Raw genomic sequence first — 110,049 nt, 5'->3', positions numbered from 1 at the left:
GGGGCATGTGCTGCTGGAGCTCGACGACATCACCGATGTGGTGGAGCAGACGGAGTACCTCCAGGCCGCTGCCGCCGCCGGGGTGGTGGGCATCTGGGACTGGGACGTGCCGGCGAACGTGCTCAGCTGGGATCCGGTGATGTACCGGCTCTACGGCCGCGATCCCAGCGACTTCGGTGGCGCCTACGAGGCCTGGGCCGATGCGGTGCATCCGGAGGACCGGGCCTACGCGGAGGGGGAGATCCAGGCGGCCCTGCGGGGCGAGCGGGAGTACGCCCCACGCTTCCGGGTGATCTGGCCCGACGGCTCCGTGCACCACGTCCAGGCCGTCTCCCACACCACCTACGACAGCGAGGGGAAGCCCCTGCGCATGCTCGGCGTCAACTACGACGTGACGGAGCTGGTGCAGACCCGGGAGCGTCTGCAGGCCGAACAGCAACGGCTGAGCACCACCCTCGATGCCCTGCTGGACCCCCACCTGATGCTGGGCCCGGTGCGCGATGACGCCGGCGCGATCGTGGATCTGTGCATCCTGCGGGCTAACCCCGCCGCCGCCGCTGACAACCACATGGCATTGGAGGTGTTGGTGGGAGCTGGGCTGCGGCGGTTCTGGTCGGAGCCTGTCAGCGATGGCCTGGTTGATCGCTGTCTGGAGGTGCTGAGCAGCGGCCAGCCGCTGGTGCTCGACAGCTTCCCCTTCCACCATCCCCAGCAGGGCGGGCTGCGCCACCTTGACATCCGCGCCGTGAAGGTGGGCGAGGAGCTGAGTATCACCTGGCGCGATGTGAGTGAGCGGATCGCTCTGGAGCAGGCGCTGCAGCGGCGGGCCGCCACCGACAGCCTCACCGCCCTGCTGAACCGCGAGGAGGTGTTCACGCAGATGGAACGGCTCCTGGCCGCAGACCAGCGCCAGGGTGGTGAACAGGCGGTGCTCTTCTGCGACCTCGATCACTTCAAGGAGGTGAACGACCGCTATGGCCACCAGGCCGGCGATGCGGTGCTGCAGGCCATGGCAGATCGGATCCGCTCCTGCCTGCGGGCTTCTGATCTGGCCGCGCGCATCGGCGGTGATGAGTTGATGGTGGTGTTGCCGGGGGTGCAGGGCCTGGACGATGCCGTGAGCATCGCCGAGAAGCTGCGGCAGCTGGCCCACGATCCGGTGCCGACGCCCGCCGGCGATGTGCACCTCAGCCTGAGCGTGGGGGTGGCCCTGGCCTGCCCCGGTGAATCGCTGGACGAGCTGATCGCCAGGGCTGATGTCGCCATGTATGCGGCCAAGAAGCAGGGCCGCAATCAGGTCGTGGCGATCGCGTCTGGGACCCCGTAAGCGGTGGCGTCGGGGCGTAGGTCTTGGCGAGGCCAGACGAACTGGTCAGGCGTGGTGATGCCTTTCTTGTTGCGCCCAACGCCAAACAGAGGGCTGACGGTTTCAACTTGATCTGCCAGCACTGGTGAATCCCCGCAGCCTGTGTCAGGCCAGACGCCTCAGGGTGTTGGCCGGCGTGCAACGCAGCTGGCTGTGCAGTTCCAGGCGGTCGGTGGCCTGCCACCAGAGGAAGCGCTGCACTTCCTGCTCCTGCCAGAGGAAGCCCTCGGCGCAACCCAGCTGGCTGTTCCAGCGCCAGTCCACCAGGGAGACCAGGCCGTTACCGCAGCGCTGCAGGGCCTGCTCCAGCTCCCGCAGCACAGGCGCGGGCCGCAGGCGATCGCAGCACTGGCCGACCAGGGGTGGAGCAACGGGCTGATCCAGCACCCAGGCGATGGTGTGCTGCAGAGCCCTTCGCAGGGCCGGGGCTGCGGATCGTTGCGGCATTCAGTCCGTGGGGTGTGTTGATCTCCCTTCACCATGCAGAAGCGCGAGCCCCGATGCAAACACCGGCGTCACAAAGTGTTGGGCAAAAAGGTTTACGACAAAGGCGGCATGTTCCTTGCGCCTGCTTCATTTCAGTGGGTCGCCATGGCCTGACGCACGGGGCCATCGCGGTCCGATCGAAAGCGGACCACAGCCTGATCGTCCAGGCGCATCAGCCCCGCCAGCACCTGATCCAGGGCCTGCCGGCTGAGCGGTGCCCCACGGCCCATGCCCTCACGGCTGCTCACCAGAACCCCCACCTCGCCTGGGTTGCCGAGCTCCAGCAACACCTGCACACTCAGGCCGCTGGGGCCATGGTTCAGGACCAGCGTGGCGTTGCGCTGATCCAGCCAGCTCAACGTGCCGCCAAGTTCCACGGCCAGGCGTTGGAGGCCGGCGCGCAGGACCGCATCGCCTGGCAGGCCAGCCAGATGCGCTTCCAACCGGGCCACACGTGGCAGAGCGAGGACTGCTGACTATGCCGGAGACCGACTGATGCCGGCGCGGCAAGGATGGATGGGCGCCGGTTCAAGGCCGGGCTGGCCTGCCCTGTCTGGGGTAGGCAGTGGATGGATTCCATCGGGGCTCTACTTCCCCTCAATCGGAATCACCTGGTTGCGTCCGTCCTGCTTGGCCCGGTACATCGCCCGATCGGCGCGGGCGATCAGGCCGCGAGCCAGCCGGTCGGACAGGGAGGGCATGGAGGCTGGGGACATCGAGGGGACAGGACGACACCGGCAGGGTCGGGGGCGCAGACCGTGCACTGCGCCCCAGTAATGGCGCTCGGGGCTGATCCGGTGCAGCGCTGACGGCAGGCTCCGCTGACCGGGGCGGACGTTCCGGCTGGCGTTGACACGCCGCGGCGCAGAACCCGTCGCGCGGCTGGCCTGCCCGGGCTTGACTGGGCCCGCAGCTTCGACAACCCTCCGGGCATCGGCGAGACACGGGTGGATTGGATCGGGCGGATCGGCGACGCCATCGGGGCCCTGGGCCGCTGGCTCGCAGGCCTGATCGGCTGGGGTGTCCCGGCCCGGCAGACCACGGCCAGGGTGGGCGCCTCGGGCCGCATCCAGCGCAAGCCCCGCGGCACCGTGATGGTGAATCCGCCGGCGGGCGAGCTCACCGACCTCCAGGGCGGCCTCTGGCGGGTGGTGCTCTGGGATGTGAGTGAGTCGGGCATCTGCGTGGCGATCCGCGGTCGCCAGCCCCAGCTGCAGCGCGACGCTGCACTGAGCCTGCGGCTGCACGATCCGGTGACGGAGATCACGGACCGCTTCCGCATGGAGCTGATGTGGACCAAGATCGAAGGCCACGACCTCTACCTGGGCCTCAGGCTGCGCAGGGGTTCAGCGCCGATCCGCAGCAGCTTTCTGCACCGTTACCTGCCTCGTGGGGGCTCCTAGGCTCAGGTCAGCACCCCACCACCGGATGGATGGCTGACGGGAAACGCGCTGCTGCCCCACAGCCCACGACGCGGGCGGCACGGACGCTGCGCCACGAGCAGCGAACCGTGATGCCCTTCCCCTCCGGCGCCATCCGCGTGGAGATCAGTCCCCCCAATGGCGACACGGTTCTGCATGGCAACCTCTGGGACCTGACCCACAACGGCTGCTGCGTGGTGGTGGACGGCCAGGCCGACGAGCTGGTCGACAGCAACTGCGGCCTCACGATCAAGGATCCCGCCACAGGCTCCACGCTCAAAGCCCTGGCCCAGCTCGAGTGGTGCGACGACACGATCAGGAACTGCTTCTGCGGCTTCCGCTTCGTGACGCCCATGGCGTTGCCCCGCGGCACCTTTCTCGACGACTACCTGCCGGAGCAACCCAGCACCTCCCAATCCCCTGAGGACCCGATGCCCTCGCCCTGAGGGCATCGGGGCACGCCAGTCTTGTGTGCCTGGGGCCAGACGGTTCAGCCCCAGGCCAGCGCCTGCTGGGCTCCAGGATCAAGCCCCCTCAATCGGAATCACCTGGTTGCGGCCGCCCTGCTTGGCGCGCTACATCGCCCGGTCTACGCGGGCAATCAGGTCATCGATCGACTCACCCGGTCCCGCCAGCAACACGGCGGCCGAGGGCAGGACCAGCAGCCAGGCGGTGAGGCAACGTTCCCGCAGCGCTCACGGACCCATGCCAGGGCGCGATTGAGCCTCATCGCGCCGATCGGTGGGAACAACCAGCGAGTGGCATGAGCTGCTGCTGGCGACCCGGTTCAACGCCTCGTTCTGGGGTTGGCCACAACAGACTGCTGCCGTGAGACGGCGCCCGCGGACCAAGTCGTTGTCAGGACAATGTCCGGCGTCCAGGGCGGCCTGGGCAGGTCAGAGGTCGCCATGGCCGGATCCCAGCGCCGCACCGAAAGGCTCGATCTGCGGCTGACCCCTGCCGCCAGGCAGACGCGGCAGCGCGCCCTTGATGCCGGTCCCCGTGCTGTGCGTGGATGGTGATTCTTCCGTTGCGATGACACCCGAGCTCGCGGGCTGTGTTCTGGAGGGATTGCTGCTGCTCCACGAGGAGCTGTCAGTGGATCCGCAGACCCCCTGGTATGTGGGCACGCCGGACCAGACCCAGGTGCTCCACGACGAGCTCTGGATCCTGGCCGGTGAGCTCTCGCCCCGCTCCAGCCAGGCACTGGTGGAGGCCTGGTATCGAGCTGGTCGCTCCAGCCTGTTGCCCGTGGGCTGCACCGGTGCGCTGGTGAGCGACCGGCACCTGGTGGCCTGAGGCGGCGTCCTCTCGCAGCCGGTGGTGGAAGCCGCCGGCCGCTTGGCCGATGCCTTTGCCCTGCGTGGGTATGACAGTGTCCAGCTTGCCGCCGCCCATCAGCTGCGGAGCAGCATTGAGCAGCCTTTCACCTTTGCCTGCTTTGACCGTCACCTCAATCAGGCGACCCAATTACTCCAGCTGCAAGTCCTGAGTTGACCGCCTGGCCCATCGCTGTCAGGCGTCATCAGGTAGCTCATGAGCCATGAGAAGAAGCCGTGGTTCTGACGCGGTCGGAGTCAGTGGTCTTGCTGTTGCTGTCCGTCCCCTGAGTTGCTTTCAGGTGCAGTCGGATCAGCCGACAGTGTCTGATTGCCCCCGGCGGCAGCGGGTGAGGATGTCACACGGCGCCAGGGCTGCGCGAGCCGGTGAGGCCGCTACGCGGTCACCGGCCCTGGCGCTCGTGTGCATCTGGAGTCCTTGCCGCCGCCGGGAATGGTGGCTTTGGTGGTGGTCGCTCAGCGCACTCCCGCGGCTGCGGTGGCCATGTGCTGGTGGGCTATCTGGGAGTCTTGAGGGCATGAGTCGTGGCTGCATTCTCTGCTTCTGGTTACCGCTGGGCTGCCCGTGTATGCCCCAGAATCCTGTGCGCACTGGTGGCCCATTCAGGCCCATAAAGAATGCTGGAGGCAGCCCCAGGCTCGCCGCTACGTCTGCAGCTAGTACGCCCGTACTGATACAATGAAGAGGTGCTCAAGGGATGGCGCCGGGTGGCCCGGGCCCCTTGAGTCAGATCCTTTTGCATTGCATTCTCTCCCATGCAATTCATTGCTCAGGCCGCCGCTTTGGTGCCGCCTGTCTCATCGTCTGTTCTCTCCACTGGGCTCAGTCGTGATCATCCCGGCTGCCGGCAGGTGGTGATCGTCGCCGCTGGTGGCCGCACGCTCACCTGGAGCCCCAGTCGCATCGCCGCCCATCTCCTGGCGGCCACCGCTGGTCGCGCCGTTCAGGCCTTGTTCCATGGCGCCGCCCCCGGTGCCGATCGCGTCATTGCTGCCGCAGCCGATCAGCTCGGCTGGCCTGTGATCGCCTGCCCCGCCCTCTGGCAGCAGCACGGCCGCGCCGCTGGTCCGATCCGCAACCGCCAGATGCTCCACCAGGCCATCACCCAGCTCGCGCTGCTTCCCGCCGGCGCTGCCCTGCAGGTGATTGCCTTCCCGGGCGGGCCAGGCACCGCCTCCCTGGCGCAGCTCACCCGCAGCCTGCAGGCCCGCTCCTCCCTGCCGATCGAGCTGCTCACCATCCCCGCCTGAGGGGGGGCTACGCCCCCTTTGCGGCTGGGTTCTGCTGCATTGCCGGGGCTTGGTTCAAGCACGTCTCACGCACATCCGCTTTGTCATGTCCGTCGCCATTCCCATCAGCGCTCCTGCCGCCACGGCTCAAGTTGCTGCGCCTCTGCCAAGCCTCTGGGAGCTGGGCACCGAACTCCAGGCCGAAACCCACTGGATCGCCCGCCTCGCCGAACGCCTCGACACCGACGACGAGGCCGAACGGTCCCGCGCTATCGCCGATCTGGAGGAATCCCTCGCCAGCGAGCAGGACAAGCGCGAGGCCTTCACCCGCAAGGCCGATGCCACCTGCTGGGTGATCGGCCGCCTGCGCGCCGAGGCCGGTTACCACCATGGCCAGGCCAAGCGCTACGCCGCCCTCGCCAAAGGCGAGGACAGCCGCGCCGATGCACTCGAATCCACCCTGATCCAGCTGCTGAGCCGCCTCGATCCCGCCGCCACCACGCACCGCCTGATCGATCACCGCCTGACCAGCCGCAGCAGCGATGTGGTGGAGATCGACGACCCCGACGCCCTGCCCGCCGAACTGGTGGCCCTCCACACCAGCCGCACGCCGGACAAGGTCTCGATCAAGGCCCGCATCCGCGCCGCCATCGCCGCCGCCACCCGTGGCCTCGCCAGAGCGGATGCCGCACAGCTTGCCCACACCGTCGCCGCCACCGCGGTGCCCGGCGCCCGGCTGATCAAACGCCGCCACTGGTCCATCCACTGAGGGGGGCAGGGCCCCCTTGCGATGGGGTGTTGCAGGTGCAGGCCGGGGATTTGGTCAGGAGTCCCGGTCTGCGTTGCACCCCTTCTGCTGATCCATCGCTCTGCTGATCCATCGAGCCAAAGCACGTCTCTCACCGATCGCCATGACTGTCATCACCACCGCCGGCCATGCCGGCCACACCAGTGCTGCTCCGGTGCGCCGGGCTGGCCCCAACAGCCGGCCGCCATCCACGCTCCAGCTGCTGCGCGACACCCTTCAGCAGGAAGCCAAGGCCACCCCGGTGCTGGGGGCTCCGGTTGCTGCTCCCGAGCCTCCAGCTCCACCAGCTGCTGCGCCGCCAGCCGCTGGCTTCTCCGTCGATCAGATCACTGCCCTATCGGCTCCCCTCGATCGCGCCAACGTGCGCCAGCGGGAGCAGGGCCGCAGTTCCGTCAGCTACCTCGAGGGCTGGCAGGTGATCGCCGAGGCCAACCGGATCTTTGGCTTCGACGGCTGGCAGCGTCAGACGATCGCCCAGCACTGCGTCAGCGAGCGGGAGCGGTCGATCGGCCGGGATCAGAAACCTGGCTGGGGCGTCACCTACACCGCCCAGGTGCGCATCACGGTGCGCTGCATCGGCCAGGGCCCGGTGATCCGCGAGGGCTCCGGCGCTGGCCACGGCATCGACAGCGACCTGGGCCAGGCCCATGAATCCGCCCTCAAGGAGGCCGAAACCGACGCCATGAAGCGGGCCCTGATGACCTTCGGGAACCCGTTCGGCCTGGCGCTGTACGACAAGCGCCAGCGGCAGGTGAGTGCGGCCCCAGTAGCTGCCGCTGCGGCACCCACCCCGCCGCGCGGTGTGAGTGCCGCTGGGGTGGCACGCCCCGCCACGGCCCGGCCCACTCCCCCACAGGCGGAGACAGCGGCGCCCCTCGATCCGGCCGTGATCCAGGCGCTGCAGGAGCGCATCAAGGCCCTGCCTGCTCCCCGGCGGGAGGCCTTTGCCAGGGGCTTCCGCACTGCGTTTCAGGTGCCCGATGCCCAGCCGTCCCTGGCCGGACTGATCACCACCGCTCGGCACCGGGAGTGGATCGAGGCGTTTCTGGGGGAGGGCGAAGCCTCCGGGCAGCACCAGCCTGGATCAGCGGTATGAAAACGGTATAGATTGAACACCGTATGTGGTTCGAGTTCGATCCCGCCAAGAGTGCAAGCAACCGGGCCAAGCACGGCATCGATTTCCTTGCCGCCCAGGCCCTCTGGCGGGATCCAGCTCTGCTGGAGATCCCGGCCAGAACCTCAGGCGAACCCCGGTTTCTGGTCATTGGCAGGATCCAGGACAACCACTGGTCCGCCGTTATCACCTACCGCCAGCAGACCGTGCGTCTGATTTCTGTCAGGCGCTCCCGTCCAGAAGAGGTGGACCTCTATGAACAGCTCTGAATTTGATCGTCGCTTTGATGATGGGGAATCGGTTGTCGATGCCCTTGATCTCGCTCAGGCCCGTCGCCATCGCCTCGAGCAGAAGCGCGTCAATGTCGACTTTCCGCTCTGGATGGTGGAACAGCTGGACCGGGAAGCCAGCCGCCTGGGGGTGACGCGTCAGTCGATCATCAAGGTGTGGCTTGCCGAGCGTCTGGAGCGCCCCACCCGCTTGCCGCAGCCCGAGACAGAGGGTCTCCAGCTCCCCTGATAAGCGGCTCAAGGCTCAGGTGTCACGCCAGGGGAGCACAGCCATCGTCCACTGGGGCGGTTCACCGCCCATTGCCCCCTTGACTCTCCACTCGAGGGGAGAGTGCATGGTTGGGTTGTGGACGGGGCTGAGGCCCCGCTCGCGATCCCCGGACCATCCCCAACGAGGAGAATCACGATGGCTTGCACCTGTTCCACCCCCCTCACCCAGCCCGCCGCCTGCCCCTGCGGCTGTGGCTGCTCCAGCACCTGTTCCTGCGCCAGCGGCGGCACCTGCGACTGCGGTTGCTCCTGCTCCGCCGAGCGCAGTGGCCGGCAGGCCTGACGGCCTTCTGAGGCCATAAAAAAAGGGCCGCTGCAGCGGCCCCTGACACTCACTTTTGAGCCGGCGACTCAGGCGGCGACAGGCTCGCTCACCGCCACAGGCTCGGCAGGCGCCACCGTGGTGTCGCCCTCCGCCACAGGGGCGCTGGCGGCAGTGATCGGCACCAGCTGCAGATCACCGTCACCCACCTTGATCTGCAGCCCATCGCCAGGCTTGAGCTGGATCTGGGACGTGTAGGCCCGACCCACCGTGACCGAACCGCTGGCCTGCACCTTGGTGGTGTAGCTCAGCTCCCGCACCTCGTTCTCATCGCCATCGGTGAGGGGGATGCCCTTGGCGGCGAGCAGGGCGAGATAGAAGTCGGTGTAGTTCAGCCGCTCACTGCCCTTCTTGGTGGTGCTCACGTACCCGCAGGTCCGGACGATGTCGGCCTTGGGGGTATCGCCCAGCTCGAGCACCTTGGCGACCAGTTCAGCTCCAATCAGCATGGAGGTTCGAAATCGAACAAGCCAAGGCTACTGGCGCTCTCCGGCGGACTTGTGCCCGCTCAATTCCAGCAGGCCTAGCCAGGGTGACCCGGCCTGGCTGTCAGACGGGATCCATGCCCAACGGGGCGGATCCTGCGCAGCTCGGAGACGAGTGCCATGGAAACGGCATGGCCCCTCCCAGCGTGCCCACTGCGCCGGCGGCGGCAAGGATAAGGCCGGGCCGCTGGCGCGGTCCTTGCCGCCGCCACCGCAGCGGGCCTCGGTCGGGGTGTTCCACGCCGTCCCGTCCATGGCTCTCCCCTCCGCGCCCTGCTGCGAGATCCGCACCCTTGTGCTGCACGTCTATCCCGATGGCATCAAGGCCTATGGCCACGAGCGCCTCACCACGCCGCTCGGGCGCCGCGGCAAGCCGGTCAAGAAGCTGCGCCTGATCCCCGCTGAGCGGGCCCATGCCCTGGCCCGCAGGCTGCAGGGGCGTTTTGGCACCACGGTGTCGGTGCTCTGAGGCGCAGCCGGGAGGCTGCGGCCTCCCATTCAGGAGACGTTTCCTGCGGCTTTGAGGCAGCGCTTGGGTTCCACCGATTCGCCCACCTCGGGAAACTGGGCTGGAGCATCGTGGTTCCTGCGTATGCGCGCCGGGACCTCCAGTGGCCTGGGCCCCTGCTCCACCGGCTCCCTGTGGATCGGCTTCGCGCAGCCCTCCTCATGGTCCGGGGTGGCCTCAAGGGCTGCGCAAGTCAGCCGGACTGGTGCGTTGGCTGCGCTGCGCTCCGCATGTCAGAGGGGGCTGCCCCTTGACCCCACCCCGGCCTGCTTCGGGGTCTCCGCTACGCCTGCCATGGCTACCGCATCCCGCATCCGCTCCTTCAGGTCCCTCAGCTCCCGCACCCTGGAGCTGCTGTGCGAGGAGGCCTCCGCCCACCGCCCGGCTCCACTGGGGCGGCTGGAGCGGCTGTGCGCTGATCTCCTTGTCGATCGGCAGCTCCTCAATCCCGCGGTGGGGAGCTCGTTCCCTGAGAGTGAGCTGCCCTTCTGAGGCTCTGGGCCCTGGTCCCAGCCCTCGGGCCCCTGGTCCTCGGCTGTGGCCGGGGCTCTCTTTTTGCCCTCAGCGAGCAGCCCCAAGGCTCGCGCAGCGAGCAACCATCAACCAGGGATAGACTGCATGGATATCCAGCTCCCGGGTCTGATGCGAGCCGTCACCAGGCTGTTCCTCAGCAATCGCAGTCAGGCTGTCCGTATCCCGGCCCATCTGCGCCTTCCAGACTCTGTCAAGGAAGTGGAAGTCCGCGCCTGCGGTCAGGAGCGGATCATTTCGCCCAGCAACCGCAGCTGGGACAGTTTTTTCATCGATGGTCCCACGGTTCCTGCTGACTTTCTGGAGGAGCGCGCCTCCCAGCAACAGAACGAACGCGAGCCGTTCTGAGTCGGCTGATGTTGCGCTATCTGCTCGATACCAATATCTGCATCTACGTCATCAAGCAACGGCCTCTGGTCCTGCTGGAGCGCTTCAACAGCCACGCCAGCCATTTGGCCATCTCCTCCATCACCCTCGCCGAGCTCTTGCACGGCACTGAAAAGAGCACCAATCCCGAGCGCTCCCTGGCCGTTGTGGAGAACTTTTCCAGCCGCCTGGAAGTCCTGGCTTACGGCGCCAAGGCTGCACAGCACTACGGACAGATTCGTGCAGCCCTTGAACGCCGTGGCACCCCGATTGGAGTCAATGATCTGCACATCGCCGCCCATTGCCGCAGTGAGGGTCTCACCCTGGTGAGCAACAACCTCCGGGAGTTCGAGAGGGTGGATGGATTGCTGAGTGAGAACTGGGTCTGATCCGCGCCTCATAGCGGCTTGCCCTCCATGGGAACAGCCACGACGACGACAACCGGATTCGCGCCAGCTACGGCGACAGCACCGACCCCCAGGCCCCAGCGTTCCCTCGGCCTGGTCGCCCGCTGCAACACCATCGGCGCCAAGGACAGGCTCAAGCGAGAGAGTGATGCCGGCCGGCCCGTCGCCGGCGGCTGGCTACACCGCCAACCTCAACGGCGCCGGGCTTGGCGACTCCGACAGGAACCGACTGCCGCGCTGGGAAGCCGATGGTGCCGGCACCGGTTGTTCCGTCACCGCCCAGTCCGCATCAGCCCTCCCGACGGCTGGCGGCGCGAGCAGCGGCTGCTCGGTGCCCTCGCGGGCGTGTCTCTCCCCCGGTTCCTGCTCCATGGAGCTGGGATCGGCCTCTGCGCCTTGCACGCCCTCCAGCTGGCCCTTGAGCCCGCCTGGCTGGAGCTGCTGCAGCGGCTTGACACCAGCTTCGAGACGGCGATCACAGCCGCCCTGGCGCGGCTGGGTGGCGCCGGGGCCACCCGCCGCCGGCCGCCGCAGTCCTGACGGGCTCTCGCGAGCACAAGAGAGAGCGCGCGCGGGAATCCTCATGGTCGCCTAGGCCTACTTAACGCGCAGCTTTATTCATCAGGCTCCGATCACCCTTCGCCGCCAGCGCTCGTACGGTATCGAGACCAACAGGGAGACCAGCATGTAGAGCAGAACCGTGCCAATCACGCCGTCCTCAGGTTGCATTCCCGAACCCGAGGCCAGAACCAAAGCGATGGCTGGGTGACGGTAGATCGTGGCCGATGCCAGAACTCCTCGCGTGCGGGGATCCGGTCCGCCCAGCGCATGTCCAATCAGCAGGCCGGCGATCACCACAGCAGTGATGGCGCCCAGCGTGCCCTGTCCGATCACGCCAAGAATTGTGGGGCCACGCAGCACTATCAGCAGCAGACCGCCAAGCAGCAGGAGTATGCCCCCTACCCGGTCAGCAAGAGCAGCCAGCCGTGGCGCAGCTTGCGGTGCCCAACGTGCGGTGCCCATGCCGAGAGCCAGAGGCGCCGCCACCGTGACGAGCAGCACGAGCTCCACGGCCAGCGGATCGAGAGTGGTCTGGATACTGAAAACGTGCTCGACAAGCAAGAGCATCAGCGGGATCACCAGCAGGGCAATTCCGGAGGACAGGAGCTGCAGACCGATGATGTCGTTGTTGCGGCCACCGACCACAGCAGCTTTTCGGCCCCAGGGAGGAAGAACTGGCGAAATCGCGAGGCTCAGAAGCACGGCACTGACTGGTCTTTGCAGAGGCAGTATCCACACCAGGAGCAACACGAAAGCAGGCATACCCACATACATCGAACCCATGGCGCGCAGCGCAAGCCAAGGCCTGCGCTGCAGCAGCAACGCCCACCCCGGGCGAGCCCCTATACCGATGGCCACCACCAGCAGCAGTACGCCGGTGAGCAGTATCAACGTCAAGATGGCCATAGGAACTACGTCCTCAGTTGGATCAGTGTCGTAGACATGCTGGAGTTGAGAGATCCTAAATTCTCGGCGGGATGCTACCCGCCGGTTGGGAACAAAGCCTGAATCTGCAGGCGAAGGGTGACAGGTCCGAGAAGCCTGTCGCCGACCACCTCTGGTCGCGTCACATTCCAGAATGCCTGAAAGGAAGCATTGAAGGGCTGGCTACCGAGACGGAAGATCCTTCCGAATCCACCGCCAATCGGCACCGTCCAGCCTCTGCCTTCATGGGCAGTCCAGTCAGAGGTGATGATGGGGGAACTGGCGAGATACCAGCCATTGGCAAGGTTGTAGTTGATGAAAGGCTGGATGAGCATGGAGTTGATCTTGCGACCTCCTTCGCCAGCGAACGACCAGATATTGTTAGCCAGCATGCCGGCTACAAGCGGACCTGATGTATAAACGGCCACCGCTGCTGGGCCGGCACTCCAGCGTTGACTGCTCAGCTGCACATCTGTTGCTGAGGGTATCACCAGCGTAGGGCCGAGTCCAAGCTGGAGGCGGCTGTTGGTGCGTGGTACAAGAAACAAGCTGGGATTGATGTCTCCAATGCCGATGATGTCAGTATTACCTGTTAAGGGTCTTTGAATGACCGGAATAATGGTGCGGCTGATCAGAAGAAAATCCTTGTTCAGGTTGAATGGAACGACAGGCTGAACGTTCCAGACGTTGAGAGTCCGGTTGGCTTCCGCAGATGGATCAATCGACCGCGGAGCCCACTGACTGGCAGGAGTCGCGTTCCACTGAATCGGGAAGCTGATCAGATTGGCAATGGGGTTCTGAGCCTCCTTCGCCAAGGCTTCACGATTTCCTTCCCGTGCCTCCTGCTCAAGAACGGGTTGTGAGTCAAGAACGGTGGTCGTTTCTTTGTTGGCCGTGACAGAAGGAGCGCTCTGGCCAGCCCCCTGGGTCAAGGCTTCCGCCAGTGTCACCGCGCTCATATTGAATCCTGGCTGAGCTGCAGATCCAGCCGAAGCGGCGTCTGCCTTGGCCAGGATGGACATGTGCCCGATGGCTACCAATCCAGTCAGCAACCAGCGTAGACGTGGCAGTAGAACCATCAGCATGGCGGCGAGAATTCCGGATCCTTACACCGGCAGACCAGCATCGGGATCCGGCCCAGACGGTTTGATCCGCCGTCCCTGCATCAAGAGCGCAAGACGCAATGTGATCAATCACCCGATTCCGATCAGTCACGGATATTCCAGCCGCGACAAGACCGGTCAATTACGATAGGGCTGAATTGATGATTATGCCAGGGATTCCGACGTCATCGTTTCCCAGAAGACAGATCATGAGATTGCCTTCAAAACAGCTATCAGCCCTGGACAAATGGCGCTGGCCATGGCCGCGGCAGAGCTGGGCCGGACTGGCTAGGCTTGGCATAACTCATTCCACTCACGTTCATGGAAGAAATGAATCACGCAGCATCGTCATCATTTTATCATCAGCACTTTGACGCCAAAGGCAAGCCGGCATCCAGGTTTACCATTGATCAACAAAATCTGTTTCGCCAGCAACTGCCATTCGAAGACGAGCGCGATTTCGAAGAATCCAAGCAAGGTTTTATCGCTTCTCCTTCCTACATGCAGATCATGGCCGAGGACGGTCATGTGGCGTGGGACATGGGCAGCTATGACTTTCTGCTGAAAGGCTTCGATAGTGTATTTGATACGGTTCACCCCTCTCTGCAGCGCCAGGCCATCTTGAATATGGCTTATGGCTTATACGAAGTTCTTCCTGGCAAGATCTATCAGGTGCGGGGCTTTGATCTGGCCAATATGACCATTATCAAAGGGAACACAGGCTGGATTCTCTATGATGTGCTCACCTGCAAGGAAACGTCCCAGGCGGCTCTCGAACTCGTGAATGAACACCTTGGCCGGAGGCCGGTCGTGGCCGTGATTTATTCCCATAGCCATGTGGATCACTTTGGCGGCATTCGAGGGGTGGTGGATCCGGCTGATGTCGAAAGCGGCAGAGTTCAGCTGCTCGCCCCCGTCGGCTTCATGAAACATGCCGTTGCCGAGAATGTGTACTCTGGCAATGCCATGAACCGGCGCGCCTTCTACCAATATGGACTCCTTTTGCCGCGCAGCCCCTTTGGCCACGTCGATCAATCGATCGGCAAGAACGCAGCCTCAGGCAGAGTTGGGCTGATCGAGCCCAATCGGATCATCGAAAAGGACCTGGAAGAGATTGTGATCGATGGTGTCCGGATGGTGTTTCAGAACACCCCAGGTACTGAGGCCCCGGCGGAGATGAACACCTATTTCCCGGATTGGAAGGCCTTCTGGGCTGCCGAGAACATCTGCGGCACGATCCACAACATCTACACCCTTCGTGGCGCCCTAGTCCGCGATGCCTTGGAGTGGTCCAAGAAGATCAGTGAAGCTCTCTATCTGTTTGGCCAGGAAGCGGAGGTGATGTTTGCTTCGCATAGCTGGCCACGCTGGGGTAATGCCCGCATTCAGGAGGTGATGAGGGTCCAGCGTGATGTCTATGCTCACATGCACAATGAAGTGCTGCATCATGCCAATCAGGGCGTGACGATCAACGAGATTCACAATGTCTATCAGCTCCCTGAAGCCTTGCAGCAACAATGGGCTGCCCGCAGCTATCACGGATCGGAGGAGCACAACAGCCGGGCCGTGATCAATCGCTACCTGGGGTACTGGGATGCCAATCCCGCAACATTGATTCCCCTTTCCCCCGCCGACTCTGCTCCATTGTATGTCGAGATGATGGGGGGCGCCGAGAAGATCTTGGCAAAAGGCAAGGAACTGCACCAGGAAGGTAGATACCGTGAAGCGATGGAGATCCTCAACAAGCTTGTCTACGCCGAGCCTGACAACCAATCTGCCAAAGATCTGCTTGCAGATGTCTTCGAGCAGATTGGTTATCAAAAAGAAAGCCCCAGTGTGCGCAACAGTTTCCTTGCGGCTGCTTTCGAGCTGCGCAATGGCTTCCCCAGTGGAGTTGCCGCCCAACCAGTCAATCCTGATTTGGTCATAGCGCTGTCGACAGAGCTATTCCTTGACTTCCTGGCGATTCGGGTGGACAGCAGGAAAGCTGAGGGCCTGCGATTCACGATGAACCTACAGACACCTGATAATGGCGAGCAATTCATTATTGAACTCAACAACTCAACTCTGACCAACATCAAGGGCTTCCAACTCGAGAGCCCTGACCTCGCGCTTGTGATCAACCGCTGCGATCTGGAGTTGGTGATGGCTGGCGCTACCACCTTGCTCGCGTTGATTGCTGCAGGCACTGCAAGGCTGGAGGGTGATGGCCAGCTGTTGCAACAATTCCGCGACGTATTGGTTCAATTCTCGCCATCCTTCAACATCATGCCGGGGACCAATCAAGAGCGTTCAACTGCAGCGCCTATTGAGGAGCCTGATTCCAGGGCCACTCCGGATCCCTTCTCCCAGGCTGAGCCGGCGAGCACGGCAGGGGGCTGAGATTGGGGTCCCATCATTCCCGAGTATCCTCTTGCGGCCAGTGACCGCCAGCGGCACTGATAGGTCCCCCACTTGGGATCGCCGGTGATCAGTGGCCCGATCCGGCCGTTCCGCTGCGCATCGATCAGGCCCTGCTCTGAGGTGGTCTGGTTTTTCTGGACAGGCCCATCGTTACCCTCCGAGGCGGGGTATCGCCCTTGAAAGGGGCCTCCCACCCATGAGCAAGCGCCGCACCCACAGACCCGAGTTCAAGGCCAAGGTCGCCATGGAGGCGATCAGCGGCCGCATGACGATCCAGGAGATCGCCGCCGACCATGCCGTTGAACTGCGCAATGCAGCGCACCTCTCGGTGCGACCGATCCAGGTGAGCCAGTGGAAGTGGCAGCTGCTCGATGGCGCCAGAGAGCTGTTCACCAGGGGAATGAAGAGCATGGACAAGGACGAGGGTCAGGCCAAGGAGGCCGAGCTGTTCCAGCAGATCGGGTTGTTGCAGTCCGCCGACTCAGGGAATCCTGCGAAGTGATGAAGGAAGACCAGAATCCAGAGGTTGAACTGGTGGCCGATCTGGTGGGGCTTGGTGCCCGGCTGGAGGCGCAGAGCGAAGTGCTGAGCGATCCCAGCTTCGATGCCTGGTACGTGGCGGGCGGGTGGCGATGGCTGGCCTTCCTCACCCCCCGGCGGATCCCCCTGATGGGCTTCTACCTGATGCGCCGTGCAGTCTGGATTCGGCTCGAGTGGGTGGACCCTGCGGTGTTGGATCTGGCCCCCCGCTAGCTCTTCTGTCTCAGCAGGTTGTTCAGCTGACAAGAGAGTGTGGTGATCTCAATGCCAGCCTGGATCTCGCCGAGGGTCACACTGGCCAGATAGAGGTCTGCGTCATCGGTGCTCTGTTACGAGGCGAGCACGGCGCCATGGGGGCGTGGCTTGCCCAGCTCCGAAACCACATGGGTGTCGAGCAGGAACGCTTTCGGCCTACAGCGCCAGCACGGATCGCCGACGAGCCTGGCCCCGCGGCGGCACCAAGGTCTCGGTGCGGGCCTCTCCGGACAGCAGCAGGTCCTTGACGCGCGCCTTGGCGTGCTGCACCTGCCAGACCGACATCACGACCACTCTCTCTGACTAGTCAGCTGACGAGGCTAATGCTCCTGGTTGGAGCCGCCCCCCCGCGCCTCTTCCCTCCGAGCTGGATCGCGCTCTGGAGGCCCCAGGGGAGCGCGCGCGGGAATCCTCATGGTCACCCCGCGGGCAAGGGCTGACGCAAGGCGGCGATGCCGCGCTGCGGTCGCCGCCCGTTGCCTGCGCGGGGCACCACGCGGACGTCCCGCGCCCTTCCCGCCATGGCAACTGCCCAGTCCCGCCCACAGCCCAGGTCAGCGCAGCGCACCGCTCGGCGCGAGGGTCTGTCTCCTGAGGAGGCCCTGGTCGCTGATCTGATCGCCCTGCTGGAGCAGGGCACCACCCCCTGGCGGCGGCCCTGGGATGGCAGCGGCGGCGGTCACCACGTGAATCTGCTCTCGGGCCACCGCTACCGCGGTGCCAATCCGATCCTGCTCACCCTGGGGATGCACCTGCGGGGGGCTGGCTTGCCCTTCTGGTGCGGCTTTGCCGAGGCCAAAAGGCTCGGTGTCTTCCCCCTCAAGGGCAGCAAGGCGGTGCGGATCCTGCGGCCCCAGCTGAACTCCCGCGAGGAGCAATCGGAGGGCAGTGAGGTCGTGCAAACCGTGCAGCGCAGCTGGGTCAGCTACCGCCCCGTGCCGGTCTTCAATGTCTGCGATCTCGAGGGCGAAGCGCTGGAGGGCCTGATCGCCGCCCGCCAGGCGGCAGAGGGGGCTGGGCCCCAGGGGGCAACACCTCGGCCTGAGCCTGAGCGCATCGCCGCCGCAGAAGCTGCCCTGGGGGCTTGGCCCGTGCCGGTGAGCCACGGCGGCGAGAAGGCCTTCTATCTGCCGGAGCTCGATCGCATCCAGCTCCCCGATCGCGTCGCCTTCTCCGGCGCCGATGCCTTCTATGCCACCTGGGCCCATGAGGCCATCCACTCCACCGGCCACGAATCCCGGCTGCAGCGGGATCTGGGTGGGCGCATGGGCTGTCCCCGCTATGCCCGCGAGGAGCTGATCGCCGAGCTGGGAAGCGTGCTGATGGGCCAGCGGCTGGAGATCGGCTGCGATCTGGCGAATCACGCCGCTTATCTGGAGGCCTGGGTCGCCCTGCTCAAGGAGTCCCCCCGGGTGCTGTTCCAGGTGCTGAGCGCGGCGCGGCAGGCGGCGGATCTGATCTGCCCTGAAGTTCTCGCTGAAGAGCCCGCCGCAGCCGGGGCGGCTGAAGCCCCCGCCGGCTGAAGCTCCAGCGTGAGCGGGGCCCTCCCGCCGTCAACCGCACTCCGGGCCGTGGAAGTGGCGCCTCAGCCGGGCCCCACGAGAGGCCGTGCCGGGCTGCCTCAGTCTCCGCCGGGGGCAAGGGCTGCGCGAGGCGGCGATACCGCTGCGCGGTCCGCCGCCCCTTGCCTTCCCGGCGTTCCTTTCGGCGTCCCGTCACGGCGCCCCATGGCGTCTGCGCCCATGTCCCCCACGCTCGATCGGCTCACCGCAGAGGATCCCGTCGCCCTGGTGCAGTCGTGCCACAGCGCCCTGCTCTGGATCCTGCGCTCCCACCAGAGCAAGCCGATTCCCCGCTACTGGATCGATTACCCCTACGGGGAGGAGGAGATCGCGCTGCTGGAGGAGGAGCTGCTCCCCGCCCTCGAGGAATTCCTGGCCCGCACTGGCGAGATTGATGCGGTGATCGAGGCGGCCCAGGAGGCCGAGGTGGAGCGGGTCCAGGCGGAGATGGCGGCGGAGCGGGTGCCTGCCTAAAGGATCCCGGCGGCCCCGGGAGTTCCTCGGGGCCTAACCAGCTGCCGCAGGCAGCACCCCCCAATTTTCAGTTCCACCGTGTGCGTTTTCTGTTGCTCCGGCGAGCTCTCAATGAAGTGCTCTGATCCCGTCGGGATGAAGCCACAGCCACAGGGCCGCTTACCGGTATCGCTTCAGGCTCTGCCCCCCCTGCCTTCGCTTACACAGACGATTGCCAGCTGGAGTGGTGCAGTGCAGAAGGACTGCACACAGTGACTGGGCACCCCATCGAGTACAGCGGCTATGCAGAAAACGCATAGCTCGTCAAGGTTTCTCCCTACGTCAGCCCGCCACCGATCCCGCAGGCCAGGAACCAGAATCAGACCCCTACGCTCAGGGACCTGCCCAGCCTGTGACCCTCCTCGAACTCACCGCTGATCCAGGGGGGCAGCCTGCGAACCACCGCGGGTCTCAGGTCGTTACGTCGAGCGACCTGGACCTGGCCCTCACCGCTCAGATCGCGGTGGCCTGGGCCGGCGAGGGTGGTGAGGAACCCCGGCTGAGCTGGTGGCAGACGGACCTGGTCTCCGAATTTGGTGGTGAGGACCTGCTGCGACGCCTGCTACCCAAGACCTACCCCTGGGCCGTGTTCCAGGCGGTGCGGGAAGCGGCACGGCGCAAGGACGAGGAGCTGCGAGCCAAGGCCAGCGACCCCGACCAACTGGTGACGCTGTTCCGCTTTGGCTTCGAGCTGGATGAGCAGATCGAGGAGCGCCTGCAGACCCACAAGAGGAGTGGCCTCTCACCCCAGGAGGCATTGCCCGGCTTGGTAGAGGTGCTCGGGGCCACGCTGCATGAACCCTGGGATCGCGCGCACTTCGAGCAGTGGGTCGAGGGCTACGGACCGGCCCAAAGCGATCCGGTTCCCACGGGCCGCCAGCTCAAAGGGACAGCTCCCACTGCCCTGGACCGCAGGGTGCAGCAGCTGGTAGCGGCGCTGGCCCCCCTGAGCGACGCCTACCCGTTGCCACACTTCCGTGTGAAGCCATGAGCAAGGCCGCTGCCAGCAAGCCAACCCCGCGCCCGAGGGAGGAAGAGCGCCTGCACACCCGTGTGCTCAAGTGCACGCTTGAAGCGGCCAACTCGCGGATCTTCTGGGCGGAAAGCAGCAGCCAACAGCCGCTGCACGCAGAGGAGGCGTTCGAGGCGGGCTGGTTTGGTCATCGCAGCTTGAGCCGGCTGCGTGAGCTGCTCACGAACCTGCGGGCCCGCTATGGGGCCTTCCCAGCTGCCCTGGATGTGCTGCGTGGCTGGACGCGGATGGGTGGCGACACGCAGAAGCTGATCTGCCACTGGCATCTGCAACTCAGCGATCCGCTCTATCGGCAGTTCAGTGGCACGTTCCTTCCTGATCGCCTTCAGCAGGGGCTGCCCACGATCAGCAGGCAGCAAACGGTGACTTGGCTGGGGGATGCCGGCGGGGGCCGGTGGTCAGGCAGTACGCGTCTGCAGCTGGCCAGCAAGCTTCTGTCCACGGCCCACAGCGCCGGCCTGATCCAGGGGAAACGGGATCCACGCCCAATCGTGTTTCCTCCCGTTCCGGATGACGCCCTTGCCTACTTGCTTCACCTCCTGCGCGAGGTGGACTTCCATGGCACGCTGCTGGCCAATCCCTACCTGCGTTCGGTTGGCCTGGAGGAGGGCTTGCTCACCGATCGGCTCAAGCGGTTGCCGGACTTGAGCTTTGGCCGTCAGGGCGAGCTGGTGGACATGGGCTGGAAGCATCGCGACCTGGCGGAGTGGGCCGCTCACTCCCGCTGGAGCGGTGCTGACCAGAGGGAGCTGGTGGCGGCATGACGAGCACCCTTCCTCTGTTTGGCCAGGTCTACACGGCTATTGAGGCCCTGCGGCGTGACCTCATTGATCCGGAGGATGGCCCCCGCATCAGCACGATGCGGAACTACCGCTTCGCGATCGTCCAGTACGACCCGAAGGACGAGTACGTCATGCGCGTTGAAGTCCAGAAACTGATCGCGGAGCTGGTGACCAAGGGCTGGTTTGTACTGTCGATCGATCTGCAGAAGCTGCTCCTCGACCGCATTCGCTCACAGCCTGACGACTGGTCTGAGAAGGTGATCGCGATGGAGAAGCGGATGGCGGATCGGCAGCTCGATCGGGGGTTGAACTACCTCAAGAGCAAGCTGCTGCCCTTGGTGGAGGGCCCCGAGGGATTGGCCGGCGACTGCAAGCGGCTGATTCAGGATTTCGTAAAGCAGCACCCCGACAAAGTCGATCAGACCCTTGTGCTGATCGGTCGGGCGGGGGGGCTCTACCCGTTCTTCCGCTCATCTGCCCTGCTACGGCACCTGGACGGCCAGACCGAGAACGTGCCCGTGGTGCTGCTCTATCCAGGCACCAAGCAGGGCCCCACATCCCTGTCGTTCATGGGCCTGCTGACACCGGATAGCGACTACCGCCCCCGCATCTACCCCTGACGAGAGAGCCATGACATCCAAACCCCTCCACACCCTCTTCAAATCGGATGTCACCCGGGACATTTCGCCTGTGGTGTATTTCCATGAGCAGACACCCGAGAAGATTCAGGCTGAGGTCAGCGAATACATCATCACGGGGGGCTGGCCAGATGGGCATCCGAACCGGCAGAGGGTGCCGGATGGCATTCACGAGCAGTACGTGCGTCTGCTGCAGGGGATCACGCGGGAGCTGGAGAAACCGGGTGGACCGGAGCTGCCGACGGCCTGGATCTCTGGCTTCTTCGGATCGGGTAAGTCGATCTTCGCGAAGCTGCTGGGCTTGGCGCTGGATGGGATGACGTTGCCGGATGGCAGGTCGCTCTCCGAGGCCTGGCTGAAACGTGACAGCTCACCCAACGCAAACGAATTCCAGAAAGCGTGGGACGCTCTACGGATGAAGATCGAGCCGATGGCGGTCGTGTTCGACATCGGTAGCGTCGCACGCGACAACGAGCATGTGCATGCCGTCGCCCTCGGCCAACTGCAGAAGCGCCTTGGGTACTGCTCAACCGAGCCCCTAGTGGCCGACTTCGAGCTGAAGCTCGAGCGGGACGGGCACTGGCCGCAATTCCTTGAGAAGGCGGAGCAGACCCTCGGAGAACCCTGGAGTGCGGTGAAGGATCAACAGCTCGCCGAGGAGCAGTTCTCCTTGGTGATGTCGGAGCTGTTCCCAGATCTGTACCGGGATCCCATGGCCTGGTTCGAGAGCCGAGCCGGCACCCACCAGCGGCACGACTCACCAGAAGAGGTGGTGAAGGCGATCCGCGACATGCTCAAGCACCGCAATCCGAATGCCACCTTGTTCCTGGTGATCGACGAGGTGTCGCAGTACGTTCTCAACAACCGGGACCGCACCGATCGGCTGCGGGCGTTCGCCTCTGCTTTGGGTTCAACCTTGCGGGGCAAGGCCTGGCTGCTCGCCTTGGGACAGCAGAAGCTGGATGAGGCAGCCGGTGACACCTTTCTGTCGTGGGCGAAGGACCGCTTCCCGCCCCAGCTGCAGGTCCACTTGGCGCCCACCAACATCCGTGATGTGGTGCACCAGCGCATCCTCGCCAAGACCCCAGAGGGTGCTGCCGAGCTGCGGGAGCTGTTCGATCGCCATCGCGCCGACCTGAAGCTCTACGCCTATGGCTGTGAGGACACCACGGCCGATGCGTTCGTGGATGTGTACCCGCTGCTGCCGGGGCAGATCGAGCTGATCCTGCGGATCACCTCGGTTCTGCGCACCCGATCGAGCCGTGCCCAGGGCGATGACCAGGCGATCCGCGGTCTGTTGCAGCTGCTGGGCGAGTTGTTCCGGAGGCAGCAGCTCGCTGATGCCCCGATCGGCACCCTCGTGAGCCTGGACCGCGTCTATGAGGTGCAGTACACCGCCCTCGATGCCGACACCCAGGCCTCGATGGCCCGGATCCAGGCCCAGTGCACGGGCGAGGGGAGTGACCTGATGCTGCGGGCCGCCAAGGCGGTGGCCCTGCTGGAACTGATTCAGGACACCGACCCCACCACCGAAGAGCTGGTGGCCCGGTGCCTTGCCGATCGCATGGATGGGGGCAACCAGCAGCCCGCAGTGCGCCAGGCCCTCGAAGAGCTGCGCCGACGCAACCTGCTCGGCTACTCCGAGAAGCAGGGCTTCAAGATTCAGTCCACCGCCGGGGAGGAGTGGGAGCGTGAGCGGGCTGATTTCCCCTTCAGCAGGCAGGAGCTGAGCAAGCAGCTGCAGGACAGCCTTGGGGGCCTGATGGGTGATGTCTCCGGCACCGAACGGCCCAAGTTGGAGGGACGGCCGTTCCCCTGGGAAGTGCGCTATTCGGATGGCCGCTACGCCAATGACGCCCAGCTGCTGGATCCCCGCGATGACGCCTGCCTGACGCTTGATCTGCGTTGCCTGCCGTTGGATGAGCGGGTGGAGAGCGCCTGGGTGCGCCGCTCAGCGGAGGAGCCCCAGCTGAAGAAGCGGCTGCTCTGGATCGCGGGCAACAGCGATGCAGCAGAAGACCTGGCCCGGGAGCTGCATCGCTCCATTGCAATCATCCAGAAGTACCAGCCGCGGCGAGAGTCGCTGCCGCCTGCGAGGCAGAGGTTGCTGCTCGATGAGCAGACCCGCCGAGATGCGCTGATCCCCCAGCTGAAACGGGCGATCGCTCAGAACTGGATGGAGGGGACGCTCTACTTCCAGGGCCGCAGCCTCAATCCCAAGGATTGCGGCCAGAGCTTCGGGGCGGCGCTGCTGGCGGCCGGCACCCAGGCCCTGCCCCTGCTCTACCCCTACTTCCGGGCGATCCAGATCCTGCCCACAGAGCTCAACCAGTTGCTGCAGCCCGAGCTCACCGGTGCCTCCACCAAGTTCCTGCCGGAGGGGCTTGGGATTCTGGAGCTGGATACCGGCCGCTATGTGCCCGCCTGCAGTGGCGAGATTCCGCGGCGGGTGCTGCAGACGATTGAAGACGACCCAGGACTGGAAGGCTCCGAGCTGCTTAAGACCCTGGGCTCCGCTCCCTATGGCTATGCGCCGGGTGTGGTGAAAGCTTGCGTGGCGGGTTTGCTGCGCGACGGCAAGATCGCGATCCAATCGGAAACCGGTCCAGAGATCACCGCCAGGCGGGATGCCGGGGTGCAGGACCTGTTCGACAAGGACCGCAGCTTTCGCAAGGCGCGGTTCAGCAAGGGCGGCGATGGCGGCACCAGCCGTCAGGACCGGGCGCGCATCTGCAAGCTGTTCGACGAACTGCTGAAACGGGATCTCGACCGGGAGGAGGGCCCGATCGCCGATGCGGTGTCGGAACTGTTCCCCGACTTGGCCAAGCGCCTGCGGGAGGTACAAACCCGGCTGAGCCGCCTACCTGGGGATTTCCAGGAACCCGCCGCCCTCTCCAAGTTGCAGACAGCCCTGGAGCAGTGCCTGCGCAATCCCAGGCTGACGCGACCGACGGTGCAGGCGGTGTTGCGCCATCTCGACGCCCTGCGCGATGGGCTCACCACCCTGCAGGTGCTTGAGGCTGAGGTGAATGACGCCACGGTGACGGCCCTGCGGGATGCCCACACAGTGGTGACGCGCATGGCCAGCCAGATTGAGGGCCTGGGCGTACAGGCCTCCAACGTGGAAGCGGCTGCCAAGCGGGTGCGCCGCAAGCTCGGGAGCCAGGATCCCTGGCGGGGGCTGTCGGACCTGGAAGGCGATCTCGAAGAGATCCGCAACGCTTACCGCAGTGAGCGCCGGCAGCTGTTGCTGGAGCAGGAGCAACGTCTTGAGGCAAGCCGCCAGAAGGTGCGTGGCTGTAGCGGCTACAGCACGCTGGGAGCGGACCAGAGCCATGCGGTACTCAAACCGTTTGCCGCCTGTGTGATCAGCACGGATGAGGAAGCGATCGCTCCAAGCCTGGTTGACCTGAAGGATCCGTTTGTGGCGCGCCTGCAACGGGCGGAAAAGGAGGCCGTGGAGACGCTGGATCGGCTGCTTGTGGCCTCCGGCAAGGAAACCCAGCTGACGCAACAGGTGGATCTGGGACTGCACAACCGGGAGCTCAACAGCGAAGAGGATGTGCGAGCCCTGGCGAGGGAGATCGAGAGCCGCCTGCTGCCGCTGGTGCAACAGGGCGGCCGAGTGCGGATTCTCTGAGGACAGCGGCGATGGCGATGACCCCCGAAGCCAAGAAGGCGCTCTCCAGCACGATTCGTGGCCTGCGGCAGCGGCTGCTTGACGATCTGCATGTCGCCACGGAATCGGCCTACCGCTTGTCGGTGCGGCCTCAGGACGCCGGGCTTGACGAAGCCGCCCGGACGAAGCGCAAGCGTCTGGATGACTGGTTGGATGAGCAGGTTCGGGCTCAGCCATCTGGAGCACGGCGGCGGGAGCGGGATGACTTTCGGCGGGAGGCCGAGCAGCAGGCGGCCTACACGCTCCTGAACCGGCTGGTGATTCTGCGGTTGATGGAGGAGCCCGGCCCCTCCGGCCAACTCCTGCGCAAACCCTCTCTGATCAAGGGCGGCTGGGGCAGCACGGCCTACCAAGACTTCCGGGACTTGGCACGGGGTGTAGTGCGTGATGACCCCACCGAAGGCTTTGGCTTCCTGTTGCAGCTCGTCTATGAGGAGCTGGCGGAAGACCTGCCGGGATTGTTTGGCTCAGCCGGCATTGCGGATCTGATTCCAATCCCACCGGCCACCCTGCGCTATGCGGTGGAGGAGCTGAACAAGGAGGAGCTGGAAACTTGCTGGGCCGACGACATGACCCTGGGCTGGGTGTACCAGTACTGGAACGACCCGGAACGGGAACGACTCGACGCCAAGATCAACGACGGGGGCAAGATCGAGCCTCATGAGATCGCCAGCAAAACCCAGATGTTCACCGAGCGCTACATGGTGGACTGGATGCTGCAGAACAGCCTGGGCCTGATGTGGTTCACGCTGTGCAAAAAGCATGGCTGGACGCCAGAGGTGCAAGCGAATGGCACCCTGCAGCGGCTGGAGGAACGCCGCATGGAGTGGCGTGCCAGGCGTGCCTCGGGAGAGGTGAGCCTCACAGAGCTGATGCCCCTGGAGAGTGCTGAAGAACGGCGTTGGGCTTACTTCTTGCTGGGACAGGAGATTTCTGATCAAGCTGTTGAGCTCGCTCCCGCATCAGTGCGTGAGTGGAAAATTCTCGATCCCGCCGTGGGTTCAGGGCATTTCCTGGTGGTGGCGCTGAGGCTTCTGTTGGCCCTGTTCCAGGAAGAAGCCAGGCATCGCGGCTTACAGGACGCCCCCGACTGGAGCGATCGGGCGATCGTGGAGCACGTCCTTTCCCATACGCTGCATGGAATCGATATCGATCCCCGCGCCGTTCAGATTGCCGCGGCATCGCTCTGGCTGAAAGGCAAGGGATTGTGCCCTGAGATTCAGCCTGAAAAGTTGAATCTGGTGGCACCGAACCTCAGACTGGCCGATCTTCCTGATGACGATCCGGCCTTGGTGGAACTTCGGTCCGATATTGAGGCTGAGACAGGAATAGCCGGGGAATTTACAAGTCAGATCCTGCAAGCACTCCAGGGCGCTGACCACCTTGGCAGCCTGCTGAAAATCGATCAGGCAGTAGATGCTGCGATCGCAAAACAGGAGCTCCGCCTCAAGATACTGCAGAACAAGGCTCTGCAGGTCCAAGCAGACCTTTTTGGCGGTGCTCCACCAGTACAAGCGGAGATGGATTTCTCTGCAAGTGAAGTCCGTGCCGACCTCCACGAGTTGCTCGAACAATTTTTGTCACGACACTCCAGCGCCAACGACCTTGGCCTTCGACTGCATGGAGAGCAACTTGCGGCTGGCGTCAGATTTGTGCGCCTTCTTAAAGAAGGCATGTACCACCTAGTGGTTGGCAATCCCCCCTATCAGGGGACGTCCATGATGACGTCGACACAATATCTGGACACCCATTATCAATTAGGCAAGGCTGACTTGTATGCAGCATTCCTGCTGAGAGGATTGCACCTAAGCGCCCCTGGCGGACTATCGACTATGCTCACAATGAGAAACTGGATGTTTATCAAGCAGTACGCCGAGCTGCGGGAGTCTTTCTTCTTGAATAGTGACTTGAGGCTTGTTGGAGATTTTGCGGTAGGCGCCTTTGATGATGTTGCCAATGATCTCTTAAACGTATCAGCAACAGCAATACTCAAATCTGCTCCGAGCCTTTGCATTGGATCTAGTCAAATGCCAACTCCAGCGTCAGACATCTCGTACGACCGATCTCGCACGGCACGTAAGCGCGCGGCAACGCTAGCTCAAGAAGGACTTTACCAATTTCAAACTACAAGCTTTAGTGCAATACCTGATTGGCCGCTCGTTTATTGGTGGGACGATGGCATCTTGCGCTTGTATCGCAATACTGAGCTGATAGGATCCGCGGCTCCTGCAAGGTTTGGAGTAAATACCGGAAATAATGCAAGATACATACGAAAAGCGTGGGAAATACTACCACTCCCGTTGGTAAAAGTCGAAGACCCGCTTCCAGGTCTCTACCCGTGCGCTCTCAGATGGGCTCCCTACATTAAGGGAGGTGGGCTCGAGTGGATTCAGCCCACTGATCATGCCATCAAATGGAAGCATCTAGGGATGGAGATCAAGATTTCAATAGACGAACGCTATGGGAACATCGCATGGAAGATACCAAATGAAAAATTTTATTTCTCGCCTGGAGTCGCCTTTGCCAAGATTGGGGCTGCTTTTTCTGGCAGGGCGCATCGATTCAGGAGTATCATCGATAGCGCGGGGTCCTCTGTTTTTACTAGCGACTACAGACAGGTCACCTGCCTGTTCAATTCATCACTTGCCAAGGGCATCTTAGAGTCTTTAAATCCAACGGTTAATTTTCAGGTCGGCGATGTCAATAGGCTGCCCAATGCAAAGGATTTGCATTCAGACGAGATATTCCAGCGCGTTGACGAGTCATTCACTGTGCAAGAAGCACACCGGGAGCCGTCGCTTGAGTTTGTGTCGCCTGGCCCTACGTCTTGGCACAACACCCAAAGATGGGCTCAACAGGCCGTCGACCGCCCCGAAGGCTCACCCCTCCCCGAATACATCGAAGAACTCGACCCCGAGCCCCCAACCGATCACCTGAGCTTTGCGCTTGGCGTCGCCCTAGGCCGCTTTGCCCCTGTGGATGACAAGGGTCAGCCCATCACAAGCAATCCCGCTGGCATCCTCGATCCGGCAAAAGCTGATCTCACCCATGCCCTACCTGCAGGAATCCTGTTCCTCGATGGATCGTTGGAGGACAACGATCTGCGAGATGGCCTTGGCGAAGGCGCTACGGCTTCACTACATGAGGCCTGGTCTCGCCATGGCACAACCATCTCTCCAAACCGAAGCCTACGCGATTGGCTGCGTCTGGACTTTTTCAAGGATGTGCACAAGTGCATGTATGAGAACCGCCCGATCCACTGGCCCCTGAGCTCCTCAGGCAAGACCTTTGTGGCCTGGGTCAACATCCATCGAATGGATGAGAGGACCCTGAAGATCCTGCTGGCCGACCATCTGATTCCAGCCCGATCCCGCATCGATGGCGAGCTGGATGACCTTCGGCAGATTCGCGACTCGGAGGATCGCAAGGCCGCACGGGAGGCCGACACCCGCATAGGCAGGCTCACCCGCTGGCGCGAGGAGCTCCAGGCGTTCATCGACGCTGTGGAGCAATGCACCGATTGCGGCCCACCGCCCACTGATGGCCGCTGCCCGGAGCGGGAGCAGGACGCCATCTATGACCCCGACCTGGATGACGGCGTGATGATCAATTCCGCGGCGCTGTGGTCACTGTTGGAGCACCAGTGGAAGGATCCCAAGAAGTGGTGGAAGGAACTCGCCAGCGCTCAGGGCAAAAAGGACTACGACTGGGCTCACCTGGCGATGCGCTACTGGCCCACCCGTGTGGATGCCAAGTGCCAGAAGGATCCCTCTCTCGGCGTCGCCCACGGCTGCTTCTGGCGCTACCACCCTGAACGGGCTTGGGCCTGGGAACTCCGCCTCCAGCAGGAGATTGGCCCGGACTTCCGCATTGAAGAACCTCCCTATCGCCCCGGTGGCAGAGACCTCGGCGACGGCGGCGACGGCCCCCATCGTTTGGCCTGGCTTGCGGATCATCCCGACGAAGCCCTGGCTGCCGTTGAGAAGGAAGCGATCCGCCGCATGGGCCGGGGCGACAACCGCCAGGTGGTCAGCGAGATGCGCATTCTCGAAGCCGGCCTCTGGTCGGCGTTACCCGAGAAGGTGGCGGCTGTGGAGCAACGGCTTTCGGACCGGCAGGGCGCCCTGTTCAGCCTGCGGGCCCCCGATGAAGCTCAGGGCCGAGCCGTGGTTGGTGAGCAGAGCGTGCAGGGAGGCCTGGCGCTCGCCCTGGGTGGACCCGAGGTAATTGGCGCATGACCCAGCTGGGGCCGATTTCCACTGCTCTTGAGACTGAGCTGCGCCAGCGGGTGCAGCAGAACGGCATCGTCATCTGGCTCGACCGAGACGGCCACTACACGGAGCTGGTGGATCAACTCGAGAACCTTCGAGCACAGGAGCAACTCCCCTATGCCGTGCATGGATTCCGCGGCAGCCATCTGGCGCTGATGTTGGACCTCGATGCCGTGGCCGCAGGCTCCGATCCGCCGCGGCTGCTGATTCATCTGCCGGGGTTCACGGAAGATACCGTGACGCAGACCCCTGTGCTGGGGCTCTATCGCAGCGGGGTCCGCTTCCGAAAGGCCCTCGGCACTCTGATCCGCGAGGCGGCGGCTGGCCAGGTGCCGACAGAGGCGATCGATGTCTTCGTGGCCACTGAGCCCGAGACCCTGGCCATGGCCGATTCCTGGCTGGAGGCCCAGCTGCAGGCCGATGGCGGGGGGCTCTACGAACAGGTCCGCTCCACCCCTGTGGTGGAGGTGGTGGAGCAGCTGCTCCGGGATGGGCCTCTCTGCCGCCAGATCAACTCAGCTGACGCCCGCGATCAGTTCCTGCGCGCGATGGAGGCCACGCTCGGGCTTCCTGGCAGCTGGCATCGGCCCGCCCCACAGACTCTTCCTGGCTCAGACGACAGCGAGGACCTCGGCGATGCAATCAGCAACGCCGTGATGTCGGCCCTGGCTCAGGTCAACGTCAGCCAGGGGACGTGGGAATCCGGCCGGCCGGCCAGCCGCCAGCAACGGGATGACCTGGCCTTCATCCTGACCAGCTGGGCCCTAGTCGTCGAATACGTCCACGACCTCAAGCGCCCCCCACGGGGAGCCGCAGCCGAGGCCGCCAAGGACATCCCGGCGCGGCTGGTCACCACCTGCCGCGAGCTGGCCAGCCATCTGCGCGCACGCCACACCGCCTTCTATCAGCGCACCGCCGATGAAGCCGAGCTGCTTCTGAACGAAGAACGCGAACAAGCCAAGGCAGAAGACCTGGGACGGATCGACACCTTCCGCTTCGAGGAGAGCACCGTTCTTGAAGCGGCCCTCGATGCCCTGCAGCAACGGCAATTCCGCAACGCCGCCCAGTGGGCCGCTCAGCGCCTGAACAGTGATGGCAAGCAGCAAAGCGATTCCTTCTGGCTGCAGCAGGATCCCGCTCGCCACGAAACATGGCAGCTGATCGCCGCCGCCGCCCGGCTCGGTGAGGCCGTCTCCCATGCCGGTGACCTGCCACGCAACCTGCCGTCGTTGGAGCAGGCGGTGGCTCGCTATGTGGAGCGCGGTGCCGCCGTGGACCAGGCCCACAGGCTGCTGGAGCAACGGCGCCTCACAGCCCTTGCGCCCCAGATCCCGGCGTTCGAGCGGCTGCTGGTGGAACTCGATGGACTGCGTCAGCTCTGGCGCCAGTGGGCCGACCGCTGGGCGATCGCCTTCAACGCCCTCTGCAAGGAGCATGGCTTCCTGCCCGGTCCTGGGCTGCAGCAGCGCCAGCTCTTCGCTGAGGAGGTTGAGCCATTGCTGCGCAATGCCCAGAACCGCGAGAGCCAGCGCTGTGCCGTGTTTCTCGTCGATGCGCTCCGCTACGAGATGGCGATCGAGCTGTTCCAGCAGCTGCAGGACACCCCGGCCTCGACTGTGCAGCTCAAGGCACGGCTTGCGGAGCTCCCCACCGTCACGGAAGTGGGCATGAACGTGCTGGCGCCGGTCGTCTCGCAGGGACGCCTCAGCCCCAGCCTCTCCTCCAACGATGGCGGAGCGATCCAGGGATTCCGTGCTGGCGAATTTCTGGTCACCAACCCCGACACGCGCCTGCGCGCCATGCAGGCCCGCACTGCCAGTGGCACCTGCCTCAGGCTCAGTCTCGAGGAGGTCACCAGCCTCAAGGCCGACACCCTCAAGAAGAAGGTGGAGCAATCCCGGCTGCTCATGGTGCACAGCCGCGAGATCGACGCCGCCGGCGAGAAGGGGGTGGGGCTTGATGTCTTCGATCGGGTGCTGCAGAGCCTCAGGGCCGCCTGGCAGCGACTACGCACCGCTGGCGTCCGCAACTTCGTGATCACCTCGGACCACGGCTTCCTGCTCAATGAAGGAGCGCCGCCGGCCGTGCGGAGCCACGGGACCAAGACAACCCCGTCACGCCGCCATGTTTTCCGCCCCCATCCCGCCAACCATGACGGGGAAGTGCGCGTGGCCCTGGCGGATCTCGGCTACCAGGGCGTGCAAGCTCAGCTGATGATGCCGGAGGACACCGCCGTGTTCGACACCGGCAAGCACGACATGCGCTTCGTGCATGGCGGCAACAGCCTTCAGGAGCGGCTGATCCCGGTGCTCACGATCGAGCATCGCGAGAAGCCTGGCGGCTCCACCCAGCAGTACCAGGTCCTCGCTCAGCAGAAACAGGGACTCGGGGACTATCTCTGCCTGGAGATTCAGGTGAAGACGGTGGAGCAGCTGGCTCTGGCCTTTGGTGGCCGAAGCCGGATCGAGCTTGCACTGAAGTGCCCCGACAACCCGGATCTGAAGGTGGAGCTGTCTCAGGCCCGCGGCACCGCCCAGGTGAAGGACAGCGTCATCCAGGCCCCGGTGGGTGAAGCCTTTGAGCTGTTCTTCCGGCTGATCGGATCCAGCCAGGAGAAAGTACGCGTCGAGGTCTTCCACCCCAGCGCCACCGATCAGGTGGCGCCCTGCATCCCCGAGGCCCGCTTCCCGGTGACCGCTCTCTCCACGGCGCCGCAGCGCCCATCCGAGCGAGCAGCGGAACAATTAGCACCTGCCCCCGCGGCCGGGCCTCATAGCGCGTCATCGTCCTGGGTGGAGACCCTTTCAGAGGACGGAAAAATCCGCCAGCTGTTTGCCCACCTGGAGGCCTACGGCGCCATCACTGAGCCGGAGGTGGCTGCCATGCTGGGCTCGCCCCGGGCTGCACGGCGCTTTGCCCTCCAGGTCGATGAGCTGGCCAGCCGAGCCCCATTCGCCGTCCGCGTCGTGGTGGTGGGTGAGGTCAAGCGCTACGTGAAGGAGCAGAGCTGATGGCCACCCTGACCGCCAAGGACGTCGAACACGTCTTCGAGTCGCTCCGCAAGGGGCTGGTGCCTGAGCGCGGCATCGACACCTTCGCTGTGGGCATTGAAAAGCAGCGCGGCGAGCTGCACCGCCAGCTGGAGCTGGCCGGTGGTGGCGAGGGCACGATCAAGTTCCTGCGGGGCGGCTACGGCTGCGGCAAGACCTTCATGGCCCGCCTGGCCCTGCTCGATGCCCAGGAGCGGGGCTTTGCCACCAGCTTCGTCGTCGTTTCCGACAACGACCTCAAGTTCCATCGCTTTGATGACGTCTACCGCAAGGTGATGACCGAGCTGGGCACCTCCACCTGCCCCCGCGGCGCCCTCAGCGACATCCTCGATCGCTGGATCGCGCGGGTGGAGGACGCCTTGATCGCAGCTGGAGAAGACGAGGAGGCCACCGACTTTGATGAGAAGGTGCAGCAGCGGCTGGAAGCCGATCTGGCTTCTCTCACCGGAGGCCAGGCGCCGCAGGACTTCATCCGGGTGATCCAGACGATCTTCCGCCTCAAGCAAGAGGGTGAGGTGTCTGAGGCGGGTGCGCTGATCTCCTGGCTCTGCGGCAGCGGCAATGTGGCCGCCGCCTCCAAGAAGGTGGCGGGCATCAAGGGGGATATCGGCAGCCGCGATGCCCTCGACTATCTCCGCGGTGTGCTGGAGATCGTCAAAGCCGCTGGTTACAAGGGCCTGCTGATCGTGATCGATGAGGCGGAGACGATCCTTCGCATGCGCTCCGACTCCCGCCACAAGTCACTCAATGGCATCCGCCAGATCGCCGATGCGGCGGGCTCCTACCCGGGAATGCTTTGGCTGTTCACCGGCACACCGGAGTTCTTCGACACCCGTCATGGTGTGGCAGGGCTAACGCCACTGCATGACCGGATCCGGTTCCTCAAGCAGGGAGCCTTTGCCAGCCTGCGCCAGGCTCAGCTCGAGCTGGTGCCCTTTGATGCCGAGCGGCTGCGATCCGTGGCCCTGCGCCTGCGCGAGCTCTATCCCTCCTCCACCCGCTCTGTAATCGAGGAGCGGGTGAGCCTCGATTTCATCGACCGCCTGGTGGCGGAGGTGACCAAGGGCTTCCGCGGTGACGTCGGCGTGGTGCCACGCCAGTTCCTGCGCGAATTCGTGACCCAGCTCGATCTGGTGGAGGAGAACGACGACTATGTGCCGATGGAGCTCTACGGGTTCGATCCCAGTCAGATCAGCACCGTGGCCCTCACACCGGAAGAGCAGCAACGTCTGGGCAGCCCCTCCGATGCCGCCCCTCTCGAGGAGCTGGATGAGGGCCCAGACCTGATCCCCACCGAAGACGTCTGGTGAGATCCCCCGAGCTGTTGGCAGGAGGCTGGCGGTGAACGTCTTCTCGCGCCTGGCGCCCCGGCTGCAGGAGGCGATCGTCGCCCGGCTGGGCTGGAGCAGCCTCCGCCCCGTGCAAGAACAGGCTGGGGAAGCGCTGTTGGATGGTGCCAATGCGGTGATCCTGGCGCCGACTGCCGGGGGAAAGACCGAGGCCTCGATGTTCCCCACCATCTCCCAGATGGTGGAGTCGGCACCCGATGGCGTCGGCGCCCTCTACATCGCGCCGATTAAGGCTCTGCTCAACAACCAGGCCGAGCGCCTAGGGCTCTACACCGAAATGGTGGGCCTGCGCCGCTTCGTGTGGCACGGCGACACCGACGACTCTGCCCGTCGCAAGTTCCTCAAGGAGCCGGCCGAGCTGTTAATGACCACCCCCGAATCCCTGGAGGTGATGCTCGTCTCCCAGCGGGTGGATGAAGCCAAGCTCTTCGGCGACCTGCGCATCGTGGTGATCGACGAGGTGCATGCCCTCGCTGGCTCGGACCGCGGGGCTCATCTGATGAGCGTGCTGGAGCGCATCGCCCGGCACTCACGCCACGACCTGCAGCGGGTCGGCCTCAGCGCCACGGTGGGCAACCCGGAGGCAATCCTCGGCTGGCTGCAGGGCTCATCCAAGCGGCTGGGCCAGGTGGTGGACCCACCGAAACCTGCCAGCCGTCGTCAACTGCTGGTGGTGCACCGACCCGAGCTGCGGCTGCTCGCCCGCGACGCCTCCCGCATGGCCCAGGGCCAGAAGAGCCTGTTCTTCTGCCAATCCCGCTCCACCACCGAGAAGGTGGCCGAGACCATGCGCCGCACCGGCACCACGGTCTTCGTGCACCACAGCGCTGTCTCCAAGGAGGAGCGCTTGCTGGCGGAGAAAACCTTCCATCAGGGCACCGCCGACGGCAACGGCGCCTGCATCGTCTGTACCTCCACCCTGGAGCTGGGGATTGACGTGGGCGATCTCGATCGCGTGCTTCAGGCCGATGCCCCAGACACGGTGAGTTCCTTTCTGCAGCGCATGGGCCGCACCGGACGGCGAGACGGGCAGGCCGCCAACACCACCTTCTTCTGCGAATCCAGCGAGAGCGTGCTGCAGGCCACGGCCCTGATCGAACTGGCCAAGCAGGGATGGGTGGAGGCCGTGCCGGTGCAGGACCGCTGCTGGCCCGTGCTCATCCACCAGCTGCTCACCATGGCACTGGCAGGCGGAGGCATCCGTCAGGACGAGGCCTGGGAGCACATCTCCAAAGTGCCGGACTTCGCCGGGATCAGCCGGACAGAGTTTGATCGCCTGATCCACTGGCTGGTGGCTGATGGCGGGTTGAGGGAGGCCTCCGGTCAGCTGGTGATTGGCCCCAAAGCTGAGAAACGCTTTGGGCGCAAGAACTTCATGGAGCTCTTTGCGGTGTTCACCAGTCCCGTCAGCTACACGGTCGTCACCGCTGCGGGGCAGCCCCTCGGATCGCTGCAGCAGGAGTTCGTCGATCGACTGGTCGATGGGGTCAGCAGCTTCCTGCTCGGCGGCCGGGGCTGGGTGGTGCAGCGCATTCAGCACGACGACCGCCGCGTGTTCGTGGATCCCGCGCCACGGGGCAAGCAACCCACCTGGGGCGGCTACATCCCGCAGTTCCTCGGCTTCGAGGTATGCCAGAAGATGCGCGACATCCTGCTCTCCTCAACCCCCTTCCCCTACCTGGACGAAAAGGCCGCAGCCGTTCTCGAGGAGAAGCGGGAGGCGATTCAACCCCTTTTTCAATCCGGTCGCTCTGGCATTGACGTCAGGCATGGAGAGTTGCGCTGGTGGACCTTCGCTGGCGGCAAGATCAATGCCACCCTCCGCTATGGCTTAGAAGCTGTGGGTGGCGACTGGAAAATCACTACTGACAACTTCCTCGTGAAAGCCAAGGGTGAAGGCATCACTCCTGAGCGGTTCCACGACGCCATCCAGCGGCTAGCGACCCCGGAGATCTGGGATGACGACAAGCTATGGAGAGACGTGGCTGAGTCGCTGCCCAACTACCGGCTCAGCAAGTTTCAGGACTTGATGCCGGAGTGGGTGGAGCAGGAGGTGGTGTCAAACTACCTCCTAGCCGTGCAGAGTGCGCAGGACTGGGCACAGGGATTGCTATGAGCATCTGGGACGACATCTCAAAGGTTGCCGGTCATCTTGCCGTCGGCCTCATGGACAGCTTCCAGGATCTGACCATGGATCCCATCAGCGGCTCCATGAAGGCTGAACTTATCATTCTGGCGAGGAAGGCACAGGGAAAGACAGCTCCACGGGGAAATGGCCCTAGCAGGGCAGCATTGCGCCGCAGGGGTCTTGTTGAACCGTATGGAGATGCACTGACGCGCAGGGGGTGGAATTGGTACAAGTCTTTTGAGGCAGATGGCGATGTTGCCGACTTTCTGTACGCGAACGACATTGACCCATGGCAAGAAGAATGGAAGATTGATTCAAGTCCCCTCGACGACTCCTCGGTCCATTCATCCGATGGCACTGGTAGAGGCAAGTCAGAAGCGGCGGCATCCAAGGCCAAGTCCATCCCCCAAAAGTCCTATTACAGATGGCTCTACGGCTGTCTGTCGCGGATGAAAGCATTTGAAGCCGAACAGGGGATCCTGCCCGGCGAGTGCTCAGTCTGGACGATCATCGTCGAAGAAGAGCTTCTCGCTCTGGAGAGTCTAAAGCCGCTGCTGGATATGGATGACATCAGGAAAGCCAAGGAGGTTTCATTGCAAAGAGAGGTCTTGGTGGTGCAGGCCCTTCCTGCTGAAAGAGTTCTAGACTTTGACTTTGAGGCTCTAGATGGCATGCCAGGGGCTCGCAAAACAGGGCTGCGACATGGCGGCCCTGAGGATCGCGCGCATGCGTCTTATCCGCTTATCAAGGAGTGTGATGCTCACCCGTTCCGGCAGCTGTGCTCTGAACGACTCCGCGCTGAGCTAGCGCGAGTCCTGCCTTCTTTGTCTGGAGCGACGTCTGTATAGCTCCACTCTGAACGTAGAGAGGTAGGGGGCACGGCTATGGTTCTTGAAGCTTGTCAGCCTCACGGGCTCATCGGAACGCTGACTGGAGGAAAGCTCCGTAGAGGGGTTTCCAGAGGCTAGTCAGGGCTCCCTAGCGTCTTGGTTGTCGTGCCATGGTAATTCCATGTTAACGGCCACGCGCAACGCAAAAGACAATGTCAAAGGAGCAACTCAATTTATTTCTGGAGTTAGCCCGGACGGACCCCGATCTTCAGGCAAGAATATCTCAGGCTTCTGATGTTGATGAAATCGAGTTCGTCGCCAAGCAGGCGGGCTTTTCGGTCATGATCAGTGACCTTGAAGAATGGCATGGTCATGACGAATACGAAGAGGGATTCGAAGGGGACCTCTTTATGGTGGTGCAGATGCATGCCTGGAGAGGGCTTGGCAAAGGATGTGATCCCGAATGGAAGCAGGCAGCGATAAGAGCGCAAAGGAGGCACGAACTGGGTTTGGATTAGCCCTCGCATGATGTCTGCGGTCCAATGTCTTACGGGGCTACTCACTACTTTCGTGATGCCAAAGGTCCAAGCAGCCGAGGTCTCTCAGCTATAGAACTGACGATATGGTCATACTGCAGCACCAGGGGCTGGTCTGACCCTTGGTGCTGGATTGATCTCCCCGAGCCTCCCCAGTGCTCTGGACTCTGCTCGGCGCCGGTGCGCCCTCCCGGGCCTGCTCATATCTGCTTTCTGATGCAGCCTGCTGTCAGGAGAAATCTATGCAGAGTCTGCATCAAGAGCGCTTGAAATCCCTCTGCCCCAAGGCCCTACGCATCTTCTGGGTCTCAAGGCTGTATCCAGCCTCGCCTTTGGCAGCAGCCTCTTCGTTTGTGGCCCGTAGGTGATCGAAACGTCATGGCACTCGTCGTCCCTACTGCATCGAAGGCAAGCACTCGTCGTCCATTGGTATTTCGCCCCCGCTCCCTGCGTCCACCGAGCTGCCTCCCCCATGCGCTGGACAGAGGATGGGTGCTCAGCTGTCATTGACGTCGACCCGTTCCTGATACCCTGCCGCCCACACCGCCGGGGCGATGCCCCGCGGTACGACCCGCCGGTAGGCGTCGCTGGCGAGGATCTCCTGCACCGCTTCCCCCAGCATGGCGGTGGAGCGGCTCTGGGGGATGCGGTGGCTCAGGCTCTGGTGGATCCGCAGCAGATACCAGGCACTGCCCTCCAGCCCGGCATTGAACCGCTCCCAGCTCTGGGGATCACGGCGAGCATCGAGCACCAGGTCGCGGGCGTTGTGGGCCTTGTCAGCTGCGGTCACCAGCAGCGAGCCCTCGCCCTTGTGCTCAAGAGAGGCCAGGTAGCGGGTCTTACGCAGCAACCAGGGCTCCTTCTCGGCCCCGGCTTCCGCTGGGCCCTGGGTGTCGGTGCAGTCCACCACGATCTGGGCCACTTCCTCCCCGAAACGGGCGGCGATGGAGCCGTGGCTCTGGCCGGCGTCCTCAATGGCATCGTGCAGGAGAGCGGCGATGGCCTGGTTCTCACTGCCGCCGTCCTCCCACACCAGCGCGCTCACAGCGATCAGGTGGGAGATGTAGGGCACGGCTTTGCCTTTGCGCCGCTGGCCCCGGTGCAGCTCAGCGCTCCAGCCGAGGGCGTCGATGTAGCGCTGGCTGTGGGCGAGGTCGGGGGGTGTCATGGTCGGGTTCTACAGGGTTCGCTCGGCTGGACTGGTTGGTTGCGGGGCTCATCTTCCTTACTCCACCCCGAAGGTCACGGCCATCACGGCGGTGATGTCCTTGTCGATCGTGCGAGTGTCATAGGAGCCCGTGTCGCTGGTCTCCGTGGAATTCGGCGCTGTGATCTGGAGCGAGCCCGTCTCAGCGTTGCTGATGGCGCTGATGCCAGCGCCCGCCTCCCAGGCAATCGCCTTGGCCCGCTGGCGGGCATCGCGGGTGGCCTTGACCAGCATGTCCACCCGCTTCTCCGCCAGCTTGGCGAAGGTGCGTGTTCGTTGATCGTCAGCGGCACGCCCTGGCCGATCAGGGCGCCGATCTGGCCCCAGGTTTAGGCATGGTTATGAGTTGTCTGATCTACAAGAAGTGCCACTGACATCAGACTGATAGTGTTTACGTGTCTTCTGTGGCCTTTGGACCCCAAGCGGGGTTGATCGTTCTGGGCATAGCTTGTGCCTAAGCTTAATTCTTGCTTGTGCTCGCGGGTGCGCCGTGGTGAACCGTAACGCTAGCCAGGTCATGCCAGGAGTTGACGACGCTGCCGCCTGACTGACAAGGACCGAGCAGATGTAACCTGACAAATAGGTGCCATTGGAGTAGGAGTGAATCAGCTCTTCCAGGAGTTAACGTGTGACGAGTCTGTTGCATCTGTCAAATTCAAAGGAAAGCTTCGTGTCGTATCCGGCGCAGAAGCGAGTAGGCCGCTGGAGGCGCCCAAGTGAGAACCATTGTTGTTAGTGCTGGCGAAGATCTAGTGTGCTATCGTTCGGCTTGTGAGCACATCTAGAGTCTGGCTAACGGCCAGCCTCAGATTGCCATCTCTGGAGTGATCTGCGAAGCGCACCTGATGGACCTCAACGTTGTCTTTGACGTTCCCACACGGATTGTGCAGGGCCTGGCCAATGGATCCCTGGAGCGCGTCGGGGGCGTGATTCGTGACTCCTCCAACAAGCAGGTTGTGACCTGGCTGCAGGAGGGTGGCTCGGAACTATCCAGGAACGTTGTTAAGCCGCCAGTAGGTGGTCTTGGAGATGCGTTAACAGCAGTCAACCCGATCCTGGGGGCTGTGAACGTGGGCGTCTCAGTGGCTGGATTCGCCATGGTGCTGCAGGAGCTGAACCGAGTCAGTGAGCAGATCCGCGTGATCGAGGCCAAGGTCGATCGAGTCAGTGACAAGCTCGACGACCAGGTGGTAGCCAAGCTCAAGGCTGGCGTTTACGCCTGTCAGAACGCGGTGGAGCTCCAGGAGCCAGCCCTGCGGACTCAGATGGCTGGCTATGCGCTCACCACGCTGCATGAGGCTCGCCAGTTCTTTATCCAGCAGGTGGTTCGCAGTGCCGCCCGGGCGGAAGCCGCCAGTGCGGACTATGTAGGCCTGGCTTTTGTGGCTCTCCTTGCCGAGGCCCAGACCTACCTGCAGCTGGATGAGGGAGCCAAGGCGGCCCGCGTGCTCCGCCAGGGGCTCACAGAGCTGAGACCAGGATTGACTCAATTGATGAATGCCGTTCTGGAGTGCAGCTGCCATTACCTCAAGCCCGAATTCATCGGTGAAGTAGACCTCGGCATAGTCCTATGGCTGCACAACGGGTATAGGAGGATGCAGCGCACCGCTGGTGAGCCTGTGGAGCAGGTCACGGCAAGTCAGCTATTCGACCTGTTGCGACTCAAGATGCCAAAAGTCTTCAAGAGCTACGAAGATTGGCATGGAGAGATTCCCCAGGTCGTTGTTGACACGCGAAAGGTCCCAGACTGGTATCTGGGTCCAGTCAGTCAAGGCACTGACAAGAGCAAGCGCTATAAGCTGGTGAAGAAGGAGCTATCCAAAGGCCTGAGTAAGATCGCCGCGATTGTTGAAGCTCACGATCGCCTCACCAGCCAGGTCCTTCAGCTGGAGGAGATGGAGGAGCTTGGCCTAAAACCCAGTGAACTAAGGGCCCAGTTGCAGCTTCCTGAAGGCCAGGCGGCGGCAGTAGTGCTCGACGCCCGCTGGATCGCGGAGGAGGTGCCCACTTAACCACTTGCTTGATCAAGGAGTAGTTGCCGATCGCTGAGCTCGACATCAAGATCGTTCGCATCGAGGCCGTGCCGCGTCAAAGCTGCATTTGGCGCAGTACGCAGCCCTTCACCTATCACTCAGCTTAGGTCCCCGCCCAGTTGGTGTTGGCCGCAAGGGCAATCATCGTGGAGCCGCCAGGATGAACCCAACTGCCCAGGCTGGTGGCCGATCCCAACGAACCGGCGCCATGACCAGCCGGCCCGTAGTAGGCCAGCTGGCTCTGAGGACCGGGGCAAGCCCTCAGCTCACTCCTCCTCGTCGCTACCGCCGGCAGGGATCAGGCGGATCTGCTTCTTGCCCAGCTTGATCTCGAACTCATCGCCGGGCTTGAGGTCCAGCAGGGCCGTGTAGGCCTTGCCCACCAGCAGGTTGCCGTTGAACTGAACCTTGGCCACGTAGCTCAGGGAGCGGCCAGCTTTGCCCTTGCCCTTACCACCGGTCTCGCCGAGGCTGACGCCCTTGGCCTCCAGCAGCGCCTCGTAGAAGGCGGTGAAGTTCAGGCGCTCGCTGCCGTCCTTCTTGGTGCTCACGTAGCCGGCGGCCCGCACCAGATCGGACTTGGAGGAATCGCCGAGCTCCTTGACCTTGGCCAGCAGATCGGGTCCAGTGAGGGCCATGGAGGTTAGTTCGTGATCACACAAACGTAGCAACCCATGGTGCTGCCCGTGGGTTGCTCTGTGTTGTCTGATGTCGCCTTGATGGCGCGCACTGCCACACCAAAGGGGAGCGATGACCCCATCCAGTCATGGTGCCGTTGCCGGGGCAGATGCAGCCAGCGGGATCTTCGCTACACGTGCACACTGCTGGCGACGCGATACGGCCGCTTCGCCACCGATACCCGATGGCATAGGGCCAACTGGGGCAAGACGACTGATTCAGCGGTCCATCAGTGGGCCGCCAGCAGTTCAACCCACCAGCCCGATCCAGGCCCCTCCACCATCCAGCGGCGACCCCAGTTGCGCTCGGAGTAGCGCAGTGCATTGCCGCTGCTGACTGCGGTGCTGACATAACCGCCAGCCACGAGATCGGCCTCGCCGTTGGGGTCGTGCATCAGCAGCTGGCGGGTGGCCGGATCCCAGCCGATCACCAGGCTCCAGTGACCACCTCCGCCGGGGGCTGAGGCCGTCCCCTCGTACAGCCAGCCCACCGGGCAGGGGAGACCCCGTTGCAGTTGGGCCACCAGATGTTCCAGCCGGCCATCGGTGCGGAAGCGGGCGCGGATGCCCAGGCCGGCCAGGGCCGCCAGCTGCGCTGGCGCCTCGGTGCTGTCGCCATGGCGCTGCACCAGCGAGAGGTACGCATCGTCAGGCTGGCCAGAACCCGCCAGACAGCCCGGCCGCAGAAAGGCGGCGGCCATGGCGCAGCTGGAGGAGAAGCACATGCGCGGGCCCTGGCCGGTGGCGCTGTCGTGCTGGGAGAAGTAAGGCACTGCTAGTTGGATCAGACCCTGGGCCGGCTCCACTGCCTGGGGCTTGGGTGTTGCGGTTGGTGGCGCCACCGGTGCGGCGGCGGTGGATTGCTGAACCCGGATTGACGCGCTCTGGTGGGTTTCAGGAGACTGCCGATACGCCCTGGCGAATTGCTTGAGCTGTTCTGTGCTGAGGGAGCGCTGCAGTGCCTCCCAGGCCTGGCGCTGGTGGGGCAGATCCCGGTGGAAGGCCGCCGCATCCCGAAGCTGGATGGGCTGTTGCGGCGCGACGTCCTGCGGCGAATTGGCCTCAGGGCCGCCCAGGGCGTGCGCCACCTCATTGGCCCGGCGCAACCGCAGGCCCTCCATCGGGCCGTTTTCCGCTTTGCACCAGCGGGGCAGCTCCTCGGCGATCACCCGCGCCGCGGGTTCCCCGGCCAAGATCCGGCGCCGCAGGGTGGAGTCCTCCAGGGCGCCGGCCCCCACGTTGAAGCAGAAGCTCACCAGCGCATCCCGCTGCCGGGGGCTGAGCCTGCAGCCCGCCAGGAGTCGATCCACCGCAGCGGCCGCCTCCGCGGCATCGGCCTCCAGCCAGGCCTCCGCCTGCTGCTGGCTGATCACCAGGCCGGGCACGACGTCTGGGCCGGTGTGGCCGTAGCCGATGGTCCAGGGTTCACTGCCACTGGCGGGGTCGGGATAGGCCGCCAGGCGGCAGCCTTCCCAGCGCCTGAGCAGTTGCCAGCCGTCGGGGGTGAGGGTCACGAGGAGTGGAGCGGAGACCTGGAAGGGTTCCGGGTGGTGCAGTGCCACTGCACATGTCTGGGCCAGCTGGGCCTGCGATCAAGGCACCAGTCGATTCAGCTGGCGGGAACCCAGTTGTCCAGCTGCAGGCCGGGCACCCTGGCGAATTCGCGGGTGTTGTTGGTGATCAAGGTCGCCTGCTGACTCAGGGCATGGGCCGCGATCATCGTGTCGAGCGAGCCGATTGGTGTGCCCTTGCGCTCCAGCGCGGCGCGCAGCTCGCCGTAGACCCAGATGGCCGCCTCATCAAAGGGAAGGATGACGAGTGGAGCCAGGAACAACTCCAGAGCCTGGCGGTTGCGATGGGAGCCGCTTTTGGCAACGCCGTAGGCGAGTTCAGCCGCCACCACGCTGCAGACACCGATCTCGCCCATGCGGTACTGGCGGAATCGCTCCACCACGGCTGCGGGCCTGACGTTGATGATGTGAATGCAGATGTTGGTGTCGAGCAGGATCACGGGTTGATCGCATCCCGTTGTTGCTGATCCGGTTGCTCCCGCTCCAGTACGAAGCCCGGCTCGAAGGCGGCCAGTCCCGCCTCCAGGGTCTGCCAGGGGTCATCGATCGGCAACAGCAGCACGCCATTTCCGAAGTGCTTCACGGCCACTTCGCTTCCGCTGAAGCGGTACTCCTTGGGCAACCGCACCGCCTGGCTGCGGCCTGACTGAAACAGACGCGCGGTGTCCATGACCCTGCCCGTGGTGCCTACCAATGGTAGTCACCGTGTCGGCCTTGGAGTGTCGAGGCGCTGGGGTTGAACGAAGCCGGCCCGGAACCCTCTGGGGTCGCCGCTGCCAAGCACCATGGACTCCCGCCGGTTGGTGGTCTGGATCTCGACGGGAATCCTGGGCTTTCAGGGCCTCACCCTCTGCTTTGACCTGCTCAACTGCACCGCTCTCTCCTGGCTTTATGTGCGCCTGAACGGGTTTGACGCCGCGGTGCAGCGCTCGGTGTCCCTGGCCGAAGAGCTCCAGGCGCAGCGCCCCAGGGGGCGGGCCGGGGTGCTGGATCCCGATGCCCCCATGCCCCCTCCGGCGGACTCAGCCCCGCCGCTACCGGTGCATCCGCTGGCGCTGTTCTGCGCCCGGCCCCAGAGCCGCATTGATGACGCTGTGAGCCAGGGGCTCAGCATCCTGGCCGGGCTGGCGCTGGGGGGCTCGATGGGGAGTGATCGGGGGCAGGGGCAGCCCTGATCGTCGTGGAAGTCGATGTCACATCCGTATCATTCCTGTCTCAGAATCCTTCGGTGATCTGTCTAAGATGAGACCTCTCCTGTTTCATCCTCCCGTTTGGCATTTCTCTTGGCATAAGCTCGCTCAACCCCTGCTTTTGCAATGGGTCTGGCGTTTCGCTTAGCGGCTTTTAACCGATTGGTCCTGAGTTCGAATCTCAGGCGACCCATACTGCATCTTTGCTTGCGATTGCTGAGTTTTTCCCAGCTCTTGCAGTCGATTTCAAGGGATCAGTGCGGCTTCTGAGCAGGCCGGTCTGAGATCGCGAAAGCTCTGGGAATGCCCCAGTTGTGCCAACTGTCTGGGGGGTTCCCCCAAACATCCGCCAACCGCCTCAACCCCTTGCGGTGTCTGGGCGTTTCTTCGGTCTGTGGCTCGGGAACCCTCGCGCCCGCCCCCGCCCCGGTTGCCAGGACGGTTCAGCACCGAACGATGAGCTGTCAGTGCGAACTGACCAGCAGTGCTTGATCGAGGCCGGCCAGCTGCTGCGGCGCAAGGGGCTGGAGCAGCTCGAGAAGAGCGCCCAGGTGGGGCGCCCGCGCCACGGACAGAGACCTGTGTCCTGACCATGTCTGGCGTTCAGGGCTAGGGGAGGACGCCATGGCCGGATCCCAGCTCCGCAGCGAAAAGCTCGACCTGCGCCTGACGCCGACCGCCAAGCAGACCCTGCAGCGCGCGGGTGCTGCCGATCCACCAGAGCTGCAGCACCCTGCGCGGCCGGCGCCTGGCCCGGCCGATGACGGAGCGGGAGTTCCGCCGCTCCCTGGAGCGCATCTGGTCCGGGGATCAGCAACGCCGGTGAGCACGCCGGTTCGCCCTCGGCAGCGCTGCCGTTGTGGGATGAGCCAGGCCCTGGCGCCCTTGATGCCGGTCCCCGTGCTGTGCGTGGATGGTGGTTCTTCTGTTGCGATGACACCCGAGCTCGCGGCCTGTGTTCTGGAGGGATTGCTGCTGCTCCACGAGGAGCTGTCAGTGGATCCGCAGACCCCCTGGTATGTGGGCACGCCGGATCAGACCCAGGTGCTCCATGACGAGCTCTGGATCCTGGCCGGTGAGCTCTCGCCCCGCTCCAGCCAGGCACTGGTGGAGGCCTGGTACCGAGCTGGTCGCTCCAGCCTGTTGCCCGTGGGCTGCACCGGTGCGCTGGTGAGCGACCGGCACCTGGCGGCCTGAGGCGGCGGCCTCCTGTGGGCTCGATCAGGTTCTGTTGGCGCAGGAGCCCAGCAGCAACCGGGTCACGACCCCACGGCAGCAGGCCCTGGACGCTGGAAGCGTGAGCTGGAATGGGCAGAAGCCAGTGCTGGCTGCACCGATCCGGTTGCAGGCCGAGGGGATGCTGGTGAGCGCGATCGTGCTGGACGACCGGGGCTGAGCGTTGACGCTGTTCTGGGACATCAGCACCCTGATTCAGCTGTTGATTGAGGCTCCGGACTCCGTGCGGATGCTCCGCGCTGCCGCCGCGGCGGAATGGATCGCCCTTTGTTGCATCACCTGGGCTGAGGCCACCGCCGCGATGGCGCGCCGCGCCCGGAGGGGTCACGCCATGGCCACCAGACTGTCCATCGATGACCGATCCGACCAGAACCCGGCGCCGGTTCAGGGCGCAGCAGAAGGCGAAGGCTGTTGAGCTCTGCCTGCAGGAGGGCCTCTCCGGCCATGCCGTTGCTGAGCGGCTGGGGCGTCCATCCAGCAGCCTGGCCCGCTGGGTGTGGCAGGCCCGGATCGACCGCGGCCAGGCCGGAGCGAGGGACCAGGGACTGCTCACCAGTGAGGCGCGCGCCGAGCTCAATCGGCTCCGCAAGGACAACCGGGAGCTGCGGAGGGAGAAGGATTTTCTCAAGCTGGCGGCAGCGCACGCTGCGTAGCCCGTAGGGCTTCCGCTGCAGCATGTCCGCCAAGGGCTGCTGCTGGGACACCGCGGTGGTGAAGAGCTTCTTCTCCACCCTCAAATTGGAGCTGGCTCTCGATGACAACCGCGAGCGCCGTCACTCCACGATCGTCTACCTCAGCCCGATCGACTACGAGCAACAGTTCAATGCTGCCCGTACACTCACGTCAGTGAACCCCTGAGGACTATCCACGGAATCAGGGGAACCCCACATCATCACAATGAGCCCCACGGCTCGGTGCTGAGATATCTCCAGCTCCCTGGGCCCCTGCCCCACCGGCGCTCAGTGGATCGGCTTCGCGCAGCCCTCCTCTGCGAGGTGAAGGTTCATGGGGCTATCACCTCCACGCTGCAGCGCAAACCCGGTGCTCGGGCAGCGCGGCTGTCGGCGGTGAGCAGGGTGGCGTCGAGCTGCTCAGCCAGCGCTACATAGAGGGCGTCATAAGCACTGAGGTTGGTGCGGAGTTCCCAGGCGCGAGACCAATGTGATCGGCTGGAATGGCGCCGCAAGCCCAGCTGCTGGGCGGTGGAAAGGGCCTGAAGCGCATGCTGCTCAGGCAGCTGATCCGCAAGCACCAGTCGACGCAAGACCGAGAGCAGTTCGGCGTCGATCAGATCTGGTGCCTGCAGGTTGGCATCGGCCAGACGGGCCCGAGATGCGCCGTCAAGCAGCAGGGCATTCACGAGAACCGAGGCATCCACCACCACCATCAGCGTTCAGCACGGGTCTGCCGCAGCGCCTCCAGAATGACGGCGGGGTCGATCGCAGCCGAGGGCAAGGCGCTGAGCAGCTCGGCATTGTCGGCACGCCGCGCGGATTCGCACAGCTCCTGCAACGCGAAGGTGCTCAGCGGCACGCCGGCTCGGCTGGCCAGCTTTTCCAGTCGCTCAGCCACGTCGTCGGGCACATGGCGGATGTAGAGGGTGCGCGTCATCCCCTGCTCCTGCTTGCTCATTGCTAGCAGCCTAGGTCTGGCTCAGCTCGTGCAGGGTTTGTCCCTGGGGCTTTTCCAGTCCTTCCAGCCGTTGGCCGTGCGCCGTCAGGCCCTGCGGAGTCGCTGGGGGCAGCTGGTGCCGGCTCTATTGGCGGAGCGGGTGTTCCCCTTTGATCGGGCGGCGGCCCACTGGTAAGCGGAGCTGCTGCATCGGCGCCAGCCTGGCTACCCGCAACACGGACGACTGTGCCGACGTGGGTCTGACCCTGATCAATCCCTGGCCCGGGGCGTAGCGGTTCCCGCCTGCGGCGGGGACAGCCTTCAGGCAGCACGGGACGGTCTGTCGATCGGGCAGCGCAGAACTCCTGGCGGATGCCATCAGGGGATTTCGGCCCTTGCTCCACCGGCGCTCCGTGGATCGGCTACGCGCAGCCCTCCTCATGGTCCCGGGCGGCCTCAAGGGCTGACGCGAGGCGGCCGCCTGTTGTGTGGCTGTGCGGCGCTCCGCATCGGAGGGGTGGACTGCTCCATGGCGCGGCGGCATGAAGGCCGCGGCTTGCTGCGCCAGCAGATCCCGTACGGCAGCAGCGGCCAACTCCGCCTCAGGCACCTGCAGCCGCGCGGCGACTTCTCGCAGGGCTTCGGCCTGGTGGTCGCTCAGCTCGATCGCGATGGCCATGGCGGCAGGTCCTCCTCCAATCAACGGAGGCACCGCCACCGGCCCTTGGTGCCCATCGCTGGATCAGGGATGAGGTCTGCGCCTGGCTGCCTGCGCACAGGACGGCTGCGACTGCGTTCCTTTTGCAGTCGTCGTTAGCGTCGCGGTGCTGCGCGAGGTGGCGTGTCGGATTCAGCTCCCTGGGACGAGCGCTACCGCACTGGTGCCGATGGCTGGGAGCTGGGCCGACCAACGCCGCCGCTGGAGCAGTTTCTAAGGGCCGAGCCCCGCCGGCCGCTGCCGCCGGGACAGGTGCTGGTGCCTGGCTGCGGACGTGGCCATGAGGCCGCCCTGCTGGCGGAGCTCGGCTTTGCCGCCCTGGGGCTCGACTTCAGTGCTGAGGCGATCACCCGGGCGCGTCAGCTGCATGGCGACGACCGGCCGGTGCTGCGGTGGCTGCAGGCCGACCTCTTGGATGCGCCTGCTCTCGAGGCGGCTGGACTCGGTCCGGGCTCCGTTCAGGGCGTTCTGGAGCACACCTGTTTCTGCGCCATCGATCCCGCCCAGCGCCCCGACTACCTCGAGGCCGTGGTGCGGCTCCTGGTTCCAGGCGGCTGGTTGCTGGGTCTCTTCTGGTGCCACGGCCGCCCTGGTGGACCGCCCTGGGGCAGTGATGCCGCCGAGCTGGAGCAGGACCTGACGGCGGCGGGCCTGGAGCCGCTGGTCTGGGAGCCGGCGCAGGGATCGCTGCAGGAGCGCGACAACGAATGGCTGGGCCTCTGGCGTCGCCCTTAGCCAGTCTGCGATGCCGTGAGGTGGCCCCGGTGACCGGCACCGTGACAGTGGTCAGAACGACCTAAGGCTTCACGGACTTGGCCCCATTGCAGGCCGCATCCTTCTTGATCTTGCCGTCGTTCTTGCTGCGACAGATGTATTGGATGGTGCCCTTGTTGTTTTCAACCTTCTGCCAGTAAAAGCCACCGGACGACGGCTTGCCTTCGGCGAGCACCTTGGCACTCGCCGGGCCGGCGACAGCCAGGGCCAGGGCAACAAGGGGCAGCGACCTCAGGAGGGCTTGCATCGGATCGGGGCGGATGGTCGAAGTCTGGCCAGAACGGGGCCCGCGTCCACCACGTGATGCAACTCCAGGGATCCAGGTCCGGCTCGGGGTCATTGACAACTCTCCCAGGCCATGCGGGGCCGTGCCGGGCTGCCTCAGGGTCCGCCGGGGGCAAGGGCTGCGTGAGCGACTCCACTGAGGAGCCCTTGTCCTGGTGCAGTCGTCCACCTCCGGCTTCCTCACAAAGGCGGCTCCCGCTGGATGCTGAACAGCGCCAATCAGTCCCCCATCCTGGCTGCGATCCGTACTCACATCACTGGCAGTCCGTGTATGACCCGGGTATTGGCCCAGCGTTGGCCCAGCTGATCGAGTAGCGCCGTGCCCTGGGGTAGGCCTGGCGGTGGCCTGCGGACCCTGGCGACTGTTGTGCGGGTCCGCGATCCTGCAGGAACCGGTGGGTTGTGCTCATGAGCTGGCCTGAACTGGAGCGCCTGGTGGCCGCACCCGCGGGGAGCTGATCCTCACGGCCCGGCGGCTGGGCTACCGCCTCTCGCGGTTGGATCTGCAGCGGGCCCAGGCGGAGCACCTGCTGGAGGAGCAGGTGCTCGCCGCGTCTGCCGGTTGATGCACGCCGTTCAGGCCTGCTCGTCGTCCCGGGCTTCCCACACCGTGGTGCTGGAGCGCAGCGACTCGCGGCTGAGGCGCTTGCGGGTGAGGTTGCTGTCGTCGTGCAGCAGGGCCTGCCTCTCCTTCAGCAGACGCAGCTCACGGCGGGCGAGGGCTGAATCCGGCAGGGCCGCGAGCAGGGCACTGGCGCCCTGGAGGCAGGAGGAGGCGGCCTCCACCTGGCCGCGGTCGAGCTCTTCGATGGCCCGGCGGCGGGCGCGGTTGGCCTCCAGCACGGCGAACTGCTCTGCCACCGCTGCATCCGGTTCGAGGGCCGCCAGCTCAGCGGCGGACAGCACCGGAAGGGTGAGCGTCTCGATCTGCTTGCAGCGGCCATCGGCGCCGGGGGCGTCCCAGGCCAGGCGCACGCTGGCGATCTCCTGGTTCGGCGTCCAGGCGGGCAGCTGCAGCCTTACCCCCACGTTCAGCTCCTGACCAGCCCGAAGGTTGGGCAGCTGGAAGTTGCCGAACGCGGTGGTCTGCAGGTCGTTCAGCACGTCTTTCAGCTGGGCGCCGTTCTTGGCGCGTAGGCCCAGGCTGACGCGGCGGCCCACCGTGGCGGCGAGGCCCTGGAGTTCGGAGGCGTAGAGATCCGCCAGCTGGGAGGGGCTCTCGATGAAGGCGAAGGTGCCGTCACCGGCGCCGGCGATGGCTCCCATGAGGTCTTCGTCGAAGCCATCCCCCAGGCCGAAGGCGCTGGTGCTGATGCCCCGGCCGGTGGACTCGGCCACCCTGGCGGCGATCCGGCGCGGATCGGTGAGGCCGGCATTGGCCTGGCCGTCGGAGAGCAGCAGCACCCGGTTCAGCTGGGTGGGATCGAGGTGCTCGGCCACCTGCTCCGCGCCGGCCAGCCAGCCATCGAAGAGGGCCGTGCTGCCGCCGCAGTGGATGGTGTTGATCGCCGTGATGAACCGCAGCGGATCCGTCACCGGCGTGGAGGGCACCACCACGGTCACCGCGTCGTCGAAGCTCACGATCGCCAGGCGATCCCGGGGGGTGAGCTCGTTGGCGAGGAAGCGTGCCGCCTTGCGGGCGTCGCTGAGCTTGCGGCCCGCCATCGAGCCGGAGCGGTCGATCACCAGGGCGAGGTTGAGCGGGGGCCGGAGGTTCGCCGGCTGCTGCGCCGGCAGTTCGGCGCAGGCGATGGTCACCAGCAGATCCAGGCTGGTGGTGCCATCGGCGGCGACCGCTGGCCTGAGGGGGCGGAAGCGAAGGGTGGGGTTGGTCATGGACTGGGATGGCTAGGAGAGCGTTGGGTCGCTCCAGTCCCTCCAGAGTCCGCCGATCCGCCCGCGGGATGCGCTGATCTCCTGCGAAAGACCAACCCGACACGGCCCTCTGTGGCCACGGACCCAGCTCAGCGCAGCACCGCTGCGATGTCGTCTGGGGTGATGTCCTCCTTGCGCAGCTCCATCAGCTGCCGATGGGTCGGCTCCGGGATCGTCACCACCCGGTTGGCCTGGCGCACCACCGCCAGATCGAACAGGTTGCGCACCGTGCGGGCATTGCCGAAATGGGCCGGCTTGGCCTCCACCATCGCCGCGAAGGCGTCATCCAGCGACCGGTCCAGGGCAGTGGAGAGTCGGTAGCCCGAGGCCTGGCAGAAGCTCCGGAAGATCGCCTTCAGCTCGTCGGCGCTGTAGTCGGGGAAGGCGATGAACTTGTTGAAGCGTGATTGCAGGCCGGGGTTGGACTGTAGGAACGCCTGCATGGGCTCGCTGTAGCCCGCCACGATCACGATCAGCTCCTCGCGGTAGTCCTCCATGTACTTGAGCAGGGTGTCGATGGCCTCACGGCCGAACGACTCCTCCCCCTGGCCCGTGCTGAGGGCGTAGGCCTCATCGATGAACAGAATGCCGCCCCTGGCCTGCTCGATCACCGCCTTGGTCTTGATCGCCGTCTGGCCCACGTAGCCCGCCACCAGGGCGGAGCGGTCCACTTCGGTGAGGGTGCCCTTGGTGAGCACCCCCAGGGCCCGGTAAAGCTCCGCCAGGCGCCGGGCCACGGTGGTCTTGCCCGTGCCGGGGTTCCCGGTGAACACCATGTGGTTGGTGGTCTGGATCTCGGCCAGGCCCGCCTCCCGGCGCAGGGCCGATACCTTGAGGGTGTTGATGTGGGAGTTGATCTCCTGCTTCACCGAGGCCAGGCCCGTCATCTCCCGCAGCTCCTGCAGGATCTCCGCCGTGGCGTCGTCAGGCTGGTTTCTGGACTGGGCTCCATTGTTGGTGGTGCTCTGGGCGCTGGACTGGCCCTTGGCGGCTTTGCTGCGTCGGCTGCCCGTCCTGCGGGGCCGGGTGGCTTGCTCGAGCGGCAACGGCTCCAGCACCAGCGTGTGGCGCGCGAAGGGCGAGCGCTCCAGCTGGGCGGCCACCTGGGGATACTGCTGCGCGAACTGGGTGCCCTGTTCGATCAAGCCGCCGGCTCGTTCGTGGAGATCGTCGATGGCGTTGCGCTCCTGATCGGTGATCGTTCCATCGCGATCCGCCAGGGTGTGGAGATAGCGGACCAGAGCGCGCCGCACTTTGGTGGTGAGCGCCGCCGGACTGGTGGGCCGCACACCGCGCAGCTGGTCGTAGCAGGCCAGCAGGCGGAAGGCATTGAGCGAGGTCTCCGCTTCATCGGCCAGGGATCCCGTGGGATTGTCCAGAGTGCAGAGGTTTTTGAGGGCCTGGCGTCTGGTGTCGAGGTCCGCCTCCAGAGCCGGAAGCGCCTCCGCTCCATCCAGCGGGGCGAAGAATGGCCTCACTGTGTGATACAGGAGGGTGATGTCGTCGTCACTGACCTGTCCGTGACTGGACTGGCAGAGCAGGTAACCCGAGCGGCCAAAGATGATGGCCACCAGGTAGGCAGATGTGGCCAGGTTGAACGCTTCAAAGGGGTGGCCGATCTCCGCCTCCAGGCCAGGGGTGTTGGCCATCGCGAAGGCCAGATCCCTTACGGCGCTGACGGCATCGCTGAGCAGGGTGGGCCCATGGGCCTTGAGGAAGGCATCGGCCTCCGCGGCCGGGCTCTTGGTTGAGGCCCGGCGCGGCGCCGGATCCGGCTTCAGGGGCTGCGGCGGGGGTGGAGGCGGTGGGGGCGACGGCCAGCGCGTTGCCCCTGCAGGGGCATCAACGGCCGGGGCTGGAGGACGCGCGGTGGGCTGGTTGGAGAGACGGGAGCTGCGTTGCCTGGTGGGCGGTTGCTGGAGCTGACCGATCAGCACCAGCAACCCCAGGGGGATGAGCACCACCAGCAGCCAGGGCCACACCAACACGGCCCCGAGCAGCAGCAGGGTGAGACAACCGCAACCCGATGCCGACGAGGTGTTGCTGTTGACTGGAGCCGGACGGGATCCAGCGCTCCCGGGACGGATGGTCTGGGAGACGGACAGCCCCGTGCCAGGCAGGCTGGCGGTGACCCGACCGCGGCTGTTGACGGTGAGGCCGCCGCCGCCGATCGAGGTGCTGATCCCCGACTTGCTCAGGTTGAGCCGAACCCCTGGGGCGATGCGGATCGTTTTACGGAAGCGAAAACCCATGGACCGCAGGACTCCCGACCGATCGCCCATCGCCGGTGGACGATCGGGTCGTTTGTCTCTCTGTTAGCAGGGCTGTGCAACCCATGGGCGTGCTCGCGAGGGCAGAACATGCCCAATCCATGGCCCAGGCAACCCGCCCAGCTTGAACTATGCAGAATCTGCATCATCTGGCCTGTCGTCGGAATCGGGTGAGCCCCGATGGCGTGGCTGTTGAGCAGCGACGTCGACAGCTTTTGACGGACTTAGTCCATGCCTAGGTTGAGGAGGGTCAGCCGGTTGTGTCGCCATGGGATCAGGTCCAGCCACGCCGCAAGGGTCGCCACGCGTGGTGAACGTGGATCAGGCCAGGACCAACCTCTCGCGGTTGATGCCCCTGGCTCCGCTGCTACCCCAGCGCATCCCCGGGCGCCTGCGCAGCCAGGGCCCCCTGCGCAACCCCGGGACGCTGCTCGAACCCATGGCGGCGGAGGAGCTGGCCATTTGGTCGAGCGATGACGCAGCCCCATCGACTCCCCAGCGGTGAGCGGCCCGGGGGCTATCTGAGCGACAGCCACGTGCTGCTGTGGCGGTGGTTCAAGCCTGCGCGGCTGGTGATGGTTATGGCCCTGGTTTGGCAGCGCTGCCCTGGCTGAGCAGCCGATCGCGCATCAGAGCTGGACGGTCGGGCCTTTGTCACCCTTGCTGTGGTGGATCGGCTGGTCTGCCAATGCCCCCGAAGCCCATCACCACCGGTGGCTGGAAGGGGGTGAGCTGCTGGGCCGTGGCCTCCAGGAAGGCCACCAGGATCGTGATCAGCAGGATGTAGTCGCGCAGGGCGGGATCCAGCGGACCGTGGGCGGAAGGCGGCTGCGCAGCCAGGACGGATTCCAGTGGGACCCAGAGCGGGTTGGATCGCGCTTCGGCGTAGACCTCGGCCAGGCGTGAACTGTGGGCAGGATCCGCCAGCGAGGCGGACTCAGCGGAGTGGGCGAAGGCGTTGCGCAGCTTGCGGAGGCCATTCAGGGCCCGTTCGATGCCTGCATCGATCAGGCCCAGCCGGTGAGCCAGGGCCACCTTGGCGCCAAGGGATCCCAGGGGCCGTTCGGGACGAAACAAGCCATCCCCCTTGGCCGAGGAGGGCGTCATCAGCGACTGCAGCAGATGCTCCAGCGCCGTATCCACCCGGGCAACACCAACCAGCACCGCACCACGTCCTCTCTCTTCCAGCATCTGGAGAGCGATGGTGCCGGCTGCCTTGGCGGCGGCCCCATCGGCTGAAAGCGGTGATGGCGTCACGATTCCGTGCCTCCCACCAGCTCCAGCAACCTGGATTTGATTGCCCCGTGGTCACCCGCCAGATCCACGGTGGCAAAGCGCATCTGATGCCCCTGGATCAGCACCGCTTCGTCGACGTCGCCGTTGATGGCGGGGTGGAGCAGGAGTCCATCGGCGCGGTCTGCTCGGGCATCACCACGGCCTTCCTGCGAGCGCAGATAAGCGTAGAGCTGGTAGACGTACCCGCTTCTGAGCGACAAGTCGCGATACCAGCCACGGCCGTAGACGTGGGTGAACTTGGTGTCGATTACCAGGCGTTTGGGCTGATCGCTGCGGTCGATCACGATGTCGGTCCGCATCGAGGGAAACACCTGGGTGATGCCACTGGTGGCATCGGCGATCGGCCAGCTCAGGGCCTTGCCGGTGTGCACCACCCAGTGGGGTGCATCGAGGTGCAGCCGGTAGAAGCCGCCGATCGCCTTCTCGTAGAGCCGCCGCAGCCAGTGCACGCAGCGCTGGGGATCGAGCAGGGCATTGGGGCCGGCTTCCTCGCTGGGCAGGGCCAGATCCATCGCCAGGCGGGCTGCGGCCAGCATCGGCTCATCGGCCTGATCGTGCCGACCGAAGCGTTCCTGGCTGATCTGCTGCCTGCTGGGAGCCTCACCCACCACGCCCTGACGCCGCAGGCCATGGGCCAGCCCCCGGCAGCGATGGGCCAGCTCGGGCTTGCGCACCAGTCGGGCCACGGACTCCAGCGCCGCCCGGACGTAGCGGTTACGGGGGCTGTCCACGGAGAGCTCCTCGAACCGACAGGCCACCTGGCCTTTGGCGAGCAGCTGACGGCGACTGGTGGTGAGGTGATCGATGCGGCCGCGCACGCGGCTGAGCACCGCTTCCCGGGGAAGGAACGCTGTGCTGAGTTGGCGGCGCTGGCGTAGCTCGACGGCGCGGGCCAGGATCTCGGCCACCAGATCGGGGATGTCCTCGGGCAGGTCTTCGGCGGCGAGGTTGGTGGGAGACGCGTGCTTGCCGAGGTCTGATGCATAGAGCATCAACCACCAGATGTTGCGAACCGGGATGCTCATGGCCGCATCACCCGATCCGGCTCTGTGCGTGGTCGATCAGAGCTTCCGCGCGGTTGCACCAAGCGGTCCGGTCCAATCCAAGGTGTTCAGGTTCGTCTTCGTAACGGCATTGCACCGCGAAGGTGGTGAAGGCCCGCAGCGGCAGTAGGTCAGTGATGTCAACACCGGAGTCCTGCAAGAGCAGCAGCAGACGGGCGAGATCGTGGGTCTGTGGCGGTTTGGTCCCAACGATGTGCAGCCAAGCCTTGAGGGTCTTTTCCAAGCACTGCTGCACCGCCCAGCCCCAACTGGCCTCTTCCACTTCGGGAACCAACAGACGCCGCGCCATCTTCAGGTCGCGGCGCGCCACCCGCAGCAAGCGCTCCGCTTCAGGGGTGGCCATTGAGCAGCACACCCTCCTGAATGGCCTGATGCACCAGAGAGCCCGGTTCCTGGGCGCGGCGAGCCGCTTCGCTGGTGGAGTGCAGCACCAGATCCACAGACAGATCGGGTTGGGCCACGGCCCCCCACAGATCGCCAAGGAGAGCAAAGCGGTCGCGGGTCGCGAGCCAGGCGTCTGGGGCGGTGATCAACAGGTCGACATCGGAATCAGGACGCGCTTCGCCGCGCGCCCGGGAGCCGAACAGGCGCACCTCGGCGGCCGGGACCAGCTGACGGATCTCCGCCGCCATACCTGCCAGGCGCTGTTCGATTGGGGCGGTGGTGGCGACGGCCATGGATCCATTCTGGGGCAGCCGGCAGGGCTCACCACCCCTCCAGTAACGCCGCGGCAGCCTTCTCGGATTCCTCAGGCGCATCGAACCAGTACTCCTGCAGCAGGGGCTTGAGTTCGCTGGCCACCACATCCGCGAACCAGTCGCGGGTGGAGCGGCCCTCCAGGCCTTGGGTAGGAGTGACGTAGCTGTGGCCGATCTGGAAAGCCTTGCCCAGCCGCGAATCGGCGGCGATGGCGGCGTTGAGCTGGTTGAGGCGCTGCTCGATCGCGGCGGCGGCTGTCGGCTCCATGGCCCGTTGGTTCACCACCCAGTCCCGCCAGGGCTCACCCAGGGCGGGCTCGAGGGTGATGAAAGCGAAGCGGCGGCGGAAGGCCATGTCCACCAGGGCCAGGGAGCGGTCGGCGATGTTCATCGTGCCGATCACGAACAGGTTTTCGGGCACGTAGACGGGCCTGTGGATGCCATCTGGATCGGGGTAGCAGAGCTGCATGGCATCGCGGGGGGTGCGCTTGCCTGCCTCCAGCAGCGTGAGCAGCTCCCCGAAGATCTGGGCGGGGTTGCCGCGGTTGATCTCCTCGATCACCAGCACGTAGCGCTGCAGTGGGTTTTCCAGGGCAGCTCTCACCATCTGCATGAACACCCCGTCGTGGAGGGTGAGGCCGCCGTTGCCGCTGGGGCGCCAGCCGCGCACGAAGTCTTCGTAGGAGAGGTTGGGGTGGAACTGCACCACCCGCAGCTGCGGTTCCTGCACGTCCTGGCCGATGAGGGCCAGGCCCAGGCGTTTGCCCAGCCAGGTTTTGCCGGTGCCGGGCGGTCCCTGGAGGATCAGGTTCTTCTTCTCGCGCAACCGGCTCAGCATCTGGTCCAGCACGGGTTCTGGCAGGAAGCAGCCATCGGCCTTGATGTTGCTGATGCCGTAGGGCAGCTCCGCCTTGACCGGCTGCACCGCCGGGGCATCTACGGGCGTGGTGGTCTGCTCCTCGTCGGCATCGTCCAGCTCGGCGGCGGAGGGTGCAGCGCCGGTGTAGGTCCAGGCCTCCAAGGACAGCTCGGGGAAGGAGTGGACGCTGAAGTCGGGTTCGGTGAAGCGCTGGTTAAGGGCTTCGATCAGCTGCAGGTAGTCGGCAGCACTGCAGCGGTTCTTGGGGCCGTGGGAGCCGATGGGGAGGCGCAGCTTTTCGCTGATGTAGCTGCGGGCCTTGCCATCAAGGCTGAGGAAGCTCCAGGGACGGCACCAATAGAGGCCGAAGCTGAGGTTCCAGGCCACGCCATAGAGCTGCATGGCCGCGTCGAAGTCGCGACTGAAGGTCTCGCTGGTCTGCTCGCTGCTGTCGTCTGCCAGCTGCATGCCGCTGGCAAACACCTGCCAGAGAGTGTCGATGTGCTGGGGCGGGCGGTCTTTGGCGTAGGGAAAGAACCAGGAGTTCTGGTTATCCAGAACCGGGATCCCCTCAAAGTTCTCAGGTACGGACTCACTGACGTTCAGGAACTGGGCCAGCTCGGAAGCGATGGCCTGGCGGGTGGCGTCCTTGATGCCGCGGTTGAACAGCCCGATCAGGGTGAAGGGATCAATGTCTGCAATGAAGCCCTTGCGGCCGTCGTCGAACTGATCACTTTCGAGAAAGTTGAGCCGCTCCACGCGGCTGTTGAGCCCCTGCAGAAACTCGATGAGTGGCTCCCGGTTGTGGCGGTATGGCACAAGGCCATCGGCGATGGCCTGGTAGAAGCGGGTCCAGCGGAAGCGCTTGAGATCCGCTGGATTGGTGGCAAAGCGATCGCGCCAGAAGGGGTCGTTGCGGAAACGGTTGAGGTCCTGGGGGGTGTTGTTAAAGGCGAAGGCAATGAGGGCATCGGCGGACCAGTCGCCGGGCATCACCTTCCAGATGGTGCGCTGGTAGGTGTAGAAATACCACTCCTTGGGTGGACTCTCCCGCAGCCAGTGGACACGGACGCGCTGGCCGTCACCCGGGTTTTCGGCGATCACGCCGGTGGCTTTGATCGCCATCACCGACACGGTGTTGCCCCAGGTCTCAAAGGGCAGGTTGTGCTTGCGGATGTAGGCGGCCTTGATGGCGATGCGTTCTCCCATCCGCATCGAGCGGACCTGGGCGGCAATCTTGCTGTCGTCGAAGTTGTGCTCCCAGATGCCTTCGTCGATGAAGCGATCGGTCTGGTCGGCACCGCCGATCATGGCGCCGACGAACCAGCAGGGGGCAGACGACTGGGGGCTGGCCGACATGGTGGTCGTCGTGCACGACGAATGATCACTGGCTTTCAATTCTACGTTGCTTTCGTGGAGGGTGCTGTACCAGCTCGCTCTTGTGGATGTCGGCTACGTCCAAGCAGCTGATCCCGCTCCTAACGCGAAGGGTTGCATTAGAGGAGTTGGGATCCATCACATCGGCCGGATCAGAAATGCAAAACTATGCGTTGTAGTTTAGATTGTAGAGCTATGCCTAGTCGGCATCCAGAATGGTGAGAGGAAGGGTGCGGCGGTGGGGATCAAAGTGGAGCGCCAGGTATTTGCAGAAGACTTCTTTGGCCCAGGCTTTGGACATTGTGCTGGAGCTTGTGAGTTCGAGGAGCCGGGAGTCAAATCCCTGTGGAGGCAATACGCAAGCTATCACCTGGACGCGTGGAGATATTAGATCGTGCAATACTCATTTCGTGGCAAACAGGTGAACAATGATGTCAGACAGGGGATTGGACGACGAAGTGTTGAAGCGGACTCTGCGAGCCCTGATAGGCATCTACCCTTCCGATTGACAACGAGGTGAATGCTCCTGACTGGATTTTAGATATTAGCTCAGATTCAAGAATAGAAATTGACTCCTTGACTCGCCGGAGGTCTTTCCCAAGGAACTTTGCAAGAGGAAGCTCATCACCGGGCGAGTATTCATTCAGCGCATCCAGCAGGAGAGTTTCGAATTTCTCGTACTTGCTAATTGCTGGCTCTAGTCGCCCTTCAACCTCCTTTTCAAGGATATAGACAGACTGCAGCAAGTGTTCGACGATCTTTAATGCCACTCTAAGCGCTCCATCATGAGGTCTTCTTATTTCATGAGCTGCGTCGTTGCCCATAAAGCGTATGGCGTGTAATCGCTCCGCGTCGCTTTTTGATATGTGCCCAGAGCTTGCTAGCTTATTGATTCTGGTCTCCAATGAGCGCCCTGTAATCCCAAGGTCATTGCAGACTGCCTCGACGACTCCTCTGAGGCCTAGGCCGGAGAGGATTCTCGCATCTTCTGTGATTGCTGTCAGCACTTCAGTGTAGATCTTTCCGACAACATCTGGGAGGTGAAAGATATCTTCAATTCCGACGTGCCCCTGCAATACCCTGGGGTAGACATCATTCTCCTCGGGGACTTCCCATTCGCCATCGCGATTCGGATATGCAGACTCGATGTCAACGAAGCTCTTTCGAAACGACACGAACTCGCAACCGAGGCAACCTACAATCTGGTATTTTATGTCGCAGTCATAGTCGTCCCGGTGTGATATGCTATGTGCCACAATGATTTCGTGATTTGTTTCGCGACCGCAAGTACTGCAGTAGCTCTTTACTTTTTCTTTCGTCGACATGGCTTGGTATTCTGCTTGTTAGCGTCGAAGTTGAGCGGCGGACCTCCGCTCGAACGACCTATTAGGCAACATCGTAGTAACGGATGAGTTCTTCAGAGCGGCTTCTGCCGTAGGGATTCTCGGTTACGGTATTGAAGTAGTGGCTGAAGAGCCTCGCGAGCTCTCGCTTTGTGGGTGGAAGTGGGTTCAGCTTTGCCCGCCAGTTGTGGAAGAGGCGTACCACCTCGTACGAGCCAACAAAGGTCGGGCCAAGATGACCTTCCACTGCTGTCGCCACAGTATTGGCAAGTTCAAGAAACGATTGAACGTCCTCGTCGGAAATGCGTGGCAATGGCTGAACAAGGCTGCTCTCAGAAAAACGCATCCCCTTGATGTCGCGGCCGAAGGAGTGTCCGGCATCGTTTCGAAGAGCGCGAAGCCGTTCCAATCGGCTAATCTCGCTTACAAACGGGCACGCTCCAAAAATGCGGGCATACGCAGAAGTTCTAGCCTGCCAATCGCCTCGAACTAGCGGCTCGGCATGGGCGTAGAAGTCGTAGTTAGTCCCAGACTTCAGGAGAACGGTACCGTCTACCTGGCTGGCGCCACCAAAGATCTGCGCAGGACAAGATTCCAAAGCAGCAGTTGCCACTTGAGCAATATAGGTCTCTAGATATCCACAGATGGCCACAACTGCAGCCATCTGTGTCCACTGATTAAATCCTGAGTAGTTATCGGCCCAAGCACCCAGTGTTGGGGCAAGCCGCTGCGGATTGTCGGGTAGGGTGAAGAGGACGTTTGTAAGATCAGTTCGCTGGAAGGAGCGCGTTGCAGCGTACGCGAACTTTGAAGTTGCTCGATTCGCCCAATAGATGTCGTTGAAGTGTGTGTGATGCCGCTTGAACAGGCGCCACGCGAGCGTACGTTCGAAGAATGGGACGCGGCGATCAAAGGACATTTGTGCGGCCTAACGCTTATTGGATGGTTTTCGTGAACTGCGGACGGTTCTTCCTTCCCTTCCGAGAACCACGCCAAGTGTCCCGCCCAGCAAGTTCAGGAACTATTGGGGCACCGGGCTTTATGCTCAATTCCCTGCAAGTATAGGGCTGGTTACCGGTTCCGAGAACCACTAGACCAGAACGGACAATGGATTTACCCTTACGTCGTAAATAAGTTTGATGCCCTCGCCTCAGCTCCAAACAATCGATCCCAGGCCTCCAGCACAAGCCGCTGCGTGCGGTACTCTCCAAACTGGCGGACCTCGTTATTCTTGAGCACGCGGAAGGTTTCGCTGGGATAATCCGGACCCATCACATCTGCCGGATCAAGGATGTAGCGCAATTCATCGCGGTTGAGGCCGTAGAGGTGGGCGTAGTAGGCATCTAGTTCGGCCCGCAGCAGCGCACGGCGGTCGAGATCGAAGGCGAAAGGTGGGCCGTCGTAGCTGAGGTCTTCCGCCCAGGACTTGAGGTCGTGGCTGGTGTAGGTGAGTTGGAGCACTCTGGGCTGGATGAAATCGATAGCGTCCTGACTGTAGGCACCTGGGGGTAGGACGGGGAGCTGCTTGTAGATGAAGAAATTCATATGCGTTCCGCCGACCTTGTGCCTTGCGAAGAAGTCGTATGGGATGGATGTTAGGTTGCCAAGGAGGAGTGCGGCTGAGTCTGTACTCGCCTCGACTTCAGGAAGCATCAACGGCATCTGGTTTCCGATGCCAGCCATTGGCACCACCGAACAAATCACCGTTCGCTCATCAGTGCCGCGGCAGATATCCCGCCACCCCATCAGCCACTGCTGTCCCCAACCCTGAGCGCTTAGCCGATCGCTGACTTCCTCGCGGTTCACCCAATACCTAGGTCGCAGCTGAAACTCCGGATCCTGCTTGTCAGCCAGCGCCACATCGCTGCTGGAGCCATCAGGGCTGTAGGTGGCCCAGCGGTGATCGTAGTGGTGGATCAGCTTGGCTTCATAAAGCGGCAGGCGATCACGCGCGGGTTCTTCGAAGAACAGATGGCTGTCGTTCGACATGTCAAGCATTCTCATGAATCTGATGCCCCAGGGATTCCCCTGCTCAGCCAATGCCTCATCAATCAACAAGGGCACTCTTCGGTAGATCTTCTTGGCGAGCTCCGCATCTATTTGGCTACGGAACACCGGACAGGTGCGAGTGTTGGGGTTGATCAATGCGATGTCGTCGGCACTGAGGTTGAAGTGGCGTCGGCTCTCAGCCAGCTGTTGCGGTGCCGTGGCAAAAAACACGAAATCGGTGGCCTGCACCCCATTGCCCAGTGTGAGCAGCGCAAACTTCATGCGGCTGTCCACAGCTGGAAAAAGGCCATGACGGTTCTCAAAGTCGTACAGGTTCACCAGCCTCCCGCCACGAGAGATGGCATCGAAGTAGGCCTTGGTGCTGTTATCGGTGGCAATACCTGTGGGCACGATCACTCCAGCTCGGCCCTTTGGTCCGACCAGGTTCAGGAACAGTTCGGCGAACAGGGCATAGGTGTTCAGGTCACCCACCGCTGTGAGGGCAAAGCGGCCGCTGCCACGGATGAACTCGCCGCTGCCCTCCGCCTCCCGCTTGGCCAGCTCAAACTCCCGCACCAGCTGGCGATCCGCACTTGAGGCCTCCGCTGCCCTGAGGGCCTGGATCAGCCGCTCCCGTGCCGCCTTGTTCGGGGCGGTGGCAATCGCTTCCGAACGTGCCGCGAAGAACTCCTTCTCCTGCAGCTTGATCCGCTCCCACGGCGGATTGCCCAGCACGCAGTCGAACCCCCCGGCCTGCATCGCCTCGGGGAAGGCCAGGTGCCAGTGCAGAAAGCGAAACTCTGCCCCCGCCTTCTCCACAGCCTCGGCCATCGCTGCGGAGAGCTCGGCTCCCTGCTTCAGCGCCTCCAGGTGCTGCGAGAGGGGCACCAGCTGCTCAACGCCCGGCTCCTTGGGCAGGAAGAAGGCGGCCGCGTAGGCATCGGCCCGCTGCAGCTCCTGGCGGATGGCCGGGTCGGCGCGCCAGGCCTGGTAGGCCTGCTCCTTGCGCCGCACCGCCTGCAGGTCGTCCTCTTCGATCGCCTCAAAGCCCGTGGCGCTCGGGATCGCCTGCGCCATCGCCGCGGCGCTGAACAGATCCGCCTGACCCTGCACCACAAAGGCCTGGTTCTGCTTCTTCAGGCTGGTGCAGATCGTCTTGTTATCCCCCGTGAGCGGTTTGTAGGCCCCATCGGGGATGCCCCCGTCCAGCACCATGGGATCGAACACCCCCACCAGTGAATCGCCGCACTGGATGTGGGCATCGAGAAAGCCCAGGGGCTTCCCGGGTTCGATCGCCTCGATCCACAGGGCCACCTTGCACAGCTCCACCGCCATCGGGTTCTTGTCGACCCCGTAGATGCAGTGGGCCACCACCTGGCGCAGGCAGTGGCGGCGAAGGTCTTCGCTGGGTTCGTCGTCGCCGGCCTGGATCCTTGCCAGCTCCAGGGCCAGCCTGCGGGCCGCTGCCAGCAGGAAGTGGCCGCTGCCGCAGGCCGGATCCAGCACCCGGATCGCCAGCAGCGCCGCCGCCTTCTCCTCCTGCGTGGTGGCATTGCTGAGGCGATCGCGGATCACCGGCAGCAGGGCCGAGAGGATCAGCAGCCGCACCAGCTCCTCAGGTGTGTAGTAGCTGCCGCTGGTCTTGCGTTCGCTGCCGGCCACACCGCCCAGCGAGAAGCGCAGGCTGGCGCCACTGCCGCTGATCTGCGGATGCAGCTCCAGCAGGCTCTCGTACACGCTGCCGAACTCTTCGGTGTTCAGCGCCTGGTAGTTGATGCGGGTGCGGCTCTGGCTCTGCTCGTCGTAGAACCAGCCGATCGCCCGCACCGCCTCCAGCAGTGCGGCATTGCTCAGCTGGGCGCTGTCGAGGTCGGGGCACTGCTTCTCGTCAAACAGGCCGCCGAGGCCCGGCAGACCGAGGCTGGAGCCGCCCCGGCCCAGCTCAGCAAGCACGAGCGTCTGCACACGCCATAGATCACCGTGCTGGTGCTCGTGCGCGCCGCTCCTGATCGCCAGATCCCGCAGCCGGCTGAGGCTGTAGCCCTCGCGGTAGATCTGTCGCAGCTCCAGCGGCACGTCCGGCGGAAACAGCAGGTTGCGGTCTTCCGCCACGCAGAGGAACAGCAGCCGATACACCAGCCGCAGCAGCTGCCGGAAGAAGTCCTGGGTGCTCAGCTCTCCGCTGTGCAACTTGTGCACCAGCTCGCCATTGGCCGGGTGCTGCAACACCCCCTGACCAACCGCTTCGAGAGCGGCCTGCACACCATCGCGCAGCTTGTTCAGCGCGCGCTCGCCGCTCTGCTGGCCTTCCTGCTTCCATCCATCGAGCACACAGGCGCCGTCGTCTTTGCGCTGGAAGCGGCTGGCGTGCAGCAGCAGCCACACCACCGCGAATTCATCAAACAGCCCGCCCTCGAAGAGTTGATCCAGCGCCACTGCCACATAGGCCGGCTTCACCAGGGCCGGGTTGTCGTGCAGCAGCCGCAGGGTGGTGCCGTTGCAGAGCACCCCCCAGTTGGCGCTGTCGTCGGCATTGAGGCACTCCTGCAGGCAGCTGTGGGGGGAGCGCTTGCGCCCCTCCTGGCCGAATTGTTTGTGGCCCTTGTCGAGGTCGTCGTTGCCCAGGCTGGTGAACACCACCGGCACGGCCCCCGAGAAGGCTTGGTGCGTGATCGGGAAGAGGGCGGCTTCGATCTGGCGGGGCGGGCAGGGCGTGAGGTCGTCCCAACCGAACACCTGCTGGAGCAGCCGCTGGCTGAACCACGGGGCCCAGGGCATGTCGTCGCCCCGGCGGCGCAGCTCCTGGGCTTCCTGCCACAGCGCCTTGGCGCGGCTCCAGGCCTGATCCACCGCCACCTGCAGCCGCTGGTTCTTCGGCAGGCCGTACGCACTGGCCTTCTGGCCCGACGCCTGCTGCAGCGCGATCTGCTCCAGCAACGACGCCGGCAACAGCCCACCCACCAGCTGGATGGCGTTGAACTGCAGGGTGGCGGAACGGCGACGGCCCATGGCTACAGCTGCGGTGCCGGCAACAGCACAAACAGGCCGATCACATCCACCGGCAGGCTCGGCTCGCAGCGGAAGCGCATGCGCAGCGCCCCACCCGTGCCCACGGCCGCCTGGCGCACGCGGCGGTGATCGTCCTCCGCCTGGGCGGCCTGGTCAACCGCCAGGGTGCGCAGGTCGGTCTCCAGGGCCGGCAACTGCTTGAGCGCCCGCTCGAGCTCCATCTGGCGCTGACCCGGCTGCACGTTGCCCACGGCCGGCTGCTGCAGCAGGGCCAGGGCCTCGGCCTCCGGCAGCACCCGCAGACCATCGGCGGCGCAGTGCACGGTGAGGCACTCCTCCACCAGAAGCGGTGGCATCGCTTCAAAGCCCGCGTCGGTTCTGCGCTCCTGGTTGATCTGGTGGCGCAGGCGCAGCAGCAGCAGGGTGGTGCGCTCGCTCACCCCCTTGGTGCGGATCACGGCGCTGCGGGCCGCCAGCTCCGGTTCGGTGCCACTCAGGGCCCGCTCGGCCACAAATTCCGCTAGCTCCACCACCAGTGGATGGGAGCGCGTGAGCAGCTGGGCGCCATCGCGGCAGGGTGTGGTGGTGGAGAGGCTCAGCCGCCCCTCCAGCCCCTGACTCTCCAGCCGTTCCCGCAGGGCCCGCCGCTCCTGCGGGATCTCGGCGAGGTTGAACTCCCACGCGCCACCGGCCGCCGCCGGTGCCGGCAGCCGCAGCCGAGCGCAGGCCTCCACCAGCAGTCGCTCCACCGCGGCGTGATCGCCCAGGGCTTCCTTGCTGCGCTGCCACTCCGGCAGCACCTCCTCCGGTTTGAGGCGTTGCTGGGCAAAGATCGTCTGTGTGCGCCTGGCGTTCTCCTTGGCGCTTTGCCACTGCTGATCGAGCGTGGCCTCCCAGCCCACCAGCGGCAGCACCTCGGGCATTCCGGGCGGTGTCGCCAGGCCGAGATCCAGGCCCAGTTGCTGGATGGACTCGCCGAGCACGTCGGCGAGCACCGCCTGGGTGATCGAGTTCATGTCGCCGGGCACCGGCACGCTCACGCCCAGCTCCTTGCGGATCAGCTTTTCCTTGTTGAGGATCACCGCCAGAACCCGCTCATCCACCGGGTTGCGGTGCTTCGGGTCTTTGCAAGCCCCGTGAAGCATCAGCGCCCGCACTGTGGTGCGGGCCTGGCCGAAGCGATCCACCCGGCCCTCGCGCTGTTCATGGCGCGAGGGGTTCCAGCAGAGGTCGTAGTGGATCACCGCATCGAAACTGCGCTGCAGATCGATCCCCTCCGACAGACAATCCGTGGCCACCAGCACCGGAGTTTTCGGTTTCTCCGGATCAAAGGCCTCAGCCTCCAGCGCCGCAATCCGCTCCACCCGCTCCTCCGGCGGCAGCTCCCCAGTCACAGCCTGGATCATTGTGCTGCGCTTGGGCAGGGCAGCGGTGAGTTCTTCCGCCAGGTAGTGGGCGGTGGGGCGGAAGCGGCAGAAGATCACCGGCCGGTAGCCCTCACCCAGCAGCTCCTGCACCTGGCGCACCAGCTGCCGGAGCTTGGGGTCCTTGGCGGGGCCCCGCAGACCCTCCGCTGCCTCGATCAATCCCTCCAGATGGGCGCGATCCGCCTCCAGGGCCAGGTCGCCACCCGGAGCGGCCTCCTCTTCACTCATGGCCTCATCGAGCCCGTCGAGCACCCCCTGGCTGGCCAGGGCCTCCAGCTCGCTGAGCTGCTGCTCCTCACTGAGCTCGTGGCCGTTGCCTTGGTCGAGGCCCGCCTGCTCCAGGCCCGCCAGCTTGGTGCGCAGCGATGCGGCCGCTGCCGCCGGACTGCTGCTGATGCAGCGCAACAACGCCAGGGCCGCCCACCAGCTCATCCGCTGCCGCAGCCGGCTCTGGCCGGCGCTGCGCTTCACCAGGGTGCGGGCGTACTCGAGCACGTCGTGGAACAGCGATCCCCAGGCGCCGGTGAGCTCGTAGGTGGCCTCGCGGGTTTCGCGATCGGGGAAATCGGCTCCGTCCGTGCCCCACTCAGCCCGGATGTCCTGGCGTCGCCGCTGCACGAAATGGGCGCCGAGTTCTTCGCGCAGGGCATCGCGGCGCACTCCATCGGCCATCGTTCCCAGCTCCGAGAATTTCGGATCCAGCAGCCCCAGCAGGTGATTGAAGCCCTCGCTGTCGCCGCTGTGGGGGGTGGCGGTGAGCAGCACCACATGGCGATCGGCCCGGGCCGCCAGGCCGCGCAGCAGCTCATAGCGCTGGTGCCGCCCCCGCCCTTTGCCGGAGGTGCAGGTGTGGGCTTCATCCACGATCACGAAGTCGCCGCAACCGCGGATGAAGCCATCGCGGTAGTCGTCGCGCTTGATCGTGTCGAGGCTCACCACCGTGAAGGGATAGGCCTCGAACAGCGAGTGCCCCACCGGCAGATCCTTGCTCAGCCGCCCCACCGTGCCGGGCCGCACCACTTCAGCGGCCAGGTGGAACTGCTGGGCCATGTCGCTGCGCCACTTCTCACACAGGTGGGGCGGGCAGATCACGGTGATCGTGCGGATCTCGCCGCGATCGAGCAGCTCTCGCGCGATCAGGAGCGCCTCCACCGTTTTGCCCAAGCCCACCTCATCGGCGATCAGCAATCGCGTCACCTGTTGCTTGAGCGCCATGAGCAGCGGCACCAGCTGGTAGGCCCGCGGCTCCAGGGAGAGGTTGCCGAGGCTGCGGAACGGACCGGCTCCGGCCCGGAGCTTCAGGAGCAGGGCATCGCGCATCAGCAGCGCCGAGCTCTGCGAGCCGCTCTGGCTGGCATCCGGCCAGGGAAAGGTCGCCGGGGCCACGTCGTGTCCCTCCAGCGGCAGAAACAGGGTGGCGATCTGCTGGTCGCCGCCACCCAGTGGCCGCAGCTTGAGGGTGTTCGGTGCCGGGTTGGGCAGCACCACCCACTCCCGCCCGCGGGCGCGCACGATCGAGCCGGGGGTGGTGGGCGTCGTTGGCGCGAGCGGTGTGCTGGTCATGACGCCTGCCCACCACCCAGCTTGTCGGCGTGCTGCGCAAACACGGCGGCGATCTGAGCGCCGATGTCCCCGCTGCCTTCCTCGCTGTGGCCTTCGCCGAACAGCCAGCGGTACTCGGCAAAGACCGCATCCCACTGCCGCGGGTCGTCGCCGAACACCACCACGTTCAACCCGACGGCATCGAGGGCCGAACGCTTGCGTTCATCGAGCTGTTGCTGGAGCGGCTGCTTGTGGTGCGGCCCATCCACAAACACCAGCGCAGCGGCCTCCACGTAGGTGAAGTCGGGTACCACGTAGTGATCGGGCACCGGCGACTGGGCCTTGTCCGGCAGAAGGTAGCCGCGCTGCTGCAGCGTCTGCAACCACAGGCGCTCCAGGCCGCTCTGGCAGAGCTCCAGCAGCTGATCCAGCCGCTCGCTGCGGCCAGACGCCCCCCCCTGGGCCACCACATCAGCGCGGGCCAGATCCAGCAGGAACTGCTTGAGCGACGGCAGACGCCGATCGATCTGCTCGTGGTCGCGCTGGTTGTTGTAGCTGAGCAGGCAGCGGTAGCAGCCGGCCTCGCATTCCTCGTCGGTGTCGATGAGGTCGATCGCCTGCTGGGGCATCAGCCCCTGCCAGCCCCAGTGGCACAGCTCCAGCGCTTGCCTTCCCACCTGTTGCATCGCCGTGGGGCTCTCCACCAGACGGCTCAGCACCCCAGCGCCACCCTCGGCGGCCTCGTAGATCAACAGGGAGGTGGCATTGGCCTCGTTGGGCATCAACTCGGCAGCGAGCTCGCTGGGATCGAGCTGGAACGCCACCTCGATGGCGCGCTTGAGGGCGTAGCGCACGGAGATCAGATCCCGGGCAGTCCACTCCTGGCGGAACTGCACCAGCAGGGCGTTCTTGCGGTCCTGCACGTAGGGCGTGATCTTCACGTAGCCGTCTTCCGACTCGCCGTCGTCCTCATCGCCGCCGGCAACCAGATCCGACTCCTTGCCCCAGAGCCCCTTCACGGGATGGATCGGGAAGCCGATGTTGTTCGGGTTCTCGCGGCGGCGGCGGCCCAGGTTGATGCGGCTGATCTGGGTGGCAGCGCCGTAGCTCAACGCCAGCAGCGGCCGCCCCGCCACGCTCACCTCCGCCACCGCCACCCGCACCTGGTTGTTCTCCTTGGGGAACTCGTAGGTGGTGAGCAGCTCATAGCCCAGCCGCTGGCGTTCCTCATCGTCGGAGGTGATCCGCTCAGCTCGGCGCGTGGTGACCTGCTCGATCTGATACAGGGCGGGAATCTCTATCGCCTTGCCATCGGGATATTTCTTGAGAGCTGCGCCGCAGTGAGAGCAGAGCTCCTGTTTCGCCTCCTCACCCAGGTGGGCATGGCCGCAAGTGCCGCAGATGATGGCGTTACGGGTGGCCAGGGTTTTGGTGGTGGTGCTGGCCTGCTCCTGCAGGTTGAGGATCGCGCCGCGCACCTTGTAGGTGTTGCCCTCGTGATAGATCAGCGAATGGGGGCCGAACTCGCTGATGCCCACAAACCGCGGCCGGCTGATGTAGGTGCCGCCATTCACCTGCTCACGGCTGCCGGGAATGAAGGCCAGCAGCGGCAGCCGCGGGAAGTTGTAGCCCGGCATGAAGCCCGCGCTGGCCAGGTAGCGGTAGGTGGTGAAGTCGCCGTTGGTGCCCTGGGGTCCGCTGCGCTCCGCCAGCAGCAGATCCCGCTGCAGCAAGGCCGCCCGCTGGCGCTGCTCGGCGTTCTTCTTCTCCCGCTCCGGCAGGGCGTAATTGATCATGTCCTTGCCAGCCTGCACCAGCTGGCTGGTGACCGCATCGAGCAGGCCGCGCCAGCGGCCCAGGGAGCGATCGAAATCCCGAGCCGTGCTGTTGATCAATCCCTCCAGCCAGCTCTCGGTGAGCCAGGGCGGCGGTGTGGCCCCGAGCCAGTTGTGGCGCTTGAGGTCATCCACGATGGCCTGGCAGGCCTTCAGCGCCTGGTCCCGCGCTTTGGGGTTGTCGAGGGCTTCCGCGATCTCGCCCGCCACGGGCTTGAGCTCCGAGTCGAGCCCCACCAGCTCCTTCACCTTGCTGGGGAGTGCCTTGCCCGTGGCGGCGAGCCACAGGGCGCGGAAGTGAGCGATCAGCAGCTCCTCATTGGCCAGCTCCAGCGTGGGCGCACTCACCGCACCCGACACCATGCGGGTCGGGGCGGAGAAGAAGTACTGGTCGTGGGGTGAGGTGGCACCGCAGTAGCTGAGCACCAGGGCCGGCTGGCCGCTGCGCCCTGCCCGGCCGCTGCGCTGGGCGTAATTCGCTGGCGTCGGCGGCACATTGCGCATGTACACCGTGTTGAGCGAGGAGATGTCCACCCCCAGCTCCATCGTTGGCGAGCAGTAGAGCAGCCGCAGCTGCGCTTCGCGGAACGCCTCCTCCCGTTTCTCCCGCTCCAGCGCATCCACCTGGGCGGTGTGCTCACGGGCCAGCAAGGTCTGCAGGAACGGCCGGCCCTGCTCACTCAAGGTGGTGGCCAGATCGTTGTAGAGGGTGCGGAAGTAGTCGTTCACCGGCCCGCGACGACCCGAGCCCTGGCGTTGCTTCAGCAGTGCTGCGTGGTACTCGTCCTGGGGCTCTCCATCCCGCTCGCCCAGGGCCCAGCGCAGGGCACTGCTGCTGAGCCGCCAACCGCTCTTGCTGTCGCCGCTGCCGCGCCGGCTGAGGCGTAGATCCACCTGTTTCACCAGGTGGTACCGCCCCAGCACCGTGACCAACCCAGTGGTGATCTCCTTGTAGAGCGTCTCATCCCACTTCAGGCCGGCGTGCAGCCCCTCCAGCGATAGCCAGCGCTCCCGCGCCTTGAGCCAGCGCCCGAATTCACCACGCAGTGACAACCCCTCCAGGCCGCGAAACTCCCGCCCCCGGGCGTCGCGCGGCACCGTTTCAAACACCACGCTGCGGGCCAGTTCGCCCTTCTCATCGGCGCCGATCGCCCACACCTCCTCCAGCTCCGAGGAGGCCCGGCGGCGGCGCTCAAACTCCTCGGCAAACAACACAGTGGTTTCGATCGCCAACCGCTCGCGCAGCTCTTCCAGGAGGCGGTGGCAGATCAGATAGCGCTCAACGGCTGAGCACTGCGCCAGCAGGGGGTGCTGATCGGCCCACTGGGCCTGGTCTTCCACGCAGACCACCAGGTCGGCGTAGTCGACCTCCAGCAACTGCAGCTGCTCCAGGTTGGGGTTGGTCAAGCGCCAGCCCCGGCGCAGGTCCACCACCAGGCGGTACTCCAGCACCTCGCGCAGGGCTTTGCGGAATTTGCCCTCCGCCGCCGGCACGATGCCCTTCTGCGCGATGAAATCGTCGGCGTCGAGCCTGAGCGCTTGTTCGGTTTCCAGGGCCAGGGTTTCCATGCTCAGCTCCCGATCCGGCTGGGCCTGCAGCGCGGCCACCAACCCTGCCCTCAGCTGCAGCACCCGCATGAAGTCGTTGAAATGGCCGGCCTGGAGTGAGGCGTCCTGGCGGTTGTCGCTGAAGGCCAGCAGCTTGCGGGCGTTATCGGGCAGCTCCTTCGCAGGGAAATTGAGCAGCTGCCGCAGCACCGACAGGCTCAAGGTGGTGGTGGCGGAGCTGCGGCCCTCAGAACTCAGGCCCACCAGCTTGCGGAAGTCGCTGCCCCGTGCGCTGTGCTCAACTCCGCAGCTGGGGCAGAAGCGGAAGCTGCCGGCGAGCAACCAACCGGCCAGCCCCTCGGTGCTGACCAGACCATCCGGACGGAAGCGACAGGGCACCGGGGCCGCCTGGCGGTAGTGCTGGCGCAACACCAGATCACCGTCCTTGCCTGGCTCCAACCAGCCGTCGGGGTAGTTGGCTTTCTCCGGCTCATCGGTGGAATAGGCCCCGGCTGCATCGGGCATGAAGTAGCCGTGCACCACCTGCTTGTCCTTCAGGCTGGCCTGATCACCGAAATCGCGGGGCTCCAGTCGCACTGGGTACTTGCTCTGCAGGTGGGCCCACACCGGATGGAACTCCTGGCCGCAGCTGCGGCAGAACACCAGCGGGAACAGCAAGGCCTGGCGATCGCTGCCGGGTCGGTAGATCTGCCCTTTGAGCGTGGGGTGGCGGGATCCCGGCTCCTCCAGGGTGCAGTAGATGTCTCCTCCCGCAGAGACGAACTGGTGCAGGCGGAAGGCAAAGAAGCGCCTATTCGGCGCCACCTCCACCTGATAGGCGGCCAACAGGAACTCCCGCAGCCGATCGCGTGCCCGCAGCAGATCCACCCCACTCAGCTGGGCGAGCTCTTCGGCAGCTTCCCGGAACGCCCGCGGATTGGAGCGCACCCATTTGCCGTCGGCCCGGTCGTCCTCCCGGCGTAGGCCCAGCCGCAGCTCCACCCAGCGGGCCAGGGGGTGGCGGCGCAGGCTCTCCACATTCCCCGTGGGGACTTCAGCGGCAAGGGCCTGCCGCAGCTCCTGGGCACTGGGCAGATCACCATGCGTGACCCGCTCCAGGGTTTCGGTCACCACATTGGCGGCCGGAATGGTGGTGCCGAACAACTTGCTCGCCACCGAGGCCACCAGGGCGTTGCGTTCCTCGGCATTGCCCTCGCTGGCCATCGTGGCCGAGGTGCCGATGCAGATCAGTTGGTTGTCTGGAGACAGCCGCTGCCGGACCCGGCGCACCAGCATCGCCACATCAGCTCCCTGACGGCCCCGGTAGGTGTGGAGCTCATCGAGCACCAGGAACTCCAGCCCCTGGGCCGCCTTGATCACCTGCTGATCCAGGGGGTTCTGGCGGGTGAGGATGTACTCCAGCATCACGTAGTTCGTGAGCAGGATGTCAGGCGGATTCGTCTGGATCTGTTCGCGCTCTTCCTTGCTCTCCTGGCCGGTGTAGCGGGCAAAGGTGACTTGCTCCGACCCCTTGGGGTAGCCCAGGCACAGGTACTTCTCCAGTTCCTTGAACTGGCTGTTGCAGAGGGCGTTCATCGGGTAGATCACGATCGCCCGAATCCGCTTCTTGGTATCCCCTGCCTGCTTGGCCTCGATGATGCGTTGCACCATCGGCAGGATGTAGCCGATTGACTTGCCCGAGCTGGTGCCGGTGGTGATCACCACGCAGCCACCGGCGAGCACGATCTTCAACGACTCCAGCTGGTGGAGGTGCAACTGCAGCTCCTGGCCCTCACCGCTCTCCTTGCCCCAGCGAAAGATCTGACGGCACTCCGGGTGCAGCAGGCCCTGCTCCACCAGGTCGCCGATGCCTCCTCCGCTCACAAAGCTGGGGTTGAGCTGGATCAACGGTGAGGGCCAGTACTCCTCATCGCCATAGCGGCCATCCACGAAGTCGCGGATGTCGTGAGCCTTGATCGTGGTGAAGCTGCGGCTGAACTGGCCGTAGTCCTCAACGACCCGGTCGCGGAAGGAGAAGACGTCCATCAGCTGCACCCCTCCAGCGCAAGGATCGCTTGGGCTTGCATCAGGGGAGCGGATGGGCTTCTTGCGGCAGTCTGGGCCTTGTGGGCGTTCCTGGGAACCACAGGCCGCAGGGATTGATCTTGATCTGCCGCGGCTATGCGCGTTTTGCATAACTTGGGCCCACTGGTCTGGGCTGAGGCCGCTGTCACTTGGTTCATGCCCCCTCCCTGGCAGTCAGTCCTGGGTGGGTGCAGAGCTGGTCCACGGTGTGGGCCAACACTCCCTGCTGCCGCCAACCCGCCGGCAGCACCAGCCAGAGGGGTATGTGCAGTGGTGTGGGCAGCGGTAGTCGTCTCAACCCCTCCCACCAGTGGTCCGGCTCCAGCTGGGGGAACGCCATCGCCCAGTCCGAACACTCCAGGCGCTGCCGCCATTGAGCTGGGGTGTGGCAGGTGTTGCCGGCGGTCTTGAGCGGCAGGCCCCGCTGTTGCAGCGCCCGATGCAGCCCCTGGGCCACCGCCCGATTGGGCACCAGCACGGTGGGTTGGGGCCTGGCGGGGAGTGTCGGGCCAGGGGCCATGACCAGCCCAAAGGGCAGCTCACCCAGGGGCAGCAGCTCCAGGTCCTCCGCCTGCGGCGGCGCGTCTCCTGGGAACTCCAGGCCCGACACCAGCGCGCCATCGATCACGCCCTGCCGCACCAGCTCCAGCCAGCTGGCGACGGACCGGAACCGCGCCGGGGAGGGGAGCAACCAATGGCAGTCCTCCATCAGCGGCTGCAGCAGCACATCCGTTCCCAGCCGCGCCACACCGGAGGCCAGACGATGGGCGCGGCAACCCAACCGCAACAGCTGCATCACGGGGGAGGTGCCGTAGCAGCAGCCCTCCCGCCGGCGACGGTTCACCTCAAGGGCGAAGTCGTTGGTCAACAGTCGGGTGCGGCGGCTCACGGTGGGCTGGCTGAGGCAGGCCAGCCGCGCGGCCTCCTGGGTGGTGCCACTCAGCTCGAGCAGATCCAGCAGGCGGATGTCCTGCAGCAGGGCCGGCAGGCGGTAACGGTGCGCCGGGCGGGGCACCGCTTCTGTGGAGAGGACCAAGGGGGATCTCGGGGGCGCTGCTGGAAGCCTCTGGCTCTTGAGCAGAGTTGAGCCTGGTTCTCCTGCGAAAGAGCAACGGACTTCGGCTGAAGCCAGTCCACACCTGCTGGAAGGTGTGCTTCTTCGCAGGAGAGGGTTGCGTGAGGGCGCCCCTGCGGCCAGGCTGCCCGGATGCCCAGTTCCCCGACCCAGCCCCTGCGCTGCCACCTGCTGATCGGCCCGCCCGCCAGCGGCAAGACCACCCTCGCCGGGGTGCTCGCCGGCCTCACCGGTGCCGTGGTGCTCTCCACCGATGTGGTGCGCGGTGAGCTGTTCGGCGACACCGCCGTGCAGGGACCCTGGCGCGAGATCGAGGACCGGCTGCATCAGCGCATCCGCGAGTCGGTGGCGGCCGGCATTCCGGTGATCGTGGATGCCACCCACGCCCGCCGGCCCTGGCGGCTGGCGATCACCCAGGCCCTGGCGCTGCCGGCGCCGGTGGAGTGGATCGGCTGGTGGCTCTACACCTCCCTGGCCACCTGCCTGCAGTGGAACCAGACCCGCCAGCGCCTGGTGCCCGAACCGGTGATCCGCGAGATGGCAGCGGCCCTGGCGGATCCGGACTTCGGACCCTCCCGCTCCGAGGGGTTGGCGGTCCTGGTGCCGGTGGTGCCCACCCACCAGCGCGAGCTCGAACCGCTGCTGCGCGATGACCTGGCCCGGCTGGACCGCCGTATTCGCTCCGGCCGCAACCGTGAGCGGCGTTTTGAGCTCCATGGCTACTCGCGGCTGCTGGATCTGGAGCGGCTCCTCTACCTGCTGCGCCTGCTGAGCACCTACCCCGAACTCTCCGCCGCCGATCCCGCCACCCGCGCTGAGCTGGAAGCCATCGTGTCGCCCCTGCCGGAGGGGGACCTGGCCGATCAGGCGGCGGCCTACCTGCGTCGGCTCCATGGCGAGTGCTACGGCGATGCCTCTGCACTGCGAGCCGATCTGGCCTGGCTGGAAGCCAACGGCTTCTGCACGGCAGAGCCCGCGCTGGGGCCGATCCAGCCGCCAGCGCCCCGGTCCCTGGAGCAGACCGATCAGTGGCTGGGCGGCGTGAACGGTGGCTTTCCGCCCCTAGGCGACGGGCCGGTGTTCCAGCGGGTGTTCACCCTGTTGCGCCACCTGCTGCAGCAACCCTTCGATCGCGAGGCCGGCACGCCTCTGCCGGAGCACCTGATCGCCCAGACGGAAGCGATCCCCGGTGCCTATCTGCCCGGGGAGTCGGCCACCCTGCGCAAGGACCTCGAGAAGCTGCTCACCCCCTACGGCTTCCGCCGGCCCAACGACAACGTGCGCCATGGCTATGCCCTCGGCACGGCCCTGCTCTCGGCGAACCGGCTGCGGGAGATCCACGGGGTGGTGAGCCAGGCCGCCGGACGCCTTGCCGATCCAACGGCTCAGGATCTGCTGGCCGAACTGGAGCAACGGCTCCAGTGGGGCGGCATCGCGGTGGATGGCTCGCCGCCGGTGCGGGCCTTTGCGAACCGCTCGATCGTGAGCAGCGCCCTGGTGCGTCCCGATTCCCTGGCGGCTGAGCGCCAGGCAGAAGCCCTGGAGACGGCGATCGTGGAACGGCGCCGCGTGGAGCTGGAGCGCTACGTGTCGGTGGGCTCCTTCGCCGACAGTCCCAGCGGCGCCTTCCGCGTGTGGCCCCTGCAGCTGCTCTTTCACAACATCGGCTGGTACCTCGTCTACGAGGAGGACGCGATCGGCACCGGCGTGGGTCTGATCCGCAGCGAGCGCATCGACCGCCTGGCCCTGCGCCGCAGCGAACGGGGCTATCGCCGCAGCGACGACGACCACGCCCAGGCCCTGCGGCGCCTAGAGCTGCTGCTGCACCACAGCGGTGGCATCTACTTCGGCCACGACCTGGCGGCTCAGCTGCGCCTGGCCAGCCCCAACGCCCGCAACCGGGCCAGGCAGCTGCTGACGCTGCGCTTCTGCTGCCAGGGCTGGTGCTTTGCCTTCATCCGCGAGGGCCTGCAGCGCTACCCGATCGAGCACACTCGCTTCTCCAAACCGCTACCGGGCGAGCACTGGTGGCACCACCCCAACGCCCCCCACGTGCTGGAGCCCGGCAGCCCCTCAGACACCCACCCCTACCCGGTGGAACTCGACCTGCCCCCCTGGACCGTGGAGCGCGATATCGACCTGCGCAACTGGCTGTTCGGCTTCGGGGCCGGCGTCCGGATCGAGAGCCCGGCGGCGCTGCGGGAGGAGCACCGGCAGAAGCTGGAGGCGGCTCTCGGGGTGTATCAGCCGGTCTGAACGGGCGCACTACGTTGTCCTGAGAGTGAAGGAAGCGGGTGCTGGACGTGCTCCTGGATCAGACCTTGTTCTCGCTGACGCCGCAGCAGACCAAGGCCCTGCTGGCTGATCTTGAGGATTCCGGGGCTGCCGCGCTGCTGCAGCTTTGAGCCGCGCTGAGAGCGTCGCAGCGCTGCTGACGCGACTCGACGGCTCGATCGCCAAAGCCTGGGAGCAGGAGACCCCACCATTGATGAGGTCAACGATTCAGTGAATACCGGCAACATCGGTCAACGATGTCGGCAGGCATCGCATCGGCAAGCCAGGGCACAATCAGGGAGATAAAAAGAATCCCTCGCTATACTGAGTGACATGGGGGCGGTGGGCCATGGTGCGGGGAATCTTCGTTGAGCTGGCTGTGCCGGATGATTCCTTCCTGGACCTCTTCTGCAGTGGCCACGAACGGGTTGATCACTACTTCCGTAGCCGCGCCTGGTTTGCCGAGCAGAGCAAGGGTGGGTCGCTCACCACTTACGTCGTCAGGGTTTCGGAGGGTGGGCCGGTTGTGGGGTACTCCGCCGTCAGCTTCCGCAATCAGCCCCATCCTGATGACGCGAGCATCTCGAAAGCCAAGGTTCTGGTGATCTCGATGCTTGGCGTCGATCAGGCCTTTCAAGAACAGCTGAATGCTCTGGCTCCGGATCAGACCTACGCTGCATCGATCATGGCCGACCTTGAGGAGAGGGCGAGATCAAAGGCGAGCTGTGTTGGTCTGAGCCTGTGGGTCCGTTCGACGAACGACCGTGCAATCTGCTTCTACAAGAAGGTTGGCTTTGTTGCAGACCCAGCTGGTCCATCCCAAAGGGATGATGGGGACCCCATGCTCACGATGCGCAAGTTTCTCACCTGAAGCTGCATCAAGACAGCGGTGGCTCGGCCGTCTCGTCGTCGCACTCGACAGGCGTCAGATCCCTGCGGCTGTTGCGATCACGCAAGCCTTCAAGGCGCAACCGCACAGCTTCGACGTCTTCCACCGGGAAGCGCCAGTGCCCACCGGGCGTCTGGAAGGCGCCAGGGAACCAGCCGCCCTCCAGCCAGTTCTTGACGGTGTTGGCTGACGCCACCCCGAGCACGGTGGCGGCTTGCTTGCTGGTGAGCGGAGCAGGGTTGGCACTCGCGGCCAGCCGCTCAACCAGGTCGGTGCGACCGGCCGCACGGAGGGCGGCGGTCACATCACTGAAGAGGCTGGGGCTGATCGCAGTCATGGGTTGAGCCTAAGTCAAAGCGTCAAAACCGTCAGCGCTTGTCGGCTCAACCGTTGCGCCATTGCCGCATTGGCGGTGGTGTGGCGACCAAGGGTTGGTTCCCGGTCAGTTGAGCGAGCGCGCCCGTCGCTGCTTGCGGGAGGCCTGCTCGATCGCTGTCAACTCCTCGGCCTCCTGCTGCAGCTCACCGGAGAGGGCCTCCAGATCGTCGGCGGCCTCACGCAGCTGGCCACTGAGCTTGAGCCCCTGATCGATCGAGGCCTCATAGGCCGCAGCCGCCTGATCGATCTCGGCGAACAGCTCTTTGAACTCCTCCGGTGGATTGGAGTCCCAGTCGGGATAGGCCGCCGCAGCCTGCTGCAGCACCGCCAGGGCCGAGTGCCAGCTGGCCTTGAGCCGGAAATCGAGATGGCGCAGATCCACGCTGGTTCGCTTGAGCTCCTGGGTGCTCGACACCTGGGCCAAGGCGAGGACCTGGCGCTTCAGGTCGGCCAGCGTCGGGTTCTGTTGCCGCTTGGATCGGGCCTGGCGCGCCATGGTGCTCACTCCGCCAGGCCGAGGCCCAGCTGCTCGCCGCCGCGCAGCTGTTGCAGTTCCTGCCGCAGCGCCTGGCTGATCTGCTGTTCGATCCTGAGGGCTTCCCGCAGCTCGTCGCGCTCCCGCCGGTAGCGGTTGGAGTGGGCCACCCGGCCCCCCAGGCTCTGATTGTTCTTGGCCAGTTGCTTGCGGCGCTCCACTTCAGCCTCGAAGGCCCGCTGCAAAGCTTCCAGCTCCTTCTGCACTTGCAGCTCCGCCTTCGATTGCTGCTGCTCGGCCCGCAGGGCGGCGTTCTCAGCTTCCAGGGCCTGAAGGCGCGCGGTCAGACGGTCGACCTCGACCTGCTTCCCCCGCAGCACCTCCTTGAGCTTCTGCAGCAGCGCCCCCAGCCGTGAACGCTCCTGGTGTTGTTGCAGGGCGTTCTGTTCACAGAGGCTGGCGAACTCCCTCAGCAGGCCGGTGCGCCGCTGCAGCACCTTGGCGGTGCACTGATACTTGATGATCGTGATGACACGGCAGCGATCCAGGTCATCGAGCTTCTGCACCAGCGGCAGCTGCCGAAGTTGGTCGTAATTGGTGCACTCATGGCGCAGCTCCTGGGTGGTGACGTGCTCCTGCGCGCCAATCCGCTTCAGGTTCTTGAGCTGAACCTGCTCATACCAGTAGTCGAACAGGTCCTTCTGGGTTCCACCAGCGAACATGCCTGCGCCCTCCACCTGCTCAGCGCCAGCCCCGATCCTAAAGACGGCCACCATCCCACGCCCTCAGGGCTGGGGAGCTGGAGCCCCACGGCGCTTCTCGAGGCGCAGGATGCGCTGGGCGTGGAGGTCGGTCTCCGCTGCCCACCGCACAGGAGGGACTGGCGTCTCCTGGGGCGGCTCCGCTGCCTTTGCCCGGGGTGAGGGACAGTCCATCGTGGCCATGAGCAGCAGGACCACCAGCAGTTCAGCGGCCAGGACCAGGTCGATCTGGGGCATGGGGAGAGGGGGTTGTGGGTGACGTCCCAAAGCTTCAGCGGCTCGAAGGGTTCTTGTCTCAGTTCTCGTGCGAAAGAGCAGTCCACCTCCGTTGTGCCGCCAGGCCAAGGCCTGCTGTGCAGGTGCGCCGGGCTCCCATGGTTCAGGCCCTGTCAGGCTCTGTGAACCTTCTGGGATCCGCTCAGCCTGTGACGGCTCGCCCTGGAGCCCTGCGTTTCCTGGGCATCAGACAAGGAGTATGCAAATACTGCATAGGCCTGTAGCGGGATCCGAGGCGCTACTGGCTCCAGCAGGAGGCAGGATTAACCCTGAATCAGAGCCCGCATGGTTGTCCTGCCCCCGACTTCGGATTTCCCGCCTGATCCTGAGCCTCTGGATCGCGACAGGCTCAACAGCGCCTATCGCGAGCTGCGCACCTGCTACAAGAGCCTCATGATCAGCCGTGGTCAGTATCGCAGTCGCTCCATCAAGGCGCGTGATGAAACCGCCATCCTCAGGCAGAACTTGCTGGATCTCGCCGCCAGGGAAGCAAGCGTTCGCGCGGATATCTACCAGATGCTGGAAATCGTCACTGCGATCGCCGGAGATCTCGAAGATGCGGGTGATGACATTGTGAATGAGTTCGGCCGTTACAAGCTCGGCCGAAAGTCCTATCAAGGTGGTTCCTTTCTTGGTGGCCTGGTTCAGGCGGTGATTCGCTTCATCAACCGCTGGACCCAGACCAAGGAGCGGGTGGTGCAGCTGGATCAGAAGCGCCAGGAGTTCATCGAGAAGACCAAGGAACTGCCCCCGCTGAGTCTGGGAGGCAATGGACATGGTGGCCCTGTGAACCAGCCGGAAGCGTCGCCGCCCGCCACCGTGGAGACCGTGGACAGCGCAGCGGCCCAGCAAGCCCAGGAGGTCAAGGCCGATGGGACAACTCACTGACACGCTGCGGGCCACGTTGCGGGATCTGGCCCAGTCCGACGCGCGGCTCTACCGCGGACTGGAGGAGGAGCTCGGCGACACCAGGCCGGCCCCCAGCCCCCCATCTGCCCTGTTGGAGGGGGATGCCCCGGCCAGCCGGGAGGAGCTGAAAGCCCAGACGAAGCCGTTGCTGCTCAGTTTCTGCAGGCAGCGGTCTCTCAGTGGACTGAGCGGCAGAACCAAGGATCAACTGATCGACCTGCTGTTCAGCCACCCCGATGGCCCGCCCCTGCGCAGCGCCCTGCCGTCCAAGGCCATCAAGGCCAGCAAAGGTGGTGCCGCGGCTGCCAAGGCAGTCGCCAGCGTGGAGTTGCAGGCCCTCGAGCAGCGCCTCGACCGGCTGGAGCAGCTGGTGCTGCTGATCGCCCGGCAGGTGGGGGTGTCGCCTGAAGCGATGGCTCAGCTGCTCACGGCCCCGGTCCTGCCACCAACCTGATGCCTGCAGTCAGCCACGGCTCAGCCGACGGGGCGGCAGTCGCTGACTTGGCATCAGGGTTCGTTGCGAGGAGGCGCGTTCATGGGTTCGGTGGCCCCTTCACCAGGCTCTGCACCATCACCAGGGCATCGACGTAGCCCAGCTGTCGGTGCCGGACCGCCCCAGATTGAGGTGGGTTCCCCGGCCAGCAGCCGTCGCCGCAGGGTGGAGCCCTCCAGGGCGCCGGCCCCCACGTTGAAGCAGAAGCTCACCAGCGCCTCCCGCTGCCGGGGGGTGAGTCTTCAGCCCGTCAGGAGTCGATCCACCGCAGCACCCGCCTCCGCGGCATCGGCCTCCAGCCATGCCTCCGCCTGCTGCTGGCTGATCACCAGGCCGTGCACGACGTCTGGACCGGTGTGGCCGTAGCCGATGGTCCAGGGTTCACCGCCACTGGCGGGATCGGGATAGGCCGCCAGGCGGCAGCCCTCCCAGCGTCTGAGCAGTTGCCAGCCGTCGGGGGTGAGGGTCACTGGGAGCGGAAGCGGAGGCCTGGAAGGGTTCCGGGTGGCGCCCGCTCGAACGCTCCAGTCGCCTCAGGTGGCGGGCACCCAGTTGTCCAGCTGCAGGCCGGGCACCCTGGCGAATTCGCGGGTGTTGTTGGTGATCAAGGTCGCCTGCTGACTCAGGGCATGGGCCGCGATCATCGTGTCGAGCCGGATCGCAGGTCGCGCGCATCCCGTTATGGCTACTGCGGTTGCTCGCGCTCGATCACAAAGTCCGGCTCGAAGGCGGCCAGCCCCGCCTCCAGGGTCTGCCAGGGGTCATCGATCGGCAACAGCAGCACGCCATTGCCGAAGCGCTTCACGGCCACGTCGCTGCCGCTGAAGCGGTACTCCCTGGGCAACCGCACCGCCTGGCTGCGGCCTGACTGGAACAGACGCGCGGTGTCCATCACCAAGCCCTGTGGTTTAGATCAACGGTAAGCACCAAGACGGCTCCCGAGGCGTTGGGGCCCTGGGGCTGCGGCGAAGCCGGCCCGGAACCCTCTGGGGTCGCCGCTGCCACGCACCATGGACTCTCGCCGGCTGGTGGTCTGGATCTCGACGGGAATCCTGGGCTTTCAGGGCCTCACCCTCTGCTTTGACCTGCTCAACTGCACCGCCCTCTCCTGGCTCTACGTGCGCCTGAGTGGCTTTGATGCCGCGGTGCAGCGCTCGGAATCCCTGGCCTAAGAGCATCAGGCGTAGCGCCCCAGGGGCCGGCGCTGGGGCCTGCCAGGGGTCCGGTTTCCTCTGGACGAATAGCGGTAGGGTTAATCGCAGGCACCCTATTTGAGGGTGTTCGTTAAGGGCGAATCTAAAGAATCAAGTGGTTGGCGAGCTGATCGGTTAAGGAACGTTCGGCTTCCAGGGTTTTTGCAACGTTCGCTCTCTGCTTGGTGGAAGCTGAGTACCATCCTCCCCTAGGTATCGCGAATTCATCCAAAACGCCAGCGGCCTACCTCTGTCGAGCTGGTGGATTGGGGCGGGTTGCTTGTGGTGGCCTGCCGATGGTGTCCCGCGCTGGCGAACGCCGTGAGTGGGTGATGCGTGCCTGCTGCTCCCCCTGCCTGTTTCCCATGAGCCTTCTCCGCGCTGCCGAACTCGGGATTGATCGCTACGCCAACGATCGGGATAAAGAGAGCTGGTCAACGGGGTCTCCGAGTGACCAGGACACGCTCATCCGTGCTGTCTATCAGCAGTTGCTGGGCCAGCAGTACTTGATGGCCAGTGAGCGCCTCGGCGGGGCTGAATCGCTCTTTCGCAACGGCTACCTCACGGTTCGTGAGTTTGTGCGCACCGTCGCGAAAAGCAATCTCTATCGCGGCAAGTTCTTTGAGAATTGCAATGCCTACCGCTTCATTGAACTGAACCACAAGCACCTGCTCGGCCGGGCTCCCCACAACCGGGAGGAGATGCTGCACCACTTCACGATCCTGCAGGAGCAGGGCTACGACGCGGAGATCGACTCCTACGTCGACAGTGCCGAGTATGTGGATCGATTCGGCAGCGATGTGGTGCCCTACATCCATGGCTGGGGATACTCGGTCGGTCATGAGGGCCGCCAGTTCTCCTGGCTGATGCAGTTGGCCCGTGGCGCTTCGGCCTCGGTGAAAGGCAGCGGCAGCGGGAATCAGTCGGCGCTCAATCGCTTCCTGCACCAGAACCGGGCGGTGGCCGTCCCCGGGGCCCTGCCGGCTGTCTCGGTGGGTTACGGCGGCGGCAATGCCACGGACATTTACCGCTTCATCAGCACCGATGGACCATTCCGCGCGGTGCTCTCCGAGCAGGAGGGCCTATACGGCGATTTCCATGCGCCCGGCGCCCGCAACACCCCTGCCCACACCCAGCGGGAGTCGGCACGGCTGGGAAGCTCGGGCTATGGCGCTTCCGAGAGCCGCACCGCCACGATCACCGTCACGGGCGTGGTGAATCAGCAGGTCGTCCGCAGCGGCGAGTACGTGATGCGCGTTCCCCTGGCACGGCTGAATCAGGCGCTGCAGCGTGCCAGCCGGCTGGGCCGCGTCACCAACGTGGTGGTGAGCTGAGCGGCCGCTGGCCCTCCAGCCTCAGTCCGGTGGCGGCGGGGCCCTGACCCGGTCGTGGCCGCCCCGCGCCGCTGGGCCTACACCAGGGGGAAGGTTCCACGACCGCAGCTCGATGTCGCAGGCGCAGCTCGATGCCTTCATTGCGGTGGTGCGTGCCGATCCCGCCTGGCAGCAACGCCTCCTTGGCCTGAACGCTGACCCTGTGCCGCTGGCCGAGACGGTGCGGGGAGCGGGCTATGACCTCAGCGACCCGGAGATCCTCTGGCTCACCACCTGCCAGGACTGGATGTCGGAAGAGCCGCCGACGACAGGTGCTGACCACCAGCCCCTGGGGATCTGGGGATGATCCAGGCCGGCCACGACTGCTGGGCCGGTGTGGCCGTCGCCGATGGTCCAGGGAGCGCCGCCACCATTGGAGTCGGGATCGTGCCTGGAGCAGGATCAAGGGCATGACCATCAACCCTGGCGAGCTCAGCCCAGACGACTGGCAGCGCATCTGTGCTGCCCTGCGCTACCTCGGCCGCGACCTGCACCACCGCTCGTTTGCCGTCACCGACCAGCGCCGTGAACTGCTCTGGCAGGAGATGGATCATTGCCTGGCGCTGGCCGATCGCCTGGCGGCTGCGCTCCCGGCTGAGCAGGACCCGGCGCTGGAGTGAGGCGCTATCGATCCAAGCTCCTGCAAGCCCGAGGATTGGGTTGCGTTTCAGCGCCGTCGGAAGTCCCAGGGCCGGGTGATGCCGCCGGGCACCTGCCACACCCCGTACCGGTGTCGGCTGGCCCGGTACTCGGCATCCAGATACTCGTTGGCTTCGCAGCTGGCCAGGTAGCGCCGGTAGGCAAAGGCCAGCCCGTCCTCCACCAGGGCCAGGTTCAGGTTCACCTCGCCGATCACCTCGGCCACGGTGCGGCCGTAGCGGTCGGTGCTCTGGGGGATCAGCCGCACACGGCTGCCGATCGGCAGGCGGATCTGGAGGTAGCGGCGGGCCTGGGCCCCATAGGGCGCTTGGGCTATCTCGGGGGCATCGATGCAGGCCAGCCGCACCGTCACCAGTCGGCCGGCGTCGCGCACGCGGATCGTGTCGCCATCGCCGATCGACACCACCGTGGCCTGCATCGCCTGGGCCCGGACGGCGGACGGCACCAGGCCGCTCACCAGCAGCAGGGCCTGGAGCAGCGGCGGCAGGGATGCCCGGGGCATCGGGGGAGTCTGACCCGAGGGCTTCGCTCGGCGGTTTCTGCATCATCCGGGCGCCGCCACTGGTCGCAGGCAGCGCCCACCGCACCCCTGGGGGGCCCGCCCTGAAGGGCCATGGCCTCCCATGACGCGCGCTGTCGTGCCGGCGCGGGGCGTGGCGCGAACGGGAGACCTGCAACAGACCGCCGGGCTGCTCCATGCAACCCCGGCGAGGGCAGCAGTTCTCCGACATGTGTCGACCGGCCAGCGTCGTTGCTGAGCGCTGATAGCGTCAAAATCTCCGCCTCGGTGATCGTGCGCTCTCGCTATCGGCTGGCCACAGGTTGTCTGGGACTGGTGCTCAGCGGATCGATCGCGGCATCCATCGTCGCTTCCTTCAGTACACCGGCCAGGGCGGAGGTGGGCCGCAAGCCGGTGAAGGTGGCCGCCGTTGATTTCATTCCGGCCTGGGGTGATCGCGAGGGCAACATACGCCGCCTGGTGCAGGCGGCGGAGCGCGTGGCGGCCCAGGGGGTGCAGTATGCGGTGTTCCCGGAAACGGCCATCAGCGGCTACGACTTCACGGGTCCCGCCCAGCTGGCTCCCTACGTGGACACCATCCCCGGGCGGGCAACCGAGGCGTTGCAGCCGGTGCTCAGGCGCACCGGCATGATCATGAGCGTCGGCATTGCCGAGAAAGATGCCAATACGGGCATCTTCTACAACACCGCGGTGTTGATGGGGCCCGATGGCATCATCGGCAAATATCGCAAGAATGGCCTCAACGGCCAGGATGTGCAGCTCTTCGGACCCGGTGATACCGACGTCGGTGTGTTTGACACGCCGATCGGGCGCATTGCGCTGATCATCTGCTACGACGACACCTACTGGCAGTACGACCGCCTCGCCGCCCTGCGGGGAGCCCAGATCATCGGCTGGCATTCGGTGTCGGATCGGGTGATGCCCGGCACACCGCCGGCTCAGGCCAGGGCCAATCACTCCACCGTGGCCAGCGTGCAGCACATGAGCGCCCTCAACGGCGTGTGGGTGATCGGTGCCACCCGCAGCGGCATCGAGCGCAATCCGATCACGGGCAGCCAGCTCTATTACAACGGCGGCTCGAGCATCTGGTCGCCGCAGGGTCGCAAGCTGGTGCAGGCACCGGTTGTGCCTCCCGCCGTGCTGCCGCCCGGGCTGAACGGCCTCATCGCCACCACCATCATCCCGGCCGAGGCCGATGCGGTGCGCGAGCAACGGTTGGCCGCACGCCGGCCTGCGCTCTACAACCCTCTGCTGGCGCTGCGTCGCGCCCCCGTGGACACCACCGCCACCGCGACGCCGCGCCCCGTGCGGTTGGCCGCGGCCCAGTGGACGGGGGAGGCATCCCGGCTGACCAGCAGCCAGCCCCAGGCTCAGGAGCTGCTGGTGCTCCCCGAGCTCACCGGTCTGCCACGTGGTCTGCCGGCGGCTGACATTCCCCGCCGGGCGGAGCCCCGCGGTGGCGCCTTTGAACGGCTGCTGGCCCAGCGGGCCAGGATCGGCAACGGCTACCTGGTGGGGAGCTATCCCGAGCGGAATGGCTCCCAGGTGTTCCACACCGTGGCGTTGGCCGGTCCGGCTGGCACCATCCTCGGCCGCTACCGCGCCACCCACCTCAGCGCCGCCGAGCGGACCTGGGCGACCCCGGGCGATGCACCGGTGGTCGTGGCCACGCCGCTGGGTCGCATCGGCCTGGCCACCGCCGCAGACCTGGCGGTGACCGAGGTCACAGGCCTCTACCAGAGCCTGCGGACGGACGTTCTGGCGGTTCCCTCCGGTGACCCCTCGGCCCTCAAGGTGGAGATCGATCGCCGGCTCTACGCGGTGAGCGATCCCCCCACCGGCCGAGCCGATCTGCATCCCTACCTGGCCGCCAAGCTCGGTCAGTTCTGGTTGGTGAGTGGTGGGCGTCGCGTCGGCGACTCCACGGCCTCGGGCATCTACGGCCCTGAGCCCGTGGTGCACACGCCCACGCTCACGGCCCTTGCCGGTGCGGAGGCGGTGCGCCACCGCACGGTGGTGCCGGCGCCGGGCACCTGGATCAACCAGCAGCAGCTGATCGACGGCCAGCGCAACGACCTGTTCAGGCCTTTGGTGCTCGATCCCGGCCACCCGTGCCTTCAGGCCTGGCGGACGGCGGGACACGGCACCGTGGCCTGCCCGTGATCGGACCTTCGCTGATCTGACAACGATCAACCGACCGAGCAGGTGCACCCTACCCCCCTTGGGTAGCGCAGACCGGAAATCTGCCCAGGATTGTGTAGATTTTCCTGCTGTGGCCCAGGCCCCATCAGACTGGTCCAACAGGTCCGATCGGGTGCAGGGCTGCCATGGGCCAGGGCCTGTTGCCACCACTCCCAGGGGGTGCCGACAACCGCCGCCAGAGGCTGGGCCTGCATCTGGCCTTGGTCGGGGTGTTCCTGCTCGATCTGGCCCTGCCGCGCAACATCCCGCTGCTGCCTTACTACTTCCTGGTGGTGGTGCTCTCGGCGAGCCTCGCGACGCCCCGCCAGATGCTCCCCCTGATCGCTCAGGCCTACGGGCTGGCGATCGTGTCGGGCCTGTACTGGGGCTTCTTCCCTTCGATCGACTACGTCACCCGCCTGCTGGCGCTCAGCGGTGTGGCCGCTGCGGCGGTGTGGCTCTCGGCCCAGCGCACCCGGAACACGGCCCTACGCCGCAGTAGTGAGCGGATCCTCAATCTCACGCTCGATAACGCTGCTGCAGGAGAGGTTCTGGTGGACGCCAGCGGCCGGGTGTTGCGTGTCAATGCCGCCTTCTGCGCCATGCTCGGCCGCGATGCGGAGACCCTGGGGCAGCTCCTCTGGCCCGAGATCACCGAGCCGGATGACCTCGCCCAGGAGCAGCCACTGGTGGAGGAGCTGTTGGCGAATCGGCGCGACAGCTACCGACTCAGGAAGCGGTTTCGGCGCGGTGATGGCAGCACCATCTGGGTGGACCTGAGCGTGTCGTGTGCCCGTGCCCCGGACGGGCGCCTGGAGTTCTTCATCGCCCAGGGCGTCGACATCACCACCCAGATGGCGGCCCAGGACGCCCTGGTCCGGTCCGAGGAGATGCTGGACCGCACCCTGGACCACTGCAGCGTTGGCCTGGCGTTGTGCGCGCCGGGCACGGGGGTGATCCTGCAGGCCAATCCGGAACTCTGCGCGGAGCTGAACCTCACCCCGGCGGAGTTGGTGGGCCGCAGCCTGCCGCAGGTTCTCGGTGCCCTGGAGCAGGTGTCGGCGGAGGATGCCGCCGTGCTCAACCCGATGGACCAGGCCGCGCTGGAGTCTCTGTTGCGTGGCGAGATTGATGGTTACGGGGTGCGGGTGCGGCTGCTGCGGGCCGGCTTCCTGAGGGGCTGGGGTGATCTGCAACTCAGCAACCTCCGCGATGCCAGCGGGGTCGTGGGGCATGTGCTGCTGGAGCTCGACGACATCACCGATGTTGTGGAGCAGACGGAGTACCTCCAGGCCGCTGCCGCCGCCGGGGTGGTGGGCATCTGGGACTGGGACGTGCCGGCGAACGTGCTCAGCTGGGATCCGGTGATGTACCGGCTCTACGGCCGCAAACCGGGCGACTTCGAGGGCGCCTACGAGGCCTGGGCCGATGCGGTGCATCCGGAGGATCGGGCCTATGCGGAGGGGGAGATCCAGGCGGCCCTGCGGGGCGAGCGGGAGTACGCCCCGCGCTTCCGGGTGATCTGGCCCGATGGCTCCGTGCACCACGTCCAGGCCGTCTCCCACACGACCTACGACAGCGAGGGGAAGCCCCTGCGCATGCTCGGCGTCAACTACGACGTGACGGAGCTGGTGCAGACCCGGGAGCGGCTGCAGCTCGAGCAGCAGCGGCTGAGCACCACCCTCGATGCCCTGCTGGATCCCCACCTGATCCTGGGACCGGTGCGCGATGAACACGGCGCGACCGTGGATCTGCGCATCCTGCGGGCCAACCCCGTGGCCGCCGCCTACAACAACATGGCGCTGGAGGCCTTTGTGGGGGCCACGGTGCGGCAGTTCTGGCCCGAACATGTGGCCAACGGACTGTTTGATCGCTACCTGCAGGTGCTGAGCAGCGGCCAGCCGTTGGTGCTCGACAGCTTCCCCTTCCACCATGCCCAGCAGGGCGGGCTGCGCTACCTCGACATCCGTGCCGTGAAGGTGGGCGATGAGCTGAGCGTCACCTGGCGCGATGTGAGTGAGCGGATCGCTCTGGAGCAGGCGCTGCAGCGGCGTGCCGCCACCGACAGCCTCACCGCCCTTCTGAACCGCGAGGAGGTGTTCACGCAGATGGAACGGCTCCTGGCCGCAGACCAGCGTCAGGGTGGTGAACAGGCGGTGCTCTTCTGCGACCTCGACCACTTCAAGGAGGTGAACGACCGCTATGGCCACCAGGCCGGCGATGCGGTGCTGCAGGCCATGGCGGATCGGATCCGCTCCTGCCTGCGGGCTTCTGATCTGGCCGCGCGCATCGGCGGTGATGAGTTGATGGTGGTGTTGCCGGGGGTGCAGGGCCTGGATGATGCCGTGAGCATCGCCGAGAAGCTGCGGCAGCTGGCCCACGATCCGGTGCCGACGCCCGCCGGCGACGTGCACCTCAGCCTGAGTGTGGGGGTGGCCCTGGCCTGCCCCGGTGAATCGCTGGACGAGCTGATCGCCAGGGCTGATGCCGCCATGTATGCGGCCAAGAAGCAGGGCCGCAATCAGGTCGTGGCGATCGGATGCGCGAGCCCAGAGGCCGGGGCGTAGGCAGACGGGCCTGTTGGGCCCGAACCCCTGATGATGGAGCTGTCCTGATTCCGCCCCGCACCGGTGCTGCGTCTGCTTCGTCCCCTGCTGCTCCTGTCGGTGCTGACTGGTGTCGCCCAGGCGGCCCCCTTCAGCTACGACCCGGTGTCGTTCGCCGGTTTCGCCAACCAGACCTTCAAGAAGAAGGGGGAGCCGATCGTTGTGCGCAACCTGGGGACCTGCCTGCGGGAAGGCAAGGACCGCACCGGTTTCCGCTGCCTCAGCGGCGAGCTGCTCCAGGACATGCCCCAGAAGAAGGGCCGCAACTTCTGCAAGCTCGATGCCCTCTGGTATGTGCCCTTCAGCCGGACGGTTCAGTTCCGCACCGCGAGCTGTCAGTTCAAGAGCGATCAGCAGCGTGTGATCGAGGGCGGCCAGCTGCTGCTGCGCAAGGGGCTGGAGCAGCTGGAGAACGCCAGCCCTTAGACCTCGGGCCCTACGCGCCGGGCCACACAATGACAGGAGTTGCCCATTGCCATCCATGCCCCGCCGCCCCGTGACAGCCCGGCTTGCCGCCGCCTGCCTGCCTGTGATCGCCGCGTCCGCCGCGCTGGCCCAGCCCGTCGGCATCACCTACCCGCGCCAGGGAACGGTCTGCGATTCGGCGGGCCAGGTCTGCTACGACAGCTATGGCCCTTCCGTTGCCATCACGGGGGAGTACTTCGGACAGCGGGCGGCCAGTCAGCTCAGCCGCAACCTCAGCCAGAGCAACAGCCGCGATTTCCGCCTGAGCAGTGGCCAGGCCTGCAGCGTGGCCCGTCGCACCTGCTGGAACGATGGCTGGAGCGCCACGCGCGTGGCAACGGGCCTCACCCAGCACCTGTTCGGCGGCAGCGGTGGTGGCGGAATGCGACCCGGCCAGGCCCAGGTGAGCCGTGACCGGGGGCTGTGCAGCCTCAGCCGCGCTGGGCAGCGGGTGTTCGATGGCTCCTGTCAGCTCAAGCAGGTGATGCAGGGCGGCCAGAGTCGCTACGAGGTGCGGCTGGAGAACGGCAACCGCTACGTGTTCGAGCAGCAGGGCAGCGGTTTCCTGATCCGCGATGGCTTCGGGGGCAGCTGGCCGGTGACCTTCGTGGATCACGGCAACACCGGGATCTTCCGCTTCGGGGACTACAAGCTGGTGGCCACCCAGCAGAACGCCCTGCGTCCCCCGGCCAACCGGGATGCGGCGCTGGGCAACGCCCTGGGCAACCTGCTCAACAGCCTGTTCCAGTGATCCCGTCCCGGGCCGGGGGGTGGCTGGCCCTGGTGGCCTTCGTGCTCCCCCTGCCCGTTCTGCGCCCGACGACGCCGCGCACCGACACCGCCACCTGGCAGCAGCTGCTGCCATGGCCCAGGGGAGCGCGGCAGGGCCATGGATCGGTGGGGTGTGCGCGTCCAGCCGAGGCCTCAGTGGCCTGGGCCGCCCAGATGGGAGAGGGCGTCGCCAACGGCTGAGGCGGCCTGGTTGACCTTGTCCTTGAGGTCGCCGGCGGCCTGCATCACCTGGGCCTGCACCTGCTTGGCTTCTCCTTCGGCCTGGAGGCTCTCGTCGCTGCTGAGGGCACCGGCCGCCGCCTGCAGCCGTCCCTCGGCGTCCTTGGCGGAGGCCTTGAGCGTGTCTTCAAGGCTCATGGTGGCGTCGCAACGGGATCGGGGGAACCACCGGCCGGTGGGACCCCTGGCCGGAACCTAGCCACGGTCTGACGGACGCACCGCGGCCTCCGGAGTCACGGCAGCGAGGGCCAGGACCAACGGCGGTGACGCCATGGCCCCGGCCCCTGGCGTCAGGACGCGTGTCCCGGTCCGCGGCACTCCCGCTGCACCGACACCCAGTAGGTGTACCAGCCGTCGCTGTCTTCCAGGGGAGCGATGTCGATCTCCACCCAGAAGGTGGAGCCGTCCTTGCGGTAGTTCAGCAGCTTCTGGCGGGCCGGCTGCCAGTGCCGGATGGCCTGGTGGAGGGTTCGCAGGGCCGAGCGATCGGTGTCGGGCCCCTGGAAGATCCGCGGACTCCGCCCCAGCACCTCCCCCAGCCGATAGCCGGTCTGCTGCAGGGCGGCGGGGTTGGCGTAGACGATCACCGGGCCTGGGGCCGCCACCGGCTCGGCGGTCGTCACGATCACGGCATCGCGCACATGCTGCAGGATGCGCTGGTGCATCAACAGCTGTTGGTGGCAGGCCCCGTGGGCGTCGCTGCGATCCGCCAGCAGCACGATGCCGATCCCGCAATCGGAGCGGAACAGGTGCAGCGTGCGCTGGCGATCCCCGCAGGCCACCCGCGTCACCACCGGGCCTGAGCGGTCAGCCACGATCGCGTGTTCCTCCAGGACCTCCGCCAGCTCCGGCCAGATCTCATCGAGCCCATCGCCGCAGCGGCACCCCGGTTCACGGCCCATCAGCTGACGGGCCCTGAGGTCGAAGTAGGTGATCACCCCATCGCCATTGGCGAGGATCAGGCCATCACCGGGCAGCAGCAGGAAGTCCTCGCTGTGATCCCAGGTGCAGCGCGGCGCGACGGTGGCAGTGTCTGCACGGGTCATGCCTGCCTTGGTTCCTGCCCTGTCTTAGCCGCTGCCTGGCACAGACGCAGCTGTGACGCTCCCTTTCACGCCGCCAATCGCTCCTCCAGGGGTGTCACGGCCAGCACCCGATTGGGGCCCAGGCCGATGGGGCGATGCCGCGGGTTCAGTCGCCCGCTCGGACCTTCTTGACGGCCAGCCCCGCCTCGGTGGCGGTGACGGCCGCCAGCGCCAGCAGGCCGATCAGGCCCACCAGCTGGTTCTGGGCTTCAGCAGCGGCATCGGCGTTCAGGGCGAGCACGGCCCCGGCCACGAACCAGGCTGTGGCGAGGGCCGAGGTGATCCAGTAGGCCTTCCAGCGGCGCTGATAGAGGTAGCCGGCCCCCAACCCGGGGACCACGTTGAGCACAACGGCCACCCAACCGGCCGAGGCGGCGAGGATCTGCTCACGGGTCGGCGTCATGGCGGCACAGATGGTGGCTGCACTCTGGCGGGCGGAGGCCGGTGGCTGCGGCTCCAGGGCGCAGCAGGATGGGGAGTCCCTGTCGGTCGGCATCGGCGGCAGGCAGATCGGCCGCCGGCAGATGCACCGACCGGCACTCTTTTCACACCCGAGGTGATGACCTACACCATCCAGACCCATGACGCCTGGGGCATCGTCAAGGTTGGGGACTTCCAGTCGCTTGCGGAGGCACGGCAGGCCTTCGCCACGCTCTGCGCCGACCCCTGGTACCGGAGTGATGGCACCGTCCGGGGCGTGGAGCTGGTGGAGAGCCGCCAGGATGGAGAAGGCCAGAGGCTGGCCTGGTTCGCCTTCCAGTAACGGGTTGGCCGTCCCGTCGGGAGCGGTGCCTCCTGCCCGTTCGCGACCCATCCGGCAGTCCAGCCGGCTGCCCGGTACGGTTTGAGCCCCTGGCTGCAGCCATGAAGGCCCCGGAACCGCTGCTGCAACGCCTGGCCCTGCGGCCGGCCCTGGGCTCCGGGTGCCGGCGGCTGGTGGTGCTGCTCACCCAGCTGGGGGACTTCGACAGCCTCGAATACGCCCAGGCCCTGGCCCCGCTGCTGCCCCGCCTCCAGGCCGCCGGCATCGAGGTTGTCGCCATCGGCATCGGCGACGAGGCCGGCCGCCAGCGCTTCTGCGGCTTCACGGGCTTTCCCGCCGACCGGCTGCAGGTGGACGCCACCCCGGAGCTGCACCGGGCCCTGGGGCTCTACCCGGGGCTGACCACCCCCGGCGGCGCCTGGCCGGCGTTGTTGTTGATGTGTGCGGGCATCGGTTCGCCGGGCACCCTCGCCGAAGTGCTGCGCGGCTACACCGGCGACCGCCACGCCCCCCAGCGCCTGGACACACCCCTGTTCGCCCTCGCCGGTGGAGAGGGCTTCCAGCGGCCCTTTGAACTGGCCACGGTGCGGCTGCGCAACATGCTGGAGGTGCTCGGCCACTGGCGCACCTACGTGCCCCGCGACGACTTCATCACCCAGCGCGGTGGCACCTATCTGCTGGAGAGCGACGACTCCGTGCTCTACAGCCACCGCGACCGCGGGATTCTCGGCTTCTCCGAAACGATGGCGCGGCCGTTGAGCTTTCTCGATCCCTACCTGGAGGCCTGACGCCATGGATCGCCGTCATGGGGGCCTGCTTCTGGCGGCTCTGGCCTGCCTGGTGGGCCTTGGGCTCTGGATCGGCGAGATCGATCTGGGCATGGAGGAGTCGATCACCGCCCCTCAGCCTCCCGCTGCCCCGGGCAACGTCCCGACCGGCAAGCCATGACAGCGCTGCGCAGGTGATGGCCTGCTGAACCAGGCGTGTGCCCCTGACTGCGGCTCAGAAGCGCGACATGGCCGCAATCTTGGCCAGTTTCTCGGCGTCCAGACCGGCCAATTCGTCGATCGTCAGCAGGTCGTCCTTCACCAGGCTGGCGAACACGAACAGGATGCCATCGAGGCGGAAGTCGAAGCGGCCTTCCATCGTGTGCCGCTCGATACTGAGATAATCGTGAAGCTGCCACACACTCTCTGCGGAGTGCAGCGCAGCGGCCCTGTCACGCAGGGCGGTCACCAGCCGCTCCACAGCGCGGCCATAGGCGCGCTCAAAGGCCTCCTTGGCAACGCTCTGCTCAGGATCGGTCCACCCTTCCAGCTCCGTCCAGCCTTCGCGCATCGTTTCCACCATCGGTTGAGAGCTCCCAGCTGGCGACGCTACTCGCGTTGTCAGGCCACCGCGAGCGGCCCTGCCGCCTGTCCCTTGAGGCTGCGCCGACGTTCAGCGGGCAGCTGGAACCAGGCCAGCAGGGGCCTGTCGTGATGTTCCCGGTGATAGCCGAAATGGAAGCAGGCCAGCAATGACAGCCAGGGGGGCAGATCCAGGCTGTCGGACTTGGTCCGCAGCAGCGGGGCCCGCTGGACCCGGTGCGGCAGATAGGTGCCGAAGACAAACAGTTGCAGCGAGCTCAGCAGCAGGGGGAGCGTGCAGACCAGCAGCACGTTCAGCCAGCCCGTTCGACTCTGCTGGCAGGCCACCAGGGTCAGGAGGGCCCAGCTGCCCAGCAGCCGCGCCATCTGGCCCGCCGTCAGGTAGCCGGCCATGAACTGCCGATACCAGCCCAGGGCTCCGGCCCCGGGGTCGCTGCAGAAATCAGGATCCCTGGCCGTGGCCTGGAAGCGGTGGTGGCGCTGGTGATTGCGCCGGCACTGCCCATAGGGCAAGGCGGCGTAAAGGGCCAGAACCAGGGCGCCCAGGCGGTCGTTCCAGCCCACCCGCTCGGGCAGCAGCACCCTGTGCATGGCGTCGTGGCCGACGATGAACAGGCCGGTCTGCAGCAGGGTTCGCCCCACCACGGCCGCCAGGATCACCAGACCAGAACACCTGGACAGATCAAGGCTGAGCAGACCGATCAGGGAGATCAGCCAGCCCAGCAGGATCAGTGCGGCCAGGAGCAATCCCGTTCGGGTGGGATTGCTCAGGCGGCGGACGCCAATCAACGGGCGAACTTCAGCAGCTCCGCCGGCGATGCGAGCAGATCGATGGCCACGAAGTAGATCTTGCCATCGGGGTTGAGCAGGAAACGCCAGGCCACGTTCATGCCGACGCCGGCACCGAACCAGGGGGTCTGCACCTTGCCGGTCACCTTGATCTGGGTGAAATCGCCTTCCGTGGGCTCGGCGTAGCCGCGCTCGGGCAGCAGACGCAGGTTCTGGCAGTCCTCCCGGAAGAAGCGCAGGATGGCCTCGCGGCCCACGATCGGCTTCTGGAAGGGGGCCTGAAGGGCGCCGTCGGGAAGGAACAGCTCAATCAGATTGTCGAAATCGTTGGCATTGAGCAGATCCATGTAGTTGTTCACCGTGGGGTTGATCACCCCTTCGATGAACACCCTCTTGCGCTGCTCCTCCGGCGTGGGCGCCGCCACGGGTTCCATCACTCGCTGGCCGTCACCCTTCTGGGGGTCATAGCCCATGTCCACCACGAAGTTGCGCAGCAGGGTGATCTGCTGGCCCTGATCGACCTCCTTCACGGAACTCAGCACGGCCGACGCGTTGGCGGACAGCTGATACCCCTCGGGAATCGGCGCCACCAGACCGGCGGCCATCCACTCACCCAGCTGATACCAGAAGCCCAGCTTGATGTTGACCGACCAGTAGGCATAGGTGCGGCCGATGGCGGTATCGGTGCGATTGGCGAGATCGCACATCACCTGGCTCTGCTCCTCGAAGGACATCGCCTTGATCTGATTGAGCACCGGCTCGGCGAACTGCATCCTGGCGGCACCAGGGGCGGCCACGGTGATGGTGTTGCCCATCTCCAGATAGGCGTACCAGATCAGGGCCAGCTGGTCTTCGGCGCTGAGCAGACGAAAGCGTGCCGTGATGGCAGGCACGAGATCCGCAGACAGCGTTTCAGGAAAGATCTGTGTGGCCTTTTCAAGTGTGAACATCACGGCTCCCGCATTTGTCATAAAGTTTAGCAGGCCGGTTCTGAATGCTGGACCTGGGTTGGTGGTCGGTTATCCCACCACCGCCTGTGTCGCCTGAAGCGGGGGGCACGTGCCCGTCAGTGATAGGCGTTGCAGCGGCCAGCCGCCGCACACGGCATGGGCCTGCAGCGGGGTACGGCATGGGCCGAGGTTGTTGCTGGCCATGGACCGGCCGGCAGAGCTGGAAGGGTGCGGCTGCTCGCGGCTCCGTTGACGTCGTGGCTTGGAACCAGGGCCCCATCGTGATGGTGGATGGCCGCCAATCCCCATGCGCCTCGTTGTCACTTTGTGTCTGAGGCGTGGTTCTGCAGGTTCCTGGCGGCGCTGGCCCCGACCACCCGCTGCGCCGATCCCCGGGGCATTGCACCGTTCCCGGGTCCCGGCCCTTGGGCATGCTGCTGCGGTGCCGTCCGCCCGCCCCCGTCCATGGTTCCGCAGCCGATCGTGATCCTCGGTGGCTTTCTGATCAGCCCGGAGTCCTACGCCCCCATGGCCGAGCGCCTGGAGCAGCTGGCCGGTCAGCCGGTGCGGGTGGTGGCGGTGAGCAAGCTCGACTGGCTGCTCACCGTGTTCGCCTTCGGCTGGGCGCGGATCCTGGATCGGGTGCAGTTGGCGGTGGACGACCTGGCCCGGCAGTCGCCGACGGGTCGGGTGACGTTGATCGGCCACAGCTCCGGCGGCATCATGCTGCGGCTGTTTCTGGATGAGGCTCCGTTCCAGGGTCGCCGCTACGACGGCAAGGCCCTGGCCGATGCCCTGGTGATGCTGGGCAGCCCCCACACGGCCCTCAAGGCCACGGTGCTGCGCCAGATGGTGCAGCAGCGCCTACCGGGCGCGGCCTTTGCCGATCGGGTCCGCTACATCTCGGTGGCGGGAGATCTGAAGCTGGAGGCGGCGACGCCCCTGGCCCAGCGCCTGGCGCCGACGGCCTACCGCAACAGCACCGGCGATGCCGACGACTGCGGCGATGGGCTGGTGCCGGTGGCCTCGGCCCTGCTGGAGGAGTCCACCCCCGTGGTGCTGCCGGGGGTGGCCCATGGCGGCGCCTTCGGCCCCGTCTGGTACGGCACCCCGGAGGTGGTCGAGCGCTGGTGGCGCGACGTCCAGCCGTCCTGAGGGGGGAGTCGGGGGCGGCGTGGGCGTGGACTGCTCAGTCGGCGAGGTCGGGTTGGAGCAGCGCTCCAACGGCCCAGGCGGCAAAGAGCAGCACGGCGACGGTGGCGATCATCGGGAGTTGGTGGAGGAGAGGTCGCTGGGGCGGCTGAGCACGTAGGTCACCATGCCGGTGAGCACCACGATCAGGCCGACGACGGCGCCGATGGCGGCGGTGTAGTTGGTTTCCATGGCGATCAGCCCAGACCGATCTGGGAGAGGATGCCCTGGCCGGTGAGCAGCTCGGTGCCCAGGCCGATCAAGAAGCCGAGCATGGCGAGGCGGCCGTTCCAGGTTTCGGCGAAGGCCACGAAACCGAAGCGGGAAGAGGAGTCAGCCATGGGCCGTTACGAAGTGTTGCGCTCACTGTAACGGAGTGTGACGTGAGCGGGCCGGTGGGGTTCTCCGCCCTCCAGGGGTCGCTGGGCGTCGGCGTGGGGGCGTGGCTAGGGATGGGGCACCTGGGCCACGCGCATGGGTCGTGCACTGCAGCTGTTCCTGGGCCATCTGGATCTCTGGAGCCTGGTGATCGCCCTGATCGGCGGAGGTCTCGCCGTTCGCCGCAGCCCCAGCCCGGCGCGCTGGTCGGAGGCGACCCTGCTGTGGATCGCCTTCTGGGTGCTGGGGGTCAACGGTCTGGTCGGCTTCCTGATGCACCTGCTGCTGGGGCCCTTCATCGCCGCCCAGATCGGCTGGCCCGACAGCCCGTTTCAGAACGAGGTGGCCTACGCCAATCTCACCATCGCGATCCTGGGCTTCTCCGCGGTCTGGCTGCGCCGACGTGACTACCTGCTGGCGGCGATGGTGGCCTACGGCTCCTGGTTCTTCGCCGATGGGGTGGGCCATGCGGTGTCGCTGCTCACCACGGGCAACCGGGCCCCCTCCAACGTGGGCACGATCCTCTACACCGACCTGCTCACGCCGATCCTGGTGGCGGTGCTGCTGTGGCTGAGTCGCGCCGAGCGCACCCGCCTGAAGGGCTGAGGGGGCGCTGGCCTGAAAGGCGTGGATCGGGTCTCAGTCGTTGAGCAGATCAAAGATCGCTTTCTGCAGATCCTTGGACTGCTCCAGTTGATCGAACACCCAGGCCATGGCGGTGGCGGGATTCTGGAAACCCAGTTCCTTGCAGAGCCGCTGGATCACATCGGAGTGCTGCTCGTAGAGGGAGAGATCCGCCACGCTCTGCACCTGCAGATGGCGGCTGATCACCTGGGTGGTGGCGAGATCTCCGGACTCCATGGCAGGGCATCGCTTAGCTGAAACTGTAGGCGGCGTGCTTGGTCTGGGCCCCTCAGCGGGGCAGGAGGCATTCGAGCTCCCGCAGGCGCTGCTCCAGGGCCTCAATGCGCTCCAGGTAGGTGAGGGCGAGGGCCATGCCGGGCGTGTTGAGCCCGAAGGTGTCGCGCAGGGTCGCGGCCCGCCGGGCCTGATGCACCACCCGGGCGTGGAAACTCCAGCCCGAGACGCTCCCCTTGGTTTCCAGTACCCCGAACTCCACCAGTTCCAGCACCTCCGCCTCGGCCAGACCCGAAGCGGCCAGCAACTCGGCCAGGTCCACCCGGCTCTCCGCATCGGCCGGAATCAGCACGTCGTCAGTCATGGGTGGCACCGGCAAAGAAGGACTGGCGTGGGTCGAAGCTGGAGGCGGAGGCCAGCTCAAGGTAGAGCTCCCGTTCGCGCTCGTTGATCTGCCTGGGGGTCACGATCTGCAGCACGCCGTAGAGATCGCCCGCCCCCTCCTGGCGCCTGGGCAGTCCTTTGCCGGCCAGCCGCAGTTTCTGTCCCGCCTGGGCCCCGGCCTGCACGGTCACGCGCACGCGGCCATCGAGGGTGGGCACCGCGATCTCGGCGCCGAGCACCGCTTCCCATGGGGCCAGGGGCAGCGGCAGGTAGAGGTCATGGCCCACCGCCTGGAACAGGCGATGGGGCCTGAGGCGGATGTCGAGGTACACGTCCCCGGGCGGGCCACCGCCACTGCCCGGGCCGCCACGGGCCGGGATGCGCAGCCGCTCGCCGTCGGTCACCCCCTTCGGGACGCGGATGCGCACGGTCTGGCTGTGGCGCTCGAGGCTGCCGTCGGGGCGCCGCTGCGGCACCGGGCGCTCCAGGGTCACGGTGGTGCCGTGCACCACCTCCTCGAGGCTCAGCTCGGCCACGGCCTCGATGTCCTGGCCGCGCATGGGGAAGTCGGGCCGCCCCTGGCGCTGGGAGGCCCGGAACCCCATCTGCTCGAACAGGTCGGCCAGATCCACGTCGCCATGGGGCTGGCCCTGCCAGAAGCGGGTGTCCCAGCCCGGTGGCGGCCGGAAGTCCTCGCCGGCGTGGTGGCGCCCCAGCTCGTCGTAGGCCTGCCGCTTCTCGGGATCGCTGAGGGTTCCGTAGGCCTCACTGATCGCCTTGAAGCGCTCCTCGGCTCCGGCTTCCTTGGAGATGTCGGGGTGAAACTGGCGCGCCAGCCGGCGGTAGGCCTTCTTGATCTCCTCCTCGCTGGCGTCACGGGCCACGCCGAGGGTCTCGTAGTAGTCCTTGAACTTCATCGCCCCCCACCAGCGGCTGGGCCCGGGGGCGGGGGCATGGGCGACGCCATGGCGAAGCGACCGATGCGGCATCGCCACCATCGCCACGCCGCAGAGGCGGCGTCAACGGTGGGGCGTTTCTAGCTTGCGGGCCTCCACCGTCCGCCATGCGTCCGCCGATCGCCGCCGATCCGCCGGGAGGCCCGGGCTTCGACTACCGCCTGCTGCACCGGGTGCCCGCCACGGCGGTGGCCCAGTTCCTCGCCCTGGAGCGACGGCTGCAGGCGGCGGTGCAGGACGTCCCCGGTTTCCTGGGCGAGAGCGGCCCCCGCTACGTGGGTCGGATCCAGGGCCAGCCGGCCCAGCGATCCATCCATCTGTATGAGTCGATCCTGCGCTTCGACGGGCTGGAGAGCTTCCTGCAGTGGATGGACAGCCCCATCCGTCGCGCCATCCTGGAACCGTCCGAACAGCAGGGCTACGCCTACGAGGGGTCCGCCGACTGGGAGGGGTACGCCCGTTGGCTGGCCCAGTCGGTGCGGGGCCGGGTGCCGCTTTGGAAGACCAACCTGCTGGTGCTGCTCGTTCTCTATCCCACGGTGATGGCGTTGACCATGGCCCTGCACGGTCTGCCGTGGGATTTCCACGCCAAGCTGCTGCTCGGCAATGTCGGCAGCGTCGCCATCACCGGCTGGCTGCTGGTGCCCTGGGTCAGCCGCCTCTACGGCCCCTGGGCCGAGGGGCTGGGCTCCCCGGGGGAGCGGGCCCTGGCCCTGGCCTCGATCGTGGGGCTGCTGGTGGCGATGCTGCAGCTGTTCCGCAGCCTGCCCGCCACGCTCTGGTGAGCTGGATCGGGACGCGTGCCATCGGCCCCAGGCGCTGCAGCGCCAGCTCTGAGCCCCGGCGGCCCCAGTCCCGTTCGGCGACATCGTGATCAAGCTGGAGCTAGTCCCCTGCGTCGGAGGCCGCCGTGGCCATGAAGTCCACGCCTCGCTGGAGCTGGGCGGCGGCCCTCGCCGCCGGGTTGCTCGTCAGTTCAGCCCTGGAGCCGCCGGCCGCAGCGGCGGCTCCAGGGCCGCCCGTTGGCGCGGGCCCGGGGGCCATGGGCCTGCCGATGGGGATGCGGCCGGCGGACCAGCGCTTCATCGTGATGATGATTCCCCATCACGATGGGGCGATCGCCATGGCCGATCTGGCGCTCACCCGGGCCAGGCGGCCGGAGATCAAGGCCCTGGCCCAGCGGATCAAGGCCAGCCAGAGCGAGGAAAACGCCCAGATGCGCCGCTGGTACCGCCAGTGGTTCGGCGCCGCCGTGCCGGCCTGGACGCTGGGCGGTCCGGGGTCAGGCCTGGGGATGGGCATGGGGTCCGGCATGCCGGGCATGGCCACCAGCCTGGAGGCGCTCAAGGCCGCGCCCGATTTCGATCGCGCCTTCATCGAGCAGATGATTCCCCATCACCGCATGGGCGTGATGATGGCCTCCCACGCCCAGTGGAACAGCCAGCATCCCGAGCTGCGGCGCCTGCAGGCCGCCATGGTGACCGCGCAGAGCCGGGAGATCGGGCAGATGGAGCAGTGGTATCGCCGGTGGTATTGACAGCGGTACGGCTCCTGAACGCCGTGCGGCCCGGCCCCGCCACCCCTTGACTCTCCACCAACGGGAGGCTGCACGGTAGGGCTGGTGTCCTCTCCCCCCGCCCGCGATGCGTCCTGTCCTGGCGACTCTCGCCCTGTTGGGCCTGCTGGTGCCGATGGCCCGGGCCCAGGCGCCGTCCCCTGCGCACGACCAGCACCATCTGCACCACCAGCACCACAGTCCGCCGCAGCCGGCCCCGGCCGCTGGGGCCCCGCGGGTGGTTGAAGGGTCGATGGATCACAGTGCCCATGGCCATGGGCTGGGCGCCGCCGGCAGCACCTACGACCTGCGCTGGATCGACGCCATGGTGCAGCACCACACCGGTGCGCTGCGCATGAGCGAGCTGGTGTTCGACATCGGCCAGCCAGGGGTGGGGGCGCTGGCCAAGGCCATCTGGCGGGACCAGGCCCAGGAGATCAAGGCCATGGGGCAGTGGCGCCGGGCCTGGTATCCGGAGGCGCCCGTGTATCCCGTGGCCCTGAAGGCCGGTGGGGATCCCAACAGCCTGGCCGGCCTGGAGCGGATGAGCCCCGCCCAGATCGCGGCCATGCGCATGACCGGCAGCACCCCCACCAGGGCCAACCGCGTCACCTGGTTCCTGGAGGGGATGCTCGCCCACCACGGCGGCGCCCTGGAGATGGCCCACGATGCGCTGCGCAACTCCACCAACAGCACCATCCGGCGGCTGGCGCGGCAGATCATCGTGGCCCAGCGCCGCGAGATCCTCGAGCTGCGGCGCATGCTCCGGCGTGATGGCCTCGATCGGCCGGAGTACTACCGCTACGACGCCCTGTTCTCCTCCTGATGGCCGCCATGACGGGGATCCGAGCGGTGGACGCGCTGGCCGGCCTGCTGCTGCTGGGTACGGCTCTGCTGCTGCCGGCTGAGGCCCTGGCCCATGCCAAGGGGCTCTACAAAACCCAGGCCGAGGCGGAGGCCAGGGCCAGGCAGCTGGGCTGCAAGGGCACCCACGTCAACAACGGCCTGTGGATGCCCTGCGGCCACGAGGCCCTGCTCCACAAGGAGCTGAGGGAGGAGTGATCCCCATGCCCCGATCCCACTCCCCACGCTGGCGCCGTCTGCATCGCCTCTTGGTGCCGCTGGCTGCCGCACCCCTGCTGCTGACGGCCGCCAGCGGCTCCCTCTACAGCGTGCTGCTGGAGCGTGGAGTGGACGCCTTCTGGCTGCTCAGGATTCATACGGGCCGCTTCGGCCCCCTCAATCTGCAGCCCTATTACTCCGTGCTCCTGGGGCTGCTCACGCTGGTGGTGATCCTCTCCGGTGTCGGCCTGCTGCTCTCCAGGGGCCGGTCACAGCAGGACGGCCCGCTGCTGTAGCGCCCTGGCCTGGCTCACCCCGATGATCGCTGGGTCGGCCATGGCCCTGGGTTCGCTGTCGGTGATCGTGAACTCTTCGCTGCTGCGCCGCTACCGCCGCGCCTGGCCGAGGCGGCCTGAGCTCAGGTGCCCTGGGAGTGGGACACGTGGGGCAAACCGCCGTGGGAGGGGCGGGAATGGGACCTCTCCAGTCCCGTCCTAGGCGTCAAAGACGCTTAGTTTGAAGTTGAGGGAAGGCAGGCCCCCCAACCTCCCCTCCAGTCCGTCGATGGGTCCCCGAGGTGATGCCCTTGGTGCAGGTCCAACTCCGTTCAGGAGTGGCGGGTGTGAGCGCCATCTCCTCCTTGTTCTCTCCCTGACGCCCGGTTCTCTACTGGGTGACGGTGCAGCCGTCGATTCGAATCCCCCGCCGTGCTCTCCGGCGGGGGATTGGCGTTGCAGGCTGCTGGTACCGATGGCCATTGCCGCGGGGCCGGTGGCCCGTCGCCCATCCTGAACCTGGGGCGATCCGCTGGTGGGCCCACGACCGCAGTCCGTGGCCGCGGCTATCGCTGCAGCGAGGTCGGCTCCGATGCCAACGTCCGGAAACTCTGCCGCCAGGGCCACACCACCTCCGGGGGCTTCGGAGATGGCGGTGCCTGGGAAAGTCTGCCGCGCCGTGATGACGGCGAACCACACCGCTCGTGCTTGCGGTTGGCCGTTTTCTGTGTAAGTTGTGTGCACTTCCATCCCCACGCATGGCACTCACTGGATCTGATCTGCTGGCCAAGGTCAAGGAGCTCGGCGATGCCTCCAAGTCCGATCTGGTTCGGGCCGCCGGCTACGTGAGCACCAAGAAGGACGGCAGCGAGCGCCTCAACTTCACCGCCTTCTATGAGGCGCTGCTGGAGGCCAAGGGCGTCAGCCTTGGCGAGACCGGCGGTAAGGGCAAGGGCAAAGGCGGCCGCTCCCTGAGCTATGTGGCCAAGGTGCAGTTCAACGGCAACCTGCTGGTGGGCAAGGCCTACACCGCCCTGCTGGACCTCAAGCCCGGCGATGAATTCGAGATCAAGCTGGGCAAGAAGCAGATCCGCCTGGTGCCCGCCGGCGGCAGCGACGAGGAGGAGTGAGCTGACCGCCCAGCCGCGCCTGTTGGACGGCCCGGCCCAGGCGCCGGCCACCCTGCTGCTGGCCCATGGCGCCGGGGCCCCGATGGACAGCCCCTTCATGGCGGCGATCGCCGCCGGGCTGGCCCAGCGGGGCTGGCGCGTGGTGCGCTTTGAGTTCCCGTACATGGCCCGCAGCCGCGAGACGGGCCGTCAGCACGGACCCGATCGGATGCCGGTGCTGCAGGAGTCGTTCCGCGAGCAGGTGCAGCTGGAGCGGGCCGCCTGCCCCGAGCAGCCCCTGGTGATCGGGGGCAAGTCCATGGGCGGGCGGGTGGCCAGCCTGCTGGTGGATGACCTGGCCGCCAGCCATGGCGTGCGGGGTTGCCTGTGCCTGGGCTACCCCTTCCACCCTCCGGGCAAGCCGCAGACCCTGCGCACCGAGCACCTGGCCGGCCTGCAGACCCCCACCCTGATCGTGCAGGGGGAGCGCGACACCTTCGGGAAGCGGCCGGAGGTGGAGGGCTACAGCCTCTCGCCCCAGGTGCACCTGCAGTGGATCCCCTCTGGCGACCACAGCTTCAAGCCCACCCGCAGCTCCGGCCTCAGCGAGGAGCAGGCCCTGGCCGCGGCGGTGGCCTGCAGCCATGGGTTCCTGGCCGAGCTGCTCAAGGCCTAACGCCTGGACTCCTGGCGTTGGAGGGTTCTGGGCGCCGGCCGCAGTGGCTTCGGAATCTGCAGCTGCTGCTCCGCCCAGTGGGCGGTGAGGGCGGCCAGGAGGCTGAGGCGATCGCCGTGGATGCGCACCATGGAGAGTCGGTGATGGCTGGCCACCAGCCTGAATCGGGCCGCTGATGGGCCGTGTTCACGGGCGACAGGCGGCCCGCATCGAAAGGCACAGACCGGCTGATCCATCGATACGTTCCGGCGGGACTCGCGGCCCGCTGGTGAAGCCCTCGAGCCCCCCAGCGAGGGGCCCTCACCCACCCAGTCGCCAGCCAACTTAAGGTCGACCCCAATTACGGCGCCCTGAGCGCGTCTCCTCCTTGTCGCGACCCGCTTCCAGCCCCTGGTACGCCCTCAGCCCTGACGACTGCCTCGAGCAGCTTCAGGCCAGCCGTGACGGCCTGACCACGGCCGACTCTGCCCGTCGACTGGCGGACACCGGACCCAACCGCATCGAGCTGGCGGCGGGCCGCAGCAACCTGCAGATCCTCTGGGATCAGTTCAGCAACGTGATGCTGATCATGTTGCTGGCGGTCGCGGCCGTCTCGGCAGCGGTGTCGGTCCACCAGAAGGAGTTCCCCAAGGATGCGATCGCGATCCTGGTGATCGTAGTGCTCAACGGCCTCCTCGGCTATCTGCAGGAAAGCAAGGCCCAGCAGGCCCTGCTCGCCCTGCGCAACATGGCGCAGCCCCTGGTGCAGGTGCGTCGCGACGGCAGCTGGCAGCGCTTCAGCAGCGAACTGCTGGTGCCGGGTGACCTGATCCGTCTCGAGGCCGGCGACCGGGTGCCCGCGGATGCGCGTCTGCTGGAGGCCGCGGATCTGGGGGTGCGCGAGGCCGCCCTCACCGGCGAGACCGAAGCGGTGTTCAAGCGGCCGGAGCTGCTGATGGAGCCCGGCACTCCCGTGCTGGAGCGGCTGAACTGTCTGTTCCAGGGCACCGAGGTGGTGCGCGGCCGGGGCGTGGCGGTGGTGAGTGCCACCGGCATGGCCACGGAACTGGGTCAGATCGCTGAACTGATCAACACCGCCGGCGGCGAGAGCACCCCCCTGCAGGAGCGCCTCGACGGCCTGGCCAAGGTGCTGGTGGGCAGCGCCCTGGCTCTGGTGGGCGTGGTGGTGGCGCTCGGCCTGCTGCTGAAGCAGGACCCGCTCAACCTGCTGGAGATCTCCCTGTCGATGGCGGTGGCCATCGTTCCCGAGGGCCTGCCCGCGGTGATCACGGTGACCCTGGCGATCGGGACCCAGCGCATGGTGCACCGCGCCGCCCTGATCCGGCGTCTGCCGGCGGTGGAGGGCCTGGGTTCGGTCACCGTGATCTGCTCCGACAAGACCGGCACCCTCACCCAGAACCGCCAGGTGGTGCAGGAGCTGCGGCTCGGCACCACCAGCGTGGCCGTGGGCGGCCAGGGCTATGTCCCCCACGGTTCTTTCACCGCCAGCCCCCTCACGCCTCCTGCCGGGGCCGTGGCCGGCAGTCCCGAGGGCCTGCAGCGCCTGCTGCTTCAGGCCGCCGTGCTCTGCAGCGACGCCGAACTGCGCCAGGCCGCCGATGGCACCTGGGAGATCCTCGGCGACCCCACCGAGGGGGCCCTGTCGGTGGTGGCCGAGAAGGACGGCATCGACGATTTCGAACTGCGCAGCCATTTCCAGCGGGCTGCCGAGATTCCCTTCAGCTCCGAGCGCCAGCTGATGGCCGTGTGGATCGACGATCCCCACGGACAGCTCCAGACCCCCCTGGGCCCCACCGCGGCCGGATCCCAGCGGCTGCTGATCAGCAAGGGTGCGCCTGAAGTCATCATCGCCAGCTGCGACCGCTGGATCGACGGCTCGGGGGTGACGGCGCTCAGCTCCGATCAGCGCCAGTGGTGGATCGAGCAGGCCCGAGAGCTGGCCGCCAGCGGACTGCGGGTGTTGGCGTTTGCCTGCGCGCCCCACCATCCCAGCCCGGAGCGGGAGCTCGAGCAGCAGGTGCTGCTGGGCCTCATGGCCCAGCTGGATCCCGCCAGGCCCGAGGTGACCGAGGCCGTGGCCACCTGCCGCGAGGCCGGCATCCGGCCCGTGATGATCACCGGCGATCACCCCCTCACCGCCCGCGCCATCGGCACCACCATCGGCCTCACCACCAGCGACGGCGAGGTGATCCTTGGCCGGGAGCTGGAGGCCATGGAGGAGCCGGCCCTGCGGGAGGCGGTGGCGCGCTGCAGCGTCTACGCCCGGGTGGCCCCCGAGCAGAAGCTGCGCATCGTCAAGGCCCTGCAGGCCAATGGCCAGGTGGTGGCCATGACCGGCGACGGCGTCAACGACGCCCCGGCCCTGAAGCAGGCCCACATCGGCGTGGCCATGGGCATCACCGGCACGGAGGTGAGCAAGGAGGCCGCCGACATGGTGCTGCTCGACGACAACTTCGCCACGATCGTGAGCGCGGTGGAGGAGGGCCGGCTGGTGTATGCCAACATCCGCCGCTTTGTGAAGTACATCCTCGGCAGCAACGTGGGTGAGCTGATCACCATCGCCGCCGCCCCCCTGGTGGGGCTGATGGGTGTGCCGCTCACGCCCCTGCAGATCCTCTGGATGAACCTGGTGACCGACGGGGTTCCGGCCCTGGCCCTGGCCCTGGAGCCGGGAGAGGAGGGCCTGATGGAGCGGCCTCCGGCCCGCCCGGGTGAGTCGATCTTCGCCCGCGGCATCGGCACCTACATCCTGCGCGTCGGTGTGGTGTTTGCCGCCATCACGATCGTGATGATGGTCTACGCCGCCCGCACCGGCGCCCCCTGGCAGACCATGGTGTTCACCACCCTGTGCCTGGCCCAGATGGGTCACGCCCTCTCCGCGCGCAGCGACCTGCCCCTGTTCCAGGTGCCCCCCTTCTCCAACCCCTGGCTGCTCTGGGCTGTGGTGCTGACCAGTGGTCTGCAGATGCTGCTGCTCTACGTGCCATCCCTCTCCAGCTTCTTCGGCACCACCCCCCTGCCCCTCCACGACCTGCTGGTCTGCGTGGGCTTCAGCCTCGTGTTCTTCCTGTATCTCGAGCTGGACAAAATCTGGCGGCTGTGGCGCCGGCGGACCAACGCCAATACCTGAGTGGCGCTGGAGGGTTTCGTTGACAGCCTGGTCCAGCAGATCTCGGCAGCCGTTGAGGTCAATCCCTGGCAGGCGTACGGGCTCATCGCCCTGGCCCTGTTACTGGAAAACCTGATCCCGCCGATCCCCACGGAACTGGTGATGCCCCTGGCGGGCTTCCTGGTGCATCAGCAGAAACTGGAGCTGGTGTTCGTGATCCTGGCTGGCCTGGTCGGCACGGTTCTCGGGGCCGTGTTCTGGTACGGCGTGGGCCGCCTGATCAATGAAGAGCGGCTGGAGCACTGGCTGCGCCGCCGGGGGCGCTGGCTGGGCCTGCGGGCGGAGGATCTGGCCACCAGCCGCCGCTGGTTCGCCCGCCATGGGGCGGCGGTGGTGTTCTGGGGCCGCATCGTGCCGGGGGTGCGTCCCTTCGTGTCGCTGCCTGCTGGCATTGAACTGATGCCGCTGGGTCCGTTCCTGCTCTGGACGAGTGCGGGCAGCCTGATCTGGGTGGTGGCGCTCACCCTGGCGGGTTCGGCGCTGGGGGCCAACTACGCCCTGGTCATCGATGGACTGCTCTGGGTTGCCACCCTGGTGCGCGATGGCGTGCTGCTGATCGTGCTGGCGGCAGGGGTCTGGGTTGCGCTGCGCTGGCTCCGGAATCGACGGGGTCGTGGCTGAGGCGACCCTCCGCGCCAGCTGCGCACCGCCGCCCTGGACGGGCCAACAGAAAGGGCCCCCGGAATCCCCGGGAGCCCCTCTTGTCACTGGAATCGGGGTGACAGGATTCGAACCTGCGACCTAATGCTCCCAAAGCACTTGTGTCCCGACTAGACCCCCGATCCACTCCCATGCCAGCCCGCGCCTCCCCCTGGCAAGTGAAGTGCGTACGTATCAGCACAGGGGGACACTCGCAGATTTATCCGAGGGAGATAACACCCTTGTGTGTATTCCTCCCTATCTCCCTGCCTCCAAACCCTACCCCCAGGCACAGCAAAGCCCGGCTCGTTCGGGAACGGTGGCTGGGCTCTGCAGAGGGGAGAAGTGCGACCCACTCGCCTGCCAAGAGTATATCAGTACTGCCACAGTGGATCTGTGAATCACTAATCCCCATGCGCTGATGCAGGTCGAGAGCGTGAGCTGCGCTACTGTCTTCAACGAGTAGTTATACGACACTAGTTGGAGTAGTGTCACTAGAGGCAATTCCCCGACGCAGACCTGAACCGTGGGAAGCCATGGCAAAGCCGCTAAACCAGGAATAACGTGACAGCCGCTTCAGAGAGCAGCTATTGACCCGGCGAGCTGTAGAGGCAATAAATACACTGAGCCAGACCTCTCCCCAGAGCCCACAGAGCCCACAGAGCCCACAGAGCCCACAGAGGCCACAGGAGAGCCTCCTGAGTTTGATTCACGGAGCTGGGCCCTCAATGCCAGGGTTACTGTCCTGCTGGTCTCCCGATACGGCACCCGCTGAGCCCATAGCCAATAGAGGCCGAAGCGAGACAGATCCGCTGTGTTGTAAGGGGCCTGAAACTCGTGTTGCATATGTGTGGAACTGATGAACCCCGCCGACGCCCCGCGTAGTGGTTTGGTCACGGGCTCCAATGGAGACCAAAATAGCTTGGATCACCACTGTCTGTTCTGTTGGACAACTGGTTTACAGCGGCGTTGATTGCCATTAGACGGTCTGGCCTGACGTGAGTCGGAGGACCAAACGCGAAACAAGCCAGGGCATGGGCCTACAGAGCAGCGTGACCTTTGACGGCTAGACCAGCCGCAGGCGGAGCAGCGTTGCTCGCCCCAGCCTGATGCCTGACTGGAGGCCCCCACCATCGCCACAGCAAGAAGGAGCTTATCGAGGCTGGTGGGGAGGGCCACTTGGCAATCGACTATCTCGAGATCCTATTGGGTGAGAAGCTTGGTTTGCTGGTCAAAGTATTATTTACTGGCATCTATTCTCAGATAACAGCAGGGCCTGCCTTTTAGGCCCTGGGGCATCCTGCTTTGCGCTTGTCTGATGTGAATTCCACCCAGACTGCACATTCCGCGAATTAACCAGAAGGGGGAGCGGCTCATCGAGGCTCTGCCCGAGGAGTGGGCTTACTCAGTAACGAGCTAATCATTAGGCATCTCATTATCTGAAGTTCGATTCATATTGCAAGTGTCATATGGCTTGGTGGGCTACTCTCTTGACCGGCGTCTTGGTCGGTTGCGGATCACTAAATATCCTGATGGTAATACACCTGCGCATGACGGTCATTTCTGGCGAGGGTGATCGTGGTCTATGGCTCGGAAGTCTGGGCGCAAGCTATTGTGAACCCAGTGAAGGGCGTCACAGTCTTCTGGCATGGGATTGTCCATCCGCTTTGCCACCAGCAATGGACAGAGCTAAGCGGTTGCGGTCCCCGGATGGCTGGCTAACTCGAAAATATGAGCAAGGTCGTCGGCATTGACCTCGGCACCACCAAAAGCTGTGTGGCGCTGATGGAGGGCGGCAAGGCTATTGTGATTCCCAATGCTGAAGGACTCCGCACTACTCCTTCTGTGGTGGCTTACGCCAAGAACCAGGACAAGTTGGTAGGCCAGATCGCTAAACGTCAGGCGGTGATGAATCCCGAGAATACCTTTTATTCGGTGCAACGTTTCGTTGGACGCCTGGCCGACGAGGTGAAAGAGGAGTCGGCGGAGGTGGGTTATGGGGTGGATATGTCCGCCTTGAGCATCCGTGTACAGTGCCCCGTACTTGACAAGCAGTTTGCGCCCGAGCAGATCCTGGCCGAGGTGCTACGTAAGCTTGCTGAAGATACCAGTAAATATCTAGGCGAAAGTGTTGATCAGGTCGTGATCACTATTCCCTCGTATTTCAACGACTCCCAGCGCCTTGCTATCAAGCATGCCGGCATGATCGCAGGGTTAGAGGTGCTGAGGACGATCAGCCATCCTGTCGCCGCTGCTCTGGCCTACGGCCTCGACAAGAAGAGCAACGAGCGCATCCTGGTGTTCGACCTGGGCGGCGGCACCTTCGACGTGTCCGTGCTCGAGGTGGGCGACGGCGTGTTCGAGGTGCTCTCCACCTCCGGTGACACCCACCTGGGCGGCGACGACTTCGACAAGGTGATCGTCGATTACCTCGCCGACAGCTTCAAGGCCAACGAGGGCATCGACCTGCGCCAGGACAAGCAGGCCCTGCAGCGCCTCACCGAGGCGGCCGAGAAGGCCAAGATCGAGCTTTCCAGCGCCACCCAGAGCGAGATCAACCTGCCGTTCATCACGGCCACCCCCGAGGGCCCCAAGCACCTCGACCTCACCCTCACCCGCGCCAAGTTCGAGGAGCTGGCCTCCAAGCTCATCGACCGCTGCCGCGTGCCGGTGGAGCAGGC

At 65.6% G+C, this 110,049-nt stretch carries 110 protein-coding genes, 1 tRNA gene and 2 pseudogenes (1 of these 113 only partly in view); 66 read left to right on the top strand and 47 right to left on the bottom strand.

Translation table 11 applies throughout. The features are described 5' to 3' along the window. Nucleotides 1–1,327, top strand: the 3' portion of a protein-coding gene (locus ACLV7J_RS09585; RefSeq protein WP_411868880.1) for a diguanylate cyclase. Its footprint begins 1,028 nt before the window's first position; only the last 1,327 of its 2,355 coding nucleotides appear in the window; the start codon falls outside the window, past its left edge; it ends in the stop codon at nt 1,325–1,327. A gap of 144 nt (nt 1,328–1,471) precedes the next feature. Here the strand turns inward: ACLV7J_RS09585 and ACLV7J_RS09580 are convergent, their stop codons facing one another. Both ACLV7J_RS09580 and ACLV7J_RS09575 read right to left on the bottom strand, forming a co-directional pair. Continuing rightward, nucleotides 1,472–1,813, bottom strand: a complete 342-nt coding sequence (locus ACLV7J_RS09580) for a hypothetical protein (RefSeq protein ID WP_411868879.1) — start codon at nt 1,811–1,813, stop codon at nt 1,472–1,474. Nucleotides 1,814–1,944: 131 nt separating this feature from the next. After that, complete coding sequence (locus tag ACLV7J_RS09575; protein WP_411868878.1) at nt 1,945–2,304, bottom strand: hypothetical protein; 360 nt, start codon at nt 2,302–2,304, stop codon at nt 1,945–1,947. A gap of 495 nt (nt 2,305–2,799) precedes the next feature. On the opposite strand from ACLV7J_RS09575, the gene ACLV7J_RS09570 reads away from it, so the two are divergent. From ACLV7J_RS09570 to brnA, 9 genes are all read left to right on the top strand, one after another. Continuing rightward, the gene (locus ACLV7J_RS09570) at nt 2,800–3,255 is read left to right on the top strand and encodes a PilZ domain-containing protein (protein ID WP_411868877.1); all 456 of its coding nucleotides are present in this window, start codon (nt 2,800–2,802) and stop codon (nt 3,253–3,255) included. A gap of 110 nt (nt 3,256–3,365) precedes the next feature. Next, nucleotides 3,366–3,719 carry a hypothetical protein gene (locus ACLV7J_RS09565; RefSeq protein ID WP_411868876.1) on the top strand — a complete coding sequence of 118 codons (354 nt, stop codon included), beginning with the start codon at nt 3,366–3,368 and terminating at the stop codon, nt 3,717–3,719. 589 nt (nt 3,720–4,308) lie between these two features. Continuing rightward, on the top strand, nt 4,309–4,572 hold the full coding sequence (locus tag ACLV7J_RS09560; RefSeq protein ID WP_411868875.1) for a hypothetical protein: 264 nt from the start codon (nt 4,309–4,311) through the stop codon (nt 4,570–4,572). 21 nt (nt 4,573–4,593) lie between these two features. Then, complete coding sequence (locus ACLV7J_RS09555; RefSeq protein WP_411868874.1) at nt 4,594–4,770, top strand: hypothetical protein; 177 nt, start codon at nt 4,594–4,596, stop codon at nt 4,768–4,770. Nucleotides 4,771–5,465: 695 nt separating this feature from the next. Beyond that, nucleotides 5,466–5,864 (top strand): SLOG family protein, encoded by a 399-nt coding sequence (locus tag ACLV7J_RS09550; RefSeq protein ID WP_411868873.1) that lies wholly within the window; start codon nt 5,466–5,468, stop codon nt 5,862–5,864. 85 nt (nt 5,865–5,949) lie between these two features. Continuing rightward, on the top strand, nt 5,950–6,612 hold the full coding sequence (locus tag ACLV7J_RS09545; protein ID WP_411868872.1) for a siphovirus Gp157 family protein: 663 nt from the start codon (nt 5,950–5,952) through the stop codon (nt 6,610–6,612). 142 nt (nt 6,613–6,754) lie between these two features. Continuing rightward, a complete protein-coding gene (locus tag ACLV7J_RS09540; RefSeq protein WP_411868871.1) occupies nt 6,755–7,747 on the top strand; it encodes an RAD52 family DNA repair protein in 993 nt (330 codons plus the stop codon). A 23-nt stretch (nt 7,748–7,770) separates the two neighbouring features. Further along, complete coding sequence (locus ACLV7J_RS09535; RefSeq protein ID WP_411868870.1) at nt 7,771–8,034, top strand: BrnT family toxin; 264 nt, start codon at nt 7,771–7,773, stop codon at nt 8,032–8,034. Next, the gene (gene brnA, locus ACLV7J_RS09530) at nt 8,021–8,284 is read left to right on the top strand and encodes a type II toxin-antitoxin system BrnA family antitoxin (RefSeq protein ID WP_411868869.1); all 264 of its coding nucleotides are present in this window, start codon (nt 8,021–8,023) and stop codon (nt 8,282–8,284) included. The genes ACLV7J_RS09535 and brnA overlap by 14 nt, the downstream gene beginning before the upstream one ends. Before the next feature lie 392 nt (nt 8,285–8,676). Here the strand turns inward: brnA and ACLV7J_RS09525 are convergent, their stop codons facing one another. Then, on the bottom strand, nt 8,677–9,096 hold the full coding sequence (locus ACLV7J_RS09525) for an AbrB-like transcriptional regulator (protein ID WP_411868868.1): 420 nt from the start codon (nt 9,094–9,096) through the stop codon (nt 8,677–8,679). Between the two features lie 289 nt (nt 9,097–9,385). Here ACLV7J_RS09525 and ACLV7J_RS09520 point away from each other — a divergent pair, with 289 nt between their 5' ends. The 5 genes from ACLV7J_RS09520 to ACLV7J_RS09500 all read left to right on the top strand — a co-directional run bounded on the left by ACLV7J_RS09520 (nt 9,386) and on the right by ACLV7J_RS09500 (nt 11,484). Then, entirely contained in the window at nt 9,386–9,601 is a 216-nt protein-coding gene (locus ACLV7J_RS09520; RefSeq protein WP_411868867.1) for a hypothetical protein, read from the top strand. Nucleotides 9,602–9,934: 333 nt separating this feature from the next. Continuing rightward, nucleotides 9,935–10,132, top strand: coding sequence for a hypothetical protein (locus tag ACLV7J_RS09515; RefSeq protein ID WP_411868866.1), 198 nt, complete (start codon nt 9,935–9,937; stop codon nt 10,130–10,132). A gap of 126 nt (nt 10,133–10,258) precedes the next feature. Next, nucleotides 10,259–10,519 carry a type II toxin-antitoxin system VapB family antitoxin gene (gene vapB, locus ACLV7J_RS09510; protein WP_411868865.1) on the top strand — a complete coding sequence of 87 codons (261 nt, stop codon included), beginning with the start codon at nt 10,259–10,261 and terminating at the stop codon, nt 10,517–10,519. A gap of 8 nt (nt 10,520–10,527) precedes the next feature. Next, nucleotides 10,528–10,926, top strand: a complete 399-nt coding sequence (vapC, locus tag ACLV7J_RS09505; RefSeq protein WP_411868864.1) for a type II toxin-antitoxin system tRNA(fMet)-specific endonuclease VapC — start codon at nt 10,528–10,530, stop codon at nt 10,924–10,926. Nucleotides 10,927–11,340: 414 nt separating this feature from the next. Beyond that, nucleotides 11,341–11,484, top strand: coding sequence for a hypothetical protein (locus ACLV7J_RS09500; RefSeq protein ID WP_411868863.1), 144 nt, complete (start codon nt 11,341–11,343; stop codon nt 11,482–11,484). A gap of 81 nt (nt 11,485–11,565) precedes the next feature. Here the strand turns inward: ACLV7J_RS09500 and ACLV7J_RS09495 are convergent, their stop codons facing one another. Then, nucleotides 11,566–12,411: a hypothetical protein gene (locus tag ACLV7J_RS09495; RefSeq protein WP_411868862.1), complete on the bottom strand. Its 846-nt coding sequence runs from the start codon at nt 12,409–12,411 to the stop codon at nt 11,566–11,568. Nucleotides 12,412–12,485: 74 nt separating this feature from the next. Beyond that, nucleotides 12,486–13,514, bottom strand: a complete 1,029-nt coding sequence (locus tag ACLV7J_RS09490; protein ID WP_411868861.1) for a neuromedin U — start codon at nt 13,512–13,514, stop codon at nt 12,486–12,488. Between the two features lie 339 nt (nt 13,515–13,853). Between ACLV7J_RS09490 and ACLV7J_RS09485 the strand changes: the two genes are divergently transcribed. From ACLV7J_RS09485 to ACLV7J_RS09475, 3 genes are all read left to right on the top strand, one after another. Next, the gene (locus ACLV7J_RS09485) at nt 13,854–15,914 is read left to right on the top strand and encodes an alkyl/aryl-sulfatase (RefSeq protein WP_411868860.1); all 2,061 of its coding nucleotides are present in this window, start codon (nt 13,854–13,856) and stop codon (nt 15,912–15,914) included. A gap of 217 nt (nt 15,915–16,131) precedes the next feature. Further along, on the top strand, nt 16,132–16,437 hold the full coding sequence (locus tag ACLV7J_RS09480) for a transposase (protein WP_411868859.1): 306 nt from the start codon (nt 16,132–16,134) through the stop codon (nt 16,435–16,437). Next, entirely contained in the window at nt 16,437–16,688 is a 252-nt protein-coding gene (locus tag ACLV7J_RS09475; RefSeq protein WP_411868858.1) for a hypothetical protein, read from the top strand. The genes ACLV7J_RS09480 and ACLV7J_RS09475 overlap by 1 nt, the downstream gene beginning before the upstream one ends. A 198-nt stretch (nt 16,689–16,886) precedes the next feature. Here ACLV7J_RS09475 and ACLV7J_RS09470 read toward each other — a convergent pair whose 3' ends face one another. After that, nucleotides 16,887–17,015: a hypothetical protein gene (locus tag ACLV7J_RS09470; RefSeq protein WP_411868857.1), complete on the bottom strand. Its 129-nt coding sequence runs from the start codon at nt 17,013–17,015 to the stop codon at nt 16,887–16,889. Nucleotides 17,016–17,251: 236 nt separating this feature from the next. Between ACLV7J_RS09470 and ACLV7J_RS09465 the strand changes: the two genes are divergently transcribed. The 12 genes from ACLV7J_RS09465 to ACLV7J_RS09410 all read left to right on the top strand — a co-directional run bounded on the left by ACLV7J_RS09465 (nt 17,252) and on the right by ACLV7J_RS09410 (nt 37,083). Then, nucleotides 17,252–18,253 carry an ArdC family protein gene (locus tag ACLV7J_RS09465; RefSeq protein ID WP_411868856.1) on the top strand — a complete coding sequence of 334 codons (1,002 nt, stop codon included), beginning with the start codon at nt 17,252–17,254 and terminating at the stop codon, nt 18,251–18,253. A gap of 219 nt (nt 18,254–18,472) precedes the next feature. Continuing rightward, nucleotides 18,473–18,766 carry a hypothetical protein gene (locus tag ACLV7J_RS09460; protein WP_411868855.1) on the top strand — a complete coding sequence of 98 codons (294 nt, stop codon included), beginning with the start codon at nt 18,473–18,475 and terminating at the stop codon, nt 18,764–18,766. Nucleotides 18,767–19,157: 391 nt separating this feature from the next. Next, nucleotides 19,158–19,796: a BREX-6 system BrxE protein gene (brxE, locus tag ACLV7J_RS09455; RefSeq protein WP_411868854.1), complete on the top strand. Its 639-nt coding sequence runs from the start codon at nt 19,158–19,160 to the stop codon at nt 19,794–19,796. Continuing rightward, nucleotides 19,793–20,602 carry a hypothetical protein gene (locus ACLV7J_RS09450; protein ID WP_411868853.1) on the top strand — a complete coding sequence of 270 codons (810 nt, stop codon included), beginning with the start codon at nt 19,793–19,795 and terminating at the stop codon, nt 20,600–20,602. The genes brxE and ACLV7J_RS09450 overlap by 4 nt, the downstream gene beginning before the upstream one ends. Then, the gene (locus ACLV7J_RS09445) at nt 20,599–21,240 is read left to right on the top strand and encodes a DUF1788 domain-containing protein (RefSeq protein WP_411868852.1); all 642 of its coding nucleotides are present in this window, start codon (nt 20,599–20,601) and stop codon (nt 21,238–21,240) included. Before ACLV7J_RS09450 ends, ACLV7J_RS09445 begins: the two co-directional genes overlap by 4 nt. Nucleotides 21,241–21,250: 10 nt before the next feature. After that, complete coding sequence (gene brxC, locus ACLV7J_RS09440; protein ID WP_411868851.1) at nt 21,251–24,898, top strand: BREX system P-loop protein BrxC; 3,648 nt, start codon at nt 21,251–21,253, stop codon at nt 24,896–24,898. A gap of 11 nt (nt 24,899–24,909) precedes the next feature. Then, nucleotides 24,910–29,175 carry a BREX-6 system adenine-specific DNA-methyltransferase PglX gene (gene pglX / locus ACLV7J_RS09435; RefSeq protein WP_411868850.1) on the top strand — a complete coding sequence of 1,422 codons (4,266 nt, stop codon included), beginning with the start codon at nt 24,910–24,912 and terminating at the stop codon, nt 29,173–29,175. Next, the gene (gene pglZ / locus ACLV7J_RS09430; protein WP_411868849.1) at nt 29,172–32,219 is read left to right on the top strand and encodes a BREX-6 system phosphatase PglZ; all 3,048 of its coding nucleotides are present in this window, start codon (nt 29,172–29,174) and stop codon (nt 32,217–32,219) included. The genes pglX and pglZ overlap by 4 nt, the downstream gene beginning before the upstream one ends. Continuing rightward, on the top strand, nt 32,219–33,568 hold the full coding sequence (gene brxD, locus ACLV7J_RS09425; protein ID WP_411868848.1) for a BREX system ATP-binding protein BrxD: 1,350 nt from the start codon (nt 32,219–32,221) through the stop codon (nt 33,566–33,568). Before pglZ ends, brxD begins: the two co-directional genes overlap by 1 nt. Nucleotides 33,569–33,599: 31 nt before the next feature. Then, a complete protein-coding gene (locus ACLV7J_RS09420; RefSeq protein ID WP_411868847.1) occupies nt 33,600–35,723 on the top strand; it encodes a DEAD/DEAH box helicase in 2,124 nt (707 codons plus the stop codon). Beyond that, nucleotides 35,720–36,583 carry a hypothetical protein gene (locus ACLV7J_RS09415; RefSeq protein ID WP_411868846.1) on the top strand — a complete coding sequence of 288 codons (864 nt, stop codon included), beginning with the start codon at nt 35,720–35,722 and terminating at the stop codon, nt 36,581–36,583. The genes ACLV7J_RS09420 and ACLV7J_RS09415 overlap by 4 nt, the downstream gene beginning before the upstream one ends. Before the next feature lie 194 nt (nt 36,584–36,777). Then, nucleotides 36,778–37,083, top strand: coding sequence for a Nif11-like leader peptide family natural product precursor (locus tag ACLV7J_RS09410; RefSeq protein WP_411868845.1), 306 nt, complete (start codon nt 36,778–36,780; stop codon nt 37,081–37,083). A gap of 514 nt (nt 37,084–37,597) precedes the next feature. On the opposite strand, the gene ACLV7J_RS09405 is transcribed toward ACLV7J_RS09410, so the two are convergent. Continuing rightward, a complete protein-coding gene (locus tag ACLV7J_RS09405; protein ID WP_411868844.1) occupies nt 37,598–38,269 on the bottom strand; it encodes an HD domain-containing protein in 672 nt (223 codons plus the stop codon). Nucleotides 38,270–38,326: 57 nt separating this feature from the next. Beyond that, nucleotides 38,327–38,628: pseudogene (locus ACLV7J_RS09400) on the bottom strand (SIMPL domain-containing protein); the annotation flags it as partial. A gap of 525 nt (nt 38,629–39,153) precedes the next feature. On the opposite strand from ACLV7J_RS09400, the gene ACLV7J_RS09395 reads away from it, so the two are divergent. Beyond that, complete coding sequence (locus ACLV7J_RS09395) at nt 39,154–40,320, top strand: hypothetical protein (RefSeq protein ID WP_411868843.1); 1,167 nt, start codon at nt 39,154–39,156, stop codon at nt 40,318–40,320. A gap of 287 nt (nt 40,321–40,607) precedes the next feature. On the opposite strand, the gene ACLV7J_RS09390 is transcribed toward ACLV7J_RS09395, so the two are convergent. The 4 genes from ACLV7J_RS09390 to ACLV7J_RS09375 form a co-directional block, all read right to left on the bottom strand. Next, entirely contained in the window at nt 40,608–40,979 is a 372-nt protein-coding gene (locus ACLV7J_RS09390) for an AbrB family transcriptional regulator (RefSeq protein WP_411868842.1), read from the bottom strand. Nucleotides 40,980–41,248: 269 nt separating this feature from the next. Next, nucleotides 41,249–42,532, bottom strand: coding sequence for a glycoside hydrolase family protein (locus tag ACLV7J_RS09385; protein WP_411868841.1), 1,284 nt, complete (start codon nt 42,530–42,532; stop codon nt 41,249–41,251). A 95-nt stretch (nt 42,533–42,627) separates the two neighbouring features. Beyond that, nucleotides 42,628–43,029 (bottom strand): type II toxin-antitoxin system tRNA(fMet)-specific endonuclease VapC, encoded by a 402-nt coding sequence (vapC, locus tag ACLV7J_RS09380; protein WP_411868840.1) that lies wholly within the window; start codon nt 43,027–43,029, stop codon nt 42,628–42,630. Further along, a complete protein-coding gene (locus ACLV7J_RS09375) occupies nt 43,026–43,259 on the bottom strand; it encodes an antitoxin (protein WP_411868839.1) in 234 nt (77 codons plus the stop codon). Before ACLV7J_RS09375 ends, vapC (ACLV7J_RS09380) begins: the two co-directional genes overlap by 4 nt. Before the next feature lie 115 nt (nt 43,260–43,374). Between ACLV7J_RS09375 and ACLV7J_RS09370 the strand changes: the two genes are divergently transcribed. From ACLV7J_RS09370 to ACLV7J_RS09345, 6 genes are all read left to right on the top strand, one after another. Continuing rightward, complete coding sequence (locus ACLV7J_RS09370) at nt 43,375–43,764, top strand: hypothetical protein (protein ID WP_411868838.1); 390 nt, start codon at nt 43,375–43,377, stop codon at nt 43,762–43,764. A 718-nt stretch (nt 43,765–44,482) separates the two neighbouring features. Then, nucleotides 44,483–44,605, top strand: a complete 123-nt coding sequence (locus tag ACLV7J_RS09365) for a hypothetical protein (protein ID WP_411868837.1) — start codon at nt 44,483–44,485, stop codon at nt 44,603–44,605. Nucleotides 44,606–44,712: 107 nt separating this feature from the next. Next, entirely contained in the window at nt 44,713–44,976 is a 264-nt protein-coding gene (locus ACLV7J_RS09360) for a hypothetical protein (protein WP_411868836.1), read from the top strand. 34 nt (nt 44,977–45,010) lie between these two features. Next, nucleotides 45,011–45,175 carry a hypothetical protein gene (locus tag ACLV7J_RS09355; RefSeq protein WP_411868835.1) on the top strand — a complete coding sequence of 55 codons (165 nt, stop codon included), beginning with the start codon at nt 45,011–45,013 and terminating at the stop codon, nt 45,173–45,175. Nucleotides 45,176–45,368: 193 nt separating this feature from the next. Further along, nucleotides 45,369–45,668, top strand: coding sequence for a transposase (locus ACLV7J_RS09350; RefSeq protein ID WP_411868834.1), 300 nt, complete (start codon nt 45,369–45,371; stop codon nt 45,666–45,668). Nucleotides 45,669–45,690: 22 nt separating this feature from the next. Next, nucleotides 45,691–45,873: a hypothetical protein gene (locus tag ACLV7J_RS09345; protein ID WP_411868833.1), complete on the top strand. Its 183-nt coding sequence runs from the start codon at nt 45,691–45,693 to the stop codon at nt 45,871–45,873. 145 nt (nt 45,874–46,018) lie between these two features. Here the strand turns inward: ACLV7J_RS09345 and ACLV7J_RS09340 are convergent, their stop codons facing one another. Both ACLV7J_RS09340 and ACLV7J_RS09335 read right to left on the bottom strand, forming a co-directional pair. Beyond that, nucleotides 46,019–46,402 carry a type II toxin-antitoxin system VapC family toxin gene (locus tag ACLV7J_RS09340; RefSeq protein WP_411868832.1) on the bottom strand — a complete coding sequence of 128 codons (384 nt, stop codon included), beginning with the start codon at nt 46,400–46,402 and terminating at the stop codon, nt 46,019–46,021. Further along, the gene (locus ACLV7J_RS09335; protein WP_411868831.1) at nt 46,402–46,647 is read right to left on the bottom strand and encodes a hypothetical protein; all 246 of its coding nucleotides are present in this window, start codon (nt 46,645–46,647) and stop codon (nt 46,402–46,404) included. Before ACLV7J_RS09335 ends, ACLV7J_RS09340 begins: the two co-directional genes overlap by 1 nt. 820 nt (nt 46,648–47,467) lie before the next feature. Here ACLV7J_RS09335 and ACLV7J_RS09330 point away from each other — a divergent pair. After that, complete coding sequence (locus ACLV7J_RS09330) at nt 47,468–48,079, top strand: methyltransferase domain-containing protein (RefSeq protein WP_411868830.1); 612 nt, start codon at nt 47,468–47,470, stop codon at nt 48,077–48,079. 61 nt (nt 48,080–48,140) lie between these two features. Here ACLV7J_RS09330 and ACLV7J_RS09325 read toward each other — a convergent pair whose 3' ends face one another. The 3 genes from ACLV7J_RS09325 to ACLV7J_RS09315 all read right to left on the bottom strand — a co-directional run bounded on the left by ACLV7J_RS09325 (nt 48,141) and on the right by ACLV7J_RS09315 (nt 52,530). After that, the gene (locus ACLV7J_RS09325) at nt 48,141–48,365 is read right to left on the bottom strand and encodes a hypothetical protein (RefSeq protein WP_411868829.1); all 225 of its coding nucleotides are present in this window, start codon (nt 48,363–48,365) and stop codon (nt 48,141–48,143) included. 614 nt (nt 48,366–48,979) lie between these two features. Further along, nucleotides 48,980–50,239 carry a vWA domain-containing protein gene (locus tag ACLV7J_RS09320; RefSeq protein WP_411868828.1) on the bottom strand — a complete coding sequence of 420 codons (1,260 nt, stop codon included), beginning with the start codon at nt 50,237–50,239 and terminating at the stop codon, nt 48,980–48,982. 128 nt (nt 50,240–50,367) lie between these two features. After that, complete coding sequence (locus tag ACLV7J_RS09315; RefSeq protein ID WP_411868827.1) at nt 50,368–52,530, bottom strand: DUF4236 domain-containing protein; 2,163 nt, start codon at nt 52,528–52,530, stop codon at nt 50,368–50,370. 286 nt (nt 52,531–52,816) lie between these two features. On the opposite strand from ACLV7J_RS09315, the gene ACLV7J_RS09310 reads away from it, so the two are divergent. Continuing rightward, on the top strand, nt 52,817–53,053 hold the full coding sequence (locus ACLV7J_RS09310; protein WP_411868826.1) for a hypothetical protein: 237 nt from the start codon (nt 52,817–52,819) through the stop codon (nt 53,051–53,053). Nucleotides 53,054–53,202: 149 nt separating this feature from the next. Here ACLV7J_RS09310 and ACLV7J_RS09305 read toward each other — a convergent pair whose 3' ends face one another. The 11 genes from ACLV7J_RS09305 to ACLV7J_RS09255 form a co-directional block, all read right to left on the bottom strand. Further along, nucleotides 53,203–53,805, bottom strand: a complete 603-nt coding sequence (locus ACLV7J_RS09305) for a hypothetical protein (RefSeq protein ID WP_411868825.1) — start codon at nt 53,803–53,805, stop codon at nt 53,203–53,205. Next, a complete protein-coding gene (gene mcrC / locus ACLV7J_RS09300) occupies nt 53,802–54,869 on the bottom strand; it encodes a 5-methylcytosine-specific restriction endonuclease system specificity protein McrC (RefSeq protein WP_411868824.1) in 1,068 nt (355 codons plus the stop codon). Before mcrC ends, ACLV7J_RS09305 begins: the two co-directional genes overlap by 4 nt. Nucleotides 54,870–54,876: 7 nt before the next feature. Then, nucleotides 54,877–55,251 (bottom strand): HEPN domain-containing protein, encoded by a 375-nt coding sequence (locus tag ACLV7J_RS09295; RefSeq protein ID WP_411868823.1) that lies wholly within the window; start codon nt 55,249–55,251, stop codon nt 54,877–54,879. Next, nucleotides 55,238–55,585, bottom strand: a complete 348-nt coding sequence (locus ACLV7J_RS09290; protein WP_411868822.1) for a nucleotidyltransferase domain-containing protein — start codon at nt 55,583–55,585, stop codon at nt 55,238–55,240. The genes ACLV7J_RS09295 and ACLV7J_RS09290 overlap by 14 nt, the downstream gene beginning before the upstream one ends. 28 nt (nt 55,586–55,613) lie before the next feature. Continuing rightward, a complete protein-coding gene (locus tag ACLV7J_RS09285; protein WP_411868821.1) occupies nt 55,614–57,824 on the bottom strand; it encodes an AAA family ATPase in 2,211 nt (736 codons plus the stop codon). Nucleotides 57,825–58,276: 452 nt separating this feature from the next. Continuing rightward, a complete protein-coding gene (locus tag ACLV7J_RS09280) occupies nt 58,277–59,167 on the bottom strand; it encodes a DUF4145 domain-containing protein (RefSeq protein WP_411868820.1) in 891 nt (296 codons plus the stop codon). A 61-nt stretch (nt 59,168–59,228) separates the two neighbouring features. After that, nucleotides 59,229–60,104 carry a hypothetical protein gene (locus tag ACLV7J_RS09275; RefSeq protein ID WP_411868819.1) on the bottom strand — a complete coding sequence of 292 codons (876 nt, stop codon included), beginning with the start codon at nt 60,102–60,104 and terminating at the stop codon, nt 59,229–59,231. Between the two features lie 200 nt (nt 60,105–60,304). Beyond that, the gene (locus tag ACLV7J_RS09270; RefSeq protein ID WP_411868818.1) at nt 60,305–64,183 is read right to left on the bottom strand and encodes an Eco57I restriction-modification methylase domain-containing protein; all 3,879 of its coding nucleotides are present in this window, start codon (nt 64,181–64,183) and stop codon (nt 60,305–60,307) included. Nucleotides 64,184–64,185: 2 nt separating this feature from the next. Continuing rightward, nucleotides 64,186–67,173: a helicase-related protein gene (locus tag ACLV7J_RS09265; RefSeq protein WP_411868817.1), complete on the bottom strand. Its 2,988-nt coding sequence runs from the start codon at nt 67,171–67,173 to the stop codon at nt 64,186–64,188. After that, entirely contained in the window at nt 67,170–72,581 is a 5,412-nt protein-coding gene (locus tag ACLV7J_RS09260) for a DEAD/DEAH box helicase (protein WP_411868816.1), read from the bottom strand. The genes ACLV7J_RS09265 and ACLV7J_RS09260 overlap by 4 nt, the downstream gene beginning before the upstream one ends. Nucleotides 72,582–72,774: 193 nt before the next feature. Next, complete coding sequence (locus ACLV7J_RS09255) at nt 72,775–73,656, bottom strand: hypothetical protein (protein ID WP_411868815.1); 882 nt, start codon at nt 73,654–73,656, stop codon at nt 72,775–72,777. 171 nt (nt 73,657–73,827) lie between these two features. Between ACLV7J_RS09255 and ACLV7J_RS09250 the strand changes: the two genes are divergently transcribed. Together ACLV7J_RS09250 and ACLV7J_RS09245 are read left to right on the top strand one after the other, a co-directional pair. Continuing rightward, entirely contained in the window at nt 73,828–75,951 is a 2,124-nt protein-coding gene (locus ACLV7J_RS09250; RefSeq protein WP_411868814.1) for an AAA family ATPase, read from the top strand. Nucleotides 75,952–76,318: 367 nt separating this feature from the next. After that, on the top strand, nt 76,319–76,840 hold the full coding sequence (locus ACLV7J_RS09245) for a GNAT family N-acetyltransferase (protein WP_411868813.1): 522 nt from the start codon (nt 76,319–76,321) through the stop codon (nt 76,838–76,840). A gap of 7 nt (nt 76,841–76,847) precedes the next feature. On the opposite strand, the gene ACLV7J_RS09240 is transcribed toward ACLV7J_RS09245, so the two are convergent. The 4 genes from ACLV7J_RS09240 to ACLV7J_RS09225 all read right to left on the bottom strand — a co-directional run bounded on the left by ACLV7J_RS09240 (nt 76,848) and on the right by ACLV7J_RS09225 (nt 78,709). Next, complete coding sequence (locus tag ACLV7J_RS09240) at nt 76,848–77,195, bottom strand: helix-turn-helix domain-containing protein (protein WP_411868812.1); 348 nt, start codon at nt 77,193–77,195, stop codon at nt 76,848–76,850. 105 nt (nt 77,196–77,300) lie between these two features. After that, complete coding sequence (locus tag ACLV7J_RS09235; protein ID WP_411868811.1) at nt 77,301–77,732, bottom strand: hypothetical protein; 432 nt, start codon at nt 77,730–77,732, stop codon at nt 77,301–77,303. 5 nt (nt 77,733–77,737) lie between these two features. Beyond that, nucleotides 77,738–78,433 carry a hypothetical protein gene (locus ACLV7J_RS09230; RefSeq protein WP_411868810.1) on the bottom strand — a complete coding sequence of 232 codons (696 nt, stop codon included), beginning with the start codon at nt 78,431–78,433 and terminating at the stop codon, nt 77,738–77,740. 63 nt (nt 78,434–78,496) lie between these two features. Beyond that, nucleotides 78,497–78,709 (bottom strand): hypothetical protein, encoded by a 213-nt coding sequence (locus tag ACLV7J_RS09225; RefSeq protein WP_411868809.1) that lies wholly within the window; start codon nt 78,707–78,709, stop codon nt 78,497–78,499. A 324-nt stretch (nt 78,710–79,033) separates the two neighbouring features. Between ACLV7J_RS09225 and ACLV7J_RS09220 the strand changes: the two genes are divergently transcribed. Further along, entirely contained in the window at nt 79,034–79,636 is a 603-nt protein-coding gene (locus ACLV7J_RS09220) for a hypothetical protein (protein WP_411868808.1), read from the top strand. Continuing rightward, nucleotides 79,620–80,111, top strand: coding sequence for a hypothetical protein (locus tag ACLV7J_RS09215; RefSeq protein WP_411868807.1), 492 nt, complete (start codon nt 79,620–79,622; stop codon nt 80,109–80,111). Before ACLV7J_RS09220 ends, ACLV7J_RS09215 begins: the two co-directional genes overlap by 17 nt. Before the next feature lie 53 nt (nt 80,112–80,164). On the opposite strand, the pseudogene ACLV7J_RS09210 reads toward ACLV7J_RS09215, so the two are convergent. Next, nucleotides 80,165–80,620, bottom strand: a pseudogene (locus ACLV7J_RS09210) (lysozyme). Between the two features lie 215 nt (nt 80,621–80,835). Continuing rightward, nucleotides 80,836–81,042, bottom strand: a complete 207-nt coding sequence (locus tag ACLV7J_RS09205; RefSeq protein WP_411868806.1) for an antitoxin — start codon at nt 81,040–81,042, stop codon at nt 80,836–80,838. Nucleotides 81,043–81,160: 118 nt separating this feature from the next. On the opposite strand from ACLV7J_RS09205, the gene ACLV7J_RS09200 reads away from it, so the two are divergent. From ACLV7J_RS09200 to ACLV7J_RS09185, 4 genes are all read left to right on the top strand, one after another. Then, nucleotides 81,161–81,322 (top strand): hypothetical protein, encoded by a 162-nt coding sequence (locus ACLV7J_RS09200; protein WP_411868805.1) that lies wholly within the window; start codon nt 81,161–81,163, stop codon nt 81,320–81,322. Nucleotides 81,323–81,708: 386 nt separating this feature from the next. After that, complete coding sequence (locus tag ACLV7J_RS09195; protein ID WP_411868804.1) at nt 81,709–82,677, top strand: phycobilisome rod-core linker polypeptide; 969 nt, start codon at nt 81,709–81,711, stop codon at nt 82,675–82,677. 112 nt (nt 82,678–82,789) lie between these two features. Further along, entirely contained in the window at nt 82,790–83,023 is a 234-nt protein-coding gene (locus tag ACLV7J_RS09190) for a Nif11 family protein (RefSeq protein ID WP_411868803.1), read from the top strand. Between the two features lie 103 nt (nt 83,024–83,126). Beyond that, nucleotides 83,127–83,336, top strand: a complete 210-nt coding sequence (locus ACLV7J_RS09185; RefSeq protein WP_411868802.1) for a hypothetical protein — start codon at nt 83,127–83,129, stop codon at nt 83,334–83,336. A 47-nt stretch (nt 83,337–83,383) separates the two neighbouring features. Here the strand turns inward: ACLV7J_RS09185 and ACLV7J_RS09180 are convergent, their stop codons facing one another. Beyond that, a complete protein-coding gene (locus ACLV7J_RS09180) occupies nt 83,384–83,878 on the bottom strand; it encodes a thermonuclease family protein (RefSeq protein ID WP_411868801.1) in 495 nt (164 codons plus the stop codon). Nucleotides 83,879–84,163: 285 nt separating this feature from the next. Between ACLV7J_RS09180 and ACLV7J_RS09175 the strand changes: the two genes are divergently transcribed. From ACLV7J_RS09175 to ACLV7J_RS09160, 4 genes are all read left to right on the top strand, one after another. Continuing rightward, a complete protein-coding gene (locus tag ACLV7J_RS09175) occupies nt 84,164–86,059 on the top strand; it encodes a nitrilase-related carbon-nitrogen hydrolase (RefSeq protein WP_411868800.1) in 1,896 nt (631 codons plus the stop codon). Nucleotides 86,060–86,223: 164 nt separating this feature from the next. Continuing rightward, nucleotides 86,224–88,644 (top strand): diguanylate cyclase, encoded by a 2,421-nt coding sequence (locus tag ACLV7J_RS09170; RefSeq protein WP_411868799.1) that lies wholly within the window; start codon nt 86,224–86,226, stop codon nt 88,642–88,644. A gap of 63 nt (nt 88,645–88,707) precedes the next feature. Next, complete coding sequence (locus ACLV7J_RS09165; protein ID WP_411868798.1) at nt 88,708–89,109, top strand: hypothetical protein; 402 nt, start codon at nt 88,708–88,710, stop codon at nt 89,107–89,109. A 55-nt stretch (nt 89,110–89,164) separates the two neighbouring features. After that, the gene (locus ACLV7J_RS09160; protein ID WP_411868797.1) at nt 89,165–89,899 is read left to right on the top strand and encodes a YcgJ family protein; all 735 of its coding nucleotides are present in this window, start codon (nt 89,165–89,167) and stop codon (nt 89,897–89,899) included. A gap of 173 nt (nt 89,900–90,072) precedes the next feature. Here ACLV7J_RS09160 and ACLV7J_RS09155 read toward each other — a convergent pair whose 3' ends face one another. The 3 genes from ACLV7J_RS09155 to ACLV7J_RS09145 all read right to left on the bottom strand — a co-directional run bounded on the left by ACLV7J_RS09155 (nt 90,073) and on the right by ACLV7J_RS09145 (nt 91,647). Next, nucleotides 90,073–90,297 carry a CsbD family protein gene (locus ACLV7J_RS09155; RefSeq protein ID WP_411868796.1) on the bottom strand — a complete coding sequence of 75 codons (225 nt, stop codon included), beginning with the start codon at nt 90,295–90,297 and terminating at the stop codon, nt 90,073–90,075. A gap of 152 nt (nt 90,298–90,449) precedes the next feature. Next, nucleotides 90,450–91,205 carry a PAS domain-containing protein gene (locus ACLV7J_RS09150; protein WP_411868795.1) on the bottom strand — a complete coding sequence of 252 codons (756 nt, stop codon included), beginning with the start codon at nt 91,203–91,205 and terminating at the stop codon, nt 90,450–90,452. Between the two features lie 145 nt (nt 91,206–91,350). Next, nucleotides 91,351–91,647 (bottom strand): hypothetical protein, encoded by a 297-nt coding sequence (locus ACLV7J_RS09145; RefSeq protein WP_411868794.1) that lies wholly within the window; start codon nt 91,645–91,647, stop codon nt 91,351–91,353. A 156-nt stretch (nt 91,648–91,803) separates the two neighbouring features. Here ACLV7J_RS09145 and ACLV7J_RS09140 point away from each other — a divergent pair, with 156 nt between their 5' ends. From ACLV7J_RS09140 to ACLV7J_RS09130, 3 genes are all read left to right on the top strand, one after another. Continuing rightward, nucleotides 91,804–92,007 carry a hypothetical protein gene (locus tag ACLV7J_RS09140; protein WP_411868793.1) on the top strand — a complete coding sequence of 68 codons (204 nt, stop codon included), beginning with the start codon at nt 91,804–91,806 and terminating at the stop codon, nt 92,005–92,007. Between the two features lie 101 nt (nt 92,008–92,108). Beyond that, a complete protein-coding gene (locus ACLV7J_RS09135) occupies nt 92,109–92,795 on the top strand; it encodes a peroxiredoxin-like family protein (RefSeq protein ID WP_411868792.1) in 687 nt (228 codons plus the stop codon). Nucleotides 92,796–92,799: 4 nt separating this feature from the next. Further along, nucleotides 92,800–92,955, top strand: a complete 156-nt coding sequence (locus tag ACLV7J_RS09130; protein ID WP_411868791.1) for a hypothetical protein — start codon at nt 92,800–92,802, stop codon at nt 92,953–92,955. A 54-nt stretch (nt 92,956–93,009) separates the two neighbouring features. Here ACLV7J_RS09130 and ACLV7J_RS09125 read toward each other — a convergent pair whose 3' ends face one another. Genes ACLV7J_RS09125 through ACLV7J_RS09115 form a run of 3 tightly spaced genes read right to left on the bottom strand, consistent with a single transcriptional unit; the run spans nt 93,010 to nt 95,116 of the window. Then, nucleotides 93,010–93,357, bottom strand: a complete 348-nt coding sequence (locus tag ACLV7J_RS09125) for a hypothetical protein (protein ID WP_411868790.1) — start codon at nt 93,355–93,357, stop codon at nt 93,010–93,012. 38 nt (nt 93,358–93,395) lie between these two features. Continuing rightward, entirely contained in the window at nt 93,396–94,124 is a 729-nt protein-coding gene (locus ACLV7J_RS09120; RefSeq protein WP_411868789.1) for a fatty acid desaturase, read from the bottom strand. A gap of 38 nt (nt 94,125–94,162) precedes the next feature. Beyond that, nucleotides 94,163–95,116: an orange carotenoid-binding protein gene (locus ACLV7J_RS09115; protein WP_411868788.1), complete on the bottom strand. Its 954-nt coding sequence runs from the start codon at nt 95,114–95,116 to the stop codon at nt 94,163–94,165. Nucleotides 95,117–95,581: 465 nt separating this feature from the next. Between ACLV7J_RS09115 and ACLV7J_RS09110 the strand changes: the two genes are divergently transcribed. Beyond that, nucleotides 95,582–96,271, top strand: coding sequence for an esterase/lipase family protein (locus tag ACLV7J_RS09110; RefSeq protein WP_411868787.1), 690 nt, complete (start codon nt 95,582–95,584; stop codon nt 96,269–96,271). A 233-nt stretch (nt 96,272–96,504) separates the two neighbouring features. Here ACLV7J_RS09110 and ACLV7J_RS09105 read toward each other — a convergent pair whose 3' ends face one another. Then, nucleotides 96,505–96,648, bottom strand: coding sequence for a chlorophyll a/b-binding protein (locus tag ACLV7J_RS09105; protein WP_411868786.1), 144 nt, complete (start codon nt 96,646–96,648; stop codon nt 96,505–96,507). A 133-nt stretch (nt 96,649–96,781) separates the two neighbouring features. Here ACLV7J_RS09105 and ACLV7J_RS09100 point away from each other — a divergent pair, with 133 nt between their 5' ends. Then, on the top strand, nt 96,782–97,291 hold the full coding sequence (locus ACLV7J_RS09100) for a DUF6790 family protein (protein ID WP_411868785.1): 510 nt from the start codon (nt 96,782–96,784) through the stop codon (nt 97,289–97,291). Between the two features lie 33 nt (nt 97,292–97,324). On the opposite strand, the gene ACLV7J_RS09095 is transcribed toward ACLV7J_RS09100, so the two are convergent. Genes ACLV7J_RS09095 through ACLV7J_RS09085 form a run of 3 tightly spaced genes read right to left on the bottom strand, consistent with a single transcriptional unit; the run spans nt 97,325 to nt 98,916 of the window. Then, nucleotides 97,325–97,546 (bottom strand): hypothetical protein, encoded by a 222-nt coding sequence (locus ACLV7J_RS09095; RefSeq protein WP_411868784.1) that lies wholly within the window; start codon nt 97,544–97,546, stop codon nt 97,325–97,327. Between the two features lie 52 nt (nt 97,547–97,598). After that, nucleotides 97,599–97,907, bottom strand: coding sequence for a chaperone modulator CbpM (locus ACLV7J_RS09090; protein WP_411868783.1), 309 nt, complete (start codon nt 97,905–97,907; stop codon nt 97,599–97,601). After that, nucleotides 97,900–98,916, bottom strand: a complete 1,017-nt coding sequence (locus tag ACLV7J_RS09085; RefSeq protein ID WP_411868782.1) for a DnaJ C-terminal domain-containing protein — start codon at nt 98,914–98,916, stop codon at nt 97,900–97,902. Before ACLV7J_RS09085 ends, ACLV7J_RS09090 begins: the two co-directional genes overlap by 8 nt. Before the next feature lie 74 nt (nt 98,917–98,990). Between ACLV7J_RS09085 and ACLV7J_RS09080 the strand changes: the two genes are divergently transcribed. From ACLV7J_RS09080 to ACLV7J_RS09050, 7 genes are all read left to right on the top strand, one after another. Beyond that, nucleotides 98,991–99,668 (top strand): hypothetical protein, encoded by a 678-nt coding sequence (locus ACLV7J_RS09080; protein ID WP_411868781.1) that lies wholly within the window; start codon nt 98,991–98,993, stop codon nt 99,666–99,668. 131 nt (nt 99,669–99,799) lie between these two features. Further along, nucleotides 99,800–100,420: a DUF305 domain-containing protein gene (locus tag ACLV7J_RS09075; RefSeq protein WP_411868780.1), complete on the top strand. Its 621-nt coding sequence runs from the start codon at nt 99,800–99,802 to the stop codon at nt 100,418–100,420. 106 nt (nt 100,421–100,526) lie between these two features. Further along, entirely contained in the window at nt 100,527–101,264 is a 738-nt protein-coding gene (locus ACLV7J_RS09070; RefSeq protein ID WP_411868779.1) for a DUF305 domain-containing protein, read from the top strand. Nucleotides 101,265–101,272: 8 nt separating this feature from the next. Next, nucleotides 101,273–101,500 (top strand): DUF3721 domain-containing protein, encoded by a 228-nt coding sequence (locus ACLV7J_RS09065; RefSeq protein WP_411868778.1) that lies wholly within the window; start codon nt 101,273–101,275, stop codon nt 101,498–101,500. Nucleotides 101,501–101,505: 5 nt separating this feature from the next. Further along, on the top strand, nt 101,506–101,796 hold the full coding sequence (locus ACLV7J_RS09060; RefSeq protein WP_411868777.1) for a hypothetical protein: 291 nt from the start codon (nt 101,506–101,508) through the stop codon (nt 101,794–101,796). A 737-nt stretch (nt 101,797–102,533) separates the two neighbouring features. After that, nucleotides 102,534–102,905 (top strand): AbrB family transcriptional regulator, encoded by a 372-nt coding sequence (locus ACLV7J_RS09055; protein ID WP_255125494.1) that lies wholly within the window; start codon nt 102,534–102,536, stop codon nt 102,903–102,905. 22 nt (nt 102,906–102,927) lie between these two features. Next, complete coding sequence (locus tag ACLV7J_RS09050; protein ID WP_411868776.1) at nt 102,928–103,560, top strand: alpha/beta fold hydrolase; 633 nt, start codon at nt 102,928–102,930, stop codon at nt 103,558–103,560. Here ACLV7J_RS09050 and ACLV7J_RS09045 read toward each other — a convergent pair. Continuing rightward, complete coding sequence (locus ACLV7J_RS09045) at nt 103,557–103,715, bottom strand: hypothetical protein (protein WP_411868775.1); 159 nt, start codon at nt 103,713–103,715, stop codon at nt 103,557–103,559. The two genes, ACLV7J_RS09050 and ACLV7J_RS09045, sit on opposite strands and share 4 nt — an antisense overlap. Before the next feature lie 212 nt (nt 103,716–103,927). Between ACLV7J_RS09045 and ACLV7J_RS09040 the strand changes: the two genes are divergently transcribed. Both ACLV7J_RS09040 and ACLV7J_RS09035 read left to right on the top strand, forming a co-directional pair. Continuing rightward, nucleotides 103,928–106,690 (top strand): cation-translocating P-type ATPase, encoded by a 2,763-nt coding sequence (locus tag ACLV7J_RS09040; RefSeq protein ID WP_411868774.1) that lies wholly within the window; start codon nt 103,928–103,930, stop codon nt 106,688–106,690. Further along, a complete protein-coding gene (locus ACLV7J_RS09035) occupies nt 106,691–107,350 on the top strand; it encodes a DedA family protein (RefSeq protein ID WP_411868773.1) in 660 nt (219 codons plus the stop codon). It abuts the gene before it with no gap. A gap of 87 nt (nt 107,351–107,437) precedes the next feature. Here ACLV7J_RS09035 and ACLV7J_RS09030 read toward each other — a convergent pair. Then, a tRNA-Pro gene (locus ACLV7J_RS09030) sits at nt 107,438–107,512 on the bottom strand. A 1,587-nt stretch (nt 107,513–109,099) separates the two neighbouring features. Here ACLV7J_RS09030 and ACLV7J_RS09025 point away from each other — a divergent pair. Further along, a partial coding sequence (locus ACLV7J_RS09025) for an Hsp70 family protein (protein WP_411868772.1) occupies nt 109,100–110,049 on the top strand: 950 nt, incomplete at its 3' end.

The organism is Vulcanococcus limneticus LL, from assembly GCF_943369875.1.
In the GTDB taxonomy this organism is placed as follows: domain Bacteria; phylum Cyanobacteriota; class Cyanobacteriia; order PCC-6307; family Cyanobiaceae; genus Vulcanococcus; species Vulcanococcus limneticus_A.
The sequence above is the reverse complement of the archived record's forward strand: the minus strand, read 5'-3'. Positions and strand labels throughout refer to the sequence as shown.

Excerpts from the sequence above, each read along its gene's own strand:
- ACLV7J_RS09580 (WP_411868879.1), bottom strand. The coding sequence starts at position 1,813 with ATGCCGCAACGATCCGCAGCCCCGGCCCTGCGAAGGGCTCTGCAGCAC.
- ACLV7J_RS09565 (WP_411868876.1), top strand. The coding sequence starts at position 3,366 with ATGCCCTTCCCCTCCGGCGCCATCCGCGTGGAGATCAGTCCCCCCAAT.
- ACLV7J_RS09560 (WP_411868875.1), top strand. The coding sequence starts at position 4,309 with ATGACACCCGAGCTCGCGGGCTGTGTTCTGGAGGGATTGCTGCTGCTC.
- ACLV7J_RS09545 (WP_411868872.1), top strand. The coding sequence starts at position 5,950 with ATGTCCGTCGCCATTCCCATCAGCGCTCCTGCCGCCACGGCTCAAGTT.
- ACLV7J_RS09540 (WP_411868871.1), top strand. The coding sequence starts at position 6,755 with ATGACTGTCATCACCACCGCCGGCCATGCCGGCCACACCAGTGCTGCT.
- ACLV7J_RS09535 (WP_411868870.1), top strand. The coding sequence starts at position 7,771 with ATGTGGTTCGAGTTCGATCCCGCCAAGAGTGCAAGCAACCGGGCCAAG.
- brnA (WP_411868869.1), top strand. The coding sequence starts at position 8,021 with ATGAACAGCTCTGAATTTGATCGTCGCTTTGATGATGGGGAATCGGTT.
- ACLV7J_RS09525 (WP_411868868.1), bottom strand. The coding sequence starts at position 9,096 with ATGCTGATTGGAGCTGAACTGGTCGCCAAGGTGCTCGAGCTGGGCGAT.
- ACLV7J_RS09520 (WP_411868867.1), top strand. The coding sequence starts at position 9,386 with ATGGCTCTCCCCTCCGCGCCCTGCTGCGAGATCCGCACCCTTGTGCTG.
- ACLV7J_RS09515 (WP_411868866.1), top strand. The coding sequence starts at position 9,935 with ATGGCTACCGCATCCCGCATCCGCTCCTTCAGGTCCCTCAGCTCCCGC.
- vapB (WP_411868865.1), top strand. The coding sequence starts at position 10,259 with ATGGATATCCAGCTCCCGGGTCTGATGCGAGCCGTCACCAGGCTGTTC.
- vapC (WP_411868864.1), top strand. The coding sequence starts at position 10,528 with ATGTTGCGCTATCTGCTCGATACCAATATCTGCATCTACGTCATCAAG.
- ACLV7J_RS09495 (WP_411868862.1), bottom strand. The coding sequence starts at position 12,411 with ATGGCCATCTTGACGTTGATACTGCTCACCGGCGTACTGCTGCTGGTG.
- ACLV7J_RS09490 (WP_411868861.1), bottom strand. The coding sequence starts at position 13,514 with ATGCTGATGGTTCTACTGCCACGTCTACGCTGGTTGCTGACTGGATTG.
- ACLV7J_RS09485 (WP_411868860.1), top strand. The coding sequence starts at position 13,854 with ATGGAAGAAATGAATCACGCAGCATCGTCATCATTTTATCATCAGCAC.
- ACLV7J_RS09480 (WP_411868859.1), top strand. The coding sequence starts at position 16,132 with ATGAGCAAGCGCCGCACCCACAGACCCGAGTTCAAGGCCAAGGTCGCC.
- ACLV7J_RS09475 (WP_411868858.1), top strand. The coding sequence starts at position 16,437 with ATGAAGGAAGACCAGAATCCAGAGGTTGAACTGGTGGCCGATCTGGTG.
- ACLV7J_RS09470 (WP_411868857.1), bottom strand. The coding sequence starts at position 17,015 with ATGTCGGTCTGGCAGGTGCAGCACGCCAAGGCGCGCGTCAAGGACCTG.
- ACLV7J_RS09465 (WP_411868856.1), top strand. The coding sequence starts at position 17,252 with ATGGCAACTGCCCAGTCCCGCCCACAGCCCAGGTCAGCGCAGCGCACC.
- ACLV7J_RS09460 (WP_411868855.1), top strand. The coding sequence starts at position 18,473 with ATGTCCCCCACGCTCGATCGGCTCACCGCAGAGGATCCCGTCGCCCTG.
- ACLV7J_RS09450 (WP_411868853.1), top strand. The coding sequence starts at position 19,793 with ATGAGCAAGGCCGCTGCCAGCAAGCCAACCCCGCGCCCGAGGGAGGAA.
- ACLV7J_RS09445 (WP_411868852.1), top strand. The coding sequence starts at position 20,599 with ATGACGAGCACCCTTCCTCTGTTTGGCCAGGTCTACACGGCTATTGAG.
- brxC (WP_411868851.1), top strand. The coding sequence starts at position 21,251 with ATGACATCCAAACCCCTCCACACCCTCTTCAAATCGGATGTCACCCGG.
- pglX (WP_411868850.1), top strand. The coding sequence starts at position 24,910 with ATGGCGATGACCCCCGAAGCCAAGAAGGCGCTCTCCAGCACGATTCGT.
- pglZ (WP_411868849.1), top strand. The coding sequence starts at position 29,172 with ATGACCCAGCTGGGGCCGATTTCCACTGCTCTTGAGACTGAGCTGCGC.
- brxD (WP_411868848.1), top strand. The coding sequence starts at position 32,219 with ATGGCCACCCTGACCGCCAAGGACGTCGAACACGTCTTCGAGTCGCTC.
- ACLV7J_RS09415 (WP_411868846.1), top strand. The coding sequence starts at position 35,720 with ATGAGCATCTGGGACGACATCTCAAAGGTTGCCGGTCATCTTGCCGTC.
- ACLV7J_RS09410 (WP_411868845.1), top strand. The coding sequence starts at position 36,778 with ATGTCAAAGGAGCAACTCAATTTATTTCTGGAGTTAGCCCGGACGGAC.
- ACLV7J_RS09405 (WP_411868844.1), bottom strand. The coding sequence starts at position 38,269 with ATGACACCCCCCGACCTCGCCCACAGCCAGCGCTACATCGACGCCCTC.
- ACLV7J_RS09395 (WP_411868843.1), top strand. The coding sequence starts at position 39,154 with ATGGACCTCAACGTTGTCTTTGACGTTCCCACACGGATTGTGCAGGGC.
- ACLV7J_RS09390 (WP_411868842.1), bottom strand. The coding sequence starts at position 40,979 with ATGGCCCTCACTGGACCCGATCTGCTGGCCAAGGTCAAGGAGCTCGGC.
- ACLV7J_RS09375 (WP_411868839.1), bottom strand. The coding sequence starts at position 43,259 with ATGGACACCGCGCGTCTGTTTCAGTCAGGCCGCAGCCAGGCGGTGCGG.
- ACLV7J_RS09370 (WP_411868838.1), top strand. The coding sequence starts at position 43,375 with ATGGACTCCCGCCGGTTGGTGGTCTGGATCTCGACGGGAATCCTGGGC.
- ACLV7J_RS09360 (WP_411868836.1), top strand. The coding sequence starts at position 44,713 with ATGACACCCGAGCTCGCGGCCTGTGTTCTGGAGGGATTGCTGCTGCTC.
- ACLV7J_RS09350 (WP_411868834.1), top strand. The coding sequence starts at position 45,369 with ATGACCGATCCGACCAGAACCCGGCGCCGGTTCAGGGCGCAGCAGAAG.
- ACLV7J_RS09345 (WP_411868833.1), top strand. The coding sequence starts at position 45,691 with ATGTCCGCCAAGGGCTGCTGCTGGGACACCGCGGTGGTGAAGAGCTTC.
- ACLV7J_RS09340 (WP_411868832.1), bottom strand. The coding sequence starts at position 46,402 with ATGGTGGTGGTGGATGCCTCGGTTCTCGTGAATGCCCTGCTGCTTGAC.
- ACLV7J_RS09335 (WP_411868831.1), bottom strand. The coding sequence starts at position 46,647 with ATGAGCAAGCAGGAGCAGGGGATGACGCGCACCCTCTACATCCGCCAT.
- ACLV7J_RS09325 (WP_411868829.1), bottom strand. The coding sequence starts at position 48,365 with ATGCAAGCCCTCCTGAGGTCGCTGCCCCTTGTTGCCCTGGCCCTGGCT.
- ACLV7J_RS09320 (WP_411868828.1), bottom strand. The coding sequence starts at position 50,239 with ATGACCAACCCCACCCTTCGCTTCCGCCCCCTCAGGCCAGCGGTCGCC.
- ACLV7J_RS09315 (WP_411868827.1), bottom strand. The coding sequence starts at position 52,530 with ATGGGTTTTCGCTTCCGTAAAACGATCCGCATCGCCCCAGGGGTTCGG.
- ACLV7J_RS09310 (WP_411868826.1), top strand. The coding sequence starts at position 52,817 with ATGGGATCAGGTCCAGCCACGCCGCAAGGGTCGCCACGCGTGGTGAAC.
- mcrC (WP_411868824.1), bottom strand. The coding sequence starts at position 54,869 with ATGAGCATCCCGGTTCGCAACATCTGGTGGTTGATGCTCTATGCATCA.
- ACLV7J_RS09295 (WP_411868823.1), bottom strand. The coding sequence starts at position 55,251 with ATGGCCACCCCTGAAGCGGAGCGCTTGCTGCGGGTGGCGCGCCGCGAC.
- ACLV7J_RS09290 (WP_411868822.1), bottom strand. The coding sequence starts at position 55,585 with ATGGCCGTCGCCACCACCGCCCCAATCGAACAGCGCCTGGCAGGTATG.
- ACLV7J_RS09285 (WP_411868821.1), bottom strand. The coding sequence starts at position 57,824 with ATGTCGGCCAGCCCCCAGTCGTCTGCCCCCTGCTGGTTCGTCGGCGCC.
- ACLV7J_RS09280 (WP_411868820.1), bottom strand. The coding sequence starts at position 59,167 with ATGTCGACGAAAGAAAAAGTAAAGAGCTACTGCAGTACTTGCGGTCGC.
- ACLV7J_RS09275 (WP_411868819.1), bottom strand. The coding sequence starts at position 60,104 with ATGTCCTTTGATCGCCGCGTCCCATTCTTCGAACGTACGCTCGCGTGG.
- ACLV7J_RS09270 (WP_411868818.1), bottom strand. The coding sequence starts at position 64,183 with ATGGGCCGTCGCCGTTCCGCCACCCTGCAGTTCAACGCCATCCAGCTG.
- ACLV7J_RS09265 (WP_411868817.1), bottom strand. The coding sequence starts at position 67,173 with ATGACCAGCACACCGCTCGCGCCAACGACGCCCACCACCCCCGGCTCG.
- ACLV7J_RS09260 (WP_411868816.1), bottom strand. The coding sequence starts at position 72,581 with ATGGACGTCTTCTCCTTCCGCGACCGGGTCGTTGAGGACTACGGCCAG.
- ACLV7J_RS09250 (WP_411868814.1), top strand. The coding sequence starts at position 73,828 with ATGCCCAGTTCCCCGACCCAGCCCCTGCGCTGCCACCTGCTGATCGGC.
- ACLV7J_RS09245 (WP_411868813.1), top strand. The coding sequence starts at position 76,319 with ATGGTGCGGGGAATCTTCGTTGAGCTGGCTGTGCCGGATGATTCCTTC.
- ACLV7J_RS09240 (WP_411868812.1), bottom strand. The coding sequence starts at position 77,195 with ATGACTGCGATCAGCCCCAGCCTCTTCAGTGATGTGACCGCCGCCCTC.
- ACLV7J_RS09235 (WP_411868811.1), bottom strand. The coding sequence starts at position 77,732 with ATGGCGCGCCAGGCCCGATCCAAGCGGCAACAGAACCCGACGCTGGCC.
- ACLV7J_RS09230 (WP_411868810.1), bottom strand. The coding sequence starts at position 78,433 with ATGTTCGCTGGTGGAACCCAGAAGGACCTGTTCGACTACTGGTATGAG.
- ACLV7J_RS09225 (WP_411868809.1), bottom strand. The coding sequence starts at position 78,709 with ATGCCCCAGATCGACCTGGTCCTGGCCGCTGAACTGCTGGTGGTCCTG.
- ACLV7J_RS09220 (WP_411868808.1), top strand. The coding sequence starts at position 79,034 with ATGGTTGTCCTGCCCCCGACTTCGGATTTCCCGCCTGATCCTGAGCCT.
- ACLV7J_RS09215 (WP_411868807.1), top strand. The coding sequence starts at position 79,620 with ATGGGACAACTCACTGACACGCTGCGGGCCACGTTGCGGGATCTGGCC.
- ACLV7J_RS09205 (WP_411868806.1), bottom strand. The coding sequence starts at position 81,042 with ATGGACACCGCGCGTCTGTTCCAGTCAGGCCGCAGCCAGGCGGTGCGG.
- ACLV7J_RS09200 (WP_411868805.1), top strand. The coding sequence starts at position 81,161 with ATGGACTCTCGCCGGCTGGTGGTCTGGATCTCGACGGGAATCCTGGGC.
- ACLV7J_RS09195 (WP_411868804.1), top strand. The coding sequence starts at position 81,709 with ATGAGCCTTCTCCGCGCTGCCGAACTCGGGATTGATCGCTACGCCAAC.
- ACLV7J_RS09190 (WP_411868803.1), top strand. The coding sequence starts at position 82,790 with ATGTCGCAGGCGCAGCTCGATGCCTTCATTGCGGTGGTGCGTGCCGAT.
- ACLV7J_RS09185 (WP_411868802.1), top strand. The coding sequence starts at position 83,127 with ATGACCATCAACCCTGGCGAGCTCAGCCCAGACGACTGGCAGCGCATC.
- ACLV7J_RS09180 (WP_411868801.1), bottom strand. The coding sequence starts at position 83,878 with ATGCCCCGGGCATCCCTGCCGCCGCTGCTCCAGGCCCTGCTGCTGGTG.
- ACLV7J_RS09170 (WP_411868799.1), top strand. The coding sequence starts at position 86,224 with ATGGGCCAGGGCCTGTTGCCACCACTCCCAGGGGGTGCCGACAACCGC.
- ACLV7J_RS09160 (WP_411868797.1), top strand. The coding sequence starts at position 89,165 with ATGCCCCGCCGCCCCGTGACAGCCCGGCTTGCCGCCGCCTGCCTGCCT.
- ACLV7J_RS09155 (WP_411868796.1), bottom strand. The coding sequence starts at position 90,297 with ATGAGCCTTGAAGACACGCTCAAGGCCTCCGCCAAGGACGCCGAGGGA.
- ACLV7J_RS09150 (WP_411868795.1), bottom strand. The coding sequence starts at position 91,205 with ATGACCCGTGCAGACACTGCCACCGTCGCGCCGCGCTGCACCTGGGAT.
- ACLV7J_RS09145 (WP_411868794.1), bottom strand. The coding sequence starts at position 91,647 with ATGACGCCGACCCGTGAGCAGATCCTCGCCGCCTCGGCCGGTTGGGTG.
- ACLV7J_RS09140 (WP_411868793.1), top strand. The coding sequence starts at position 91,804 with ATGACCTACACCATCCAGACCCATGACGCCTGGGGCATCGTCAAGGTT.
- ACLV7J_RS09135 (WP_411868792.1), top strand. The coding sequence starts at position 92,109 with ATGAAGGCCCCGGAACCGCTGCTGCAACGCCTGGCCCTGCGGCCGGCC.
- ACLV7J_RS09130 (WP_411868791.1), top strand. The coding sequence starts at position 92,800 with ATGGATCGCCGTCATGGGGGCCTGCTTCTGGCGGCTCTGGCCTGCCTG.
- ACLV7J_RS09125 (WP_411868790.1), bottom strand. The coding sequence starts at position 93,357 with ATGGTGGAAACGATGCGCGAAGGCTGGACGGAGCTGGAAGGGTGGACC.
- ACLV7J_RS09115 (WP_411868788.1), bottom strand. The coding sequence starts at position 95,116 with ATGTTCACACTTGAAAAGGCCACACAGATCTTTCCTGAAACGCTGTCT.
- ACLV7J_RS09110 (WP_411868787.1), top strand. The coding sequence starts at position 95,582 with ATGGTTCCGCAGCCGATCGTGATCCTCGGTGGCTTTCTGATCAGCCCG.
- ACLV7J_RS09105 (WP_411868786.1), bottom strand. The coding sequence starts at position 96,648 with ATGGCTGACTCCTCTTCCCGCTTCGGTTTCGTGGCCTTCGCCGAAACC.
- ACLV7J_RS09100 (WP_411868785.1), top strand. The coding sequence starts at position 96,782 with ATGGGTCGTGCACTGCAGCTGTTCCTGGGCCATCTGGATCTCTGGAGC.
- ACLV7J_RS09095 (WP_411868784.1), bottom strand. The coding sequence starts at position 97,546 with ATGGAGTCCGGAGATCTCGCCACCACCCAGGTGATCAGCCGCCATCTG.
- ACLV7J_RS09090 (WP_411868783.1), bottom strand. The coding sequence starts at position 97,907 with ATGACTGACGACGTGCTGATTCCGGCCGATGCGGAGAGCCGGGTGGAC.
- ACLV7J_RS09085 (WP_411868782.1), bottom strand. The coding sequence starts at position 98,916 with ATGCCGCATCGGTCGCTTCGCCATGGCGTCGCCCATGCCCCCGCCCCC.
- ACLV7J_RS09080 (WP_411868781.1), top strand. The coding sequence starts at position 98,991 with ATGCGTCCGCCGATCGCCGCCGATCCGCCGGGAGGCCCGGGCTTCGAC.
- ACLV7J_RS09075 (WP_411868780.1), top strand. The coding sequence starts at position 99,800 with ATGAAGTCCACGCCTCGCTGGAGCTGGGCGGCGGCCCTCGCCGCCGGG.
- ACLV7J_RS09070 (WP_411868779.1), top strand. The coding sequence starts at position 100,527 with ATGCGTCCTGTCCTGGCGACTCTCGCCCTGTTGGGCCTGCTGGTGCCG.
- ACLV7J_RS09065 (WP_411868778.1), top strand. The coding sequence starts at position 101,273 with ATGACGGGGATCCGAGCGGTGGACGCGCTGGCCGGCCTGCTGCTGCTG.
- ACLV7J_RS09060 (WP_411868777.1), top strand. The coding sequence starts at position 101,506 with ATGCCCCGATCCCACTCCCCACGCTGGCGCCGTCTGCATCGCCTCTTG.
- ACLV7J_RS09055 (WP_255125494.1), top strand. The coding sequence starts at position 102,534 with ATGGCACTCACTGGATCTGATCTGCTGGCCAAGGTCAAGGAGCTCGGC.